Below are 115,343 nucleotides of genomic sequence, written 5' to 3'. Positions count from 1 at the left end.
AAACATAATTGGGGAAATGGAATCATATTCCCAGTCTCCTGAAAGAGTTGGGAGTGTGATGACTTTATCAAAATGCTTGCGATATTTGGCATTTGGATTGGCTGTTACTAAAAGTGTTTTGCATTTCAAATTGGTGATTTTGCGAATGTAAGTGGAATCGCCACCTGCTGAAAAGATAAGCAATAAATCGTCTTTTTTGAAATAGTTAACGGCATCATCAAGATAGTCTGTTGAATAAGATGACACATAAACTCCCATTTTTCGCATCAAGGTTTCAAATAATTTGGCACTTAAAAAACTTTTGGCACCACCAGCCGCAAATAAATGCTCGCTTTGTGATAAAAAGCTTGCTAAATCAGTCATAACCTCATCGGTCAACGTTGCCTTGGTGAGTTCGAGTAATTTGGTGAGGCGCGTGAAATATTCATTGTCCTCATCTGCCTTGCTATTGCCATGATATTAACCTTTATCGTCGAATTTATTATGTATAGTGACAAACGTGTCGAAGGAGCTTTGCAATAAATAAGAATTCTAAAAACCTCACTTGACAACGCTTACAAAATCAACTACAATAAAACTATAATTAAACAAGGATTGTTACTCTTCGGGAGGCATTACCGTTCATCAAGTAAAGGGGTGTGGTATGTCTTCGAAGAGTTTTTTTGTGCAGGACAAATAGCATAAATAGAAAAGGTAGATATGATGAGAGTTGTGAAGAAAATCAATAATAATGTGGCAGAATGTCTTGACAATAATGGTAAATCGTTGGTTGCCTTTGGACGTGGTATTGGTTTTCCAAAGACGCCTTATGATCTAAGGGATCTTTCAAAAATTGATATGACATTTTATAAATTGGATCCTCATTTTCAATTACTTTTGGATGAAATTCCAGAAGATTTGATGTTGCTTAGTGTGGAAATCGTGCAAAATGCGCAGAAGGAGTTGTGTGGAAAACTCAATCCGACTTTGATATTTAGCTTAGCAGACCATATCCAATTTGCTATTCGTCGATTGAAAGAATTTAAGGAAATGAAAATTCTTTTTTCACAGGATGTTGCCCAGCTCTATCCTAAGGAAACGAAATTAGCAGAAGATGCCTTGGTTTTGATAAATACTTCATTAGGTGTTAATCTTCCACACAGTGAAGTGACCAGTATTGCCATGCATTTTATCAATAGCCAAGCTGAATTTGATATTGACAACGAAAGTCAGGCTATCGAAGAATTGATTGAGATTATGACACAGATGATTGAAAATCAATTAGCAATTCGTATTGAGCGTGAGGAATTTAATTACCAAAGGTTTCAAGCACATGTTCGTTATTATCTGAAACGACTACGTGAAAATGAATCATTTATTAATGGGAATGAGACTATTTTACAAAGTCTCAAAGAAAGTCAACCTCATATCTATCAAGTTGCAGTCGTTATCATGGATTATATTCATCAAAGTATGAGATATAGTCAATCTGATGACGAGTTACTCTACCTGATGATACATATCAACAGGTTGTATGAAAAAAATAGCGGAGAAAAATAGCGAAGCTCCGCAAAGGAGAAAGTTATGGTCGATAATAACAAAGTTATCGCAGAAAAAGTGCTGGCTGCAGTTGGTGGCAAGGAAAATGTGATGAGTGCAACACATTGTATGACACGTTTGCGTTTGAATTTAAAGGATACTTCCGTTCCTAAAAAAGACGAGGTAACCAGTATCCCAGGTGTTCTTGCTGTTGTTGAGTCTGGTGGACAGTATCAAGTTGTCATTGGGCAAAATGTTGCAAAAGTTTATCCTGAATTTGCTAAATTAGCAGGGGTCACATTGGAAAAACAAGTTGACGAGAATCTGGATAAACCAAAGGAAAAATTAACATTAAAAGGTGTGGGAACAAATATTTTGGATTACTTATCGGGTAGCTTAACCCCCTTAATACCTGTAATGTTAACTGCTTCATTGTTTAAAACTTTGGTTGCAATTCTAGGTCCATCATTATTAAATGTTCTATCAGAATCAAGTGACTTATATACATTATTTACTTTTGTAGGGGATGCAGGATTCTACTTTTTCCCAGTCTTCTTAGGATATACTGCTGCTAAAAAATTAAATACGAACATTCCTATTGCCTTATTTTTAGGCGCAATATTAATTCATCCAGCTTTTCTCAATATTGCAACTGAGAGAACCAGCTTTAGTGTGTTTGGAATTCCAACAACAGCACAGAACTATTCTAGTACAGTCATTCCAATGATTTTGGTTGTGTGGATACTAAAATATGTATATAATTTCTTTAAGAAATACACACCAGATTTGCTTTCTGTATTTGTAGTTCCTTTTGCAACTGTCCTTGTGATGTTACCATTATCGCTTTCAATTCTTGCACCTTTAGGCGGCTATATTGGAACATATATTGGAGAAGGAATTATTGCTTTAAATAGCGTTGCAGCCCCTTTAGCTTTAGCAGTGGTTGGAGGTTTCTTTACTTTCTTTGTTCTAACTGGTATGCATCCAGTATTGTTTGCTTATCTTTTTGTGACATTTCCCACAATGGGGTATGATAATTTTCTATTACCTGGTATTCTTTGTGCTAGTTGGTCTGCCGCTGGTGTCGCTTTAGCATGTATTGTAAAAATAAAAAATCAAAAAGAACGTTCTTTAGCTATTGGTTATTTAGTTACGTGGTTTTTTGGGGGAGTAGGAGAACCTATGTTATATGGATTATTTATTCCTTATAAAACCCCTTTGCTTGCTGGGATAATAAGTGGTGCACTTACTGGTTTAGTTGCTGGGATGGTACACTTAACAGCTTATGTTCTTAACACCTCAAATGGAATCTATGGTTTAGCAGCTTTTCTTGGAGGATCATCTTCAAATTATATTGCACTTGGGATAACAATCGCTGTCTCGTTAATAAGCGGTTTCTTAATTATGATGTTTACTAAATTAGGAGAAAAAGTATGAAAATAGAAATGATAATAGAAAAAATAAAAAACTCTTACAAAGGTGATAATATTGACAATTCTAAAACTAGGGATCAAATTTTATATGGAACGGCAGATTCAGAGTGTACAGGAATAGTGACAACTATATGGGCAAATGTAGAAGTTATTAAAAAGGCACATAGTTTGGGAGCTAACTTAATTATCTGTCATGAAGCTCTTTTCTGGAATCATGGGGATCATCAAGAATGGTTTAGAGAAAATCAAATTGGTACTTTTTTGGAAAAGAAAAAACTATTAGATGATTATGGAATTACAGTGTGGCGTTGTCATGATTATATACACTCTGGAATGTTGGTTGAAGATCATTACATCGATGGCATTTTCTATGGACTAGCTAAAAAGCTTGGATGGGAAGATTGTATTATTAACGATATCTCGAATCCGCTACTTTTTGAAATTCCTAAAATAACTGCGGAGCAATTGTCACACACACTTATAAGCAAATTGAAGTTAAACGGGGTTAGAATTATTGGTGATCGTAATACAGAAATTAAAAGAATAAAAATCCCCTTCCATGTTTTTGGAGATGCAAATGAGGATATTAGGCAGATGGAACAAGAAGATTTTGATGCCATTTTACCACTTGAAATGGTAGATTATAGTTTAGCTGAATATATTAAAGATGCTAGCTTACTTGGAAGAAGTAAAGTATCAATTTCTATAGGACATTTTAATATGGAAGAACCAGGGATGGAAATAATGGCAGATTATCTTTTGGAACTTTTAGGAAGAGATATTCCGGTGACATTTATTCAAGCTGGCGATACTTATGATTATATTGTGAAGGAGAAAAAATGAAAAAATTCTTTTGCGTGCTGATGATTTAGGTTATTCTGAGGCTGTTAATTATGGTATTGAAAAGTCGGTCAAGGAAGGGCTGATTTCAAGTCTTGGTGTTATGGTCAATATGCCTGCTACGCAGCATGGCGTTGATTTAATCAAAGATTGTCCTTTGGCTCTTGGGGTGCATACCAACATTTGTGCTGGGAAGCCTTTGACAAATCCTGAGCTTATTCCGAGCTTGGTGGATGAGAATGGTAATTTCAAATCTTCTAAACAATTTCGAGCAGCGAAAGAGGATTTTGTCGTTTTTGAGGAAGTTGTCTTGGAAATTGAAGCGCAGTACCAGAAATTTTTAGCCTTATTTGGGCGTCAGCCAGATTATTTTGAAGGGCATGCGGTAGCGTCAAGCAATTTCTTTAAGGGATTAGAAACTGTCGCAGAAAAGCACGGCTTGAAATACTCAGGATTTTCAACAGGTGGCGCACCATTGACAATTGGGAACTCTCTTGTGCAATTCAATATGGAATCAATGGCGCCGCATTATGAGCCTTTTGACATGCTAAAACGCATGGTAGCAAAAGCTGATGACCATGTGGTACAGTTGGCCGTTTTTCACCCTGGTTATCTTGATGATGACATTCTAACGCACTCTAGCCTAACCATTCCTCGAACACAAGAAGTTGCTATGTTAATCAATCCTGATGTCAAACAATGGCTCAGAAAGCAAGATGTTGAACTCATTGATTACCGAGATTTGTAAAACAGTATTTGTTGGCTATAATCTGCTTTTCAATGTCATGTGCTTGTAAACCAGCTGTCTATTGGACAGTTGGTTTATTTATTCTAAACAAGGATAAATAGTAGTTAAAATAGAATTGTAAGCGATAACAAAATATTTTAAGATAGAATCATAAAGATTGTTTAAGAAAGTAGGTGTAAAAATGATTATTGATAGTAATTTATACTGGTTTGATGAAGATATTTTTGAGTCTGAAGAAAAAATGGAAGCTTTTCTAGCGAGTGCTCCTAAGCAGTATGATACCAAAGTCCATGCTGGAACTTTACCAGACGGACGTCAGCAAATTATCATTGAACGTCTTAGTTTCCTCAATTGAAAACCAATCTCAATCGTCAATTTCGTGGTTAGGTGACACATTGCCAGTAACTGTTGCCGCAAAATTAATTATGAGTGAATTGCTGCGTTCATAATACTGATAGGTGTTAAATGTCAATGATTTAACCCTTAAACCAAGTTCCTCATCAATCTCACGCCCCACAGTTGTCTCGGCATTTTCCCCTTGAAACACATAACCAGCCCAGTAAAATATAGTCAGTCATGTCATATTGCTTAATCAAAAGAATCCTATCATGATTTTCATTAAATAAAATCGCACTAATTGCTGTATTAAAGACTGGAAAACGAAAACTCGCACATTGTGAGTAATAAGGAATCTCTCCCTCATTTTTTTTAAATTTTTTCTCCAAAGGATGTCCACATTCGGGACAATAAGTTATTGTTTTGTAAAACATAAAAGCTTCTTTTTAAAGTTCTTAGGCTCATTTTAGCAGTAGTCGTTTTGGCTTGCCTTGCAATAGAAAAATTCCCAAGAGTGAACTGGGAATTTTTTGAGCTATATTAATACCATTATCCTTCAAAATAAAGCAATTCTTTTGGTGTATGTGTAAAGACTTCAAAGCCAGATTTTGTGACGTGTCCGCAATCTTCGATACGTACGCCAACTTTTCCAGGGATGTAAATACCAGGTTCGACAGAGAAGCACATGCCTTCTTGAATTTCCATATCGTTACCTTCCATGATTGAAGGAAATTCGTGACAAGTCATACCGATACCATGTCCAAGACGGTGGTTGAAGTATTCACCGTAGCCGGATTTTTCAATGACATTACGTGCAGCAGCGTCAACTTCGCTAGCAAGAACACCAGGTTTGATGAATTCTTGAGCTGTTAATTGGGCTTCTAAGCAAAGTTCGTAAATATCTTTTTTGAATTGGTCAGGTTTACCAACGGCAACGGTACGTGTCATATCACTAGCATAGCCATGCATATCTGTTCCAAGGTCAAACAAGAGCAGTGAGTTATTTTCAATTTTGTTCGTACCAGGGATACCGTGTGGATTAGCAGCATTATTTCCAGTCAAGACCATAGTGTCAAAACTCATTTTTTCAACACCTTGTTTTTTCATTTCAAACTCAATCATGGCAATGACATCAGTCTCTGTATTGTCTAATGAAATATTATCAAAACCAACTTGAACCGCTTTATCAGCAAACTGACCAGCGATTAGCATTTTTTCGATTTCATCTTGTGATTTGATGAGACGCATTTTTTGAATAAATGGTGTCAAGTCTTCAAAACGTCCGTCAAAAACAGTTTGCAAACCTTGAAATTTTGTCACATTGAGGTTGTCAAATTCAGCAAAAACTTTCGCGCTGTCAGTTGAAGGTAGACTAGATTTGATTTTTTGCCAAGGATTTTCAGAATCCATATAACCAAAAACTGGGAAAGTGACAATTTGGCTTGCGCGTGCCACTTCAAGTGCTGGAACGAAAAGCACAGGTTCACGGTCGCTATACACAAAAAGGAACATTTGGCGTTCGTGTGGGTCACAGTAAAATCCAGTTAAATAATTTACAGTGACGGGGTCGGAAAAAACAGCAATATTAGCTTTTTCTTGACTAAGATATGGGCGGATTTGATCTAATTTTGACATAAGGAACCTTCTTTCTAATTAATCCCATTTTTTCAAAAAAATCAGAAAAAATCAAGACTTGAGTCAAAAAAAGTGATCTTACGGACAAAAAATAATAAATGAGATAAAAAGAAGTTCTCTCATAATTTGAATGAAAGTTTTCAAAAATTATTTTGAAAAACCTCAAATTTTGACTTTTCAAGTAGTTTGATATAGAAATCAAGCAATTAAACGCTTACAATATATGAAAAGTTTTCAAAAAAGACCACTCACCCCCTTGAAAGTGTTTCCAAAAGATGATAAAATATCCGTGAAAGCGAAATTTTCAAATAGAAAGGAAGTCCAATAATGAACACTGATGATACGATTACAATTTATGACGTTGCCCGAGAAGCAGGCGTCTCTATGGCAACAGTTAGTCGTGTTGTAAATGGCAATAAAAACGTAAAGGAAAACACACGTAAGAAAGTTCTTGAAGTTATTGATCGTTTGGATTATCGTCCAAATGCCGTTGCCCGCGGTTTAGCAAGTAAAAAGACAACAACAGTAGGTGTTGTTATTCCCAATATTGCCAATAGCTATTTCTCAATTCTTGCTAAAGGAATTGATGATATTGCCGCTATGTACAAGTATAATATCGTACTTGCTTCAAGTGATGAAGATGATGATAAGGAGGTTAACGTTGTTAACACCTTGTTTGCTAAACAAGTTGACGGTATTATCTTCATGGGACATCATTTGACTGAAAAAATTCGTGCAGAGTTCTCTCGCTCACGCACACCAGTTGTACTTGCGGGTACAGTTGACTTAGAACACCAACTCCCAAGTGTTAATATTGATTACAAAGCAGCGGTTGTTGATGTTGTTGATATTTTAGCTAAAAGCAATAAAGAAATTGCCTTTGTTTCTGGTCCACTTATCGATGATATCAACGGTAAAGTGCGTTTAGCTGGTTACAAAGAAGGTCTTGAAAAAAATGGCTTATCATTCAAAGAAGGTCTTGTCTTTGAAGCTAATTACAACTATAAAGATGGATTTGAACTTGCACAACGTGTGATTAATTCTGGCGCAACAGCAGCCTTTGTTGCCGAAGACGAATTGGCAGCAGGCTTACTGAACGGCTTGTTCGAAGCTGGCAAAAAAGTTCCAGAAGACTTTGAAATCATCACAAGCAATGATTCACCAATTACATCATACACACGCCCAAACCTTAGCTCAATCAGTCAACCAGTTTATGACCTTGGTGCTGTCAGCATGCGTATGTTGACTAAAATCATGAACAAAGAGGAACTTGAAGAAAAAGAAATTCTTCTTAACCATGGTCTTATAACACGTGGCACAACACGTTAATAGTTGATTAGTTATATCAAATTAAAATCAGTCCGAGGACTGATTTTTTCACTTTTGGTGAAAAAAAATACAAAATAAGATATAATAGAAATTATGAAAGTTTTACTGTATTTGGAAGCCGAGGATTATTTGAGAAAATCCGGCATAGGACGTGCGATTAAACATCAAGAGCGTGCCCTTACAATTGTGGGGCAAGAATATACAACCAACTCGAAAGACGATTATGATTTAGTACACATTAATACTTATGGGCTTAAAAGCTGGCATCTTTTGATGAAATCTAAAAGAGCTGGCAAAAAAGTGCTTATGCACGGTCATTCAACCGAAGAGGACTTTCGTGATTCATTCATTGGTTCAAATTTAATATCACCAATTTTTAGATGGTATCTTTGTCGTTTTTATCAAAAGGCTGATGCCATTATCACCCCTACGGAATACTCAAAAAATTTGATTGCAGGTTATGGCATTAAGCATCCAATTTACGCTGTTTCAAATGGTATTGATTTGTCACGCTATATTCCAAATTCTGCCAAAGAAGAAGCTTTCCGTCATTATTTTGATATTAAACCAGATGAAAAAGTTGTTATTTGTGCTGGGCTCTACTTCATGCGCAAGGGCATTGACGAATTTGTAAAAGTCGCAGAACAAATGCCAGACGTCCGTTTTATCTGGTTCGGTGAAACAAATAAATGGGTTATCCCACATAAAGTCAGAAGTATTGTTACTCGCAAACACCCATCAAATGTGACCTTTGCTGGTTACATTAAAGGTGATGTTTTTGAGGGAGCAATGAGCGGAGCAGATGCCTTTTTCTTCCCAAGTCGTGAGGAAACTGAAGGAATTGTTGTCTTGGAAGCTCTTGCTAGCCACCAACACGTCGTGCTACGTGATATTCCTGTTTATCACGGCTGGGTAGATGAAAGTTGTGCAGAATTAGCGACTGACATTGATGGATTTGTAGGAGCGCTTCGAAAAGTCTTAGCAGGAAAAAGTCAAAAACAAGAAGCAGGCTACAAAGTGGCTGAAAGCCGTAGCATTGATAAAGTTGCTAATGAATTAGTTGACGTCTATGAAAAAGTAATGGAGTTGTAAAATGAGAATAGGTCTTTTTACAGATACCTATTTCCCTCAAGTTTCAGGGGTTTCAACAAGCATTTGCACCCTAAAAGAAGAATTGGAAAAAGAGGGACACGAGGTTTATATATTTACTACCACTGATAAAGCCGTTAAACGCTACGAGGATCCAACGATTATTCGTCTGCCTAGCGTTCCTTTTGTGTCGTTTACTGACCGTCGTGTAGTTTATCGTGGGTTGATTTCCTCTTATAAAATAGCAAAGCAGTATAAATTGGATATTATTCATACTCAGACTGAATTTAGTGTTGGTGTTTTAGGGAAAATGATTGCTGCTGCACTCCGCATTCCTGCGGTACATACTTATCATACTCAGTATGAGGATTATGTTGGTTACATTGCCAAAGGGAAAATCATCAAACCTGGCATGGTTAAGTACATTATTCGCGGTTATTTGAACGATTTAGACGGCGTTATTTGCCCATCACGTATTGTTTTAAATCTGTTAGAAGGTTACGATATTAAAATTCCTAAACGTGTTATCCCGACAGGTATTCGTGTGGAAGAATACGAACGCAAGGATATTACAGCAGAAGATGCTAAAGCTCTCCGCGATAAATTAGGTATTGCTGATGACGAAACCATGCTGCTTAGCTTGTCACGTGTTTCTTACGAAAAAAATATCCAAGCTATCCTAAAACAATTTCCAGAAGTTTTGTCGGAAAATAAACGTGTTAAGTTAGTTGTTGTTGGTGATGGACCCTATCTCCAAGATTTGAAAGATTTGGTAGCAGAGTTGGGTATTGAAGAAGCTGTGATTTTTACAGGAATGGTCCCACATGACGAGACAGCTTTGTATTATAAGGCAAGTGATTTCTTTATTTCAGCTTCTACTAGTGAGACACAAGGATTAACCTACACAGAAAGCCTTGCCAGCGGAACGCCTGTCATTGCTCATGGCAATCCTTATTTGGACGATATTATTGACCAAAAGATGTTCGGGACACTCTTTTATCATGAAGAAGATTTAGCAGATGCAATTTTAGATGCGATTGCCGGTACACCAGCAATGGACGAAAGGACATACAAAGAAAAAATGTACGCTATTTCAGCAGAGCACTTTGGAAAATCAGTCTATGCCTTTTATTTAGACGTCTTGATTTCAGCCAAAAATAAGAAAAAATCAAAATTATCATTGACGGTGCGAAGCCAAGATGAAAAAACATCTATCAAATTTGCTCAATCAGCGATAAAAATGCCAGCTAAAGCTGTTAAAGCGACAGCTAAAACATCAGCCAAAGTTGTTAAGGCTCCAAAACGATTAATTAATTCAATTCGAGATTTCATTGATTAAGTTCTTGAAAAATAAATTATTCGTGTTATAATAACTTACGAAGACGAGTTGAACAGGGGTAAACCTTTAGAGCGAGTGCCGGTTGGTGAGAAGGGCGCAGGGTTGGCTGATTCAATACTACTTCCTTGCTTTTATGCAAACATAAAACGGTAGCTACGATATAGCTAGTTTGAGGTTTACGACTCTTTTTTGTCGTAGATAAATGAAGGTGGAACCACGTTACGACGTCCTTTTGGGACGTCGTTTTTCTTTTATCTCGAGGAAAAGTCTCATAAGCTGATAATATTCCTTTTGCTTGGTTCCCCAAAAAGGAATTGTCAACATTGTAAATTATAAAAAGGAGAGAAATATGGTTAAAATCACTTTTCCAGATGGCGCTGTGCGCGAATTTGAATCTGGTGTAACACCTTTTGAAATTGCTCAAAGCATTAGCAATTCACTAGCTAAAAAAGCCTTAGCTGGTAAATTTAATGGTCAATTGATTGATACAACCCGTGAAATTACTGAAGACGGTAGTATTGAAATCGTGACACCTGACCACGAAGATGCTCTTGGTATCTTACGTCACTCAGCTGCTCACCTTTTTGCACAAGCAGCAAAACGTCTTTTCCCAGACCTTTGCCTTGGTGTAGGTCCTGCTATTGAAGATGGTTTCTACTACGATACTGATAACAAAGCTGGTCAAATCTCTGATGAAGATCTTCCTCGTATCGAAGAAGAAATGAAAAAAATCGTTAAAGAAAACTTTCCATGTATTCGTAAAGAAATCACAATTGATGAAGCACGTGAATTGTTCAAAAACGACCCTTACAAACTTGAATTGATTGAAGAACATGGTGCAGACGAAGGTGGTCTTACTGTTTATTCACAAGGTGAATTCACTGATCTTTGCCGTGGTCCACACGTGCCTTCAACTGGTCGTATCCAAGTTTTCCATCTATTGAACGTCGCTGGTGCTTACTGGCGTGGAAATAGCGACAATGCGATGATGCAACGTGTTTACGGTACTGCTTGGTTCGACAAAAAAGATCTTAAAGCTTACCTTAAACAACGTCAAGAAGCTAAAGAACGTGACCACCGTAAACTTGGTAAAGAACTTGATTTGTTCATGATTTCTCAAGAAGTTGGTCAAGGTCTTCCATTCTGGTTGCCAGACGGTGCGACAATTCGTCGTACGTTGGAACGCTACATCGTTGATAAAGAAGTAGCTTCAGGCTACCTTCATGTTTATACTCCACCTTTGGCTTCAGTTGATTTGTACAAAACATCAGGTCACTGGGACCACTACCGTGAAGATATGTTCCCAACAATGGATATGGGTGACGGTGAAGAATTCGTTCTTCGTCCAATGAACTGCCCACACCACATCCAAGTTTACAAACACCATGTACACTCATACCGTGAATTGCCAATCCGTATTGCGGAAATCGGTATGATGCACCGTTATGAAAAATCTGGTGCTTTGTCAGGTCTTCAACGTGTTCGTGAAATGTCACTTAATGACGGTCATTTGTTCGTAACACCTGAACAAATTCAAGAAGAATTCCAAAAAGCTCTTCAATTGATTATCGATGTTTATGAAGATTTCAACTTGACTGAATACCGTTTCCGTCTTTCACTACGTGACCCTAAAGACACTCACAAATACTATGATGACGACGAAATGTGGGAAAATGCACAATCAATGTTGAAAGCTGCCTTGGATGAAATGGGTGTTGAATACTTCGAAGCAGAAGGTGAAGCAGCCTTTTACGGTCCAAAACTTGATATTCAAGTGAAAACAGCTCTTGGTAACGAAGAAACATTGTCAACTATCCAACTTGACTTCCTTCTTCCAGAACGTTTCGGTTTGACATACATTGGTGCTGATGGTGAAGAACACCGTCCAGTTATGATTCACCGTGGTGTTATCTCAACAATGGAACGTTTCACAGCTATCTTGATTGAAAACTACAAAGGTGCCTTCCCAACATGGCTTGCACCACACCAAGTAACTGTTATCCCAGTTTCTAACGAAGCTCACGTTGACTACGCTTGGGAAGTTGCTAAAGTTCTTCGCGACAAAGGTGTTCGTGTTGACGTTGATGAACGCAACGAAAAAATGCAACTTAAAATCCGTCAAAGCCAAACTAAGAAAATCCCTTACCAATTAATCGTTGGTGACAAAGAAATGGCTGATAAGACAGTTAACGTTCGTCGCTATGGAAGCAAACAAACTCACACAGAAGCAATCGATGAATTTGTTGACAATATCTTAGCTGACATTAACCGCAAATCACGTCCAGATGCTGAATAATACTTCCATTTGCACAATAATATAAATTCGGCAGAAAAGAAGTCTAATAGTGGGCTTCTTTTTTACTTGTGGAAAATTTCTTCTGATTTAGTGTAAAAATCCTATATATGCAAATTCAAATTGGACTAAACATTTTTATCTAATGATAAAAGCGTTTACACGATGAAAAGATTTAGGGATAATTAAATAAGCTTATTCTAATTTATAGAAAAATTCCATATATGCAAAAACTTAAAGATAGACATTATCCATGCTAAAATAAATCCACGCTTGTGGGAAAGGAGATAGAATGAAAACAATAAAACAAGTGTTATTGGTATTGTTTAGTGCCATTTTAATGGTTGGTATGATACTAGCGGGAATGTCTAGTTTGAAAGTAGATGCCTCAATAACGGTATCTTGGAATTTCAAAAACTCAAGTTTTAAAAATATTGGAACGATTTCTAGCACAACGACGGTTGATGGCTTGACGTTGGTAGCAACAGATAGCTTGACCATGCAGGTTAAGGCTAAAAATGCGACGGTTTCTGGAACTGATGATACCTATGCTTTGGCGCTTAGTGGGAGAGGTGACCAAAACGGCAGAGCTGTCAAGGTTCCAGTGTCTGGAAATGACGTGATTAAAGTAACCTTGCAAAGTTCTTCAAGCACAGACGCAAGAACTTTGATTGTTGCTGATTCAGCAGGAAATCAATTGACAACAATGTCTGCTGGGACAACAGCTAGCACACAACCTTACACTTATACAGGTGGTGGGGATGCTATTTGGGTATATTCACAAGATAGCAGTATTGATATTTTTAAAATTCAAGTTGATTCAAACGGCATAAGCAGTACATCAACTACCACAACAACTTCAGATACTTCTGCAACCAACACATCAGACGATATAGTCGTAACAAGCTATTCGGAATTGCTTTCAGCGATTAGCCAAGCAGAAAATGCTGGTGGTGGCAAAATTTACGTATCAGGGACAGGCATTGCTTGTAGCGGACAAATTGCGCTTTCAAAAGCCAATGATAATGTCCAAATTAAAAGTTGTTAAGAGTTTTTATTTGCATATTCTAAATTGGTATCTTATGATATACCGTAAAAGATACATAAAGAGGTATGATATATGGTTTTAGCTTATAATAAAAGTTACAATTTAAGAACTTATCAAAAAATTTATAATCAAGTAGAAAAAGTATTTTAAGTTATAATAACACTATGAAAATCGGAGATAAAGCATTTTTTAGTTTTTGGGAAAATAGCAGAGCTGTGACAAGTGCCAATCAGGCAAAGGAAGTCTTGGAGAAAGTCATGGCAATTGCTCAAATGCCTTTAGAATTAACTGGGAACGTCAGCCAGACACGCGAGTTGATAAATCAGTTTTCGGATAACTTGGCACCAGATCATGTCTTTTGGCAAGAATTTGCGGAGGTTGTTCAACTTGCCTTTCCAGCAGAAAGCATGGCAGCCGATAATTTACTGGCTCACCAAATTCATCAATTTCGTTATGTGATTTCTGCCTACCAAGCACAGTGGGTACGAGAATATTTTCCAGCTCAAAATGACCGTTTATCCTTGTTGACTTATCTAAAAGGAAAGAAGGGACGACGTTTTTGGCGGAAGCAATTTGATTTTGATTTGACAGAATCGTCACGCCTTCACAATAAAGCTCCTAAAAAGCCTATTTTGGGATTTTCGTTACCCATTAACTTGAAAATTGTAATGGGATTTCACACGGAATTTATCCTAGATAGCCAAGGGCGTTTTGCAAATGAAATTGACCCACAGGGTACCAATCATAATGGTATTATCAACGGTGCTAGTTTTAACTATGCGAATCAGAATGACAAAAGGCATTATGAACTTGATATTGCTCCCATTAAACCACACGATCCTGCCTTTCGGAAACAAATCTTAGCCAATCAAGGCAATCGTTTTTCAGCACCACTTTTAATCAAAAAACGCCAACACGAACAATGGGAGCACAGCTATTTTAATAAAAAAGGGCATTATGCCAAAGCAGGAAAATCTGCCTATCAGCAAGTCAAGGCTTTGCGGCGCTCCTTCCAAAGGGAATTAAGAAAGTTGAAAAAATAACAGAACAAATATGAGGTATTTCTGCGGCAAGTCCAGCTGGGCTTGCCATATTTAGTGCAATTTATGGTATGATGAATGTAAGAATTTACGTTTTAGAGGTGTTAAATGGCTAAGGTTTATGTGGCAGATGATGAAAAAAATATTCGTGAATTGATTGCGTCATTTTTACGTGAACAAGGACTTGATGTTGAGATTTTCGAGACAGGAGACCAATTGTTGCTGCGTTTTATGGAAGAAGAAGCAGATGTAGTGATTTTGGATGTTATGATGCCAGGGACAAATGGTGTTGAAATTGCAACCATGCTTCGTAAACGCTCTGATGTGCCCATTATCCTATTAACAGCACGTGATAGTGATGCTGATTTTGTTAAAGGTTTTTCAGCAGGGGCAGATGATTATTTCACCAAGCCATTTTCACCGTTAAAATTAAGCTTGCGCGTGAAAGCTATTTTGGCACGCCAACCGCAATCGCAAGAAGTGGTTAAAGGAACCTCAGATGTCGTGACTTACGAAGCGCTGAATTTATCCGAGAAAGAACGCACGGTCACCTATGACAATCAAGTCTTAAAACTGACCAATACAGAATTTGAATTATTAAAAATGCTGATGAATCATGCAGAAGAGGCTGTTTCACGTGATGAACTTTTGCATCACATTTGGGGATACGAAAGTAGCATAGAAACACGGGTAACGGATGATACCATTAAACGCTTGCGTAGAAAATTGAGAGGAGTCGATAGTCATGTCCTTATTGAAACGGTTTGGGGCTATGGTTTCAAACTCACGAAAAAACAATAAAAAACAGCTCAATCACCCGAAAAAAATATTGCAGAAAAAGCGTCGAAATTTGCGTTTCAAAACGACACTATTTGTTCAGCCTTTAACCATTATTATCGTTTCTTTTGCTATTATTCTTTTAGTATTTAATGTGCTTTTGAAATTATTTATTGCTGAGCAAGCATTTACAGCTGTACAAAATCAATATGATACTTTGGACACTTTATATGTCGGTGATACTCCAGAAACGACAGCAGAAGGAAATATTTTTGAGACTACTTATGTCATTGCAGACGACTCTTTTGATATTAAGTACATTTCAGCTTCTATGTACGATTTATCAGAGAAAAAAATTTCTGAAAAGATTATTGATTATTTTTCAGATAATGATGATATTGAATGGTTTGATGATATTGATGAGGATGATGCAGACTATAGTGATTACCAAAATAGTTTAAATTACTTTAAAAAAGTTGAAATTGATGGTTCAGCTTACATGATCAAAATGCAGGAATATCCTGGCACATTAGCAGACAGTTATGTCAAACAAGACAATAATGATGGTTCTCCAACGTATTATATTTTCGTTTTTGCCAATGTCACACCGATTGAAGAACTGGAAGATTATATTAATTTTATATTATTAGTTTTGATGGTTATTGTCGGAATCGTTGCTAGTATCAGTATTTTTCTTACCGCTCGAAAACTTGACCGAAATTTTGGTAGTTTGAAATCTTATATTTTACGTGTTGGCAATCGCGAAAAAAACTTGCCAACAGAAAACTTTGCCTACCGTGAATTTAATGAAGTTGGGCAAACTGTTGAGCGGATGAATGATATGATTGATGCTAACCAACGTAGTCAACAACTCTTCTTTCAAAATTCTTCTCATGAATTGCGGACGCCTTTGATGTCTATTCAAGGCTATGCTGAAGGTATTAAAGAGGGGGTTATTGATGCCAAACAAGCAGCTAGTGTCATTGTTGATGAAAGTCAGAAAATGACTGATTTGGTGGATGATATTTTGACACTTTCGAAAATGGAATCCGTCCAAACACAATTACAGCTGGAAAAGCTGAATATTACAGACCTTCTTTATGATGTTAGTTGGCGCTTGAAAGCCAAGGCTGATGAACGCGGTATTACCTTTGAACATCACTTTGACGATGATTATTTGGAAATAGAAGCCGATGAAAAGTTATTGGAACGTGCATTTACCAATATTTTATCGAATGCTGTCCGCTACGCTAAAACACAAATCAGTATTTCAGGAAAGCTGATAGAAAATCAATTACAAATCACTATTTCAAATGATGGCGAAGCTATTTCAGAGCAAGACCAAGAGCACTTATTTGAACGTTTCTACAAGGGAAAAGGTGGTCATTTTGGCATTGGACTTGCCATTACTAAGGAAATTGTTGAGCGCCATAAGGGAACAATCACTGTAATCTCAAATGCCCAAGAAACGAGTTTCATTATTTATTTGCCAGTAAAGTAACGAGGTAATAATAAAAAATACGAAGCTGAGCACCTTGTCTCAACTTCGTATTTTTGTTCTCATTTAGTCTACCTCAAATCTTTCAATCGTCTTACAATTTTGTAAGAGCGCAAGTGCTGAAATCTAGTAAACTAGACTTAGAAGAAATTGCCACACTTTTGCCACAGCTTTTCAATACTTTAGCTGAGATTTTTCAAAAAAGCTTGGTTATAATAGACATATAATATCGAAGAGAGGAAAAGATGACAGTTTCAAAAAAGTTTAAAATTGATTTGATGAGTGTACTAGCAGTGCTTTTGATAATCTTGTCTATTTACGCTTACAATAATCTTGGTTACACTTTAAGTAGCAAAGAAGCTTATCAAATTGCTTACCAAAACGCTGGTGTTGCAAGCAAGGAACTTCTTTCAAAATCTTTTGAGAAAAGCCGTTTGGGATTAAAGGCAACTTATCATATTACCTTAAAAACTGAAACGACAGACTACAGTTACACCATTGATGCCTCAACGGGTTCTATCATGCAGCGGCAATTTCACGAAAAGTAACTGTTAAGACCCTTTAATTTAAGATATTATTTTAATGAAACGAAAGAGACATGGCATTTAGCCGATGGTAGCTAAGTGATAAGGAGACTAAAATGAAAAAATCTAAGAAATCAATACTTTATATATTACTTTTACTGGTTTTACCGTTAGCACTTATTGTTTATCTTCTAGAATTGTTTGGTCTGAAGATTATTAGTTGGCGACGTTGAAGTGACACTTTCATTTTTGAGACAAGGGAGGGGAATCTATGGTAGAAGCTGGAACTCAGAGAAAAAATATTCAAATTTTAACAGGAATTGGTTTTATTATTTCTATTGGATTGTTAATTTTCTTTAAACAACACCCAACATATTTCCAAGTTGGAGGAATCTTTCAAAGTTCCCTTGGACAACTTGGGTTCTTTGCACCGCTTATCTTTGTGCTCTTACAAGTGATTCAAGTCGTTTATCCGATTATTCCTGGTGGGATGACAAGTGTTATTGGTTACATTGCATTTGGACCTATCTGGGGATTTATTTATAACTTTACGGGTATTTTTGCAGGTTCTCTATTAGCTTTTGGGCTTGCTAGACGTTATGGTGAGACTTTTGCCAAAGCCTTTGTCTCACAAGAAACTTATGATAAGTACGTCGGTTATCTAGACCTCAATGATGGTAAATTTTACGCTAAATTTTTAGGAGCAGCCTTTGCTTTACCAGGATTTCCAGATGATTTCCTTTGCATGGTATCTGGGCTTTCAAAAATGACTTGGAAGAAATTTATCACGATTTTCCTCATTACCAAACCAGTGACGCTTTATATTTACACCGTTGTGGCGTATAAAGGGTTGAACTATTTATTAACACTATTCCATTAATGATTTGATTGAATAAACAATAACTTCTTTTTGACATATGACAGCAAAAAATCCCTTGCTCAATGTGAGTAAGGGATTTTTTGTTTGATTTATTATTCGGCAGCTTTTTCCCATTTTTTAGCCAATCGGCGTGAAATTGTTGAAATGGTAAAGTTAATCACAAAGTAAATGGCAGCAATCAAAGCATATAGTGTAAAAACTTGGTTTGCTTCAAAGTAACGTCCCATCAAGATTTGGCTTTTACCAAATAATTCTTGAACAGCGATAACTGAATATAGCAATGACGTATCTTTGATAACTGTTACGAATTGTGAAATGATAGCTGGCAGCATTTTACGGAATGCTTGTGGAAAAATAATGTAAATGAAAATCTGTAAATTTGTCATCCCTTGTGCTAGACCAGCTTCGGTTTGCCCATCATCAACACCATTTAGCCCTCCACGGATGATTTCAGCAAGAGCAGCAGAAGTAAAGACAGTAAAGGCAGTAATTCCTGCTGGTGTTGATTTCATTTGAAAAATAAGGAAAATAATGAAAATCCAAAGCAAGTTTGGAACGTTTCGGACAAATTCAATATAAATACTTGAAATCCAACGCAGAATCGGATTTTTCCCATTACGCATGACAGCAAGTACTGTTCCGATAAGTGTTGATAGTACAATTGCAATAAATGAGATATAAATCGTTAGCCATAATCCTTGGAGGATAAAGCTAATGTTGGTAGGTGTTAATACTGACATTTATTCTCCTCCTAAAGTGAATATGATTTCTTGTTTTCTTCTTCTTTACGACGTGCCCATGTTGCAAGAGGGAAACACATAATGAAGTAAAGAAGTGCTGCACCAGCAAAGGCAGGAACATAGTTAGTAGTTTCATATGCCCAAGCTTTTGCTGTAAACATGATGTCTGCTCCTGAGATGATAGCGACCGTTGATGTATTTTTTATCAAGTTAACCACTTGATTAGTGAGTGGTGGCAAGATTGTACGTACCGCTTGCGGTAGGATAATTAAACTCATGGTTTGACTATAAGTGAATCCTTGTGAAAGAGCAGCTTCTGTTTGCCCTTTTGGCACAGCTTCAATCCCCGAACGAATAACTTCGGCGATATAAGCACCGTGGTAAATCCCAACGCAAAGAACAGCTGTAAAGAATGTTGAAATCATGATAACACCGTTGGTCATAATCGCAAGACCGTAATAAACGAAAACGAATTGCACTAGAAGAGGTGTATTCTGGAAAACTTCAACATAAACACGGGAAATTGCTTTTAGAACTCTACTTTTAGATGATGACATCGCACCAAAGATAACCCCTAAAACAAAGGCTAAAATCAAGGCGCAAATAGACATTCCCAACGTATATAAGAAGCCTTTTGCAAATTCACCAAAATTGGCAAAGAAATCTGCCCAACGTGAGAGGGCAAATGGACTCGCAGCTGCGGTTAATAAAAACATGTCAATTTCTCCTCTCTTAATTATCGTTAGCCTTTGCAGGCGTCAAATCGTATTTATCATAAAGTTTTTGCAAACTACCATCAGCTTTCCAATCAGCAAGTAAGTCATTGATGTAATCAATCACAGACTGATTAGATTTTGTTGCTGCGATACCGTATTCTTGGGTGTTGAACCCTTCGTCAATGATTTCTGTTTTCTTGCTGACATAACCAGTCAAGATAGATTTATCAACAGAGAAAGCACTGATACGATTAGCATAAAGTGAAATGGCTAATTCTGGATATGAACCGAGTTGAACAAAATTAAAGCTTAGATTGTGTGCTTCACCATATTCTTCAATAGCTGATTTAGTTGTTGAACCTTGGGCAACACCGATTGTCAAACCGTCCAAATCAGCAATGCTATCATAACCTTTTGATTTATTAACCAAGAAACCAATCTCATCATAATAATAAGGGTTAGAAATCGCATAAGAAGCCTGACGTTCTTCAGTAATGGTATAAGTTGCGATCAAGATGTCAATTTGTCCATTATCTAAAAGCGCTTCACGTGTTTGAGCAGTAACTGCTGTAAATGAAACTTTAACCCCTAATTTTTTGGCGATTTTTTTAGCTAAATCAACTTCCATACCTTCGTATTTTCCAGTTTCGGCTGAATAATAACCAAAGTTTGGAACGTCTTGTTTAACACCGACTTTTAAAACGCCAGCGTCTTGAATTTTCTTGACTTGTTCAGATACGCTATCTGCAAATGTTGTTTTGCCAGTAAAAACTGTCAATAAAATCACTGACAGACTGGCTAAAATGGCTAAACCTAGTTTTTTCTTCATAAGCATCTCCTTATTTCTGAGAGACAGTGTCACTTGTGTGATTAATGACTTTACTCAAGAATTGCTTAGCACGTGGTTCAGTTGGATTGTCAAAGAAACCTTGGACATCAGTAGTATCTACCAAAATTTCCCCTTCAGCCATAAAAATAATGCGGTCGGCAACTTCACGGGCAAATCCCATTTCGTGCGTGACAACGACCATGTTCATTCCTTCTTTGGCAAGATTTTGCATGACAGCAAGAACATCACCGATTGTTTCAGGATCAAGAGCAGAAGTAGGCTCATCAAAAAGTAATAACTCTGGTTGCATTGCCAAACCACGAGCAATTGCCACACGCTGTTTTTGTCCACCAGAAAGCATTCCTGGGAATGAATCTTTACGATCCCACATGTTAACATAAGTCAAGTATTGCTCAGCGATAGCTTCAGCTTCTTGTTTTGATTTGCCAAGAACTTTAATCGGTGCTAAAGTCACATTTTCTAACACTGTTTTATGTGGGTACAAGTTAAAATGTTGGAATACCATGCCAACTTCTTTGCGAAGTTGCACAAGGTCTTTAGCTGTTGCAGAAGAAACCTCATGCTCGTTTACTTTTAAGCTCCCTGTGTCAATAGATTCAAGAGCATTCATTGTACGGATAAGTGTTGATTTACCAGACCCTGAAGGACCTAGAAGTACAACAACCTGACCTTTTTCAATTTCTAAGTTAATATTTCTAAGGGCATGATATTCCCCATAGTATTTTTCGACATTTTTAAATTCAATTAGTGCCACGCTTGTCTCCTTTTCAAAGATAAGATTTCTTTGTCAGGTAATCTTACATCTGACATTATAAGTTAGTCTATATTAACATAAGGGGTAGCAATTGTCAAATATATTCAGAAAATTTCAACAAATAAAGGGTTAAAAATAATAATCTTATTGTTTCAAATGTTACTTTATGATGTCAAAAACGCCCAATATTTCCAATTAAAGTCGAATTTTGATATAATTTAGGGCAGAAGTCATTTTGGTGACTGAACATGAAATCGTTGTTTGAGAATTTTTTAATAACTTACGAAGAATAAAGAGGTGGCATATGAAAAAAATTCTTATCGTGGATGATGAAAAACCAATTTCGGATATTATTAAATTTAATTTAGCTAAAGAAGGTTATGAAACTGTAACGGCTTTTGATGGTCGTGAAGCTATTACAAAGTTTGAGGAAGAAAATCCAGATTTAATTATCCTGGATTTGATGTTGCCAGAGTTGGATGGGCTTGAAGTGGCTAAGGAAGTTCGCAAGACAAGTCATATTCCAATCATCATGTTGTCTGCTAAGGATAGCGAGTTTGATAAAGTTATCGGTCTTGAAATTGGTGCAGATGACTATGTGACCAAACCATTTTCAAACCGTGAATTGTTGGCGCGTGTTAAAGCGCACCTTCGTCGTACAGAAAATATTGAAACAGCAGTTGCTGAAGAAAATGCTTCGGCTTCAAATTCAGAAATCACAATTGGCGACTTAAAAATTTTACCAGATGCCTTTGTAGCACAAAAACGTGGTGAAGATATCGAATTAACACACCGTGAGTTTGAATTGCTTCATCATTTGGCAACTCATATGGGACAAGTCATGACTCGTGAATATCTTTTGGAAACCGTTTGGGGCTATGATTATTTTGGTGATGTGCGTACGGTTGACGTAACGATTCGTCGTTTACGCGAAAAAATTGAAGATACACCAAGCCGTCCAGAATATATTTTGACACGTCGGGGTGTTGGGTACTACATGAAGTCATATGAATGATACAATGTTACAAAATTTAACTTATTTTGAACAAGCCATTCTCTTTCTTTTAGCATTTGTCGCAGTTTATTTTGTTTATTTAGCGATAAGAGATTATCGAACTTCTGTTAATATTCGACGTTTGAGTGGTAAAGTGCGAGAGCTTATCACAGGAAAATATACAGAAGATATTATTATTGAAAAAGATAGAGACTTAGCTGAGTTAGCTGACCAATTAAATGATTTGTCAACAGTCTTTCGTTTAGCACAGGAAAATTTGGCGCAAGAAAAGAATCGTTTAGCAAGTATCTTATCCTATATGACAGACGGTGTCTTGGCGACTGACCGTGCTGGAAATATCACAATGATTAATCAAACCGCGCTACAACAACTCAATTTAGAGCAAGAAGAAGCTTTGCAGATGAATATTGTTGATATTTTAGGAGCTGATAGTACTTATAGTTATCATGATTTGGTGTCAAAAACACCTGAAATTGTCTTGAACCGTCGTGACGGAACAGGTGAATTTATTACTTTACGTATTCGATTTGCTCTAAATCGTCGTGATAGTGGCTTTATTTCAGGGTTGATTGCTGTTTTGCATGACACAACCGAACAAGAAAAAGAAGACCGTGAGCGTCGCCTTTTCGTTTCTAATGTTAGTCATGAATTGCGAACACCATTAACATCTGTAAAATCTTATCTGGAAGCTTTAGATGAAGGGGCACTCAAAGAAGACATTGCGCCAAGCTTTATCAAAGTGTCTTTAGATGAAACAAACCGTATGATTCGTATGATTTCAGACTTACTTAATTTATCGCGTATTGATAATCAGACGGTTCAACTGGAAGTGGAAATGACCAATTTCACAGCTTTTATGACATCAATTCTTAACCGTTTTGATCAAATTAAAAGCCAACATACAATCAGTGGAAAACAGTATGAGATTGTCAGGGATTATCCGATTAAATCAATCTGGCTTGAAATTGATCCTGATAAGATGACGCAGGTTTTGGATAATATCCTTAATAATGCTATCAAATATTCACCAGATGGTGGAAAAATCACAGTTAGCATGAAAACGACGGAAACACAGTTGATTATCTCAATCTCTGATGAAGGGCTTGGTATTCCTAAGAAAGATTTGCCATTGATTTTCGACCGTTTCTATCGTGTGGATAAGGCTCGAAGTCGTGCCCAAGGTGGTTCAGGACTCGGCTTAGCTATCGCAAAAGAAATTGTCAAACAACATAAAGGTTTTATTTGGGCACAAAGTACTTACGGAAAAGGGTCGACCTTTACAATTGTACTTCCTTACGAAAAAGATTCTGAAATTTATGATGAATGGGAGGATGAAGAAGAGTAGATGTCTGAAAATGCTTTTAAATATAGTATTTTAGCCTCCGGTTCAACTGGAAATTCTTTTTATGTGGAAACACCACAAAAACGTTTTTTGATTGATGCGGGTTTGACTGGTAAGAAAATTACCAGTCTTCTTGCTGAAATTGACCGCAAACCAGAGGACTTAGATGCTATTTTTATTACACACGAACATTCTGACCATATCAAAGGGGTTGGGGTGTTAGCACGTCGTTATAATCTTGATGTTTATGCGAATGAAAAAACGTGGCAAATGATTGATGAGCGAAATATGATTGGAAAGCTTGATTTCGCTCAAAAACATATTTTTGAACGTGGTAAAACATTGACACTTGGTGACATTGATATTGAAAGTTTTGGTGTTAGCCACGATGCCGTTGAGCCACAATTTTATCGTTTGATGAAAGATAATAAATCGTTTGTTATCTTAACAGATACAGGTTATGTTAGTGACCGCATGGCAGGAATTATTGAAAATGCTGACGGTTACTTAATTGAATCAAATCATGATGTTGAGATTTTACGTTCTGGTGCTTATCCGTGGAGTTTGAAACAACGTATCCTATCTGATAAAGGGCACTTGTCAAACGAAGACGGTGCTGGGACAATGATTCGAACCATTGGAAATCGCACGAAGAAAATTTACCTTGGACATTTGAGTAAAGAAAACAATATCAAAGAATTGGCTCACATGACCATGGAAAATAATCTTATTCAAGCTGACTTTGGGGTTGGTTATGACATGAAAGTCTTTGACACCTCACCAGAGGAAGCAACACCATTAACAAAGTTATAAAAGTTTAGTTTGTGAAAACTGTCCGTTGGACAGTTTTTATTGTGCATTTACACTATAAATTCAAGACCAAAATAAATTGTATTAAATAGAAGAAATTAAGGGGATTTTTTGGAGAAATTCCCTTTTTTATGACTTTTCTGGTATAATAAAATAGTCTATGGTAGAAAAAGCGTTTTAATAACTCAATGAATGATTGAGAAGAAACGTTTTAATAAGATAAGGATATAGACTATTTTTTGAAGGGAGATTTATCATGCAAGCTTTAGACACAAAACTTCAGCAAGATTTCGGAATTGTTTTTGAAGATAAAACTTTGCTAGAAACAGCCTTTACCCACACTTCTTATGCTAATGAACATCGCCTCCTAAACATTTCACACAATGAACGCTTGGAATTTTTAGGAGACGCGGTTCTTCAACTTTTGATTTCGCAATATTTGTTTAAAAAGTATCCGAAAAAACCAGAGGGAGACTTGTCAAAAATGCGTTCCGTCATTGTACGTGAAGAGTCTCTAGCAGGTTTTTCACGTTACTGTGGATTTGATGAATTTATCAAATTAGGAAATGGTGAAGAAAAATCTGGTGGTCGTAATCGTGATGCAATTTTAGGTGACTTATTTGAGGCATTTCTTGGAGCTTTGTTGATGGATCAAGGTGTTGAAGCCGTCAATAAATTCTTAAACCAAGTGATGATTCCACAAGTTGAAAAAGGTAATTTTGAGCGCGTGAAAGATTACAAAACAACACTTCAAGAGTTGTTACAAGGTCATGGTGATGTGACGATTGATTATCGTGTTTCAAACGAATCAGGACCTGCACATGCTAAAGTCTTTGAAGTGACTGTGTACGTTAATGATAAAGCCAAAAGTCAAGGAATCGGAAAATCTAAGAAATTGGCTGAGCAAGATGCTGCTAAAAATGCTCTAGTCTTGCTTCAATAAGACATTTGAAAGGAAATTGATGAGGCAAATGTCCAACCTGTCCTAGGTGATATGTGATAAACCTAGGAAAAAGAATGCTAGTTAGATAGCTTCTTTTCGGGAAGGTGATTTGCCTTTTTATCTCTTATTTTATGTATTTAAAAGAAATCGAGATGCAGGGCTTTAAGTCCTTTGCAGACAAGACAACCATTGAATTTGACAAGGGAGTTACAGCTGTTGTAGGTCCTAATGGCTCTGGTAAGTCCAATATTACAGAAAGTTTGCGTTGGGCGCTTGGGGAATCTTCTGCCAAGAATTTGCGTGGTGGCAAGATGCCAGATGTCATTTTTGCAGGAACTGAGAATCGTAAACCATTAAATTATGCTCAGGTTATTGTGACCTTGGATAATTTTGATGGCTTCATTAAAGATGCCAAAGAAACGATTCGTGTAGAACGCCATATTTATCGTAATGGCGACAGCGAGTATTTGATTGACGGACGTAAGGTGCGCTTGCGTGATATTCATGATTTATTTATGGATACAGGCTTGGGACGTGATTCGTTTTCTGTAATTTCACAAGGACGTGTCGAAGAAATTTTCAACAGTAAACCGGAGGAACGTCGTGCTATTTTTGAAGAAGCTGCAGGTGTTTTAAAATACAAGACACGTAAGAAAGAAACCCAAACCAAGCTTAATCAAACACAGGATAATTTGGACCGTCTGGACGATATTATCTATGAACTGGAAACACAAGTGAAGCCATTGGAGCGTCAAGCACAAGTGGCTAAAGAATTCCTTGGCTTGGAAGATGAGCGTAAGCAACTTCATTTGAATATTCTGGTTGAAGATATTCAGGCCGATAAGGAGCGTTTAGCAGAATTAAATCAGTCTTTAACAGCTATTACAGCTGATTTGGCAGCTTATTATGAACAGCGCCAGCAATTTGAAAGACAAAATCAAAACTTGAAAGAAAAACGTCATCAATTGTCTGAAGAAATATCAAGAAGACAAGAAGGATTGCTTGATATTACCAGAGCAATTTCTGACCTCGAGCGCCAAATGGATTTGATTGCCTTAGAATCAAGTCAAAAAGAAGAGAAAAAACAAGCTGCAAGCTCGCAATTGGCTGATTTAAAGGAAAATCAAGCGAGATTAACAGAAGAATTGACACAAAAAGAGCAGCGACTCTCACAATTAGATGCCAAATTAGCCCAGACAACAGCTGATATTCAAGCATTGCAGGCTGAATTAGACCGTTTTTCAACCGACCCAGACCAAGTTATCGAAAAACTTCGCGAAGAGTTTGTTGGGTTAATGCAAAAAGAAGCTGATTTATCGAATAAATTGACAGCAACGATTGCTGATATTGACAATCAAAAACAATTGTTAGAATCAAAATCAGAAGAATTGGCACAAACACAAGAAACGCTAGCAGAAGTAAAATTAACGGCAAAAGAAGCTTTAGAAAACTTTGAAGCAGCTCGTGAAAAAGTCAAAGTCTTGCTTGATGACTACCAAGCATTACACGTGCAAATTGTTCAAGCCGAAAAAGATTACCAACTAGAGCAAACTAAAATGTTTGACAAACTGGATGTTATCAAATCAAAAGAGGCTCGCAAGGCTAGTTTGGAATCTATTCTTAAAAATCACAGCAATTTCTATGCTGGGGTTAAGTCGGTTCTACAGGCGTCAAGTCAGCTAGGTGGTATTATTGGTGCGGTTAGTGAGCATTTGACATTTGAGCGAGATTATCAGACTGCTCTTGAGATTGCACTTGGTGGGTCAAGCCAGCACGTTATTGTCGAAGATGAGGGAGCGGCTAAACGTTCGATTGCCTTTCTAAAGAAAAATCGTCAAGGACGTGCGACATTCTTGCCTTTAACGACTATAAAACCACGTCACTTATCGCAACAAAATCATTCGATTTTGGCTTCAAGTCAAGGTTTTCTTGGTGTTGCAAGTGATTTAGTTTCATTTGATAATCGTTTGGAAAATATCTTCCAAAATCTTCTTGGGGTAACTGCGGTTTTTGACACGGTTGACAATGCTAATAAAGCTGCGCGTGCGCTTCGTTATCAAGTGCGTATTGTAACACTTGACGGTACAGAAATTCGCCCTGGTGGTTCTTTCTCAGGTGGAGCAAATCGTCAAAATAATACCACATTTATAAAACCTGAACTAGATAATCTTATGGTTGAATTACAAGACTTGCAAGCTCAGCAAATCAAACAAGAAAAGCGTGTGCAAGAACTCCAAGATGCTTTGAGAGCTAATAAGGAAACTTTAGCTAGTTTCAAAGCACAAGGAGAGGAAGCGCGTTTTGCTGAACAAAAAGCAGAGCTTGAATACCAACAATTGGCTGAACGCTTGAACGACATTAACCAGCTTTGCGAACGCCTGCAAGAATCAGAAACAGATGGTGGTTCACATGATTTGGAATCACAAAAAACAACACTTGAAGCAGAATTAGCAGAAATAGCTGCGCGTAAACAAACTTTAACAGTTGAAATTGAGCAAATTAAAGAAAACAAAAATACCATTACGCAAAAAGTTGAAGCTTTGCGTCAACAAGTGTCACAAGCAAGATTAACTGAACGTGAGTTGTTGAGTGAGCGTAAATTTGAATCGGCTAACAAAACACGATTAGAAGTTAGTTTAGCTGAAAATAAAGCTGAAATTGCAAAATGCGAGGATTTGTTAGCTTACCATGCTAGCGATAATCAGACTGAAAGTCTGCCAACCTTGCAAAAACAATATGATGTGGGTGTTACTAGAAAAGCTAGTGAAGAAGAGTGCTTAGTTAGCCTCCGTTTTGAATTGGAAGATTGCGAAGCTAATTTAGAAGAGCTTGAAGAACAAGTTGCAAAAGAAAATCAGAAAAACGAAGAATTAATTCGTCAGCAAGCGCAATTAGAAGCTCAAATCAATCAAGTTTCTGACCGCTTGCGTGCCTTCTCACATGATTTGACAGAAGATTATCACTTGACCTTGGACGAAGCCAAGGAAGCTAGTGAACCAATTGATAATATGGAAAGTGCATGTCAACGTTTGCAAGAATTGCGCCGTCGTATCAAGGCATTGGGTCCAATTAACTTAGACGCCATTTCACAATACGATGAAGTGAACGAGCGTTTGACATTCCTTAACGCCCAAAAAGAGGACTTGGTTCACTCTAAGAATCTTTTGCTTGATACGATTAATAATATGGATGATGAAGTGAAAACACGTTTCCAAGTGACTTTCAATGCTATTCGTGATTCATTTAAGCAAACCTTTACTCAAATGTTTGGTGGTGGTTCAGCTGATTTATCACTAACAGAAGGAGACTTGTTAACAGCTGGGGTTGAGATTTCCGTGCAACCGCCAGGGAAGAAAATCCAATCACTTAACCTCATGTCCGGTGGGGAAAAAGCCCTCTCGGCTTTAGCTCTGCTATTTGCCATTATCCGCGTCAAAACCATTCCATTCGTCATTTTGGACGAAGTGGAAGCTGCGCTTGACGAAGCTAATGTGAAACGTTTTGGAGACTACCTCAATCGCTTTGATAAATCAAGTCAGTTCATCGTCGTTACTCACCGTAAGGGAACAATGGCTGCCGCTGATAGCATTTACGGAGTAACCATGCAAGAATCAGGTATTTCTCATATCGTTTCTGTAAAATTAAAAGAAGCCGAAAATCTAGTGGAATGATAAAATCCACTCTTAAGTTTTAGCAAGAATAACGAACAACCTCCCAACTAGAATCAGTTGGGAGGTTTTGTTGTATTCAAAAGTTTTAGTTTGTTACCGCAGTTTCTGTTTGTGATTCTGTTGTTTCGTCAGCTTGGTTGTCTGATGAAGAAGTTGTGAGTGTGTCATCACTTTCTTCTTGACTATCTGAGAGTTCTGCTGTGTCAGATTCGGTTTGTGTGTTCTGGCTGTATTGGTCTGAAATTTTGTAAAAGACATTGCTGACAAATTGGTTAGTTGATTCATAATCAAAACGGCTACCTTGTGTTGCAAATAGGCGGTCACGACCGTAATCAGACGGGTCAGTCTCTGTTATGCCAAAATGCCAGCTAGGAATTTGGCTACCAGCAGCGTAATAATGTAAAATGAAACCACCTCCACTTTCAGTATAAACGTTAGAAATAGCTTCACCGTTTTCATTATAAACAAGAGCAGACAAGATTAATTTGTCGTCAATAATACCTTGTGGTGAAAATTCAAAAGTGTAACCATTAGCGTCCATCCATGTGCCAGCAAGACTTGAGAAATCTGATTGCGCTAGCGCATTGAAATCAAATTGACTAGTCTGTTGACTGACTTGACGGGTGCTAATAAGATTTTCTCCATCTTTTATCAGTTGCTCTGTGACTTGTTTTTCAGTAGGTGCTTTCAGTAAATCCGCGCGTTTGCTAGCAACGTGGTTCTGTGTTTTTGTTGAAGAACTTGTTGATTTTGAAAGTTTTTTCTGAGCGTGATGATGTTGGCTAGAAACCGTAGAAGCGTGGTTGTGATTTGAATGGTATTTTAGAGTAATGACACCGCCACCAACCGCAAGCAGTACCAAACCAGACACTAGGAAGTATGATGTTCCTTTTTTCATTGTAATCCCCTTTATTTTTAACTTCACTATATATATTCGAAAAAGAATTTTAAAAACTGGAAAAAATTTCAGCTTTATTTAGAAGATTGAAAAGAATGTGTTATTAGCAAGAAAATTGCTGTGTTTTTTGCTAAAATAGAGTTATGTAATTCTTTAGGAGTATAATAATGGTAAAATTAGTTGCAGCAGATATGGATGGTACATTTTTAACAAGTAATGGCTATTTTGATAGTAAGCGCCTCCATGATGTTCTAGAAAAATTTAAAAAAAACAATATACTATTTGTCGCAGCGAGCGGACGTTCACTTATGGCTTTGGAAAAAATGTTTGCTGAGCATGCTGATAAAATGGCATTTATTGCTGAAAATGGGACTTTGGTAAAAGTTGGTAAAGATATTGTTTTTGAATCTGGTTTGAGTAAAAAACAATATTTGGAGGTCATTGATACCCTTCTTGAAAGTCCATATATGTTAGGTTATGATTTCCTGTTATCAGGTGAAAGTGGGGCTTATTTACATCCAAAAGCTAGTGATGATTACCTAAATTTTATTAGCAATTATTATGAAAATGTTCAACGTGTGGCTGATTTGGCGCAGGTTGAAGATAATATTTTAAAAGTCACTGCAAACTTTTCAGAAGATACTGTACGTCAAGGCGAAGCATGGTTTAATGAACGCATTAGCTACGCACAAGCGGTGACGACAGGCTTTAAATCTGTCGATATTGTTATCCGTGACGTCAATAAACGAACAGGACTAGAAGCACTTTGCCAAACCTTTAATATGGATAAATCAGAAATTGTAGCGTTTGGCGATAATCTCAATGATTTTGAAATGCTTGATTTTGCTGGGAATGCAGTTGCGACAGAAAATGCTCGACAAGAAATCAAAGACATCTCAAATGAAATCATTGGGCATTGTGATGAGGAGTCTGTCATGGCTTATATGGAAGGATTGGTAGAATAATGGAAGATATTAAATTATTAGCTTTGGATTTAGATGGCACACTTTTTAACAGTCAAAAGGTTGTTTCACCAGAAAATAAAAAAGCTTTGCGAGCAGCACGTGATAAGGGAATTAAAGTTGTTATCACGACTGGACGTCCTTTAAAGGCGATTAGCGGTTTGCTTGAAGAGCTAGATTTGATTTCTGATGAGGACTATATCATCACTTTCAATGGTGGTTTGGTTCAAAAGACAAATGGCGATATTTTAGATAAAAGTGAGCTAACACGTGCGCAGCTCAAGCGTTTACACAGCACGCTTGATCCACTTGCTCTTCCATTTGATGTGCTTAGTGATGGAATTGTTTATAGTCTTGCCAGTCAAGGCAATCAGTCCCTTTACCCACAAGCCAACCCCAAACTTAAATTTGTAGAATTAACTTCTTTTGATGATATTCCTGAAAATATTATTTATAACAAAGTCGTTAGCGTGACAAATCCTGAATTTTTGGACAAGCAGATTTTGCAATTTCCAAAAGAATTATACAATGAGTTTGAAATTTTCAAATCACGTGATATTATATTGGAAATGATGCCTAAAGGCGTCCATAAAGCAGCAGGGTTAAACCAGTTGATTCAGCATTTGAACTTACTCCCTGAAAATGTTATGGCTATGGGAGATGAAGAAAACGACCTCTCAATGCTTAAATGGGCTGGTTTAGGTGTTGCAATGGCAAATGGTGTTGCTATTGCGAAAGAAACAGCTGATGCGGTAACAACACGTACCAATGACGAATCAGGTGTTGCAGAAGCTGTTGAAAAATACATTTTAAATGCGTAATAGAAAGGAAAAGTGGATAAGGTAACCTTATCGATTTTGGTACTTAGTATGGGATTATTTGACCGTTTATTTGGAAATAAGAAAAAAGAAGTTGGGGAGACGGTTGACAGCCAAAGCCAAGAAGAAACACTTCAAGAGGTTGTCGAAACATCAGAACAAACTGAAGCCTCTTCTGATACAGTAAAAGAAAGTGTTGAGGTTTCAGAACAAGCAGAAATCGTCAACGATACTGTGGAAGAAGTTCAAGACGTTGTTAATGTCGATAGCGAAGCTGTATCTGTTGAAACAGAAACGTTTGTTCAGTCTAAAAACAGCGAAACTGTGGTTAAAAATACGGCTAATCAAGCTGAAGAAATTTCAGAAGCAACCGCAGTAGCTAATGAGGTTGAGCCAGACCAACATTTTTCAGATATCATAGCGGATTATTATGCGAAAAAAGCAGCCGCTCAAGAGGCTATTGAACGTGGTGAAGCAGTTACTTTTGAAGCTGTCAAAACACGTCAAGAAACTGAACCAGAAGAAGTAGTTGTGCAAGAAGCAACCGAAACCGAAGAAGAAAAATACAATCGCAGTCTGAAAAAGACCCGTACTGGTTTCAGTGCACGTTTGAACGCGTTCTTGGCTAATTTCCGTCGTGTTGATGAAGAATTCTTCGAAGAACTAGAAGAAATGCTCATTCTTTCAGACGTTGGGGTGAATGTCGCAACACAATTAACAGAAGATTTGCGTTATGAAGCCAAACTTGAAAATGCTAAGAGAGCTGACGATTTAAAACGTGTTATCATTGAAAAATTAGTTGACATTTACGAAAAAGACGGTGTTTTCAACGAAAAAATTAATTTCCAAGATGATTTAACCGTTATGCTTTTTGTTGGGGTTAATGGTGTCGGAAAAACGACATCAATCGGCAAATTAGCCTACAAATATAAAAACGAAGGTAAGAAAGTCATGCTTGTTGCTGCTGATACATTCCGCGCTGGTGCGGTTGCGCAGCTTGTTGAATGGGGACGTCGTGTCGGTGTGCCAGTTGTAACAGGACCAGAAAAAGCTGACCCAGCTTCTGTTGTTTTTGACGGTATGGAAAAAGCTGTCGCTGAAAATGTTGATATTCTTCTCATTGATACAGCAGGACGTCTGCAAAATAAAGATAATTTGATGGCAGAGCTTGAAAAAATTGGTCGTATCATTAAGCGTGTCGTACCAGATGCACCGCATGAAACACTCCTTGCGCTCGATGCTTCAACAGGTCAAAATGCGCTTAGCCAAGCTAAAGAATTCTCAAAAATTACACCGTTAACTGGGCTTATCCTAACTAAAATTGACGGAACGGCTAAAGGTGGTGTTGTTCTTGCCATTCGCCAAGAACTTGATATTCCTGTCAAATTTATTGGGTTTGGTGAAAAAATTGATGACATTGGTGAATTTGATTCTGAAGACTTTATGCGTGGTCTCCTAGAAGGGATTGTTTAAAAGCTAATGTTAGAATTTGTCAAAGAGCATTTATCAACAATTCTCTTAACGTCGTCTACTCTTGTTTTAACAGCCATTTATGCCTTTGAGGCAAACTGGGTTATCATGCTTATTTGGGCATTCGTGTCACTCATAAACATTGGACGGCTAGTTTATGCTTATAAACATACTAGCTAACTATTTCATAGTCAAGAATAGAAATCTGAGCTTTGCCTCAGATTTCTTTATTTTTTTCACAATCAACATTGTCAAGGTAAGCTTCCAACTCATATTTTAATCGGTCATGTTCTTGAATGGCTTGTTGTAATTTTTTATCAGAAACTTGAATGGCTTTTTGTAACAACTTTTTACGGTCGCTAGACTTGGTTGGGTCATATTGGTATTTTTCAAAAAATTGGTGAATTTCTTTGAGAGACATTTGACTTTGTCTAAGAAATTTTATGGCGTACAACCAATGAATAGAAGCTTCATCAAAAATACGGTTGTTATTCTTATCACGTTGTAAACTTGGGATTAATCCAAGGTCACAGTAGTGGCGAATAGTGTGTAAAGTTAGCCTAGTTCGTTTACTAGTTTCTTTAATTGTATATGACATAGTGAAATCCTCTAAAAAATAATAGTAAATAGTTGACTTCGGGTTACCCGAGGGTTCTATAATCATGGTATCAAAAAAAGATTACAAAAGTAAAGGAGAAACTTTTATGGCAACATTAGTTCGTGTTCACGGTCAAGGGATTGACCAGTTACAGTTGGATGAGGTTGAACTTCGTGAATTAGCCTCAAATGAAGTGAGAATGACTGTCAAAGCGAGTCGAATTACTGGCGACCAGCTAAACTACATCAAGGGATTACGTTTGCCAGGAGAAGCTATTCATGAAATTAGCTCTCTTGGGTATGAGGCTGCTGGAATTGTGACTGCTATTGGAAAAGCGGTTGATGAAAAATGGCTTGGTAAGCGAGTTATGCCTGTTGGACCATATGATTTTGAACGTTATCCAAGTTTGGGAGATGATATTATTGTTCCAGCCAGTCGTCTGGTTGAGATTCCAGATAATATAGATTTTGCAGCAGCTGCTAGTACCTGGGTACCATACCTAACAGCTTACCCTGTTTATAGTCAGAGTAATCTAAAATCTGGTGATTACGTGTTGATTATTGCAGGGACTTCTGCTGTTGGTCAAGCGGCGATTGATTTGGCACGTGAATTAGGAGCAATTCCAATTGTGACAACCCGCTCACGCCGTAAAGCAGCGCAACTGCGGCAGCTAAAACAATTGAACCATGTCATTATTAGTAATGAAGAAGATTTGGTTACTAGAATTTCTGAAATTACTGTTGGAAAAGGTGTTCAATTCATTTTTGATCCTATTGGTGGTAATGCATTGCCTGATTTGCTTCAAGTGGCTAGCGTAGGGGCAAAAATTTATGAATATGGCATTCTTGGTGGCAGTGAGTGCCAATTTTCGGCAGGACTTTTGCTTGGTAAAGGTTTAATGCTTAAGGGATGGACAGTAAGTGAACTTGTTGAGGATGACTTGGCAAGAAGCCAAGCGGTGACTCACATTTGTGAAAAATTATCACTTGGTGATTTTAATCCTACTATTGCTAAAACTTACCCTTTAAGTCAGATTTGGGAAGCTTATCGTAAACTTGAAAAGAATGACTTTTTAGGAACGATTATTATTGAACCATGACATAGTAGCATAAGATTCTAATCACCAAGCAAAAACCCCCTTCCAGTTTTGGAGGGGGGCTTGTGTTTAAAAGACACGATAAACATAAGGATTATCAGGTTCACTAGTCTCTTTCATTTCTGTAATATGAAGAACTGGGAGTGTTTGTTCAAGGGTTTGGTTGTATTCGAGGCTGATTGTGCCTGTTGCGGTAATCCAAGTGTTATCAGCGTAGTTTGTATTGTTTCCAGTTGTCAATAAGCCATAAACACCAGAATCCGCAATACAGTGAATGATACCAAAACGGAAAAGGAATTGATAGCCTTCGTGGCCAGGCTCGTTATAAACAAATCCAGTATAAGTAATCTCACGTCCCATAAATTCGTCAGGATAGAGATAGATGAGTTCCATGACTTCCATATAATTTTCGGTTGTGATTTTAAGTTCGCCTGAACCTTTGTATTTTTTGAGTTCTTTCTGCATTTCTTTTTCGTAAGCAGAAGATGTAAAATACAAACTTGTGTCAGGTTTCAGGTATTGGACTGTTGTTCCATCATCACTAACCGTACCAGCAGAACCAGCAGCAAGTGGGAAATTATAGCCTTTGGCAGCCACTGTCGTTGAATCCAGCGTTACCGTAGGAACTAAGAGTCCTACCAAAACTGGAATGACCAAAATCATCGGACTAGTCAGCTTCGCTATTTTTCCATGTAAATGGCTGTGCAATTTCAGGTTTTTCATCCAAATAACCAGTTGAATAACTGCTAAAAGGAATGATAAAACCATGGAAATGTAGGCTAAATAAGCATAGTGAGTATTGATGTATTGATCCAATTTCCCAGAGATTTGAAGATACATGGTTAATTCAAAGTAACCCGCTAAAATTAAAAATCGAATCATCAAATCACCCCCACAAGTAAACAGTAAATAATAATCATCCCAACAGATACTGTGATAAATTGAACGATAAAGCGAGGTTTAAAGGAATTTACCATCATCATTAGGTTTTTAATATCTACCATTGGTCCAATCAAAAGAAAGGCTAGAACAGGTGCTGTACCAAAACTTGATAGCAAGGAAGCTCCGATAAAGGCATCTGCTTCACTACAAAGAGAAAGAATGAATGCCAGTAACATCATGACTAAAATGGCTGTAAGGGCATTACCACCAATTCTGGTCAAAATGCGTGTTGGCAGGTAAATCTGCATTCCTGAAGCTACCAGGGTACCAAAAACCAAATAACGTCCAGTATCAAAAAATTCATCAATTGCGTGCGCAAGAGCTAAGAAAATTTTGCGATACCATGTTTCACCAGAATAATCATGAAAATGTGTTGGTTTAGCATTTTCTTTGAGGATATTTTCATCAACCACAAATCCCAGCATGATACCCAACGTAATAGCAACAATGATGGCACCAAGCAGTCGTAAGCCTAAGAAGCGCCAGCTATTTCCAAAAGCTGAATAGGTGGCAAAAAGGACGATTGGGTTGATAATCGGAGCTGTTGCCAAGAAAGGAACAGCGGTGTAACTAGGAACTTTTTTCTCCAAAAAGCGCGTGATAATGGGAACAATACCACATTCGCAGGACGGAAAGACAAAACCGATAAAAGTTCCAAAAAGGATTCGTAAAAAACGATTTCGAGGTAGAAAACGTTGTACCAAATCAGGCGTAACATAAACCTCAATGAAGCCAGAAAGAATAGTTCCTAGCAAAACAAAAGGCAGTGCCTCGATAATGATTGAAATAAAAATCGCAAACCATTGTAAGACACTAGCAGGTAAATTATTAAAAATTTCCATAAAAATTAATCAGTCGCTTTCTCAGCTTTTTTGTCCTTAACTTTCTTTTCTTTTTCAGGGTCGCTAGAGATTTTAGGAATACTTGCAAAGCTTGCAAACATTGACTCTAAATCATCTTGACGTTTATGTGTGATAGCCATAAGGCACCTCTTTTCTATATGTAATCACCTCTTATTATACTATCAATCCTCAAATAGTACAAAAACTAAGCAGACAAGTTAGCTATTTTAATGCGAAATAGTGTGTCATTTAGATATTTATCTGCCTAAGAAATTGGCGTGAATTTCTCATTATTGCATTTAAAAATCTAAGAGAAAACCTTAGATTCAGCTGATTTATGATATAATAGAAGCACTATGGAAAATGTAACAAAAATTGCTCAAGATTTAAACCTCAAAGAGAGCCAAATTGCCAAAGTTCTAGACTTGACTTCACAAGGAAATACCATTCCTTTCATTGCTCGTTACCGTAAGGAAATGACAGGTAATTTGGATGAAGTACAAATTAAGACTATCATTGACTTGGATAAAAGCATGACAGCTTTAACTGACCGTAAGGCGACTGTTCTTGCTAAAATTGAAGAACAAGGTAAGCTTACTGCGGAACTCAAAAAAGCTATTGAGAACGCTGAAAAGTTGGCCGATGTTGAGGAACTTTATCTTCCTTACAAGGAAAAACGTCGTACCAAAGCCACTATCGCCAGAGAAGCAGGGCTATTTCCACTAGCTCGTTTAATTTTGCAAAATAAACCTTCGCTTGAAGTAGAAGCAGCGAATTTTATAACAGAAGGATTTGAAACAGCTGACAAGACACTTGCTGGCGCTTGTGAAATTCTCATTGAAGCTTTTTCAGAGGACAACCAGCTCCGCTCATGGGTTTACAATGAAATCTGGTCTTACAGCTCAATCATATCAACAGTTAAAGACGAAGCTGCCGATGATAATAAAACCTTCCAAATTTACTACGATTTTTCAGAGAAAGTTTCTAAAATTCAAGGTTATCGTATTTTGGCGCTTAATCGTGGTGAAAAACTCGGCATTTTAAAAGTTGGTTTCGAGCATAACATTGATAAAATGGTGCGCTTCATGGGAGCTCGTTTTAAAAATAAAAATGCTTATATTGATGATGTCATCGCCAAAACGATTAAGAAAAAAATCGTTCCTGCTATGGAACGCCGTGTTCACAGTGAGTTAACAGAAAGTGCAGAGGATGGTGCAATCGAACTGTTCTCCGAAAATCTTCGCAATCTCCTTTTGGTGTCTCCTTTGAAAGGAAAAATGGTGTTAGGATTTGACCCAGCCTTTCGTACAGGAACTAAGTTAGCTGTTGTTGACCAAACAGGAAAATTGATGACTACCCAAGTTATCTATCCTGTTCCACCAGCTAGTCAGGCTAAAATCGAGCAATCGAAAAAAGATTTAGCAGAGCTCATTCGCACATATGGTGTTGAGATTATTGCTATCGGAAATGGGACTGCTAGCCGTGAAAGTGAAGCCTTTGTGGCACAAGCTTTGAAAGATTTTCCTGATGTTTCTTATGTGATTGTCAATGAAAGCGGAGCTTCTGTCTATTCAGCATCTGAATTGGCACGTCATGAGTTTCCAGATTTGACTGTTGAAAAACGCTCTGCTATTTCCATTGCGCGTCGTTTGCAAGACCCACTTGCAGAATTGGTTAAAATCGATCCAAAATCAATTGGTGTCGGACAATATCAGCACGATGTTAGTCAGAAAAAACTTGCCGAAAACCTTGATTTTGTTGTAGATACCGTTGTTAACCAAGTCGGCGTTAATATTAATACAGCAAGCCCTGCGCTATTAGCCCACGTTTCAGGATTAAATAAAACAATTTCTGAAAATATTGTCAAATACCGTGATGAAAATGGACGAATTGCTTCGCGTGAAGACATCAAAAAAGTTCCACGTCTGGGAGCTAAGGCTTTTGAACAAGCAGCAGGTTTCTTGCGTATTCCAGGGGCAGAAAATATCCTTGACAATACAGGCGTTCACCCAGAGTCTTATAAAGCCGTTGAACATTTATTGAAAGAATTAAATATCACAGATTTAGATGATTCAGCAAAAATAAAACTGCAATCTGTTTCAATTGAAACGATGGCTGAAACCATTAATATAGGGCAAGAAACACTTAAAGATATTATTGCTGACCTCTTAAAACCGGGACGTGATTTGCGTGATGATTTTGAAGCACCTGTGCTCCGCCAAGATGTTTTGGATATTTCAGATCTTGAAATTGGGCAAAAATTAGAAGGAACTGTCCGTAATGTCGTTGATTTTGGTGCCTTTGTTGATATTGGTTTGCATGATGACGGCTTGATTCACATTTCACAAATGAGCAAGTCCTTTGTCAAACACCCAAGTCAAGTGGTTTCTGTCGGAGACGTTGTGACGGTTTGGGTTTCAAAAATCGATAAAGAACGTGGAAAAATCAATCTTTCCTTGGTAGATTTACGTGAACTTAACTAATTTTGTCAAAACAGTTTCACGAGAAGATTTCGGAAAAGAATTTCGCCATACGGCACTTTGGAATCCACGTTTGCGGACAACGGGTGGTCGTTTTTTCCCAGCTGATGGGCATTTGGATTTTAATCCCAAGATTTATGAAACATTTGGTGTTAACGTTTTTCGAAAAATTGTTCGCCATGAGCTTTGTCATTACCATTTGTATTTTGAGGGAAAAGGCTACAAGCACGCTGATGCAGACTTTAAAGCATTATTGCAAGCAGTTGATGGTTTGCGTTATGCGCCAGCCATGCCCCAAAAGACGGAAAAATACCTATACCGTTGCCAAAAATGTGGACAAGACTATCACCGAAAATGCCATGTCAATACTCAAAAATATCGTTGTGGACATTGCCATGGCAAGCTCTTAGAAATCAAAACTCGAGAAACGTAAGGTAAACTTCAAAAAAGATTTTTTCTTCAGTATAAAATCAGTCGTAGGACTGATTTTATTTTAAAGGCGATGAGATATAATAACTATAGTGAGATAAAAAGAAGGAAGGGACTAAAATGAAATCAGCTCTTTATAAACAGCGAAAAAATAAACTGGTTTGTGGTGTCTGTGCCGGAATTGCTGATAAGTTTGGTTGGGACTTGCCTTTGACGCGTGTCCTGACAGCATTGCTGATGTATTTTTATGGCTTTGGCATTGTCATTTATATTCTTTTAGCAATTTTTCTTCCTTACAAAGAAGATATCACTCGCGACCATTACGGAACGGGGCCACGCCGACGTAAGGATGCTGAAGTCGTTGATGAAGATGACGACAACGACGGTTGGTTTTGGTAAGAATTGACAGTTCAACTTCAATGTAGCAAAAACTTGACACTTGTAAGGATAACAGGAACTTATAATGGTCTTTCAAAACAGGAGGAACTCAGAGCAACATAGTTGCTCTGGGTTTTTAATTTAGTGGCTCTTTATCAACATGAAACTGACAATATTTTTGAATAAGTCTGCGTGAGCGCTTACTTTTATAGGTTAATGTGATATAATAATGAAAAAAGAGGAAAAGGATTGAACAAAAATTGATGAGAAACTGAAAATAGTTTGTGGTTTAGACAATCTTATTTTCTAAGATTTTCAATTTATTTACATAGTCACGAGGTGATTGGTAAATGGTTCATGGTACATCAAATGTCGGTTACTGTAAAAATGTTGGTGGACAAGGTCAAGCTAGATGTTATATATGGTGATGATAACTTATTAGCTAAAGAAATTACAACATCAGATATTTCACGGCCTGGGCTTGAGATGACAGGGTATTTTGATTATTATTCGCCAGAACGTCTGCAATTGTTAGGGATGAAAGAGTGGTCTTATCTTACTAAGATGTCATCGCATAATCGTCATCAAGTCTTGGCAGAAATGATTAAGCCAGAGACACCTGCTATTATTGTGGCGCGTAATCTAGCCATCCCAGATGAAATGTTGGCAGCCGCTAAAGAAAAAGGTATTGCTGTTTTACAAAGTCATGTGCCAACAAGTCGTTTATCTGGTGAGATGTCATGGTATCTGGATTCTTGCCTTGCCGAACGTACTAGTGTTCATGGTGTTCTTATGGACATTTACGGTATGGGAGTTTTAATTCAAGGTGATTCAGGAATTGGTAAAAGTGAAACAGGTCTTGAGTTAGTCAAACGTGGTCACCGTTTGGTAGCTGACGACCGTGTCGATGTATTTGCCAAAGACGAAGAAACACTTTGGGGTGAACCCGCAGAAATTCTCCGCCATTTGCTTGAAATTCGAGGTGTTGGTATCATTGACGTGATGAGCTTGTATGGTGCTAGCGCTGTTAAAGACTCATCACAAGTTCAATTGGCAATATACTTAGAGAATTTTGAATCCGATAAAATCTTTGACCGTTTAGGAAATAGCAACGAAGAAATCGAGTTATCTGGTGTAAAAATTCCACGTGTGCGTATCCCAGTAAAAACCGGACGTAACGTGTCAGTCGTTATTGAAGCAGCAGCCATGAACTACCGTGCTAAACAAATGGGATTTGATGCAACTAAGACATTTGAGGACCGCCTCACTCAGCTTATTAGTCAAAACGAGGAGAACTAATGATTGATCCAGTTGCTATCCAGTTAGGTTCTATTAGCATTCGTTGGTATGCGATTTTCATTGTTTCGGGATTGCTTCTTGCTGTTTATTTAGCAATGAAAGAAGCACCGCGTCGGAAGATAATTCCTGATGATATTTTAGATTTTATTTTAATTGCATTTCCACTTGCAATTATTGGTGCTCGTGTTTATTATGTCATTTTTGATTGGTCTTATTATGCTGATCAGCCATTGAGCGAAATAGTTGCCATTTGGAACGGTGGCCTTGCTATTTACGGTGGCTTGATTACAGGAGCAATCGTATTATTTGTTTTTTCTTATTACCGAGCAATCAATCCACTCGATTTTTTGGACATTGCAGCACCTGGTGTCATGATTGCGCAAGCTATTGGACGATGGGGAAATTTCATAAATCAAGAAGCTTATGGTAAAATAGTAGATAATCTGAATTACCTACCAGATTTTATCAAGAACCAGATGTATATTGATGGTTCGTATCGTGTTCCGACATTTTTATATGAATCATTGTGGAATTTATTAGGATTTGTGATTGTCATGAGCCTGAGACACCGAGCACGTTTCTTCAAACGAGGCGAAATTGCCTTCTTTTACCTTATTTGGTATGGCTGTGGACGCTTTGTTATCGAAGGAATGCGGACAGATAGTCTAATGTTACTCGGAATTCGAGTATCACAATGGCTTTCTGCTCTACTCGTTTTGATCGGTGTGGTCTTGGTTATCTGGAGAAGAAAACAGAAAGATGTTCCGTATTATCAGGAATAAAAAATAGGTAGATAGGAGAAAAAATGTTTGAAGTAGCACTATTAATTATTGCCATTGCTTTTGCTGTTTTGGTTGGCGTTTTTATACCACTTGGTGTTAAACTATATAAAACAGTTGATGTTGTAAATGAGACAATTGATGAAACAAAGCAGACCATAAAAGTGTTGACCAGTGATGTTAACGTCACTCTTCATCAGACCAATGAAATCCTGGCTAAAGCTAATGTTTTAGTTGAGGATGTTAATGGTAAGGTGGCAACAATTGCCCCACTTTTCGTGGCAGTTGCAGAGTTGTCTGAGACTGTTTCGGACTTGAATACACAAGCTCGTAACATCACTCAAAAAGCTACTCAAGCCTCATCAAATGTTAGCAAAGCTGGTGCAGCATTTGCTGTTGGCAAAGTTGCCTCAAAAATATTTCGTAAAAAAGGAGAAGAAGCATGAGTAAACTATTGAAAAACGTAATTATTGGTGTTGCCTCTGGTGCAGCCGCAGCTTATTTCCTATCTACTGAAAAAGGTAAGGAATTCCAAAAGAAAGCTGCTAAAGCTTATGAGGCCTATAAAGAAAATCCTGCTGAGTATCATCAGAAAGCAAAAGATAAAGCAACAGAATATACAGATTTAGCAGTTGATACTTTCAACGACTACCGCCAAAAATTTGAATCTGGTGAATTAACAACCGATGAATTTTTGGATACTGTAAAAGAAAAAGGGAAAGCCGCAGCCGACTTTGCTTCTGAAAAAGTCTCAGGATTCACTTCTAAAGTATCTGAAGCGGTTAACGAAGCAGAAGAAATTAAAGAAGAGACAAAAGCAAAAGTTGATGACATTATCATTGACTACACACAAGACGAAGAAGCACCAGCAATTAAAATGCCTGAGACTACTACCGAAGAAGCTGATGAAGAATAATAAAAAGGTCCAGTGGACCTTTTTATGTTCGAGCCTGAAAATAGGAAAGCAAATTTGTGTTTAGCGGACTTTTCAGAATGTAGCTAAATCTACTTTTAACCAAAAATAAGTTACAATTCAATTTTAGAATTATTTGCGAGCGAACCAAACATAAAAGCGATAATTACCGCTGTGATAAAAGTGGCTGAAACAGCGATAGAATCAGCCACACGGAAATTTTGAGGGAGTGGTACTGAACACAAAAAGTTCTGTATTCGTTGTACCATCCCCGCATAGTTGATTAGTTTAAATAGTTCAGTGAGCTATTGAGGTTACAGATAAAGCTGACAAGGTTAGTATCATTTGTAAGAAATTTTTGTGAAGCTAAAATAAGAAAAATATAAAAACAACCCCAAAGTGGAGTTGTAGTGGTTCATTTCAATGTCTTAAAGACCAAATAATACTTGAAACAGCTGACGTAATAGCTAGGCTAATAAGAGAGGCAAATAAGAAAGCCCAGATTGGAGCTAGATTCAAGACCAGCAAAAAGAATGAAATGACGACAGTCGAAATTCCAAATAATGCAATACGAGCAAAAAACATTAACTCTTTTAATTTAGCATTTCTGTGGTCAATTTCTTGAAATTCTTGAAATTTTGGTGCATTATCTTCTTGATAATGCCGTTCTTCAAGCTCTTTGTGTTGCTTTAATGGTGTTGGCATAATCCTCTCTCCTCTGATACTTAGATATCATACCATAAATTAACAAATTTGTCACCTTTTTAAAAAAATCCCTTGACTGATGTTAAAAAATATGTTTAAAATAGTTGTTCCTCTTTTTTGTTTCAAAATGAGGATTTCTTTTTGAGCCTCTCCTCTCATAAAGTTTTTCTCATTTTGAGATGACACTAAAACTTTTTAGAAAGCTATAACAATAAGATTTTAGAGGATATCTGTGACTAATTGTTATAGGAGTGGTATAATTAAAACGTTATGGAAAAAATAATTATTACTGCGACAGCTGAATCTATTGAGCAGGTCAAAGAGCTTTTAGATGCCGGCGTTGATCGTATTTATGTGGGTGAGGAAAACTATGGTTTACGTTTGCCTCATAATTTTACTTATGATGAACTTTCTGAAATCGCTAAGCTAGTTCATGATGCTGGAAAAGAACTAAGTATTGCTTGTAATGCGTTGTTGCACCAAGATATGATTAATGCAGTTCGCCCGTATCTTGATTTTTTGAAAGACATTAAAGCCGATTATTTAGTAGCAGGAGATGCAGGTGTTTTTCACATCAATAAAAATGAAGGCTACGATTTCAAGATGATTTATGATGTTTCTGTTTTTGTAACATCAAGTCGTCAAGTGAATTTCTGGGGAGACCATGGCGCTAGTGAAGTCGTTCTTGCTCGTGAAATCCCGTCGGTCGAATTGTTCAAAATGTCAGAAAATCTTCGCTACCCAGCTGAAGTGCTTGTTTATGGAGCTACTGTCATTCATCATTCAAAACGTCCATTATTGCAAAATTATTACAATTTTACGCACATTGATGATGAAAAAACACGTGAACGTGGTCTCTTCCTTGCTGAACCAAGCAATAAAGCCTCTCATTACTCAATTTTTGAGGATAAACATGGCACACATATTTTTGATACTGATGATCTTGATATGATGCCAAAATTGACAGAGTTAACTGACCATAATTTCACTCATTGGAAATTGGACGGTATTTATTGTCCAGGACATGATTTTGTTGAGATTGTTAAATGCTTTGTCAAAGCTAAAGAATTGATTGAAGCAGCTGAATTTACACAAGACCAAGCTTTCTTATTGGATGAAGAAATTCGTAAATTACATCCAAAAGGTCGCACACTTGGAACTGGATTCTATGAATTTGACCCAGAGGAAGTGAAGTAAAACTACCCCAAAATGAACTCTTGTCATGATTGAGTTACTATTTCAGGGCATGACAAGTTAGCTAATTAACTGAAATTGTTGTAAAGATATTTATCTTTAAATTTTACTATCTTGGAAATAGGAATATAATAATGTCAGAAAAAACTTTAAAACGTCCAGAGGTTTTAGCACCTGCTGGTACTCTTGAGAAATTAAAAGTCGCTGTTGATTATGGAGCTGATGCAGTCTTTGTCGGTGGACAAGCTTACGGTCTTCGTAGCCGTGCTGGTAACTTCACGATGGAAGAATTGCAAGAAGGAATTAATTATGCCCATGCGCATGGTGCTAAGGTCCACGTCGCAGCAAATATGGTTACCCACGAAGGAAACGAAACTGGTGCAGGAGAGTGGTTCCGTGAACTTCGTGATCTGGGCTTGGATGCCGTTATCGTATCTGACCCAGCACTTATGGTAATTTGTTTAACAGAAGCACCAGGTTTAGAAGTCCATGTGTCAACACAAGCTTCGACAACCAACTATGAAGCCTTTGCTTTCTGGGAAGAAATCGGTGTGTCTCGTGTTGTTTTGGCGCGTGAAGTCGGAATTGCTGAAATTGAAGAAATTCGTAAACACACCTCACTTGAAATTGAAGCTTTCGTTCACGGCGCAATGTGTATCAGTTATTCAGGGCGTTGTGTCCTTTCTAATCATATGAGTCACCGTGATGCTAACCGTGGCGGTTGTTCACAATCTTGTCGTTGGAAATATGACCTTTACGATATGCCGTTTGGTCAAGAACGTAAAAGTCTTGAAGGTGAAATTCCAGAGCCCTTTTCTATGTCATCAGTTGATATGTGTATGATTGAACACTTGCCTGATTTGATTGAAAATGGTGTCGATAGCTTTAAGATTGAAGGTCGTATGAAATCAATTCACTACGTATCAACGGTCACAAACTGCTACCGTGCAGCCGTCGATGCTTACCTAGAAAGCCCAGCAAAATTCGAAGCTATCAAAGGTGAATTACTTGATGAGCTTTGGAAAGTTGCCCAACGTGAATTAGCAACTGGTTTCTACTATCAAACACCAACAGAAAACGAACAACTCTTTGGCGCTCGTCGTAAAATACCACAATATAAATTTGTCGGTGAAGTTGTTGCCTTTGATGAAGAAACAATGACAGCAACAATCCGTCAACGTAACGTTATTCTCGAAGGAGATGCTGTCGAATTCTATGGACCAGGATTCCGTCATTTTGAAACTTACATCAAAGATTTGCATGATGCTGATGGCAATAAAATTGATCGTGCTCCAAATCCAATGGAATTATTGACAATCACTGTCCCTCAAGCCGTTCAAGCAGGAGATATGATTCGTGCTCGTAAAGAAGGACTTGTGAACCTTTATAAAAGCGACGGTTCTAGCAAAACTGTTAGAGCATAATCAGTAATAATTATTAAAAAATGAACGACTCTTAAACGTAATGGCGTAGGTAGGGTCGTTCATTTTTTGTCTAGTTCTTGAGATTTACGGACAGTTGGTGGTACCAATGTCAAACGATTGATATCGCTGATAGCGATGATTGTTGAGATATTCTTTTGGAAGTTTTTGAGGATTAATTTGTTATTTTTGGGGTCGTATTTGACCAAATCACCTGTAAAACTGCCGTCTTTGTAAATAGCATGGAGCGCTAATTGCTTTTCTTGCGCTTCTTTGATGGTTGTGATGATTTTGTGAGTTTTCAGATTAATATCTGCGGCTGGTTGAGCACGAAAGTCAATATAAGCCTGTGCTTGCCTTTTTAAACGTTTGATAAGATTTTTCATAGTCATTTACCTAAAAAATTGATAAAATGATTATACACCTTTTGAAGAAAAAAATAAATAATCAAAAGTTTAGAAAGTTTTTTTACGAATATATATATATTAGGAGGAAGATTTATTATGTCAGAATTTAAATTTGAAATTGTCGAACACTTACTTACCCTATCTGAAAGCGATAAAGGTTGGACAAAAGAATTGAACCGTGTTAGTTTTAACGGAGCAGAGCCAAAATTTGATATTCGTTCATGGAGCCCAGACCACAGCAAAATGGGTAAAGGTGTGACACTCACAAATGATGAATTTAAAATCATCTTGGACGCTTTCCGCGGCTAAGTTAGAGATAAAAAGTTGGCAGATTTTTCATCTGTCAACTCTTTTTTTATGCAAAATAAGCAGTATTTTTCAGAGAGAGAAATAAAGGTTTACTGATAGCTGTAGTAGCTATAAGTTTTCCAATTTCAGGAATGATGAAGGGGACAACGCCAGCCAAGAAAGTAGCTTGCCAGCTCATATTTGCTAAAAATTGTAAGCCAATCAATGCTTAAACAATTACCGAGTAGATTGCTAACAAAAAATCTTAGCCAAAGAGCTTTCGATATTGGTTAGGTAAGAAGTTAAGGCAGCGTAGAAAAGAAATCCCCAGAGAAAACCAGATGTTGGACCTGATAATGCTGCAATGCCGCCGCTACCGCCTGCGAAAACAGGAAGTCCAATAGCGCCAAGTATCAGATAAAGCGCCACACTGAACGTGGCTTCACGTGAACGGAAGATCGAAGCAATAAGCCCAACAGCAAGCGTTTGAAGTGTAAATGGAACCGTTCCAATAAGAATCACAATCTGTGAAAGTATCGTAATTAAAGCAGCACCAAATGCTGGGAAGATGAGTGTTAAAAGCTTATTTCTAGACATAACATTTCCTTAGTTATTTTAGTTAATCTCAAACTTTATTTTGGTTGACTAAATTTCATTCAAAACTAATCAGAATGTCAAGAAAAAAATCGCTTTTTTAGCGATTTCATTTTCCTTTATGTTTGAGATAGTCTGCTACCCCAATCACTCCAAAAACAATTCCCAGAATGATAAAGATTGTTTTATGCGTTAACAAACCATAAGTTAAAAAAATGATAGCAGAAATGAAATAGATAATATTTTTAGACATAGCAATTCCTTTTCAATATAATACTTATCTACATTGTAGCATAAAGTGGCTTTCTTTGACATTCTAAGGCTAGTCAAATCATGTATTTTTCTTTATAATGAAATTTGGAAACGTAATCATAATCACTAAAAAAGGCGAGAAAAATGGCAGATTTGCAATATAAGAATTACATTTTTGACTTTTATGGAACACTTGTGGATATTTGGACAGACGAGGAAGACGAGAAGCTTTGGGAACAAATGGCTGCGCTTTATGCTGCTTATGGTGCTGATTATTCTGCTGCGGAGCTTAAAGCAAATTATAATGAACATATTAAACGTCAAGAAAATCAATTACGCAAACGTTATCAGTTAGAACATGTTGAGGTTGATTTGGTGGTTGTTTTTATTGAATTGCTGTTAGAAGCACCGCACAAGCATGCCACAGATAGCATTATTTTAGACCTTGAAACATGGGGAAATCTAATTGCCCAAACTTTTAGAATGTTGTCGCGCAAGAAATTTCAAACTTACGAAAATACCTTAGCGACTTTGAAAACACTCAAAGAAGTAGGAGTAACAGTTATTTTATTGTCAAATGCACAGCGAGCTTTCACCCAAGCTGAAATTGAAATGACAGGGTGCAGAGAATTTCTTGATAAGATTTATATCTCGTCTGATTACAAAATGAAAAAACCACAAGTTGAACTCATGAATCTGGTCTTGAACGACAATCAACTCAATCCAGAAGAAACCGTTATGGTTGGCAATGATTTTACGAGCGACATGGCAATCGCACAAGCAGCAGGCATCGACGGTATCCTGCTTAACACATTCCCATACAACCAATCAGAAATCGAAACCCTCAATACTATGAACGCCAAAGTAATTGAGGATATCAGTGAGTTGGTGGTGGAGTGAAAAATCATATCTAACTTTATATTAGGGAGATTTTAGGTATTTAATCAGAGACGGTAACAGCTGTATGATTGATATATTCATAAATAGGTGTTTTGATAAGCCTCAGAAATTCTCCCTTAAAATGCTTAGGTGGAGAGGGATTATCTTGAGTAATCCAATTTTTAATAACAACTACAGTAAGTGATGTAACGAGTTGAACCACTTCTTCATTTGAGAGATTGAATTGTCCTTCTTTTGGGACAATATTTGAAGCACCCCGCTTAGTGTAAGTAGAGACAATAAAATCTTCAAAATTAGGATCGATATTTGTAGTATAGAGACACCTTATCCACTGTCTCTCCTTCCAAATTGCTGGTAAAACATTTTCAGCTATGTAATCTAAAGGGTTGATTACTGAAGAGATTGTAATTAAATACTTGGAAAATCTCTTTATTGATGAGATTATGATCATATAATTTCATTGAAATTTTTAAAATATTTTTGATAAAAGGCTTATCTTGAACTGCCTGCTTTGGAAGCAATCTTGGAAATTGTAATATTTGATTTCTCTGGATTTTCTGAAGCCAATGCAAAGAAGGCATCGATAATTTTTTCATGTGTATATTTTGCATAGTGTCAATTCCCAGTAAATTGATAGGTATTTTAGCACAAGCAGAAGAATTTCTGCTGTCAGTTTTCTTTTATTTTAAGCTAAAAAATATCCCTTGAATTATTCAAGGGAAGGTTTTAAATGATTATATAATCTAATTTACTTCATCGTTGGGAACAATAAGACGTCGCGGATTGTTGTTGTGTCTGTGAGGAGCATGACAAGGCGGTCGATACCGATACCAAGTCCACCTGTTGGTGGCATACCGTATTCAAGGGCTTCGACGTAGTCGTAGTCAATTCCAGTTGCTTCGTCATCACCAAGTTCTTTAGCTTTTGCTTGGGCTTCAAAACGTGACAATTGATCGATTGGATCGTTAAGTTCGGTAAAGGCATTACCGTATTCTTTAGTCATGATGAAGAGTTCGAAGCGGTCAGTGAAGCGAGGATCTTCTGCGTTTTTCTTAGCAAGAGGAGAAACTTCAACTGGGTGTCCATAAACGAATGTTGGTTGAATCAATGTTTCTTCGACAAATTCTTCAAAGAAAGCGTTGATGATGTGACCAACTGAAGTGAAGTGTTTTTCAACTGGTACATTTTTCTCTTTGGCAATAGCTTGCGCTTCTTCGAGAGTCATTTCTTTCCAAAAATCAACGCCAGTGACTTCTTTGATAGCATCAACCATGTGAACACGTTTAAATGGTTTGTCAATGGCAATTTCAGTTCCTTGGTATGAAATAGGACCGTCACCTTTAACAGCTTTTGAAGCGTGTTGGATAATGCCTTCTGTCAAATCCATGATATCTTTGAAGTCAGCATAGGCTTGGTAAACTTCAATAGATGTGAATTCAGGATTGTGTGTGGCATCCATACCTTCGTTACGGAAGATACGTCCGATTTCGTACACTCGTTCCATACCACCAACGATAAGACGTTTCAAGTGAAGTTCAGTTGCGATACGAAGAACCATGTCCATATCTTGTGCGTTGTGGTGAGTGATAAATGGGCGAGCAGCAGCACCACCAGCTTCGTTGTGAAGGACTGGAGTTTCAACTTCTAAGAAACCAAGTCCGTCAAGGTAACGACGGATTTCTGAGATGATTTTTGAACGAGTAACGAAGCGTTCAAAGCTTTCACGGTTTGAAACCAAGTCAAGGTAACGTTTACGATATTTAGTTTCAACGTCTGTAAGTCCATGGAATTTTTCTGGGAGTGGACGAAGTGCTTTAGACAAGTGAGTAAGGTGAGTGGCTTTGATTGTCAATTCCCCCATATCTGTACGCATGATTTCACCTTCGATACCGAGGAAGTCACCGAGGTCTGCTTTTTTGAAAATTTGATAGTTTTCGTCACCGACAGCATCTTTGCGGACATAGACTTGGATTTGACCGTCGCGGTCTTGAATGTGTGCAAAACCAACTTTACCTTTACCACGCTTAGTCATTAGACGACCAGCGATAGTAGCTGTTTTGTTAATTTCATGCAATTCTTCTTTAGTTTTGTCAGCGTATTTTTCTTTTAATTGACCAGAAGTAGCTGTGCGTTCAAATCGAGTTCCGAAAGGATCGATGCCTTGTTCAGCCAAAGCTGCCATTTTTTCACGACGCACGATTTGTTGGTCGTTTAATTCTTCAATGTGTTCGTTTGACATGTTTTCCTCCAATAAGTATTCTTTCCTATTGTATCATAAAAGAAGTTAGAATACACCTTATTTTTGCGTGCTTTGCTTGAGAGTGAGACAAAAATTGGTAATTTCAAAAGAAATTCGATTTTTCAGCAAGTTTTTTCTTGTTGCTGACTTGAAACGGGGCTATTTTCAGATTGTCAAAGTTCAAAACACCATGTCTTGTAAATATAACGACACGGACAAGGAGATTAATCACTTTTGTATTAGCTTTGTTTTCTTGTCTTTGATTGAAAAGAAGGGTAAAAAATAGTATAATATGTGACGGTAAAATTTATTAGAGAGAAAAGAGATTCATGATTACTTCAATTGTTTTTGATGTTGATGATACGATTTATGACCAACAAGCACCTTATCGTATTGCCGTTGAGAAATGTTTCCCTGATTTTGATATGAGTAAAATCAATCAGGCTTATATTCGTTTCCGTCATTATTCAGATGTCGGATTTCCGCGTGTAATGGCAGGTGAGTGGACAACTGAGTATTTCCGTTTTTGGCGTTGCAAGGAAACTTTATTAGAATTTGGTTACCGTGAAATTGATGAAGCAACTGGCGTGCATTTCCAAGAAATTTATGAAGAGGAATTGGAAAATATCACAATGCTTGATGAGATGCGCATGACGCTTGATTTTCTTAAAGAAAAAGGCGTTCCAATGGGGATTATAACGAATGGACCAACGGAACACCAACTGAAAAAAGTTAAAAAACTTGGTCTTTATGATTATATTGACCCAAAATGTGTCCTTGTCAGCCAAGCGACTGGTTTCCAAAAACCAGAAAAAGAGATTTTCAATCTTGCTGCGGAGCAATTTGATATGAACCCTGCAACAACACTTTACGTTGGTGATTCATATGACAATGACGTTGTTGGTGCTTTCAATGGTGGCTGGCATTCAATGTGGTTTAACCACCGTGGCCGTAGCTTGAAGCCTGGTATTAAACCAGTTTATGATGTTGCTATTGATAACTTTGAACAGCTGTTCGGAGCTGTGAAAGTTCTCTTTGACCTTCCTGATAATAAATTTATCTTTGATGTTAATGACAAGAACAATCCAATTCTTGAAATGGGTATCAACAACGGATTGATGATGGCAGCAGAACGTCTGCTTGAAAGTAACATGAGTATTGATAAAGTTGTTATCCTGCTTCGTTTGGATAAACAACAAGAAAAAGTTTTGCGTCTAAAATACGCAAGAAATAACTAATAAATGAACCCTCCTAAGCGCCATTTAGGAGGTTTTTTTGTCTTTAAGATTTCTTTTGTTTATAAGATGTATCATTCCATTTTAGACAAGTAAAAGTTTTAAAATCCTTGGTCTCTAAAACCGTCACACTACCGTTATCAAGTCCGCCTTGGGCACGGAGAACGGCTGGTTCATATCCTAATAAAGTACGGATAGAGGCGGTAAAATTAGCACCATGCCCAACTAACAAGACATTTTGATAAGGTTGATTTTTCATTGATTTAATGAATGACCCAACGCGTTTAGTGGTTTGATAAACAGATTCAGCGTCAAATACATCATTATCGAATTTAGCTAAATTATGTCGAAAAGCTTGCATTTGTTGAGGATAAATAGATGTTATCGTTGCAATTTTGCTGCCTTCCAATCTTCCAAGATGCCATTCACGCAGTGAGGGTTGAAAGCTGATTGGCTTTGGATAGTGGCTGCGTGACATGATAATCTTGCAAGTATCGCTGGCACGTTTTAAATCGCTTGAAAAAACGGCATCAAATTTAACATCTTGGAGATAATCACCTAATTTTTCCAAATCATGAACGGATTCCTCCAAGAGAGGTGAGTCACCATTTGCTCCTTGGAAACGTCCTTCTAAGTTCCATTGTGTTTTACCATGACGTACAAAATAAAATTTCATCAGTTACTTTCCAATCTAAAAATTAATGTGAATCGTCAATCAAGTCAGCAAAGCTGGCACCAACAAAATCTGCCAAGGTTTGACTGTCAATGCGGATAGAACGTCCGATTTCACCGGCAGAAACAATCATCGTTCCCATTTCTAAAGCACGGTTATCAATGAAAATCGGAAAATTGTGTTTCTGATGAATACCGACAGGATTATTTGCTCCGTGAATGTAGCCAGTTGTTTTTTGAAGATTTTTTTGTGGAATCATGCTGACTTTTTTGTTGCCAGAAACTTTGGCTAATTTTTTCTCAGAAAGATGTTCGGTGATTTGAACAATTCCGATTAGAGGACCTGTTTTGTCACCTGTTAAAGCAAGGGTTTTGAAAATATCAGATTTTTCAATGTCATCTGGTAAGTCTCCCTCAAGTGCATTGATTGCTAAACTGTCGTGTTCGATTTTTGCTTTGTCCAGAATTTGATCAACAAGTGTCTTTTTTAATTTTGCTTTTTTTGCCATTTTCTTTCTCAATCTTTCTATTCATTAGTCAATTACTATTTTACTAAAAAAATAAAAAGGTACAAGTTTGCACCTTTTAGAGAGCATTATAATAAGCTTGGACAAGTTCGACAAAATCTTCGATATCATAGTCCGTACCGAAATAATCATTAGCGGTTTCTGTCCAGTAATCAGTTGGATCAACGTGGTCAGTACCACCAAGGTAAAGGCTGACCATTTCATGTGTCCAAATGGTTCCTTCGCCATCTTCTTGACCAAGTGTTACAGGAAGGTCATATTTTTTGAGCATGTAGGCAGTATAATAAGCTGCATTTGCTAGTTGCTCGGCGAAGCCTTTTTGCGAATCCTCATGTGTTAATTCAAATTGAATGTAATAAGGATTGGCATTGGCACCTGCGCCTTGAGCTTTGTAACCTTCATCAGCAATACGAAGAATGGTATCACTATCAATGAAAGAATGGACAAAGACACCTTCTTTATCATAATTTTGCACCATATAATTCACTTCGCTTTCAATCGTTGAATTGTCAACGCCAGTATCATGAATAATTACTCCAAGAGGCTTGCCATCATCTGTCTTATAAGCGGCTTGTTCAAAACTACTTTTAATGTCATCAGTAATATCAGCATGCGAATAACCGAGTGTTTCAGCGATATAAGCATTAATAGTATTATCCTGCTCAAGCGAAATATCATTCGTGTCGATATAGTAAGTATCGCCGTTCATGCTAAATTGGGCTAATGTGGTATCTTCGTCATTGAGCATAGCATCATAGTAATAGGCACTAATTGTGATTGCAGTATTTTCACTAATTTTGCTGCTAGAACCATCGTCGGTGTATATAATAGCGTCAGAAGTAGATACCGTAGCTGTTTCAGAAACGTCATAAGAATTGGCATCTGATAAATCCAAACTTCCGTCTGAAGCTAAAGTTGTGACTCCTGAAAAAATCAGTTTAGCGAGAATTAGGACAAGTGCGACTGCTGCCGTGACAAGCCCAGTTATTGCTATTATTTGAGATTTTTGTTGTCGTTTTCTACGTGAATAATTTCTTGTTGGCATAGTTTTACTATAAGTTTTAACCCTTAAATTAATATTAATTTGAGGTTAAAATTGTTGATTTTGACATTAAAAATCACAGGATTTTTCAGAACTTTTTTATAAAAATTGAGTTAGCAAAAAAGGGAGTGGGACAAATAAAATTTCCAGTGGAGATTTTATTCATGAGCCTAGAAATTAAAAAGCGAATCAGTAATTTCGGAGAAATTCGATTTCTCAGCAAGTCTTAATTTCTTATTGCTGACCTAAAACAGTTCACTGAACTGTTTTACTCCCACCCCCGCATGGCTCGAAAGGTTTGGGGAATCTTTCGAGGTGGGAAATAGAGTCAAGTGAAGCTTGATGTCAAAAAGAGTTGTAAAAGCTGATTTATCAGCGTATTAGAACCCACTCAACTACTGCGTCTTGCAAATAATAACTATAGAAACAAAGAAGCTGGGTACTTTTGTCCCAGCCTCTTTTATTTGCTACTACTTGATGTACTGCTTGAGGTACTTGTTGTACCGAAAAGTTTTTCGTACGTTGTTTTCGTATCTTTCGTGACGGCGATTTGGTTTAAGTCGAGCGGTGAACTAAAACCATTGATGTAACCTTGTGAGGTGTATTGATGAAGGTCATAGTCCAAATCAGTTTGTGGCGCAGCATCGTAATAACCAGTGTCAGAACCATAAGCAGGAATCCACACTGCATCGAAACCATCCACGGAAATTTCTTGTTCATCCATGAAATAAGTTCCAATGTAGATACCGACATTTTCCGCACCGAGTTTTTTGAGCTCTTTTAAGAAAGCCTGTACACCTTTATTCATGTCAGACATAGTCGCCTCTTCAACGTCAATCCAATAGAAAGTTGGACTGTAAGGTGAAGCATTCTCATAGAAAGTTTTTGCTTCCTCTTTCATCTCCTTGACGGTTGTACCGAGAGCGTAGCTATAAACGGCTACAGGAACATTTCGTTTCTGTAATTCTTTGATATGTGTCTTAAATGATTTATCAATACCAGTTGTATAAGCGGCATTGCTATCTTTACTGATTTGTGACCCTCCATAAACACGAACGATAGCACCAGAAATATTTTGAGATAAAGTATCATAGTCAATTTCGCTTGGAAGTTGCCAACCTGAGATATCAATAATCGGCTTAAGAACAAAATTTTCATCAGTTTCAGAAGTTGATGTAGTGGTAGTACTCGTGCTACTCACAGTCGGAATAGAATCCTTAGCTGAGGCTAGTTGTTGCTTTTGTAAACTGTCTGAGTGAGCTTTACCAATCACGAGAAATAGCCCACAGAGGGCAAAGAAAACTACAACAACAATGGGTTTTATTCGTCTTCTCATTAGTCATATTTTAGCGTAAAAAGGCTTAAAAATCAAAGCAATGCTCATTTTGTAATCATTTTGTCATATTTTTTAATATTTTATCTATGGATTGTTACAAAAGAAGTAATGCTAGTAAAGGCGCTGCAAATAGTCTGACAGCTATTTGCCATTGATAAGGCTTTCAATTTCTGTAACAATTGTTTCAGGTTCTGTTTTTGATGAAAAACGTTTGATGACATTGCCATTTTGGTCGATAAGAAATTTTGCAAAGTTCCATTCAATACGTTTGCCAAGCGGTCCCTTTTGTTCACTTTTTAGCCAATCATAGAGTGGGGCGGCTTCTTTACCGTTGACTTTAATTTTCGCAAAGCGAGGAAAAGTTGTCTGGTAATTCAAGGTGCAAAAGGTATTGATTTCGTCGGTGTTTCCTGGCGCTTGATTTAAAAATTGATTACAAGGAAAATCTAAAATTTCAAATCCTTTGTCATGGTAAGTGTCGTAAAGCTTTTGTAGTCCTTCGTATTGTGGGGTTAAGCCACAACCTGTTGCCGTATTGACAATGAGTAGGATTTTGCCTTGGTATTTTGACAATTGGACATCGGAGCTGTCTTGGGCTTTGACAGTAAAGTCATAAAGATTAGTCATGATTAAGCTCCTTTGTATAAGCAATAATTTGGTCAACGGTATCACTTAAAAATTGAATGGTATCACGGAGTGGTTGCGCGGTGGAAATATCGGCACCAATTAATTTAGCAGTGTCAAGTGGCGTACGTGAACCACCTGATTTTAAGAAATTCAACCAGTCGTTAGCACCATTTGGATTATTTTTTAGATTAAGATACCCAGCAGTTGAAATAACCATACCTGCAGAATAAGTGTAGCTATACAACCCAGCATAATAATGACTTTGGCGCATCCAAGTTAAAGCAGCATCGTCGTCAATATCAATGGCATCACCCCAAAATTGGCTAAGAACATCTTTCATTATCTTGTTAAGTTGTGTAGCACCGAAGGTTTTTCCGTCTTCAATGAGATTGTAAACCTGGCGTTGAAAAGCAGCTTCGAGTAAGTGAGTGATAAAATTATGGAAATAAGTATCTGTCAAACGATGAGCGAGTGCAAAGCGTTTCTGACGTGGATTGTCAAATTGTTTTTCGAGGTAATCACTGAGCAGAAGTTCGTTGAAAGTAGAAGGAGCTTCGACGTAATAAGTTGACATATGGGTATTAAAGTAACTTTGATTGTTGTCTGAAAAGATAAATTGTCCAGAGTGACCAATTTCATGAATAAGTGTGTAAACATCAGACATACGACCAGTCCAACTCATTAAAACGTAGGGATGAACTTTGTAAGGGTCAGTAGCGTAGCCACCAGAATCTTTATTGGCATTAGCAGCAAAGTCAACCCAACGTTCTTCTTGATAACGTGAGACTTCTTGAGCATATTCGTTACCAAGTGGGGCAACGGATTTCATCACCAAATCATAAGCATCATCAATCGTAACCTCTGGATTAAGCTCGCTATCCAAGTCAAGCTTCCAGTCTGCAAAAGTCATTTTTTTAAGACCATTAACTTGAGCAACGTGTTTGAGGTATTTTTGCGCAACAGGAGCAAATTCTGTCATGATAAGGTCAATTTGACGGTCAAACATGTCACGGTTAACTTCTTGTTCGGCTAAGAGGTAATCAAAAACAGAGTCGTAACCTCGCATGTCAGCAATGATTTTTTCTGATTTAACTTGTGCTAGATAAGCACTTGCTGCGGCATTTTGATGTTTACGCAGTCCTGCAGAGAAAGAACGAAAGGCTTTTTCACGGACTTGAGCATTTTCATGATTTTGATAAAAATTTTCATAGGTGACAAAAGAGTTTTGATAGACCTTGCCATCAACTTCAAAATCTTCCATTTCAAAGTCACCTGCACGCATTTTGGTGTAGATATCTTCTGGCGCTTTAAAAACTTCACCAAGGTTCGTCAACGCTTTTTCAACTTCTGGGGAGATAAAATGACTTTTTTGAATTTTCGCTTGGCGAATAGCTGCGCTAAAATGCGGATTTTCTTCTAAAGTATCAAGAATTTCTAAGTCGGCAGTCGCTAGCGCAGTATCAAAGAAGCTTAACGCAACATTGGCTTTCGTGAAAAAATCAGCACCAGCTTGTGCAATCTGAGCAAATTCTTCATTGCTAAAGTCGCTGGTTTGCGGCATGAAAGAATAATTATCGATATGGCTCATCTCGATATAAATTTGTTCAATTTCATAAAGCGCTCTGGTAAAATCTTCCAAAGTAGCCAATTTCCCCTCGTAATTTCGTTTAAAAAGATTAATATCTTCTAGCGTTTTTTCGATACTTCGCAAAAAATCCTCAGGATCTTGATAAAGGGCACTTAAATCCCATAACTCATTTTCAGGAAATTCCGAACGTTTTTTTAATTCCATCTAGTATTACTCCTTTGCAAAACTTTTGTCATGGACCAGTATATCAGAAAATAACACCTAAACCAAAAAGAAAGTGTCCATTTTCTCAGAAAATCCTTGATGAATCGTTCAACATTTCTTTCAAAATTAAAAACGCTAACATCCTAATTGTTAATGTGTTTTGTTAGTTTTGTAGACATTTTGTCTCAAGATAAACGTCATTTAAAAAATCAGAAAATTTATAAAATAATGGACAATTTGACATAAATTGGGTTACTTTTGATGTAAAAAGTGGTATGATAGAGTAGTACGATTGTAATAAAGGATTAAAATCCGAACAAAAAGGAGTGAAGAGTGTGACAATCAAAAAACTGGAGAACAATAGCACCCAGTCGATTATTACCGAGGAAGTCAAAGTATTAAAAGACTTGCTTGATGAGGCAACTCATCAAATGGTTGGTGATGAGGTGTTTGCCAAAATTCAAAACATTGTTGAATTGTCGGCAAGTGATGAATACGTCAAACTTGAAAAATTAGTAGCTCAATTAACCAATGATGAAATGGTTGTAGTGTCTCGCTATTTTTCAATTTTGCCACTTTTAATCAACATTTCAGAAGACGTTGATTTTGCTTATGAAATCAATTACCAAAATAATACTAATCAGGATTATCTTGGAAAACTTTCTCTAACCGTAGATATGGTTTCAGAAAGCGAAAACTCTAAAGAAATCCTTGAGAATGTCAATGTTGTGCCTGTATTAACAGCTCACCCTACACAAGTTCAACGTAAGACAGTCCTCGAATTGACAAACCACATTCATGACCTTTTACGTAAATACCGCGATGTCAGAGCGGGTGTTGTGAACCGTGACAAATGGTACACTGATTTGCGCCGTTATATTGAAATCATCATGCAAACGGACATTATTCGTGAGAAAAAACTGAAGGTAAAGAATGAAATTACCAACGTTATGGAGTATTACAATACATCCTTAATTCAAGCGATTACCAAGTTGACTTCAGAGTACAAACGCTTAGCAGCTGAAAAAGGCATCGACTTAGAAGATCCAAAACCTATCACGATGGGAATGTGGATTGGTGGTGACCGTGACGGCAACCCATACGTAACAGCTGAAACACTTCGTTTATCAGCAACGGTTCAAAGTGAAGTCATCATTAATTACTACATTGAAAAATTAACAGGTCTTTATCGCACATTCTCACTTTCAACAACCTTGACTAATATTAGCCCAGAAGTTGAAAAATTAGCAGAGTTATCAAGCGATAAATCTATCTACCGTGAAAATGAACCTTATCGTAAGGCATTTAACTATATTCAATCAAAATTAATTCAAACCTTAATCGAATTAAAAGCTAGTCCAGCTATTTCTCAACGTGTTTTGGAAAGTAGCAACAGCATTAGTTCAGATGTTTACACAAGCACTAACAACGCTAGTGTCATTACAAAATACTTGCAAACAAAATTCTCTAAAGTTTCATCAGAACTTCAAGAAGAAATTCCAAGCTATAAAACAGCCAAAGAATTTAAAGATGATTTGCTTATCATCAAGCAGTCATTGCTTGACAATGGTGATGATGCGCTCTTGATAGGTGATTTCAGCGAATTGCTTCAAGCAGTTGAAGTCTTTGGTTTCTATCTTGCAATGATTGATATGCGTCAAGATTCAAGTGTTAACGAAGCCTGTGTCGCAGAATTGTTGAAATCAGCAAATATCGTTGAGGATTACAGCGCACTTTCAGAAGAAGAAAAAGTGAAAGTTCTTCTCAAAGAATTGCAAGAAGACCCACGTACATTGTCATCAACAAATGCTGAAAAGTCAGAACAACTTCAAAAAGAATTAGCAATCTTCCAAACAGCTCGTTACCTCAAAGATAAATTAGGTGATGAAGTCATTAAACAACACATCATTTCACATACTGAAAGTGTTTCTGATATGTTTGAGTTGGCTATCATGCTTAAAGAAGTCGGACTTCTTGATAATCAAAAAGCACGTGTTCAAATTGTACCACTCTTTGAAACAATCGAGGACCTTGAAAATTCACGTGCTATCATGGAAGAATATCTTGATTATGATATTGTTCGTCGTTGGGTTTCAGCAAACAAAGGTTACCAAGAAATCATGCTTGGTTATTCAGACAGTAACAAAGACGGTGGTTACTTATCATCTGTTTGGACACTTTATAAAGCTCAAAATGAATTGACTCGTATTGGTTCAGAACGCGGTATTAAAGTGACATTCATTCACGGTCGTGGTGGTACTGTTGGTCGTGGTGGTGGTCCATCATATGAAGCTATCACATCACAGCCATTCGGTTCAATCAAAGATCGTATTCGTCTCACTGAGCAAGGTGAAATCATTGAAAATAAATACGGCAATAAAGACGTTGCTTATTACAACCTTGAAATGTTGGTTTCAGCAACTATCGATCGTATCGTGACACGTATGATTACAAATCCAGATGAAATTGATGATTTCCGTGCTACAATGGACGGTATTGTTACTTACTCAAATAGCGTTTATCGTGATTTAGTATTTGGTAATCCACATTTCTACGATTACTTCTTCGAAGCAACACCAATCAAGGAAGTGTCAAGTTTGAACATTGGTTCACGTCCAGCTGCTCGTAAAACAATCACAGAAATTTCGGGTCTCCGTGCAATTCCTTGGGTATTCTCATGGTCACAAAGCCGTATCATGTTCCCAGGTTGGTATGGTGTTGGTTCAGCATTCAAAAACTTTATTGACGCTGAAGAAGGAAACTTGGCAAAACTTCAACATATGTATGAAAAATGGCCATTCTTCCACTCACTTCTTTCAAACGTTGACATGGTCTTGTCTAAATCAAATATGAACATTGCTTTCCAATATGCTCAGTTGGCAGAAAGCGAAGAAGTACGCGATGTCTTTAACACTATCCTTGACGAATGGCAATTGACTAAAAATGTTATTTTAGCAATCGAAAAACACGAAGATTTGTTGGAAGAAAACCCTTCGCTTCAAGCAAGCTTAGATTACCGCTTGCCATACTTCAACGTTTTGAACTACATTCAAATTGAGTTGATTAAACGTTTACGTCATGAAGAATTGGATGAGGATTACGAAAAACTTATTCACACAACTATCAACGGTATTGCTACAGGATTGCGTAATTCTGGCTGATATCAAAACATTCTGAAAGTCTGAGATTAACTTCTCAGACTTTTACTTTTTTTTAGAATCGAAAGATGATATAATGGCATATGATAAACTCGAATGTATGTAGGGGAATCTATGAAAATCGATAAAAGGCATTTATTAAATTATTCTATCCTTGTGCCTTATTTAATTCTGTCTGTTATTGGGTTGATTGTTGTCTATTCAACAACGAGTGCGACACTTGTCCAATATGGTCTTAATCCATTTGCGTCAGTATTAAACCAAGGTTTTTTTTGGATAGTCAGTTTAATTGCCATTCTTTTTATTTATAAACTAAAATTAAACTTCTTAAAAAATTCACGAACGCTGACTATGACAATGATGGTCGAAATCATTTTGTTGCTCATTGCGCGTTTCTTCACTAAAACCGTTAATGGTGCTCATGGTTGGATTGTCATTGGACCACTTAGTTTCCAACCAGCCGAATATTTGAAAATTATCATTGTTTGGTTTTTGGCATTTACCTTTGCAAGGCGTCAAGAATTGATTGAAATCTATGATTACCAAGCACTTACCAAGCGGAAATGGCTTCCTAGAAAATGGGACGATTTGAAAGATTGGCGTGTTTATTCGTTAGTCATGATATTGCTAGTTGCTGCCCAACCTGACCTTGGAAATGCGGCAATTATCGTTTTGACAGCTTTAATCATGTATTCTGTTAGTGGGGTTGGTTATCGTTGGTTTTCAGCCATTTTAGCTATCGTAACAGCTTTGTCAGCTGCTTTCTTAGGTTTGATTGCGGTTGTCGGGGTTAAAACCATGGAAAAAGTACCAGTATTTGGTTATGTTGCCAAACGTTTCAGTGCCTTTTTCAATCCATTTGATGATTTGACGGACTCAGGACACCAGTTAGCACATTCATATTATGCTATGAGTAATGGTGGCTGGTTTGGGCGTGGTTTGGGAAATTCGATTGAAAAAGCTGGTTACTTACCCGAAGCAACGACAGACTTTGTCTTTTCAATTGTCATTGAAGAACTTGGTTTAATTGGTGCGGGTCTTATTTTAGCATTGCTATTCTTTTTGATTTTACGTATTATGCACGTGGGGATTAAAGCTAAAAATCCTTTCAACTCTATGATTGCTCTTGGCATCGGCGGAATGATGCTCATGCAAACTTTTGTGAACATCGGAGGCATTTCAGGGCTTATTCCGTCAACTGGTGTTACCTTCCCATTCTTATCCCAAGGGGGGAATAGCTTGCTGGTTTTATCAGTTGCTATCGGCTTTGTGCTAAATATTGATGCTAATGAAAAAAGAGAAGAAATTATCCGCGAAGCAGAAGAAGAGTTAAAAAACAAAGAAATAACACAAGAATACAACGATAACGTTATCGACTTAGACAGTTTTTATTAGAAAACCTCCCCTTTGCGGGAGTTTTTTTGTAACCAATTATTCACACCGTTTTAAAAATATTGATGGTATTAGTTCCCTTTTGAAGAGTATTAGGGAAATTATTCAATAATTCGTCCCATGTCAGTTAGTCAAATTGAAAGATTAGAAGAAAGAGATATTCTGATAGCTCCAATTATACACATGAATCTCTATAAAGTCCCAACCTTTTTACTGCTTCAGCTAAGACAGTAAGTATGAAAGTAACATAAGAGATTAGTAAGATTACAGAAATGACTGGACAAGCTGTAGAAGTAGCTATTACATTTGATAAACCGTACGTTTATTAAAGAATTACAGAAATGGTACTTGATAACTTTTTCTGGAGTTATTTTGACTGGGTGTGCATTTTATCCAACTTGAAGATAAGGATTAGATGTACCCTTCGAATATCGGATAGAGCATCACAATTCAGCCATATCACACACTTACGAAATAAAGAAATCATAAATAAAATAGTAAAATACTTGCAATTCCCGCATAATTTGTTAAAATAGTAGGGTAAAGTTAGACTGTATTGCCTACTGTCTATCTATAAAATATATTTTATTGGAGGCTTTTACCCAAATGGCAAAAGAAAAATACGATCGTAGTAAACCACACGTTAACATTGGTACAATTGGACACGTTGACCATGGTAAAACTACTTTGACAGCTGCAATTACAACAGTTCTTGCTCGTCGTCTTCCAAGCGCAGTTAACCAACCAAAAGACTACGCTTCTATCGATGCTGCTCCTGAAGAACGCGAACGCGGTATCACAATCAACACTGCACACGTTGAATACGAAACTGCTAAACGTCACTATGCTCACATCGACGCTCCAGGACACGCGGACTACGTTAAAAACATGATCACTGGTGCTGCCCAAATGGATGGTGCTATCCTTGTAGTAGCTTCAACAGATGGTCCAATGCCACAAACTCGTGAACACATCCTTCTTTCACGTCAAGTTGGTGTTAAATACCTTATCGTCTTCATGAACAAAATTGACCTTGTTGATGACGAAGAATTGCTTGAATTGGTTGAAATGGAAATCCGTGACCTTCTTTCAGAATACGATTTCCCAGGTGATGATCTTCCAGTTATCCAAGGTTCAGCTCTTAAAGCTCTTGAAGGTGACACTCAGTACGAAGATATCATCATGGAATTGATGGACACTGTAGATGAGTACATTCCAGAACCAGAACGTGATACTGATAAACCATTGCTTCTTCCAGTCGAAGATGTATTCTCAATCACTGGACGTGGTACTGTAGCATCAGGACGTATTGACCGTGGTACTGTTAAGGTCAACGACGAAGTTGAAATCGTTGGTATCCGTGAAGACATCCAAAAAGCTGTTGTTACTGGTGTTGAAATGTTCCGTAAACAACTTGATGAAGGTCTTGCAGGGGATAACGTTGGTGTTCTTCTTCGTGGTATCCAACGTGATGAAATCGAACGTGGTCAAGTTCTTGCTAAACCAGGTTCAATTCACCCACACACTAAATTCAAAGGTGAAGTTTACATCCTTACTAAAGATGAAGGTGGACGTCATACTCCATTCTTCAACAACTACCGTCCACAATTCTACTTCCGTACAACTGACGTTACAGGTTCAATCGAACTTCCAGCAGGTACTGAAATGGTAATGCCTGGTGATAACGTAACTATCGACGTTGAATTGATTCACCCAATCGCCGTTGAACAAGGTACTACATTCTCAATCCGTGAAGGTGGACGTACTGTTGGTTCAGGTATCGTTTCAGAAATCGAAGCTTAATTTTAGTTAATTAATTAAGTTCCCAGATAACAATTATTAGTCAGATAGTAATTGTGGAAGAGTCCCGTAAGGGGCTCTTTTTGTGATTTCTTTGAGGTTTGTCGCTAAAAATCCCGTCGAACCTTTAAAACCTGCTAAAAATATGATAAAATAGGGGAGTAAATAAAAAAAGAAGAGGTATGTGAAATGTCACGTAAACCATTTATCGCTGGTAACTGGAAAATGAACAAAAATCCAGAAGAAGCTAAAGCATTCGTTGAAGCAGTAGCTTCTAAATTGCCTTCATCAGAACTTGTTGAAGCTGGTATTGCAGCTCCTGCACTTGACCTTTCAACAGTTCTTGCTGCAGCTAAAGGTTCAAACCTTAAAGTTGCTGCTGAAAACTGTTACTTTGAAAACGCTGGTGCTTTTACTGGTGAAAACAGTCCTCAAGTATTGTCTGAAATGGGAACTGACTACGTTGTAATCGGTCACTCAGAACGTCGTGAATACTTCCACGAAACTGACGAAGATATCAACAAAAAAGCTAAAGCAATCTTTGCTAACGGTATGCTTCCAATCATCTGTTGTGGTGAAACTCTTGAAACTTACGAAGCTGGTAAAGCTGCTGAATTCGTAGGTGGACAAGTTTCAGCTGCTCTTGCTGGATTGTCAGAAGAACAAGTTTCTTCACTTGTTATCGCGTACGAACCAATCTGGGCTATCGGTACTGGTAAATCAGCTAGTCAAGATGATGCACAAAAAATGTGTAAAGTTGTTCGTGACACAGTTGCAGCAGACTTCGGTCAAGTAGTAGCTGATAAAGTTCGCGTTCAATACGGTGGTTCAGTTAAACCTGAAAATGTTGCAGCTTATATGGCTTGCCCAGACGTTGATGGTGCCCTTGTTGGTGGTGCATCACTTCAACCAGAAAGCTTCCTTGCTCTTCTTGACTTTGTAAAATAATCAAGAAACATTGAAGTCATTTAAACCTACTTGCCTTAGGACAGGTAGGTTTTTTGTGCTTTCTTTCTTGGTTATAGGTTTGAGTGATAAAAAATATAGTTTGTAAAGTAAAGAACAACAAATTTGGAAGTTTAGTTCCAAATAAAAAACCTTGAAACGTTTGGGTTCCAAGGTGTCATTTTTAATGACGTCTCAATATTTTTTTGAGATTATGAATTAATTTGTATTTGAGTGGATGAGGATAGTAACGGAAAGTTCCCATTTTTCGGGTAATGTAGCCATTGTAGTTTTGTTTAAAGCGTAGAACGCCGTCTGAACCGTCAAATTCTCCTGTAATGCCAAGAAGATTATAAGTTGTAATGCCACGTTTTATGGCTTCTAACATGACGTATTCTTGAAGCAGGGCAGGTGCGTAGAATTTACTGAACTCAGGGTAAGAACCTGAGAAGAGATAGACAGCTTCCTGTTTGGTATAAACAAATAGGCTTCCTGCAAGGGCAATGTTTTGTGAACCGTACTTGCCAATGAATTCTTTAGCTTCTGCCATGCGTGTGTCAAATGTCGCAGATTGACTGGATAATTCGCGAAGCTGATTTTGTTTCTTTTCAGAAACATTGTTATTTTCAATGGCAGTTCGGAGTTTTTCGATTCGTTGGTCAAGTTTGGCTTTATCAGTTTCAAGGTGTGCTAAATAATCTTGAAAATTCAAACTTGCAACCATGAATTCACAAGAATCTCCAAAGCTATCATAGAAATCTTGGTAATAATCAAGAGATTTATCATCGTAATCTCTGCGATCTGATGTAGCAGAAGTGATTTCCTTGAAAAGCGGCAATTCATCACGGTTAAGTTTTCGTAAGGTGATGCCGAAGGTCTTAGCTTTTTTGACCAATGGACGCCCTTTTTTGCTAAATGATTTTAGTAACGTTTTTTCATCTAAGTCAGTCAAATCTTTGACATAATGCCAGTCAGGCTCACCACCTGGGTAACCAGTCAAAAGCCCATCGTGTTGATAACCGAGTGATAGAAAATCGTCTAATAGTGCCGTGTTTTCTTGGTCGGTTGGCTGACCAGTAGTGTCAAAATGCTGATAGGTATCATAAGGTTTGACCAGTAATTCAAGAGCTCCATTTTCTTTAGCATAGCTTTGAAGTTCTTGGTAGAATTGTTTCAGATAGTGTTTATCGCGTGAAACAGGACCAGAGTTGATTTCCATGTGGAACCCACCTGTCATTGGCAAGCTAAAGAGAACGGCAGCAACTTGTAGTGTCTCTTCAGCTTTTAGTCCAAGATAGTCTACTTGGTACCCACGTTTTTTTAATAAATCCGCCATCTCTACAGATTGCATAAACGATTTGTAAGAGACGGTGTTACAAAAAGTCTCAAAAACTTTTTTTTCGATAATCTCAAGAGAGGTCATTAATGGCTATTTCTCCTTTGTTTGCGAATATTGTAAGCCAAGTTTGAAAGTTTGTAAAGGAATGGATTGACTGGGATGTTAAATTCTCCAATAAATTCTTCAATAGTTGGGTTGAAGTTTGATTTAAATTTAGTTAAACCGTCATCAAGTGTTCCTTCAACACCACCCATATTTGCCCAAATAATATCGTCAGCGTAAGCATCTTCAAATACTTTTGGATAAAGGGAATATTGTGGGTAGAATTTCTTGAATTCATCATTCATACCAGCATAAAGCATTTCCATGACATTACCAAATGATACAGATAAAATACCTGCAATGATGAGTTCATCTGGATATTTTTCAACAAATTCTTCAAACTCAGTAATGTATTTTGTAACAGAATTTTTTTGTTGTGTTAACTTAGTCAAACGTTTTTTCTGATGTTCAGCAGTTTCAGACAAATCTTTTTCGATTTGAGCGAGTTGTTCTTTGTATTCAGCTAGACGTTTTGGCAAGTTAACTTTGGCAAGGTGTAGATAAGCATCATCACCATATGTTTCCATCATTTTATGGAAATAATCTTCATTACGAAGGGCAACGCCTTTGCGATTTTCAGTAAGAGCGACGACATCAGCGAAAGCTTTAACATCATCGATTGTACCACGGCTAGTGATGACACCACGGTGAATAGCATCTTTCATTAAACGTTTTGTGTGTTTAGGAAAAGTTGCTGTCATGTCTTCTTGGGTATAGACATTTGCTTGGAAACGAGGTTGGATACTTTCAGCAATTGTTGTTGTGCGTCCAGTCCATTCGCAACCCGCTGCTTTCAAGTTGTCAATAGCAGTAAGTGTGTCTTTGTTTTCATCAACTTCTTCACCGATTTTGTATTGTTTAAGCAGTAAAGCAGGGTCCATTTTGATGAAGAGGGAGCGTTTTGTTTTACCATACTTTTTAAGTGAGCTTATGACAAAAGCAACGAGCTTTTTGTCACTGTAATCCATGATTGGTCCACGAGGGATATAAAGCATGGTAAAGCCAAGTGGCAAAGCTTTGATAAGGATAGAAGCAGAAGCAACTAAGGCATCATCTTTGTAGAAACCAATGCGTTCGTTATCCCAATTATCTTTAATTTTTGCCCAATTTGATGATTGTAAAAGGTTTGTTTGGTTACTTGATTTTGCAAAATTATCGTGTTCTTCCGCAGAAATACCGATTTTATAGCTATACATTATTTTAAGACCCACTCTCTAAGGGCGTATGCAACGCCACTTTCTTCATTTGATTTTGTAATATATTTAGCGATTTCTTTGAGTTCTGGTGTACCATTTTCCATGACAACAGGGTTACCAACGGCTTCAAGCATGGCACGGTCGTTTTCAGCATCGCCAATAGCCATGGTTTGGTCTTTGCTAAGTCCCATTTTTTCGGCAAGGTGTGTAATGGCATTGCCTTTGCTAGCAGTTTTGTTCATGAATTCTAGGTAGAATGGGGTTGATTTGACAATGGTGTATTTGTCATAAAATTCTTGTGGAATTTTAGCGATTGCAGCATCAAGAATTTCAGGTTCATCGATAAACATCATTTTAATAATTTCTTTATCGCCCATTTCTTCTGGAGTACGGTAAAAAATTGGCATGTTAACCAAGGTTGATTCGTGAACAGTGTATTTACCAATGTTGCGGTTTGCAGTGAAGATACCTTCTTTGGTAATAGCGTGCATATGAACATCTAACTTACGGCTAAGGAATTCAATATCAAGATAATCATCGTAAGTCATGGTTTCAGTGATAATGTTCTCACCAGTAGCGGTATCTTGGACTAAACCACCATTGAAAGTGATGACATAATCGCCTGATTCTTTCAGGTTTAATTCATCGAGAAGTGTTTGAACGCCTGGAATTGGACGTCCAGTAGCAATGATGACTTTAACACCTTGTTTTTTAGCATCTTGAACGGCTTCAAAAACTTCAGGTGTGACTTTGCGGTCATTGGTCAAAAGTGTGCCGTCGATATCGACAGCGACTAATTTAATAGACATAAGGTTATTTTACCCTTCCTAAAGAATCTCTACCTATCTATCTTACTAAAAAGTGGCTTATTTGTCATGGGGAACACAAGGAAATCTGAAGTGGAACGTTTTCAATGCTAAATAAGTCATGATACGCTCTTAAACTTAATTATGATAAACAAAATGTTCGTTTGAAATATAGCTCATAAAGGCTTTCTTATCAATGGCAAATAGGTCGTTATCAACTAGCATTTCTTTTGGAAAATAGAATCGTTGGTCGCCATAAATAGTACCAGTTAAGGCTTTGACGATTGGTGAAATTGTTGATAATTCTACAACAGAACCGTCTTTTTGAATCATGTTAATCTCGGTTCTGGGTTCTTCTTTTTCAGGACGGTAAATGTCATAAGGCAAGTCAAAATTGACATGGATACCTGTGTAATAATCAGGATCAAAACCAACAGATTGGACAAGGTCAACAAGGTGACTGAGTTCTTTGCGTGACGATTCTTCGAAAGTCACCGATTTAAAGACTTTACGATTAACAAAACGGCTTGCCAAATCAGCCAAAATCTCATCTTCAGCAGTCATCCAAGTTTGAAAATAGGTATTCATCACCCCATCATCTAAAGCAAGATAATCAGCTAAGTTAGCATGATTTTCTAAAAATGGAATCAGATTTGGTGATGTTCTTTCAAAGAAATCGGTATCAGTCTGGTAAAGGTATTTTGCACGTTTTAAAAGATTTTGTAACAATACTTCCATTCCGCGACTAGCAGGGTGAAAATACACTTGCATATACATTTGGAAACGACTGACAATATAGTCCTCAACGGCGTGCATGCCATTGTATTCAAAAACAATACCGTCTTCAGTTGGGCGAATCACACGTAAAATGCGATTCAAGTCAAATTGACCATAATTAGCGCCGCTATAGTAAGAATCGCGCAAAAGGTAGTCCATGCGGTCACAGTCAATTTGGCTAGAAATGAGTTGGACAACTTGTTTATTATGATAAGTGTGGTTGATAACACTAGCGACTTTTTCTGGAAAATCAGGAGAGACGCGACGCAAGATAGTATTGACTTCAGTATCTGGACTGGTGATAATCTTTTGTGTAACGGCTTCGTGGTCGGTATCAAAGAGTTTTTCGAAAGTGTGTGAATACGCACCATGCCCGACATCATGTAAAAGCCCAGCCACCATCGTTAAGAGATTGTCATCAGAATTCCAAATATCAGGAAATTTGTCATCAAAAATTTCAGTCACACGTCTTGCAATCTCGTAAACACCTAAACAGTGTGAGAAGCGGCTGTGTTCTGCACCATGAAAGGTAAAAACAGTTGTCGAAACTTGTTTGACTCGTCGTAGGCGCTGAAACTCTTTACTATTGATAAGGTCGTAAATAATCTGATGATTGACAGTTATATAGTTGTGAACAGGGTCACGAAATACTTTTTCATTCATACTTTCATTATAACAAAAAACTGTGTAAAGCTGATTTTGGAAGGTCTGGGATATTTACGAATACTTGGATTTGATTTATAATGTTGACTATGACGAATGAACTTATTCTTCGTGTGATTTAACTTTTTTGATTTTTCTCATCTTCTGGACAATGGGAAATATTTTGGTAAATGTTAAAAAGCATGGCTTTAATTTAGAGGAAGAATTATGGATTGGGCTATGGGTTGGTTACGTGACAGAGTTATTAGATACGCCATGGAGTGGATGCTTTGCAACGAGTACAGCATTTTTTAAAACGAAAAACTGGTTGAAGATAATAAAAAATCTCTGCAACGTTATCGACAGCGCATATTATTCCTATTTTGATTGAGGCGCTTTGCTTTATTACCGTTGTTGAGGTTGACTTGACCACTTTTGCTATGGGAATGGCACCCTTTTAGGAGCAGTTGTAGGAACACAAAGAACTAAAAGGTTGGAGCACACGCTCAGTCCAACGTGTCTTGGGAATTTTGTTAATTTGTTGCCATATTCATTATGGTTTACCGACTGATTGCCAATCCTTTGGGGAGTATTTCTGAAAGTGCTCATGGTTTACATGGGATTTGAATTCTTGTCGAAGTGATGTTTAATTTGACGGTTAGCATTTTGAGGACAACGGGCTAGGAAATTATGCGCCAGAGTTAATCTTTTTCTCAATGTTGGGTATTAATCCGTTAAAATTTTAATTATCTTTATTGCTCTTTTCACAGGAACAAGTTTACTTCGCTCATCTGCTATTAAATGTTAGACTTATAGTGGCTTTAACACGTCAGAATTGTTATAATTTTAGGGAAAGGAAAGACATTTTAACATTACATGAAACTTCACATTAAGAATAAAATTGATTTGGATGGACAGGTTGAGCTGGTTGAACAATCTTATCCTGTCAAATTAACGGAAAAAAATGGGCATATTTACCTTGCTTATACCAATGAGGAAGAAGAAACCGTGATGCTCAAATGCAACGAGCAAGAGTTGGTCATGACACGTTATTCAACGCCGAAATCAATTATGCGTTTTCACCGTGACAATCCTGCTCTGGTTGCTATTCCGACGCCAGTAGGCTTACAGCATTTACAAACGCAAACAAGTATTTATGAGTTGGATGTTGAACAACAACATCTTAAAATTCATTATCAACTCAAACAAGTTGATGGAGAGAGTGTTTTTGCAAATTATCAGCTAGAAATTCATTGGGTATAAGCATAATATAAATACGATATTATCGGTGTTCGAGTGGGGATGTGTTCAGTTGACAAAAAAGATAAAAGTTGATATGATTACTTTGTATTCAAGGGAGTAGCAGGCGATTTTTGTCTTTATTTTTGCATCCTCTTTCGGTACCTTGCTTTGCTGGATTCAATTCTAATCTGTAGCTATGGTGCCTAGGATGAACACAAAACTAAATGATAAACCTTCAGTACGCAATTTGCGACTGAAAAATCGCGTTTATGTCGTCATTACGAAATCGTTGATTTCCGGCATAATCTTAAACAGCGAGACTTGTTTTTTTAAAAAAACAGGTCTCTTTTTCTATTTTTGAGACCAGAGGAGGAAGCTATTTTGTTTAAAGAACAAAGTAAAGCCTTGTTTTACACACAAGGAAAAGATGAAACGTTAGATGAGTTACAATCATCACGTGAAGGTTTATCTACTGCGGAAGCACAAAAGCGCTTGGATGAATATGGTCATAATGAACTTGAAGAAAGTCAAAAACGAAGTTTACTAGCAAAATTTCTTGACCAATTCAAGGATTTAATGATTATTATTTTGCTAGTTGCAGCAGCGCTTTCGGTAGTTACAGAGGGAAGCGAAGGGCTAACAGATGCGCTTATTATTTTGGCAGTTGTTATTCTTAACGCAGCGTTTGGTGTTTACCAAGAGGGGCAGGCAGAGGCTGCAATTGAAGCGCTGAAAGATATGTCGAGTCAGATTGCACGTGTGCGTCGTAATGGTCATATTGTTGAAATTGATTCAAGAGAATTGGTTCCTGGTGACATTGTTATGCTTGAAGCTGGTGATGTCGTACCTGCTGATATGCGCTTGTTGGAAGCTGCGTCGTTAAAAATTGAAGAAGCAGCATTGACTGGTGAATCTGTTCCTGTTGAAAAAGATTTATCGGTAGAAGTTGCAGCTGATGCTGGTATCGGTGACCGTGTTAACATGGCTTACCAAAACTCAAATGTCACTTATGGACGTGGTTCTGGTGTTGTTGTTAATACTGGAATGTATACAGAAGTTGGTAAAATTGCTGATATGTTAGCTAATGCTGATGAAACAGATACTCCACTTAAACAAAACCTTAACCAATTATCTAAAGTTTTGACTTATTTGGTTGTAGCTATTGCCATTGTTACTTTTATTGTAGGGGTCTTTGTTCGTGGAGAATCTCCAATTGAAGGCTTAATGACATCTGTTGCATTAGCTGTAGCTGCTATACCTGAAGGTTTACCTGCTATTGTTACGATTGTATTATCAATGGGAACAACAACATTAGCAAAACGCAACTCAATCGTACGTAAACTTCCTGCCGTTGAAACACTTGGTTCAACTGAAATTATTGCCTCTGATAAAACTGGAACGTTGACCATGAACCAGATGACTGTTGAAAAAGTCTATACAAACGGTGAGCTACAAAGTGCTGCTAGTGACATTGCCTCTGATAATAATACTCTTCGTATTATGAATTTTGCTAATGACACGAAGATTGATCCAAATGGAAAACTCATTGGCGATCCTACAGAAACAGCTCTTGTTCAATTTGGACTGGATCACAGTTTTGATATACGTGAAGCTCTTGTTGAAGAGCCACGTGTTGCAGAATTACCATTTGATTCTGAACGTAAGCTGATGTCAACCATTCATAAGGAAGCAGATGGCAAATATTTTGTTGCGGTAAAAGGTGCTCCAGACCAATTGCTTAAGCGTGTTACTCGTATCGAAGAAAATGGTCAAGTACGTGATATTACCGCTGAAGAAAAAGAAGGCATTCTTGCTGTTAATAAAGATTTGGCCCGAAAAGCGCTACGTGTCTTGATGATGGCTTACAAATATGTCTCTGAGGTCCCAGCCCTTGAATCAGATATTATTGAGTCTGATTTGATTTTCTCTGGATTGGTCGGAATGATTGACCCTGAACGTCCAGAAGCTGCAAAAGCTGTTGCTGTTGCTAAAGAAGCTGGTATTCGTCCAATCATGATTACTGGAGACCACCAAGATACAGCGGAAGCTATTGCCAAACGCCTTGGTATCATTGAAGATGATGGTCAAGACCACGTCTTTACTGGTGCTGAACTTAATGAACTTTCTGATGAAGAATTCCAAAAAGTTTTCAAACAATACTCCGTTTATGCACGTGTGTCTCCAGAACACAAGGTGCGTATCGTAAAAGCTTGGCAAAATGAAGGTAAGGTTGTTGCCATGACTGGTGATGGTGTCAATGATGCGCCTTCACTCAAGACAGCTGACATTGGTATTGGTATGGGGATTACAGGTACAGAAGTATCTAAAGGCGCTTCTGATATGGTTCTTGCTGATGATAACTTTGCTACAATTATCGTTGCAGTTGAAGAAGGACGTAAAGTTTTCTCAAACATTCAAAAATCTATTCAATACCTTCTCTCAGCTAACATGGCAGAAGTCTTTACGATTTTCTTTGCAACATTATTTGGTTGGGATGTGCTTCAACCTGTTCATCTTCTTTGGATTAACTTGGTAACCGATACACTACCAGCTATTGCGCTTGGTGTTGAACCTGCCGAACCTGGTGTTATGAGCCACAAACCTCGTGGTCGTAAGTCTAATTTCTTTGACGGTGGTGTCATGGGAGCGATTATTTACCAAGGAATTTTCCAAACTGTTCTTGTTCTTGGTGTCTATGGTTGGGCGTTGATGTTCCCAGAACATGCTACTAATCGTATGGTACACGAAGATGCTTTGACAATGGCATTTGCGACACTTGGTTTGATTCAATTGGTTCATGCTTTCAATGTTAAATCTGTTTATCAATCTATCTTTACTGTTGGAGCTTTTAAAAACAGAACCTTTAACTGGGCTATCCCAATCGCCTTTCTTCTCTTGATGATAACGATCGTAGTACCTGGATTTAATGATTTGTTCCATGTTTCGCATCTAAGCGCTACACAATGGCTTGCTGTTATTATCGGAAGCTCACTTATGGTTGTTCTAACTGAAATCGTTAAAGCTATTCAACGTGTCCTTGGACAAGATGAAAAAGCAATTTAAAAATATAAAAAATGAATCAGATTGATTCAGCAAAAAAGCAAATCTCATGTGTGAGATTTGCTTTTTATTATAATTCAAAAATAGTCATGGATTTTCGGAATTCTTGTGCCAAATTTTGATGTTTGTAATCAGTAAAGTCATCAATTTTTTTGACAATGTTGTAGCGTTTGCTAAGATTCCAGGTCTGATTTGGGTTGAGTTCAGGGTGTTGATTGACATAATCAATAGTCAAATCCCACTCACGGATATAACCAAGCGGTTTAGCATGGTAAGTAATATTGTCAATTTGCTGCGAAGCGATACTATGATGAGTATGCCCAAAAATCACGTCGTTAACCTGATGTTTTTTGAAAATATCATGAAAAACTTGACTACCTAAAAAAGCATTAAATGGTTTAAAACGCTCGTGTTGCAAGGTAAATTGGTGATGTGGCACAAAATGCAGACTGACAATCACGTCATTGGTAATTGTTGATAAGGCTTTATCGAGTTTTTGTGTTGTTTGGCGCGTGAGTTCTTTGTCAGAAAAGTTGCGATTTAAACGTCGGTCAAACCAGAAAGTATTTTTAAATTTGATTGTTTCAGCTTCAGATTTTTCTGGGAAAAAGGAATAATCATACCAACCATGAAAAGCCAAGAGTGTCTTTTTCCCCAACGGAATAATTTGAAAATCCAAAGCATCAATCACCTTGTCATCTAAATCAAGCATATCGTGATTGCCGAGATTATAAGTAACGTCAAAATGCTTGCTCATTGTTTCTAAAAATGAGTAAGAGATGTCATAAAAATGGTTAGAAATATCTCCAGCGAAATGCAGATGAGAAATTTTTTCTGCGCTTAATGTGTCAATGAGTGTCTGGATTTCAAAATCATCAAAATGATTTAAATCAATATGTAAATCACTCATAATAGCTAGTTTTGTCATGGCATTATTGTAACAAAAAATCTTCTAAAAAGCCTTTGATGTGTATTTTTATCTCTTCTAAAAATATGATAGAATACTTTCAGGAGGCTTTCATGATAAAGGCAATAATATTTGATATGGATGGTGTCTTATTTGACACTGAGAATTTTTATTTTAAACGACGTGAGACATTTTTAGGCAGTAAAGGCATTTCGGTCAAACACTTGCCGCCAAAATATTTCATTGGCGGGCGCATGGATCAATTTTGGGAAAATATCTTAGGTGATAAGATTGCAAATTATGATACTAAAGCACTAGAAGCCGAATACACAGCTTATAAAAATACTCATCGACCAGCTTACGATGAGCTAGTTTTTGCTGATGCTCGTAGGGTTTTGGCAACATTAACAGCCAAGGGAATCATCCTAGCATTGGCTTCTAATAGTGCGCGTGAAGATATCGAAGATGCTTTGGAAAAATCAGGCTTAAAGCAGTACTTTAGTCATATTCTATCGGGAAGCGAATTTGCAGAAGGTAAACCTAATCCTGCTATTTATAATGCCGCTTGTGAGAAATTAGGCTTTGCAAAAAAAGATATTGTGATTATTGAAGATAGCCCAAAAGGGATTCAAGCAGGTGTGGCAGCTGGTGTGCGTGTTCTAGCCATTCGTGATAAAGTCTTTGGTGCTGACCAATCAAAAGCAGATATTTTGATTGATAATTTGACAGAAGTGCTGCAGTTTGTCGAAAATGAAAAACATAACAGCTCTATCTAACCTCATCTTTTGTTACCGTTTTGTAATTGTCCTGCCTTATTTGAATTATATTTTTAGCTTAAAATAGAAACTACTGAGTGTTAATTTTCTATAGAAATATTTTTGGTGGTGAGAAAGCCACTTATCATGTGGTTTTGATGCAAATGAAGTATGGCGTATAATGGTAATTTTGCGGGCTTTATGGTAGAATAAGAAAACAGTAGTGATATAGGATAAGTTCTAAAGGTAGCGTAAAAATTCAATGTTTACTTTGCTTTCTTAACGGACTTAGTATCTTAATTAATTGAACTCGTCCTAAAAGCGTCGCGAAAAAGATAATTTTTCCTGTGTCCTAGGACACAGTGTCAAATTCCTATTTTCATCTCGCTTTCTTAACGGACTTAGTATCTTAGTAAAAGGAGTTATTTCATGGAAGTAGCTGAAATTCGTCAAAAAATAGTAGAAAATCAAGAGAAGTTGACTAGCTTCAGGAGGTCTCTTTGACTTAGATCGTTTAGAAGAGGACATTGCGCTTCTTGAAAATAAAATGACTGAGCCAGATTTTTGGAATGATAACATTGCAGCTCAGAAAACGTCTCAAGAGTTAAATGGTTTGAAACAAACCTATGAAACCTTTAATGAAATGCAAGAGTTGTCTGACGAAACTGAACTTTATTTGGAAATGTTGGACGAAGATGATTCTGTTCAAGCTGAATTAGAGGAAAGTCTTGAAAAGCTTGATAAAATCATGACAAGTTATGAAATGACCTTGCTTTTATCAGAGCCTTATGACCGCAACAACGCTATTTTGGAAATTCATCCAGGGTCAGGTGGTACCGAAGCTCAAGACTGGGCTGATATGCTTTTTCGTATGTACACACGCTACGGCAACGCCAAAGGTTTTAAAGTTGAAACCCTTGATTATCAAGCAGGGGACGAAGCTGGTATCAAATCTGTTACTCTTTCATTTGAAGGTCCAAATGCTTATGGGCTTTTGAAATCTGAAATGGGAGTTCATCGTCTAGTGCGTATCTCACCGTTTGATTCAGCCAAACGTCGTCATACATCGTTTTCTTCTGTCGAAGTTATGCCAGAATTAGATGATACAATTGAAGTTGACATTCGTGATGATGATATTAAAATGGATACTTTCCGTTCAGGTGGTGCTGGGGGACAAAACGTCAATAAGGTATCAACTGGTGTTCGTTTGACCCACATTCCAACAGGAATTGTTGTAGCATCAACGGTTGATCGTACTCAGTACGGAAACCGTGACCGTGCGATGAAAATGTTACAAGCCAAACTCTATCAATTAGAGCAAGAGAAAAAAGCGCAAGAAGTGGATGCCCTTAAAGGTGATAAAAAAGAAATCACATGGGGAAGTCAAATTCGATCTTACGTCTTTACGCCCTATACAATGGTTAAAGACCATCGTACAGGCTATGAAATTGCTCAAGTTGATAAAGTTATGGATGGTGACATTGATGGCTTCATCGACGCTTATCTAAAATGGCGTATTGATTAATTCGAAAGTAAAATTTTAGGATAACAAAATCGTAAAGGAAAATACAAATGGCATTAATTGAAATGAATGGTGTAACCAAGAAGTATCACCGCTCAACGACTGCTTTGAGAGATATTAACGTATCTGTCAATTCAGGTGAATTTGTTTATATTGTTGGTCCTTCTGGTGCCGGTAAATCTAGCTTTATTAAACTATTGTACCGTGAGGAAAAAGTATCTGCTGGAACTCTTAAAGTTGGGGAATTTAACCTAACAAAATTGAAAAAACGGGATGTTCCAATCTTGCGTCGTAGCATTGGAGTTGTTTTCCAAGACTATAAACTTCTTCCTAAAAAAACTGTTTTTGAAAATGTTGCCTATGCAATGCAAGTTATCGGTGAAAAACCACGTGAAATTAAAAAACGTGTGCCAGAAGTTCTTGATTTGGTTGGGCTTAAGCATAAAATGCGTTCATTCCCAGAGCAATTATCTGGTGGTGAACAACAACGTGTTGCAATTGCACGTGCGATTGTTAATAATCCTAAAGTTTTGATTGCTGACGAACCAACAGGTAACCTTGACCCAGAAATTTCATGGGAAATCATGCAATTATTAGAACGCATCAATCTTCAAGGAACAACTGTTTTGATGGCAACACACAACAAACAAATTGTCGATAATCTTCGTCATCGGGTTATCGCTATTGAAGACGGTCGCATTGTACGTGACGAGGAGGAAGGAGAATACGGATATAATGATTAGAAATTTTTTCCGCCATTTATGGGAATCCATTAAAAGTTTGAAACGTAATGTTTGGATGACCGTCGCTTCAGTCAGTTCTGTTACCATTACATTGACACTTGTTGGTGTGTTTGCTGCTGTTCTATTGAACGTTGAGCGTATCGCAACAGGTATTGAAAATAACATTCAAATTAATGTTTATTTGGATGTTGACTCAACAGATAGCTCTGAAACAACAACTAACGAAGTTGGTGAAACAGTCACTAATGATTCGTATCACCAAGTTTATGACCAAATTTCAAAAGTTTCAGGTGTTGAATCAGTTACTTATTCAAGTAAAGATGAACAACTTGAAAAATTACAAGAAGCCTACGGAGATGATTGGACGCTTTTTGATGGTGACTCAAATCCATTGCAAGACGTTTACATTGTTGAGGCAGACTCACCATCAGATGTGAAGAAAGTGGCTAATAAAATTACTAAAATTGAAGGTGTTGAGTCAGTGGATTATGGTGGCTCAAATTCAGACCAACTTTTCAGTATTGCTAAATTTATTCGTACATGGGGATTTGCAGGAACAGTGCTTTTGATTTTTGTAGCGATTTTCTTAATTTCCAATACGATTCGCATGACAATCATGTCTCGTCAACGTGACATTGAAATCATGCGTTTGGTAGGTGCTAAAAATTCTTATATCCGTGGACCATTCTTCTTTGAAGGTGCTTGGGTAGGGCTTCTTGGAGCGATTGTTCCATCAATTATCATTTACTTTGCGTACAAGACTGTTTACTCATCGGTTAACCCACAATTTGAAGTCCAAGGCTTGTCATTATATCCAGTCGACACATTTCTGCCACTTGTCATTGGAGGTATGTTCTTAGTCGGAATTATTATCGGAGCACTTGGTTCAGTTATCTCAATGAGACGTTATCTTAAAATTTAATCTAAAAAATGACCTTCTGATATTTCAGAAAGTCATTTTTTTAATCAATAAAATCAGTAATGCCTAAAGTAATTTGGCTTTCTTGTTCTGTTTGGGAAATGGTTGCTTTACCGTCTTTGGTTTGTTTGCCGTAATCGCCAAAACCACTATGATTACCACCGACGATAGTCAAGTATTCGGTATCGTCAGGGAGGCGCTTTTTAGCTTTTTCGTAATTGTCCCATTGCAGTACCTTATCATTGCTAGCAGTGATTGATAGAACTTTTAAATTACTATCAGATAAGTTAGTTTTTTCAGATGGGTAGCTCGCAAGTAGAATAAGCCCAGAAATGGCTTGAGAGTCAGAATCAGCGGCATTTAAGCAGGCAACAACGCCACCTAGTGAATGTCCAGCTAGGTAAACATTGGAGAGATTGTTTTTCGCAGTCACTTTTAAGGCTTTGTTGCTTGATAAAACTGGCAGATTCAAAGGTGTTTTTAAGAGATAAACGTCAAAACCTTCTTGCGCTAAGTTTTTTGCCAAACTTGCGTAGGCTGTTTCCTCGACGAGAGCACCTTGGTAAAAAACAATACTAGCTTTAGCGGTGCCAGAACTTTGAAAAAACAGATAATCTTTTGTGCTTTCGGCAGTTTTAGCAGCTGTCTGTGCTTCTGAACTTGCTTGGTAAGTTTTTTGATGAAGTACCACTCCACTAATGGTAATTAGAATAGCAATAATCAGAAGGAAACTTAAAGTAAATTTTTTGATTTTTTTCATGGCTAATTGAAATATGGGTTAAAATTCTTCTCGTGGGCAATAGTCGTTTCACGAGCGTGACCAGGGTAAACCATGAAATGATTTGGCAAGCTGAAAAGTTCAGCTTTTATACTATTTAGTAATTGTTCAGAATTTCCCGTTGGTAAATCTGTGCGTCCGATTGTTTCACGAAAAAGAGCATCGCCAGTTAAAACCAATTCATCATCTGGAAATACTAAGGAAACACTACCGCAAGAATGTCCAGGCGTTTGACGAACATGAAAACGAAAACCAGCGATTTGATAATCATCATCATACTGATAATGATGTTCGGCAGGCGCTAAGACAACATCTGGCAAATCCGCATGGCGCTCCAAACCTGAAAAATTATCTTTCGGCGAATAAAGCCAAGACGCTTCTTTATCAGAAATGTAAACAGGTGGGTGTCCAAAAGCGTCACGAATGACATCAAGTCCCATAATATGGTCATAATGAGCATGTGTGATTAAAATTGCCACAACTGGTTTATCAAATGAGGCAATCTTTTCTTGAATATGGTCAACATCACTACCTGGATCAACAACAATAATGCCTTGGTCATTGACCAATAAATAAGTATTTTCACGTGCAACGTGATTTAATAATCTAAAAATCTTCATAAAAAAAGTGTATCAAAAATTTGGCTAAAAGTCATATTTGTGAGATTTGGAGATATGTGAGATTAAAAATAATGTTGAGATTAGATGAATGTACCTAGCAAAAATGGTATAATCTATGTGTTATGATGCAAGTGAATTCTCAAAAATATGCTATTGTGGATTTGGAGGCAACGGGTGCCCATGCAATGGCAGAAATTATTCAAGTTGGGATTGTGATTATTGAAAATGATGAAATCGTCAAGACCTATCAAACGGATGTCAATCCCCACGAGGCTTTGTCTGAACATATTATTAATTTGACTGGTATTACAGATGAGCAATTGGCAAAAGCGCCAGATTTTTCACAAGTTGCGCAGGAGATTTTTAACCTAATTGAGGATTGTGTTTTTGTGGCTCACAATGTCAAATTTGATGCCAATCTGTTAGCAGAACAATTATTCATGGAAGGCTATGAATTACGAACACCTCGCGTTGATACGGTTGAATTGGCGCAGGTTTTTTATCCAACTTTTGAGAAATACAGTTTGGGAAATTTAGCTGATGTTTTAGCTTTAGATTTGGCAGATGCTCACACGGCAATTTCAGATGCCTATGCGACTGCGCAGCTATTTTTAAAATTGAAAGCAAAAATGAAAAGCCTGCCCAAGGAAGTCTTGGAAAGCCTTTTGCCTTTAGCTGATAACCTTTTGTTTGAAACAGGGATGTTAATTGAGGAAAGCTTCAAACAGGCTAAGGTTTTATCGCCAAAAGATTTTCAAGAAGTTGGTGGCTTAGTGCTACGACAACCAAAAACGATTGGTGAAGCGCGTCAATTATCAGAAGCATTTGATGTCAATTTGGCGCTTCTGGGCTTGGATGCGCGTGAAAAGCAAAGTCAGTTTGCACAGTTGGTTAAAGATGATTTTCAATCGTCACAGGTCTCATTTTTAGAAGCGCAAGCAGGACTTGGAAAAACCTATGGTTATCTTTTACCTTTGCTCCAGTTAGCTCAAGATGAGCAGGTCATTGTTTCCGTACCAACTAAGGTTCTTCAAGACCAAATCATGGCAAATGAAGTCAGAAAGATTCAAGACGTTTTTCACATACCGTGTCAATCAATTAAAGGTCCTGGTAACTATATTAAATTAGATGCCTTCGCGGATAGTTTGCGACGTGAAGGGGATAATCGTTTGGTAAATCGTTATAAAATGCAGCTTTTGGTTTGGCTGACTGAAACGGAGACTGGCGATTTAGATGAAATCAAACAAAAACAGCGATTTGAAGCTTATTTTGACCAGATTAAACATGATGGAAATTTAAGCGAAAAATCCCTTTATAAGGATGTTGATTTTTGGAATCGTACTTATGAAAATGCGAAACATAGCAAACTATTGATTATTAATCATGCTTATTTTTTAGAACGTGTGCAAGATGATAAGGCGTTTGCGGCTAAGAAAGTGCTTGTTTTTGATGAAGCCCAAAAATTGATTTTAAATTTGGAGCAATTTTCACGTCGTCGTGTTAACGTAACGCAATTGGTGCAAAAACTTGAAAAGCACTTAGATGCAGCTTTATCGACATTGGAAAAACGATTGATAGAAAGCCTTTCTTTCCAATTGAGCCATTTGGCAACACGCTTTTACCAAAATCAAGAGGTCTATGTGACAACAGAGGACGCTCGTCGTTTAGAACAAGCAACCAATGAATTGCTGGCTTTCAATCCTGATTGGCGATATATTTGTTTGGAGGATTTGTTAGCCTTATTTGCGCAGCCTTTTACTGATTTTTGGTTTGAGACAATTGTTGAAAATGAAAAACGTCAAACTTACCTAAATGCTAGTAGTGAAGAATTGTTGAATTTTCAAGAATTTCTACCCGAAACACGCAAGACTTATATGATTTCGGCAACCTTGCATATCAGTCCGCAGGTTAGTTTAGCTGATTTGCTAGGCTTTGAACACTATCATTTCATGAGCATTGCGCATGATAAGCAGAATGCCCAACATATTTGGATTGATGAGGAAATGCCAAATGTCGCTGATATTTCTGAGGAAGAATATGCTTCAGCCATTGCAGAGCGTATTTATCAGTTAAAACAATTGGATGAGCCGATTTTGGTGTTATTTAATGCCAAGAAAACAATGCTTGATGTTTCTGATTTGCTAGATGATATGGCACTTCATCATTTGACGCAGGAGAAAAATGGTACGGCTTATAATGTCAAACGTCGTTTTGAACGTGGTGAAAGTCGTATTCTTCTTGGAACAGGCGCTTTCTGGGAAGGTGTGGATTTTGTTCAAGCAGATAAAATAATTGAGGTCATCACACGATTGCCGTTTGAAAATCCTAAGGATTTATTTGTGCAAAAAATCAGCAATTATTTGCTAGCGCAAGCCAAATCACCGTTTTATGATTATTCATTACCATTAGCAATCTTGAAATTAAAACAAGCGATTGGACGTACGATGAGACGTGACAATCAACGCTCAGCTGTGCTCATTTTAGACAATCGGATATTGACAAAATCATACGGAAAAATGATAAATGATGCTTTGACAGAAGAATTTTACCTTTCTTCTCAAAAATTTTCAAAGAGTCTAACAGAAATAAAGAATTTTTTGCTATAATAAAGGGGATAAACTAAAAGGGAGAAGTAAATGAAAAAATTAACACCAGTAAAACAGTATTTACTTGGTTTTAGCTTGATTTTCTTAGTTCTCTTGATTTCTGTGGTGACGGTTTTGTATCTATCAGTGAAACCGAGACTGGACGCAGAAAAATTGGCTACCCAAGTTGCCGTTGAAAAAGCTGATTTGACAGAAACATCTTCAGTTGACCTTTATAATGGTTCAGAGACTTATTATAGCGTTTATGGGACAACATCATCTGGAGAGCAAAAGATTGTGTCTGTTGGCGAGGACAATGGTGAAGTTTATGTCTACTCTGTAAATGATGGTATTAGTCGTAAAGAAGCTAAGCAAGTTGCGACAGCAAATGGAGCGACTGGTATTTCTAAGGTTGTTTATGGTATTTATGACGAAACGCCTATTTGGGAAGTAACAGCTACTAATGGTTATTATCTTGTGAATTTTGAAACAAGTGAGCTCGTGAAGAAGGAGGGCATATGACAAACTTATCAAATCGCGTGTTGAACATGGAAGAAAGTGTGACATTAGCAGCAAGTGCGCGTGCTAAAGCCTTAAAAGCAGAAGGTCGTGATATTTCATCACTTACTTTGGGAGAACCTGATTTTGTAACTCCTAAAAATATCCAAGATGCAGCTATTGAGGCAATTCAAAATGGTAAAGCAAGCTTTTACACAGTTGCTTCAGGACTACCTGAATTAAAAGATGCTATTAATAGCTACATGGAAAAATTCTATGGCTATTCAATCAATCGTAATCAAGTGGTTGTGGCAACAGGTGCAAAATTTATCCTTTATACTTTCTTTACAACTGTTCTTAATCCAGGCGATGAAGTCATTATCCCAACACCATGCTGGGTGTCTTATGTTGACCAAGTCAAAATGGTTGATGGTGTGCCAGTAACTGTTGCGACAACTGAAAGCAATCATTTCAAAGCGACCGTTGAACAACTTGAAGCAGCTCGTACAGAAAAAACAAAAGTTCTCTTGTTAAATTCGCCGTCTAACCCAACAGGTATGATTTACACACGTGATGAATTGGAAGCTATCGGAAATTGGGCAGTAGAACACAACATTATAATTCTTGCTGACGATATTTATGGACGGTTGGTTTATAATGGTAATGAGTTTACACCAATCTCAAGTATTTCAGAAGCTATCAGAAAACAAACTGTTGTGGTTAACGGTGTTTCAAAAACTTATGCCATGACAGGTTGGCGTGTCGGTTTTGCGGTTGCTGAAGAAGAAATTATTTCAGGAATGGCAAAAGTTATTAGCCAAACAACCTCAAATTTGACAGCCGTTTCTCAATATGCAGCCATTGAAGCTCTTACTGGTCCACAAGATTCTATTGAGACAATGCGTCAAGCTTTCGAAGAACGCCTTAATACTATCTATCCATTGCTTAATGCAGTTCCTGGATTTGAAGTGATTAAACCACAAGGGGCATTCTACCTTTTCCCTAACGTGAAAAAAGCGATGGAAATGAAAGGCTATACAGATGTCACAGCATTTACAACAGCTATTCTCGAAGAAGCTGGTGTTGCTCTTGTCACTGGTGCAGGTTTTGGTGCTCCTGAAAATGTTCGTTTGAGCTATGCCACTGACTTGGACACTTTGAAAGACGCTGTTAATCGTTTGAAAGCCTTTATGGAAAAATAAGCTATGTCTAAAAGACGAAAAATCATTATTGTATTAGTCGCCTTTTTAGGAATTGTATTAGTCGGATTGGGAATTCATTTCAAACCGAGCTCTCCCAAGCTAACAGAACTTGGAGATTATCGTGTTAGTACAGATGAAAAGACCTTTGAAATTGATTTGGCTAGTAACAGCAGCACGGGATATTCTTGGGTAGCTAGTGATGTTAATAGCGAAGCTATTACTTTAGAGGGTGTAACTTATCACACTTATCCAAGTAAATCAGATACCGTAGGTTCTGGCGGTTATAGTCAATTGACAGGAAAGGTGACAAAATCTGGAAAGCAATCTTTCAAGTTAACCTATTGTCAAGACTGGGACGGCGGCGAAAAAGAAATGACCTACCAAGTCACAATCAATAGCACAAAAAATAAAATAAGTAAGATTAAACTGACAGAAGTGTCAGAGTAATAGTTGAAAAGAGGAAATATGTCTAAAGATTACGTATCTATTATTGATGTTAAAGACCATGTTGGTGAAGAAGTCACAATCGGTGCTTGGGTTGCCAACAAATCAGGAAAAGGAAAAATTGCCTTCCTACAACTTCGTGACGGAACAGCATTCTTCCAAGCTGTTGCTTTCAAACCAAACTTCATCGAAAAATTTGGTGAAGAAGAAGGAACTGAAAAATTCAATACTATCAAACACCTTAACCAAGAAACTTCTATCCTTATCACAGGTATTGTCAAAGAAGATTCTCGTTCAAAATTTGGTTATGAGCTTGATGTGACAGACCTTGAAATTGTTGGTCACTCAGAAGATTACCCAATCACTCCAAAAGAACATGGTACAGATTTCCTAATGGATCACCGTCACTTGTGGTTGCGTTCACGCAAACAAATGGCTATCATGCAAGTTCGTAATGCAATTATCTATGCAACTTATGAATTCTTTGATAAAAATGGCTTCATCAAATTTGATAGCCCAATCTTATCAGGAAATGCGGCTGAAGATTCAACAGAATTGTTTGAAACAGACTATTTTGGTACACCTGCTTACTTGAGCCAATCAGGTCAATTGTACCTTGAAGCTGGTGCTATGGCGCTTGGTCGTGTCTTTGACTTCGGTCCTGTTTTCCGTGCTGAAAAATCAAAAACTCGCCGTCACTTGACTGAGTTCTGGATGATGGATGCTGAATATTCATTCCTTTCACACGAAGAATCTCTTGATCTTCAAGAAGCTTATGTTAAAGCTCTTATCCAAGGTGTTCTTGACCGTGCTCCACAAGCCCTTGAAATCTTGGAACGTGACGTTGATTTGCTTAAAAAATACATTGCAGAACCATTCAAACGTGTTTCTTACGATGATGCTATCTCGCTTCTTCAAGAACATGAAAATGACGAAGATGCTGATTACGAACATCTAGAACACGGTGATGACTTCGGTTCACCACATGAAACTTGGATTTCAAACTATTTTGGTGTTCCAACATTCGTTATCAATTATCCTGCAAGCTTCAAAGCTTTCTATATGAAGCCAGTTCCTGATAATCCGGAACGCGTTTTGTGTGCTGACCTTCTTGCACCAGAAGGTTACGGAGAAATCATCGGTGGTTCAGTCCGTGAAGATGATTACGATGCTCTTGTGGCTAAAATGGATGCCCTTGAAATGGATAAATCGGAATACGAATTCTACCTTGACCTTCGTAAATACGGTTCAGTACCACACGCTGGATTTGGTATCGGTATCGAACGTATGGTAACATTCGTGGCTGGAACAAAACACATCCGTGAAGCCATTCCATTCCCACGTATGCTACATCGTATTAAACCTTAGTATATACAAAAAAGACGCTAATAGGCGTCTTTTTTGTATGCAGGATAACGAGTACGACTATTTGAAGCGCTTTTAAAATTTGGTTTCTTTTAAGTTTTCTTTGTTATGTTTTTAGTGGAGGTGATAAACATGATAACTTATATCACGGAGATTACCTTTTTTGATTCAATTTTTCGTGTTGCTCTAAAACTTCAACGAGTACCAGAAAAACTTTTACTGGAAATAAAACGACAACTCAATCAAGTCGAATACGACTTGAAATCTTGGGAAGAAAAATTTTCCCAAAGCGATAACTTTTTTTCTGACTTAGAACGATTTTATAGGGCATTTTTTATGTGGATTCTACAAAATAATTTCTCAAAACTTGGGCAACACGAAGCAATTGTTTCAATCACTTGTAAGAAACTTTAATAAGGGGTTAGATTACAAAAGCCAGCTGATTTCAGCTGGTATTTTTTGTGCATAGTAATCAAAAAAATCCTCAAAACACCTTTGCAAAAATGCAATAATGTATTTAGATAGTAGCTAAAAAATTTATTAAGGAGGCTAACTTGGATAAAACAACATTAAAGGATTTAGCAAAAGCAGAATCACATTGTCATTTGGAGGGTTCTATCTCGCTGGGGGTCATTCATCAATTGGCAGAAATGGCAAATATAACAGTGTCAGATAAAGAGCTGAAACAATTGGTGGTTGCGCCAGAAAATGCAGAATCTTTAATGGATTATTTCAAAACTTTTGATTTTGTTCGTCCACTTTTACAGACCAAAGAAGCGCTACATTTGGCAGCTTATGACGTTGCAAGACAAGCAGCACAAGAAAACGTGATTTATACTGAAATTCGTTTTGCGCCTGAAGTGTCAATGGATGAGGGCTTGAGTGCTTCTGAGACGGTAGAAGCAGTGCTTGCTGGGCTAAAGCAAGCTGAAGAAGACTTTGGCATTGTCGCTAAAGTGCTCGTCTGTGGTATGAAGCAGTCGCCAAAAGAAGTGACGCGAGATATTTTTGAACATGTTGTTGAGTTAGCTGAAAAAGGTTTGGTTGGTTTTGATTTCGCGGGAAATGAATTGGACTTTCCACCTGCTCAATTGGCCAATTTGATTAAAGAAACACAAGCGCTAGGACTTCCAATGACTTTTCATGCTGGAGAATGTGGCTGTGCGCATTATATTGCAGACTCTATCGCCCATGATATTAAGCGCATCGGGCATAGTACAGCTATTTACAATCAGCCTGAATTAATTCAAGAGTTCATCGAAAAGGGTGTTACAGCAGAGCTAGAGCTATGTTTAACAAGTAATTTACAGACAAAAGCCGCTAAATCATTGGATGAATTTCCATTTCTAGCTTTAAAAAATGCTGGTGCTAAAATTACGATTAATACGGATACCCGAACAGTTTCTGATACCAATTTAACCAAAGAATATACTCTTTTTGTCAAACACTTTGGGGTAAGTGTAGCTGATTTTCTAGCCTTTAATAAAAATGCTATCCAAGCTTCTTTCACAAATGAAGCCCAAAAAGCTGAATTATTATCAAAAATTGATAATTATATGAAACATTTCTGTAAAAATATGCTACAATAGTGGTAGTTTATGTTTGGAGGAAACTATGGCTTTAGTTAAGATTGTCTATGCCAGCATGACAGGAAACACTGAAGAAATTGCTGACATTGTAGGAAATAAATTTGAAGAACTTGGACACATTGTCGAAGTTGACGAATGCACAACTGTTGATGCAGCTGATTTTGAAGATGCTGATGTTGCTATCGTAGCATCATACACTTATGGCGATGGTGAATTGCCAGACGAAATCGTTGATTTCTACGAAGATCTTGCCGACGTTGATTTGTCAGATAAAATCTTTGGTGTTGTTGGTTCTGGTGATACTTTCTACGATTATTTCTGTAAAGCAGTTGATGAATTTGAAGCTCAATTTGCATTAACTGGTGCTACAAAAGGTGCTGATTCTATCAAGGTTGATTTGTCAGCTGATGATGAAGATATTCAAAAATTGGAAGCTTTTTCAGAAACAATTTCTGAAAAAGTAAATTAATCAAAAAAAGAGGTTCAACCTCTTTTTTTGTTGCCTAAATGCTGATAAAAGTTATTTTTATGTTAAAAAGCTGTATTTTAATACTTTTTATGTGAAAATCTTTGTCAAAGAAGGTATAATAATTAAATTAGCAGGGCTTTGATATTACTGAATTTTGAAGCTATTTAAGTAATTTTCTCTCTTTGCGGAGCCTGACTGATAAAGAAAGTTTTAGCTGGTCATATAAGGATGAAGTCTTGTTTAGAAATGAGGTTTTATATGGCAAAAAATAGAGAATACGATTATGGTTTTCACGATGATGTCAATCCGACCTATTCCACAGGTAAGGGGATGACAGAGGAAATTGTACGCAATATATCAAAGGTGAAAAATGAGCCTGATTGGATGCTTGAGTGTCGCCTAAAAAGTTTGGAGTTGTTCCATAAACTCCCAATGCCTGATTGGGGGCCGGACCTTTCTGGAATTGATTTTGACGATGTTATTTATTTTCAAAAGTTATCCGACCGTCGTGCCAATAACTGGGATGATGTTCCTGACAAAATCAAGCAAACCTTTGAACGTCTTGGGATTCCAGAAGCGGAACGCCAATTTTTGTCAGGTGCAGTGGCACAGTATGAATCTGAAGTGGTTTACCACAATATGAAAGATGAATTCAAGAAGCAAGGCATTATCTTTACAGATACAGACACAGCCTTGCAAGAATACCCTGACCTTTTCAAAAAATATTTTGGAAAAATCGTTTCTAATAGCGAGCATAAATTCGCTGCTTTAAACGGTGCTGTTTGGTCAGGTGGAACCTTTATTTACGTTCCTAAGGGCGTGCAATGTGACATTCCTGTTCAAACCTATTTCCGCATTAATGGTGAAAACGCTGGGCAATTCGAACGTAGTTTGATTATCGTAGATGAAGGTGCTTCCATTCAATACATCGAAGGCTGTACTGCGCCAAATTACACAACCAATAGTCTGCATGCGGCAACGGTTGAAATTATCGTTAAACGTGATGCAAGTTTCCGCTACACAACCATCCAAAACTGGTCTGATAATGTCTATAATCTTGTTACCGAACGTGGAACAGTTGAGGAAAACGGTATGTTAGAATGGATTGACGGTAACCTTGGAAGTAAGGTTAACATGAAATACCCATGTTCCATCTTAAACGGACCACACGCCCGAACATCAGTTCTATCTATGGCATTTGCAAATTATGGACAACATCTGGATGCGGGTTGTAAGGTATATCACAATGCTCCACACACTTCTTCAACCTTGATTTCTAAATCAGTTGCCAAAGACGGTGGTAAGACAGACTATCGTGGTTCTGTTTATTTTGGCAAAAATAGCGGTGGCTCAAAATCCCACATTGAATGTGATACGATTCTCATGGATGATTTATCAAGTTCAGATACAATTCCATTCAATGAAATTCACAATTCAAACGTGGCTTTGGAACATGAAGCTAAAGTTTCCAAAGTATCTGAGGACCAGTTGTACTACATGATGAGCCGAGGTATTTCAGAAGAAGAAGCAACAGCAATGATTGTCAACGGTTTTATGGAGCCAATTACGAAAGAATTACCAATGGAATACGCTGTTGAATTAAACAGTCTGATTACCATGAGCATGGAAGGTTCAGTTGGTTAATCAAATAAGATGCCTTAATTATTTTAGCTAACATGTTCAAAAAGCCTTCTACACATCATCTTGTCAAGTGAAAAAGTTTTCTTTATAATGGTAGCGGTATGAAAAAATTTAAGTACGGGTACGATGACCTACGCAAGATTTTAATAACGATTGGTGTTATTGCGGTAGTTAGCTATTTTGTGATTTACGTGATTGGGCATTGGGACATTATTGTCACTTTTTTGCAATCACGTTCTCAAGCTGAAATGAAAGCTATTCTGTCGCAATTGCGCTCAAAAACAATCCTCAATTTTGTTATTTTAATTTTGTTAACGGCGGTTACGGCTGCTATTCCATTTATGTCTAATGCTATCTTTGCGATATTTAACGGCGTTGTTTATGGTCCTGGTATCGGATTTTTGATGAACGTTTTTAGCAATATTTTGGGAAATTTTGTTTTTATCAAGATTCTTAAAATGATTGACATCACAGATAGTGAGAAAAAATTGAAAAATCGATTTGCTGGCATTGATGTACTTGAAAATACAGATTTTGGAATTATTTTAGGCTATATGATACCGATTATGCCAACGATTCTTGTCAATTATCATGTCGCTGAAACCAAGCTTTCTTGGCGTAAATGGCTTCTCTATATAACCATTGGAGTGGCTCCGAGCAGTTTCGTTTACGCGCTTGGTGGTGATGCGGTTGTTGCAGGTAATCTTAAACGTATCGTAGTGCTTTTGGTTATTGTTGCTGTTGTTTATTTAGTCGTTACTTATTTGAAGCGAAGAGGTAAAAAGAAAGCATAATATAAAAATGAGCTATTAGTTTAGAAAGGGCATCTTATTGATGAATTTAGATACTATCCGTCAGGAAATTGATCACGTTGATCAGGAGTTGGTCGCTTTATTGGAAAAACGCATGCAGTTGGTTAATCAAGTTGTTGCTTACAAGAAGTCTACAGGAAGACCTATTTTAGATACTAGCCGTGAAGACGCAGTGCTTCAAAAAGCAGCAAGTTGTGTCGAAGATAAAGCGTTTGAACAAACGATTGTTAACACATTTGCAGATATCATGAAAAATTCACGTGACTACCAAGCAAAACAACTTGACAATGATTGAGCTTGAGAGGTGTGAGAAGATGATAAAGAAACTGAAAGACAATGAAGATTATTCTTATCTGCTCTTGCTAAAATTAATGCTAGTTAGCATTGTTATCGGGCTTTTGATTGGTTTTGTTGATACCGTATTTGGTCGCGTGTTACTTTTTCTTAGCGATTTTCGAACAGAACATTTCAACTATCTTATCCCATTTTTAGGAATTATTGGGCTTTTAATTGTTTTTCTTTATCAAAAGGCAGATGAGCGAGTAAGTAAAGGAATGGGCTTAGTTTTTGCGATTGGTCAAAGCCAAGAAAAGGAAATTCCGCTTATTTTGGTTCCTCTAGTCACTTTGGCAACATGGTTGACACACCTTTTTGGAGGTAGTGCTGGACGAGAAGGCGTAGCGGTTCAACTAGGGGCGGCGATTGCTCATGGTTTTAGCCGTTTCTTTGATTTTGAAAATAACTCGCGCCTTTTTCTGCTTACAGGTATGGCAGCTGGTTTTGCAGGGCTTTTCCAAACGCCCATAGCAGCCGTTTTCTTTGCATTAGAGATTTTGGTGCTTGGCAAGTTGCAATTACAAGCTTTACTTCCAATGACTGTCGCTTCTTTTGTAGCAAGTGCGACTTCACACTCATTAGGATTGGAAAAATTTTCTCATCTAGTGAGTGCAGATTTGACACTTGATATGATGACTTTTTGCAAATTAGCTGTACTAGGCATTATCTTTGGCTTGGTTGGAAATCTTTTCGCAAAATTGTTGGCTATTGCTAAAGAAAAGGCTAAAGATGTCATGGATAATCCTTATTACCGTATCCTATTTGGGGGTATCTTATTAAGTCTGATTTTTTTGATATGCTATCATGGACGTTATTCAGGTTTGGGAACAAATTTGATTGAAGCAAGCTTTGCAGGTAAAGAAATTTATTTCTACGATTGGTTGCTCAAATTGCTTTTAACGGTAGCGACTTTGGCTATCGGTTTTCAAGGTGGCGAAGTGACACCACTCTTTGCGATTGGTGCATCTCTTGGAGTTGTTTTGGCAAATCTTTTTGGCTTACCTATTGAATTTGTCGCCGCAGCTGGTTATATCAGCGTATTTGGTAGTGCAACCAATACACTTATAGCCCCTATTTTTATTGGTGGTGAAGTATTTGGCTTTGCTAATTTACCATATTTTGTTGTGGTTATGATTTTTGCTTACAGCGTTAATCGAAAACATTCTATCTACGGCGGACAAGAAGTTCTGACATTTTAAATGATTTATCAACAGCGTTTGGGTAATGACTAAACTATGCTTTTAAAATTAAGTGTTTTTTATTAAAAATTCATCAAAAAAGTTGCGAGATATGGCTTTACACCACCAATGTTTTTTGTTAAAATATAAAAAGTGTGTAATGGACACACAAAAATACGGCTAATCCGCTGGGACAAGCACCTAATGATTAGTAAGATAGGAGAAAAAATAATGAATCCATTAATCCAAAGTTTGACTGAAAGTCAATTACGTACTGACATCCCTACATTCCACCCTGGTGATACTGTTCGTGTTCACGCGAAAGTTGTTGAAGGAAGCCGCGAACGTGTCCAAATTTTCGAAGGTGTGGTTATTTCACGTAAAGGTCAAGGGATCTCAGAAATGTACACAGTTCGTAAAATTTCAAGTGGTATCGGTGTTGAACGTACATTCCCACTTCACACTCCACGTGTAGAAAAAATCGAAGTTGTTCGTCATGGTAAAGTACGTCGTGCTAAACTTTACTACTTGCGTGCATTACAAGGTAAAGCTGCTCGTATTAAAGAAATCCGTCGTTAATTTTGACGATAACTATTCGTCGATAAAAATCTGTCCTTGTGACAGATTTTTTCATAGCTCCCCTTAGTTCAATGGATATAACAACTCCCTCCTAAGGAGTAGTTGCTGGTTCGATTCCGGCAGGGGAGATAGAAACTAGCTAAAAAGCTCTTGATTTCAGGGAATTTTTTGGTTTACAGATCAGATAACCCCTGAATTATTTCGTCTTTTTTTCAAATCTTTCTTACAAAAATCAGTTGCTAATTTATTGAAAATAGGAAGTATAGCTTTTTAGTTTTTGCTGAAAATTTATTTTATTTTCACAAGCTTTTTTCCTCAATTTTGATTAAAAAATGATATAATTATTTTTGATCAGAAACGAAGGAAGTACAATGGCGAGAAAAAAATATTCTATTGATAGTCGGATTGATTATTCTGTAATTTTACCTGTCTTTTTCCTTTTGTTAATTGGCTTGGTGGCAATCTATATTGCAACCATAAATGATTACCCAAGCACGATTGCAAAAGTGATGACACAACAAGTGATTTGGATACTTTTAGGGTGCGGTGTGGCGTTCGTTGTCATGCTGTTTAGCACTGAATTTTTATGGAAAATAACGCCGTTCTTATACGGTCTTGGATTGATATTAATGGTGCTGCCGCTCATCTTTTATAGTCCAGAGTTGGTTGAATCAACAGGGGCGAAAAACTGGGTTACAATCGGTTCTGTAACGTTATTTCAGCCCTCTGAATTTATGAAAGTGTCCTATATTTTGATGCTTGCCAGATGTTCCATTTGGTTTCGCCAAAAGTTCAAGGAAGATTCTTTGAAAAATGACTGGAAACTCCTTGGAATTTTTGCACTTATTACCTTACCTGTGATGGTGCTACTAGGGCTTCAAAAAGACTTAGGAACAGCAATGGTTTTCTCAGCGATTTTAGCTGGTTTGATTTTATTATCAGGGATTTCGTGGTGGATTATCCTTCCAGTTGTTATTATCGTTGCTCTTGCATTTGGGGGGTTCATGTTAATTTTTCTTTTGCCAAATGGGAAAGAATTCCTTTATGGTTTGGGAATGGATACTTACCAAATTAATCGTATTTCAGCTTGGCTAGACCCGTTTTCATATGCTAAAACGATTGCCTACCAACAAACACAAGGAATGGTTTCTATTGGTAGTGGTGGTCTTACTGGTAAAGGGTTCAATGTTGTTGATTTATCAGTGCCAGTTCGTGAGAGTGATATGATTTTCACCGTTATTGCTGAAGATTTTGGTTTTATTGGTAGTGCTGTTGTCATGGGATTGTATCTTTTGCTGATTTATCGTATGATTCGTGTAACTTTTGAATCAAATAACCGTTTCTATACTTACATTTCAACTGGTTTCATCATGATGATTTTGTTCCATATTTTTGAAAATATCGGAGCAGCAATTGGTATTTTGCCGTTAACAGGTATTCCTTTACCATTTATCTCACAAGGTGGCTCATCATTGATTACCAATTTGATTTGTGTCGGTCTGATTTTATCAATGAGTTATCAAAACAACCTACACCGTGAACAAGAAATTACAGAACATTTTAAAAGAAGTGACCGTTATTAATAAAAGTTGAGCGTTAGCTCGACTTTTTTCTTATATACTAACCTGTAAATTGATGCAGTATAGACTATAAAAAAACTTAAAAATATGATATAATAGAGCGTATGAATTACCATGATTATATGTGGGATTTGGGTGGAACGTTGCTTGATAATTATGAAATGTCTGCTCAAGCTTTCGTGAAAACTTTAGCGGAATTTGGACAATCTGCCTCGCATGATGAGGTTTATAACAAGCTAAAAGAGTCCACGGATGCTGCTATTGCACAATTTATCCCAAACGAACCTCAATTTTTAAAGGCGTACAAAAAATTGGAAGCCGAATATTTAAAAACGCCAGTTTTATTTGCAGGAGCACATGACGTTTTGCAGGCAATTGTTGCAAGTGGTGGACGAAATTTTTTAGTATCGCATCGTAACAAACAAGTCCTTGATATTTTAGAAAAAACTAATTTGTTGTCTTATTTTACGGAAGTAGTCACTTCAGAAAATGGCTTTTCTCGTAAACCGAGTCCAGAATCGATGTTGTATTTGAAAGAAAAATATGACATTAAAGAAGCACTGGTAATTGGAGATCGTGAGATTGATAGGAAGGCAGGTCAAGCTGCTGGCTTTGATACGTTATTAGTTGATGGAAAAAAATCCTTAATGGAGATAGTGAAGTAAATGACGGAAGAAAATAAAAATTTAGCAGAATTAGCGAAAGAGTATGACGCCAGTCAAATTCAAGTCTTAGAAGGGCTTGAAGCTGTTCGAATGCGTCCAGGTATGTACATTGGTTCAACGTCAAAAGAAGGCTTACACCATTTGGTATGGGAAATTGTCGATAACTCTATTGACGAAGCATTAGCTGGTTTTGCAACTCATATTGAAGTTTTTATTGAAAAAGATGATTCGATTACAGTTGTTGATGATGGGCGTGGTATTCCTGTTGATATTCAAGAAAAAACAGGTCGTCCCGCCGTTGAAACAGTCTTTACGATTTTGCACGCTGGAGGTAAATTCGGCGGTGGCGGCTACAAGGTTTCAGGTGGTTTACATGGTGTAGGGTCGTCTGTTGTTAACGCACTTTCAACACAATTAGATGTCTCTGTTCATCGTAACGGTAAAATTCATTATCAAGAATACCGTCGTGGACACGTTGTTAGTGATTTAGCTGTAATTGGTGATACCGACCGTCATGGAACGACTGTTCACTTTACTCCAGACCCAGAAATTTTCACTGAAACAACGGTTTTTGATTTTGATAAATTAGCCAAACGTATTCAAGAATTAGCCTTTTTGAACCGTGGCTTACGTATTTCAATTACTGATAAACGTGAAGGAATTGAGCAAGAAAAACATTACCATTACGAAGGTGGTATTTCAAGCTACGTTGAATTTATCAACGAAAATAAAGAAGCTATTTTTGAAAATCCAATCTATACTGATGGTGAATTAGACGGTGTTTCTGTTGAAGTAGCCATGCAATATACAACTAGTTATCATGAAACAGTGATGAGTTTCGCCAATAACATTCACACGCATGAAGGTGGTACGCACGAACAAGGTTTCCGTACAGCTCTAACACGTGTGATTAATGACTATGCTCGTCAGAATAAATTGCTAAAAGAAAAAGATGACAATTTAACTGGTGAGGATGTTCGTGAAGGGTTGACGGCAGTTATTTCTGTTAAACATCCAAATCCTCAATTTGAAGGACAAACGAAGACGAAACTTGGAAATTCCGAAGTTGTTAAAATTACAAATCGTTTATTTAGCGAAGCTTTCAGCCGTTTCTTATTAGAAAATCCACAGATTGCTAAGAAAATCGTTGAAAAAGGTATTCTGGCATCTAAAGCTCGTATCGCTGCTAAACGTGCACGCGAGGTAACACGTAAAAAATCAGGACTTGAAATTTCAAATCTTCCTGGTAAATTAGCTGACTGTTCTTCAAATGATGCAACTATGAATGAATTGTTCATCGTCGAAGGGGACTCTGCGGGTGGTTCTGCTAAATCAGGACGTGATCGTGAGCACCAAGCAATCTTACCAATTCGTGGTAAAATCTTGAACGTTGAAAAAGCTAGCATGGATAAAATTCTTGCTAACGAAGAAATTCGTAGTTTATTTACAGCTATGGGAACAGGTTTTGGTGCTGAATTTGATGTCTCAAAAGCGCGTTATCATAAGCTTGTTATCATGACTGATGCCGATGTTGACGGAGCCCATATTCGTACCTTGTTGTTAACGCTGATTTACCGTTTCATGCGTCCTGTTTTGGAAGCAGGGTATGTTTACATTGCTCAACCACCGATTTACGGTATCAAAGTTGGTAGTGAAATTAAAGAGTACATTCAACCAGGTGCCAATCAAGAAATTGAATTGCAAGAAGCTATGGCACGTCATAGTGTTGGACGTTCAAAACCAACGGTTCAACGTTACAAAGGTCTTGGAGAAATGGACGATCACCAACTTTGGGAAACAACAATGGATCCAGAGAATCGCTTAATGGCGAGAGTTTCTGTTGATGATGCCGCTGAAGCAGATAAGATTTTTGATATGCTTATGGGAGATAGGGTAGAGCCGCGTCGTGAGTTCATCGAAGAAAATGCGGTTTACAGTACGCTTGATATTTAATGAGAATATTGACGAAAAATTACTGCATACAATCTCTAAGTATGTTATAATCGTAATGTTATAGCTATTTTTTACGATAAAAAGACAATTTATAAGGAGTTTTAAATGTCGAGCGGAATTATATTACTGCTTGTAGCAATAGTTTTATTAGTAATTGTTGCTTACCTAGTTGGCGTTATTGTACGCAAGCGAAACGATTCATTGATTGCAAGTTTAGAAGAAAGAAAACAATCATTATTTGGCTTACCTGTGAATGAAGAAGTTGAGGCTGTTAAAAATCTTCATCTTATTGGACAAAGTCAGACAACATTTCGTGAATGGAATCAAAAATGGGTTGACCTTTCTTTAAATTCTTTTTCGGATATTGAAAATCATATTTTTGAAGCTGAAAATCTAAATGATAGTTTTAAATTCATTAGAGCAAAACACGAAATTGATAATGTCGAAAGCCAATTAAATTTAGTTGAAGAGGACATTAATTCGATTCGTGAAGCACTTGCTGTCTTGAAAGAACAAGAAGAAAAAAATAGTGCTCGTGTTAAACACGCTTTAGATTTGTACGAAACATTGCAAGCTTCTATTTCAGAAAAAGAGGATAATTTTGGCTCTACAATGTCTGAGATTGAAAAACAATTAAAAAACATTGAAGCTGAGTTTTCTCAATTTGTAACACTTAATTCAACTGGTGACCCTGTTGAAGCGTCTGAAGTGCTTGATCGTGCAGAAGAACACACTATCGCACTTGGTCAGATTTCAGAACAAATTCCAGCGATTGTTGCAAAATTAGAGGATGATTTCCCAGACCAACTTGATGATTTAGAGCAAGGTTATCGTCGTCTGCTTGAGCAGAATTATCATTTTGCTGAAAAGAATATTGAAACACGTTTCCAAGAAGTTCGCGACTCTATTCGTGCCAATTCTTCTGAACTTGTTACGTTGGATTTAGACCGTGCCCGTGATGAAAATGAGCACATTCAAGAGAAAATCGATTCATTGTATGAATTGTTTGAACGCGAAATTGCTGCTCATAAGGCTGCGCTTAAAGATAGCAAGATTATTCCTGACTATTTGGTTCATGCTAAGGCAAATAATGAACAACTTGCTCATGAAATTAAACGTCTATCTCACAAGTACATTTTAAATGACAGTGAAAGTCTTAGCCTTCGTTCATTTACTAAAAATTTGGAAGAGATTGAAACGGAAGTGTTGCCAATCGTTGTTGCTTTTGAGACACAAGACAAGCCATTCTCTGAATTGCAAGTGACTTTTGACAGAACTTTAAAAACATTGGCTGCTGTCGAAGAAGGGCAAATGGAAGTCTTTGAACAAGTTAAGAATATTGAAGAAATCGAGACGATTGCTCGTCAAAGTTTGGAACAATATATTAATCGTTTACATATGATTAAACGTTATATGGAAAAACGTAATTTACCAGGTATTCCACAAGATTTTTTGAGCGCCTTCTTCACAACAAGTTCACAATTGGAAGTGTTAGTTGATGAACTTAGTCGCGGTCGTATCGATATTGAAGCTGTATCTCGTTTAACAGATGTTGCGACATCAGCTATTGCAAATCTTGAAAATGCTACTTATCAAGTGGTTCAAAATGCGACATTGACAGAACAATTATTGCAATACTCAAATCGTTACCGTAGTTTTGAACCAAGTGTGCAAAGTAGTTTTGAACACGCTTTGAAATTATTTGAAGTTGATAATGACTATCAAGCATCATTTGATGAAATTTCATACGCACTTGAAACGGTTGAACCAGGTGTCACAGATCGTTTCGTATCATCGTACGAAAAAACACGTGAACAAATTCGTTTTTAAGGCGACTGTGTTGACTGATACAATATAAAGGTTTGGAAAAATTGCCAAACCTTTTTTGATAACTAAAATGAGGCGTGACAATGAAAAAGATTGGTATGGTGGTGGCTGTTGAAATACAGTCAGTCGTGAGAAAATAGGCTGATAAGCTCAAAAGAGAAGATATCAGAGGGGCTAAAGTTTATTCGGTTACATTTGATGATAAAATTTTATATATTACACAGTCAGGTGCAGGAGAAATCAGAGCTGCTGCCTGTACGCAATTATTAATTAGCCTTTTTGATGTCGATTTAATTGTTAATTATGGTGTGGTCGGTGCTCTTACGGAAGAATTAAAGGTAACCAATATTTGTTTAGTTGAAAAGGTGATCCATTATGATATGGATACCTCAGCCGCTGACCATTGCGAAGTTGGGCGTTATTTGGAATATCAAGATATCTATTTGCCAACAACGAAGAAGTATGTGCAGTTGGTAAAAAATCATTACCCTTTTATTCGTCCAGTTATCTGCGCTTCTGGTGATAAATTTATTGCTGATGAGACAAAGAAACGTACCTTAAATCATGACTTTAAGGCTGATATTTGTGATATGGAAAGTGTAGCAATTGTCTTGATTTGTGACCAGAATAACATTCCAAATCTTATCCTTAAAACGGTTTCGGACAGTATAACGGGTGGTGCGGCAGAATTTCGTTCATCTATTGAAAAAGCTGCAGATATTTGTCTAGAAATTTTAGATGATATTTTGAAAGAACTATAATTAATCAGAGATTCTTTGAAATTAGCCGACGGCATAAAGCAAGTTTGAACTTAAAAATGCAAATTGAGGAACTTAAAAGAAGCATTAAAAAAGACTTTTTCAACCTAAATCAGCTAAAGTTGGCAGATTTTTTTGTATAAATATAAAAATCTTGATTTTAAGCTTGCTATTTTCAGAATTTTCTTGTAGAATATTTTTAAATATAAAAGTGTTGATAGAAAAAGCCTGAGACAACAGACAGAGAGTGCTTGGTGGTGAGAAAAGCGTGCAATCCTTGGGCGACACATTCTTGAGCGCGTGTGCGAACTCAGCTGATAGAGCTGACAGTAGTGCACGACGAGTGGTTCCACGTTACGGAGCAGAAGTCATGTACTTCATGAGAACAGTCTAGGCGACTGGCTGTTGAATCAGAGGTGGAACCACGTTTTTAACGTCCTTGCATTTTTTTGCGAGGGCGTTTTTTGAATATCAGAAATAGAAAGGGCGTTATTATGACAACTATTAAAGGATTGAGAGATATTGAACCTTATGTAGCTGGTAGCCAGCCAAGCGGTGAAAATTTAATAAAATTGAATACAAATGAAAATGCTTATGGACCAAGTCCAAAAGTAGCAGAAGTGTTTTCACATTTTGACGTTCATCAATTGCGGAAATATTCAACTTTGGATCAAGAATCACTACGTGTTGTGCTTGCTAAGCAACATGGTCTTGATCCAAGTCAAATCATTGTTGGTAATGGGTCAGATGATGTTTTATCTATGGCATTTCTTGCATTTTTTAATAGTGATGAGCCTGTTCTATTTCCTGATTTGACTTATGGTTTTTACAAAGTTTGGGCTGATTTGTACCGCATTAATTACCATGAAGTGCCGTTAACTAGCGATTTTGAGATTGATGGTAATGATTATATTGCTGATAATGGTGGTGTTGTTCTGACGAATCCAAATGCACCGACTGGCATTTACAAATCTTTAGAGGCTATTGAGGCGATTATAAAGACTAATCAAGATGTGGTGGTTATTATTGACGAAGCTTATATTAACTTTGGTGGTGAAACAGCTCTGCCATTGCTCAAAAAATATGATAATGTCTTTATTACACGAACATTTTCAAAAGATGCTTCGCTTGCTGGTTTGCGAGTTGGCTATGGTATGGGAAGTCCAAAATTAATGTCGGTTATTAATGCCGTTAAAAATTCGGTCAATCCTTACAATGTTGATTTAATTGCTGAGAAATTAGCTGTGGCGGCTGTTGAATCATGGGATTATTACGAAGATACGTGTCAAAAAATTATAGCGACAAGAGATTGGTTTACTAAGGAATTACGAGACCTTGACTTCCCAGTTTTAGAATCAAAGACCAACTTTGTCTTAGCGGAATGTCCTCAAAATGATGCAGCGAATTTATTTGATTATTTGCAAGCTAAGAATATCTATGTTCGTTATTTTCCGAAAGTTGAACGTATCAAAAATCATTTGCGAATTTCAATCGGAACGCAGGCTGAAATGGAACGAGTGATTGAAGCGATTAAAGACTATCAGAAAGCCTAATTTTAATGATGTTAGGAGTTGACAAAATGAAAAAAACAACATTACCTGTGGGAATGCATGATAAGTTATTTAAACGTGCGCGTGTTACCTACAAAATAGAACGTGATATCAGTGATTTCTTGATGAGTCAGGGATTCAATCGAATTGAAACACCGACCTTGGAACATTTTGAAGTCTTTAGTGATACGATTACGAAAAATAATTACAATTTCTTTGATAAAAGTGGTGAATTGCTGACGCTTCGTCCTGATATTACCAGTCAGATTGGACGTGTCATTGCTTCGACGCAAGTTGAAACGCCGATTAAATTCTCCTATTCGGGCAAGGTTTTCAAATACAACGAAGAAATGCGTGGTTTGATGAATGAGCACACGCAAGCTGGTGTTGAGATTGTTGGTTTTCCAGCTAAGGAAGCTGTTTTTGAGGCAATCCAATCAGCCAAGGAAGCTCTTGATAGAGCGGATATTCCGTCTTATCAATTTGAATTTTCACATGCTGCGATTTTACAAACCATTTTTGAAACTTTGGCTTTGCCACAAGCAGTTGAAGAAACTTTGGCACAAGCGATTAAAGATAAAAATATCACTCAGTTAAATGAATTTACCCAAAAATATCCAAGTGAATTTGATGAGTTTTTGAAAAATTTGCCTTATCTTTTTGGAGAAAGTCATCAAGTTTTAGAAAGTGCGCGTGTACTTGTCAAGAATCAAGCGATTTTGGCTGCTTTAACAGATTTGGAAAACTTGCTCAATCAAGTATCTGAAATTTTACCAAAGAGCAACATTGATTTGGCACAAATTCCGACAATGCCGTATTATACTGGCGTGATGTTCAAAGTCTTTGGAGATAAGGTGCCAGACGCTTTTGCCTCAGGTGGGCGTTACGATAAACTTTTTGAACGTTTTGGGGCTAAAAAATTGACTGCGGTCGGTTGGGCAGTAGATATTGATGCCGTTTACCAAGCTGTACATGATAATTTAGAAGGAGGTGCCTAATGGAAAATCAAATTACGATTGCTTTAACCAAGGGACGTATTGAAAAAGATACGGTAAAACTTCTGGAAAAAGCGGGTTTTGACATGACGTTTATGGAAAATAAGGGACGTAATCTTATTTTTGAAAGCCCAGATAAAAAATTCCGTTTTTTGCTTGTCAAGGCACCTGATGTGACAACGTATGTGCGCCATGGTGTGGCTGACCTTGGTGTGGTCGGAAAGGACTTGTTGATTGAGCACCCAACAGGTTATCTTGAAATGCTTGATTTGAATTTTGGTTTATGTAAATTCTCAGTAGCTTCAACGGATTCTTATGACCCACATGACCATAAACGAAAACGAATTGCTACAAAATACCCAACCATTGCGACCGATTATTTCAATAAAAAAGGAGAAGATGTCGAAATCATTTCAATTCAAGGAAGTGTTGAGATTGCTCCTGTTATTGGTTTAGCGGACGCTATTGTTGATATTGTTGAGACTGGAAATACGCTAGTTGCTAACGGTCTTAAAGTTTATGAAGATATTTGCCGCATTTCGGCACGATTGATTGTGAACAAAGCGGCTTTGAAAAATAATCCTGAAATCATGCCATTTATTCAAAAATTGGAAAATATCGTTGGAAATGAGGAGGTAGCTTTTAAATGAAACGTTTAACAGGAACGACAGAAGAAATTTCAAAAATTCTCTACCAAGAACAATTAGAATTAAGCAAAGAAAATCTTGATGTTGATGATGCGGTTCGTCAAATTTTAGAAGATGTCAAAGAAAATGGTGATAAAGCACTTAAAGCCTATTCCGAAAAATTTGACAAGATTACGCTTGATAATTTTGAAGTTGGTAAGGAGTTGGTTGACCAAGCGTTTGAGGAAATTGATGCCGAGGTTTTGGAAGCTCTCAAAAATGCCAAAGCGAATATTGAAAGTTATCACAAGCAACAGTTGGAAAAAGGATTTGAGGACCAACCAACTGAAGGCGTTGTTCGTGGGCAATTGATTCGTCCGATTGAGCGTGTTGGGGTTTATGTCCCAGGTGGAACTGCTGCTTATCCGTCATCTGTTTTGATGAATGTCATTCCAGCTAAGATTGCTGGTGTTAAAGAAATTATCATGATTACACCGCCACAAGCGCATTTCGAACCTGCGATTTTGGTGGCTGCTTCGTTAGCTGGTGTTGATAAGATTTATCAAATTGGTGGGGCTCAGGGTGTTGCTGCTTTGGCATATGGTACAGAAACAATTCCTCGTGTTGATAAGATTACTGGACCAGGAAATATTTTTGTTGCGACAGCTAAAAAACTCGTTTACGGTATTGTTGGTATTGACATGATTGCAGGTCCGTCTGAAATTGGTGTGATCGCAGATGACACAGCCAATCCAAAATACGTTGCAGCAGATTTGCTCTCACAAGCTGAGCATGATGTGCGTGCGCGTGCGATTTTGGTGACAAATTCAGCAGCGTTAGCGGATGCGGTTGAAAAGGAAATCGAAGAACAACTTAAAACCTTGCCACGTGAAGAAATTGCACGTGCTTCTGTTGAAAATAATGGTCGTATCATCATTGCAGATTCTGTTGAGGCAATGTTTGAATTGATGAACCAAGTGGCGCCAGAACATTTGGAAATTGCTATGGATAATGCTTATGATTATCTTGATGCGATTGAAAATGCGGGTTCTGTTTTCCTTGGGCATTTCACGAGTGAACCAATCGGTGATTATTACGCAGGGGCAAATCATATTTTGCCAACAACTAGCACAAGCCGTTTCTCATCAGCGCTAGGTGTGCATGATTTTGTCAAACGTATCCAGTATATGCAATATTCAAAAATTGCTGTGAATGCAGCTAGTCACGATATTACAACACTTGCTTATGCTGAAGGATTACAAGCTCATGCTAGAGCTATTGAGGTGCGTCATGACTAAGGTAAATGGATTATTGGTAATGGATGTGGACTCTACCCTCATTCAAGAAGAAGGAATTGATTTATTGGGTGAAGAAGCGGGTGTTGGTGAGAAGATTGCTGACATTACTGCGCGTGCCATGAATGGTGAACTTGATTTTAAACAAGCGTTAGATGAACGTGTCGGTTTATTGAAGGGCTTGCCAGAAAGCATTTTTGATAAGGTGCTTGCGCGCATGCATTTTACAAATGGTGCTGAAAAATTAGTGGCAGAATTGCATCGTCGTGGTTATAAAGTGGCTGTCGTGTCAGGCGGTTTCCATGAAACGGTTGATGTGTTGGCAAAACGTATCGGACTTGATTATGTCAAGGCTAACCGCTTAGAAGTTAAAGACGGTGTTTTGACAGGCAAGGTTCTTGGCGAGGTCGTCACTAAAGACGTCAAGAAAGCTAGCTTGATTGAGTGGGCAGCTGAAAATGGCTTAGAATTAAGTCAAACCATTGCTATGGGAGATGGTGCTAATGATTTACCAATGATTAAAACAGCTGGTATTGGTATCGCTTTTTGTGCTAAGCCAGTTGTACGAAAAGAAGCGCCTTACCAAATCAACGAAGCAGATTTGTACAAAGTCATTGATATTTTAGATGGTAAAAACTAGTGACGTTACTTGCACAGAAAGAAAAGGATATTTTATGAGACAAGCAGAGATTGAACGTAATACCTTTGAAACAAAGATTAAGTTGAGCCTTAATTTAGATGCTCAAGAACCAGTAGAGATTGATACTGGTGTTGGTTTTTTTGACCATATGTTGACCCTTTTTGCAAGACATAGCCGTATTTCCCTTGTAGTAAAAGCAGATGGTGATTTGCATGTTGATAGTCACCATACGGTTGAAGATGTGGGAATTGTTTTAGGACAAGCTTTGAAAGAAGCCCTTGGCGATAAGGCTGGCATCAATCGTTATGGTACAGCTTTCGTTCCTATGGATGAAACGCTTGGTATGGCAAGTCTTGATTTATCAGGGCGTAGCTACCTTATTTTTGATTGTGAGTTTGATAATCCAAAACTTGGCAATTTTGATACAGAATTGGTTGAAGAATTTTTTCAAGCCTTGGCATTTAATGTTCAGATGAATTTGCATTTGAAGATTTTACACGGAAAAAATAATCACCATAAATCAGAAAGTCTTTTTAAGGCAACTGGTCGTGCTCTTCGCGAAGCAATTACCATTAACCCTGAAATCCATGGTGTTAATTCAACAAAAGGATTGCTTTAAAATACAGAGAAAGGAAATCAGCCATGACACGTCTCATTTAGTAGTGTGTGGAAGGCTTGAGAGCTGAGATATGATAATTGTGATTGATTATGATGCAGGTAATACTGCTAATGTGTTAAGAGCTTTACAGAAAATCGGTGTTCAGGCTGAATTGTCTAGTAATCGAGACAAGATTTTAGCTGCGGACGGTCTGATTTTGCCAGGGGTTGGTGCTTATCCTGCTGCCATGGCTGAGTTACAACAGCGTGGCCTGGTTTCTGCTATCAAGGAAGCAGTAGCTAAGGGAACGCCGTTACTGGGCATTTGTTTAGGAATGCAGGTCTTGACAGAGATTGGCTTGGAACACCAAGAAACACAAGGACTTGGCTTTATCCCAGGTGTTTGTCGTGAAATTCAAGCAACTAAGACTATGCCTGTTCCGCATATGGGATGGAATGATTTGACAGTGAAACAAGATAGTCCGTTAACAGCAGGGCTTGCTGGCAAATCCGTTTATTTTGTGCATAGCTATTTTACAGATGTTCCGAAAGAATACATTGATGTGACTGCTGATTATGGTATTGAAGTACCAGCCATGATTCACAAGGATAATGTTTACGGAGCGCAATTCCACCCTGAAAAATCAGGTGACGTCGGTTTAGGAATTCTTGAAAAATTTATTGCCCTTTGTGGTGACTAAGAATGATTTTAAGTTGCTTAGAGTAGCGTTTTATAAAGAAAAGGAGTTTATATGCAGATTCTTCCAGCGATTGATATTAAAGAAGGACAGGCAGTTCGTCTTTTTAAAGGTGATTTCAACCAAAAAACGGTTGTTAATCCAGATGTGCTTGGACAAGCAAAAATCTTTGCGCAAGCTGGCATTGAATTTATTCACGTTGTTGATTTGGACGGAGCGCTTGATGGGCGAGCAACGAATCGCGATTTAATTGCCAAGTTGAAGCAAGAATCAGGGCTTGGTGTCGAAGTTGGTGGCGGTATTCGTACCCTTGAGCAAATTGAAGATTACCTAGCAGTTGGTATTGACCGTGTGATTATCGGATCTATGGCAGTGAAAAATCCAGATTTTGTCAAGGCAGCTTTAGATAAATTTGGTAGTGATAAAATTGTGGTTGGTATTGATGCTAAAAATGGTTTTGTGGCAACTGAAGGTTGGCTAGAAACGAGTAATGTTGACTACATCAGCTTAGCTAAAGCCATGGAGAAAATGGGGGTGACCCTATTTGTCTATACAGATGTTGACCGTGATGGTACGCTAACAGGACCAAATTTTGAACATTATGAACGTTTAGTGGCTGAGTTAACGACGGCTAAAGTTATTGCTTCTGGCGGCATTGCTGAGAAGAATGATTTGGTGAAATTGCAAGAAATTGGTGTTGCTGGGACAATCGTTGGTAAAGCTTATTATAACGGCAATATTAGCCTTGACGAATTGAAAGCTTTTGGAGGATAGCTTATGCTGAAAAAACGCATTATTCCTTGTCTTGATGTTAAAGATGGGCGCGTGGTTAAGGGGGTTAATTTTGTTAATTTAACAGATGTTGGTGACCCTGTTGATGCGGCGCGTGCTTATTATGAAGCTGGGTGTGATGAATTGGTGTTCTTGGACATTACCGCAACACATGAAAAACGTGATACAACTGTGGAAATGGTGAAACGTGTGGCTGACCAAGTATTCATTCCTTTTACAGTTGGCGGTGGTATTCGCTCGGTTGAGGACATGAATAAAATGCTCAAAGCTGGTGCGGACAAGGTCGCGGTTAATTCTTCTGCGGTAGCCAATCCTCAACTCATCAAAGATTGTGCTGAAAAATTTGGCAATCAATGTGTGGTATCGGCTATTGATGCTCGTAAAGAAGCTGACGGCACTTGGCATGTTTATGTGGCAGGTGGGCGCAAGGATACTGGCATTGATTTGATTGAATGGGCAAAGGCTGTTGTCAGCCTTGGTGCAGGTGAGATTTTACTAACTAGCATGGATAAAGACGGCACGAAGTCAGGATTTGATTTGGATATGCTAAATGCTGTCGCTGATGTGGTTAATGTTCCAATCATTGCGTCTGGTGGTGCAGGAAATATTGACCATATGGTTGACGTTTTTGAAAAAACAACTGCAACAGGTGCGCTTGCCGCTTCCATTTTCCACTTTGGCGAAGTTTCAATTGCTGATACCAAAGCTGCCATGGCTGCTGCAGGAATTGAGGTGAGACAATGAGTGAAATAAAACTTGATTTTGCGAAACAAGATGGTCTTGTTCCCGTGATTGTGACGGATTACCAAACAGGACAAGTACTGATGTTAGCCTACATGAACGAAGAAGCGTATCACTTAACATTGGAAACCAAGCAAATGCACTACTGGAGCCGCTCACGTCAAGAAATCTGGCATAAAGGGGCAACTAGCGGTCATTATCAATACGTCAAATCAATCAAAACGGATTGCGACTGTGATACCTTATTGGTCGCTGTTAAGCAAGAGGGCGCTGCTTGTCATACGGGCGCTTACAGCTGTTTTTTCAATGACATTTTGTGATGATAGAAAGGATAAAGACATGCTAGAAACATTATATAAAGAAGCAATAGACCGTAAAGAAAATCCAAAGGAAGGCTCTTATACCAATTACCTTTTTGATAAAGGATTGGATAAAATTCTTAAAAAGGTTGGGGAAGAAGCGACAGAAGTTGTTATTGCAGCCAAAAATGCAGACAAAGATGAAATCGCCAATGAAACAGCAGATGTTCTGTACCATTTGGCAGTAATGTTGGTCGAAACTGGCGTTAGTGTTGAAGATGTTGATGCTGTTTTAAAAGCACGCCAAGGTAAGAAAAGTAATGTCCACGACCGACCAGAAATTACTAATTATTAAGCACTGCATTTGCATGTTTAACGATACAACCAAAGAAGCTGAGCCATGCTCGGTTTTTTTGTATTTTTCGAAGAAATCGATTGCATTTAAATTAAAACAACTTATATAATATTTATTTTGAAGTCATGAATAATGCTAAAAAATATTTACGAAAACGATTGCGCAAATTAAAAATATTTTGTATACTGAAATCGTAAAAAATCATTATGTTGAAAGATACGGAGGTTCTGTATGGAAAGGGGAAGTCGGCTCTTTTTTGGAGTGCTAGTTTAGCAAATATCGTCTCCGCTGACCAAGTCAGCGCTGAAACGGCAACGGAATTGGTAACAAATCAATGGGAAATAGCAGAGCAAGCCAATGAAGTTGCACAAAGTAAGACTGATATCTTAGCTGACATGCAAGCTGAGGTTGAAAATACTGAATTAACCATTAGTGAAGATGATACCCAAACTGTTGTGACTGAAACTGATATGGATATTACTCTATCAGATTTCAATGAACTTGGATTTCTCTTACTAGATGAGTCTAAGGAGGGCGATGATGCCAAAATTCAGCCAGACAATTATAGCTTTAAAGATTTAGCTAATCACACACAAATTTTTTTGAAAGACGAGGATAAGACAATTTACACGAATCCATATTTTGTAAGCACTATTCGTTTGATATCAGTTCAGCAAACAAGTCCGACAGAGATTGTTGCTATCGTTAGCAATTTAGCTGACGCTGATAAGGATGAGTTATTTGAAAATGTTAAGGTAACTGATAAAGATGGTAATCTGATGACTATTTCTGACCTTGTATTGAATCCTGAAACTAATCAGTCAACGATTATTGGTGATTTTTCACAACTTTTAGCACCATACACGGTTAGTTATGCTGGTGATGACTATCAAGCTAAGACCAATTGGCAATATACAGATTCTCTTTATGCCTATGATGGTGAGTTAGGCGCGCGTGTGTCAGAAGAAGGAGTGCGTGTTGATTTGACTGTTTGGTCACCAAGTGCAGATAGTGTTTCGGTGGTTCTTTATGATAAAGATGACCAAACTAAGGTTGTTGGAAAGATTGCTATGGTTAAAGGTGATAAGGGCCAATGGTCAGCAGCTTTGACGCAAGAATCGGGTCTTGGTGTTTCTGATTATCGTGGTTATTATTATCATTATGAAATCACACGTGGAGATGAAACGGTTCTCGCACTTGACCCTTATGCTAAATCATTAGCGGAATGGAATAGTGATTTGATTGGAACTGACCCGTCATACAAGGTAGCAAAAGCTGCGATTGTGGATACTAGTACAATTGGCAATCAAGAATTGACCTACGCTGATATTAGCGGATACACAGATCGTGAAGATGCTATTATTTACGAAGCACACGTTCGTGATTTCACATCAGATATCGCTATTTCAGATGAACTTCAACATCAATTTGGGACTTTTGCAGCCTTTGTTGAAAAAATAGATTACCTTCAAGAGCTTGACGTGACGCATATTCAACTTTTGCCAGTGATGAGCTATTATTATGTCAATGAATTGGCGAATGCTGAGCGTTTGACGGACTATGCTTCTAGCAATACGAATTATAACTGGGGATATGACCCACAGAGCTACTTTGCTTTGACAGGAATGTATTCAGAAGACCCAACTAACCCAGCAAAACGCATTGAGGAATTCAAGAATTTGATTGCTGAAATCCATAAACGTGGGATGGGTGTTATTCTTGATGTGGTTTACAATCACACAGCTGACCTTGCTATTCTTGAAGATTTGGAGCCAAATTATTATCATTTTATGGAAGCTGATGGAACAGTTAAAACAAGCTTTGGTGGCGGTCGCCCAGGAACAACGCATTATATGACAAGACGTTTGGTGCTTGATTCAATTGCTTATTGGGTTGATGAGTTCAAAGTTGACGGTTTCCGTTTTGATATGATGGGAGATTTGGATGCCGAAACGGTGCACATGGCATATGATACGGCTAAAGCACTGAATCCGAATATTATCATGCTTGGCGAGGGATGGATTTCTTATGCTGGAGATGCTAATGATAGCCGACAACCAGCAGACCAGACTTGGATGTCACAAACTGATAGCGTCGCTTCTTTCTCTGATGACATTCGTAACCTCCTCAAATCAGGTTATCCAAGTGAAGGAGCGGCAGCATTTATTACAGGTGGCGCAAAAGATTTGCAAACACTCTTTAATAATATTAAAGCTCAGCCAAGTAATTTCACCGCAGATGACCCAGGTGATGTGATTCAATACATTGCTGCTCATGACAATTTAACGCTTCATGATGTGATTGCAAAATCCATTCAAAAAGACCCAGCTGTTGCTGAAAATGAAGCAGAAATCCAACGTCGTTTGCGTTTAGGAAACCTTATTGTCTTGACATCCCAAGGAACTGCCTTTATTCATTCTGGTCAAGAGTACGGTCGTACGAAACAATTCCTTGACGAGGATTACAAGACACCAGTTTCAGCAGATAAAGTGCCAGCAAAATCTGATTTGTTGACCAATGCTGACGGCACACCGTTTGAATACCCATATTTCATCAGTGATTCTTATGATTCGACAGATGCGATTAATCATTTTGATTGGGCTAAAGCCACAGATAGCGAAGCTTACCCAGAAAATACGCAAAGCCAGACTTATACAAAAGGTTTGATTGCCATTCGCCGCTCAACAGATGCTTTTACGCTTAAAACCAAAGAAGAAGTTGACCGCAATGTGAGCTTGATAACCATTCCAAATGAAAATGGTGTTGGGCAAGAAGATTTGATTATTGCTTATCAAACAATTGCTAGCAATGGCGATATTTACGCTGTTTTTATCAATGCAGATACCGTGGCGCGTGATTTTGTATTGACAGATGATTACCGAAATCTCCTATCAGCTGAAATCATTGCAGATGGTAAGCAAGCAGGAGTAGAAGCGATAGAAAATCCAAGCGGTGTCACAATGACTGAAACAGGATTAACCCTCGAGCCACTAACAGCTACCATTTTACGTTTGAAAAAAGCTAGCGCTGAAACGGAACGCACGCTTTATGATGAAGCAAGTGGTGTTAGCGTTATTTTAGGAGCAGGTGAACGTGATGACATTAAGAAAATCAAGGTAAGTCACCAAGAAACAAATGATGTCAAAACACCAGAAGTTCTAAAAGGAACAGATTACGATTTGTTTGATATTCAGCCAACTGACGATTTTGGAAATGTCTTAGCCATTACAAAAACAGTGCGAGTTATTTTACCAATTGATGCTGGCAAGACTGTTGCTCAAGTCTTTTATCTCCCAGAAAATGGACAACCACAGTCACTAGTATTTGAAGAAATCAGCCGTACTGTGGCAGGGCAAACATTGAAATTTGTCATCTTTGATACGGAACATTTTAGTCAATACGGCATTATTTATGCTCAAGAAGCTGCTCAATCATCAGATATGGCAACACAAACCTCAGCTGAAACTGGCGTGACACCTGATGATCAAGCACAAGCTTCTGTCGTGGAAACGACAACTACACCTATCACAGTAGATGCCAATCTTGAAACACTAACAGCTACTGATACTGCTGAAATTTTACCAGCGACAGGTGAAAAAGATGGCACACTTCTTACCTTTGCAGGTGTTTTAAGCCTAGCAAGCATAGCTTTGCTCGAACTCAAACGCCGCAAAAAATCAGAATAACTTACAGTAGGCACAAAAAGAGAGGCTAGGGATAAAATCCTAGCCTCTTAATCATCTAAAAATAATGTTTCTATCAGTAAGCGGTGTCGTGGAACGACTGGGTGTGTTTCTAAAAATGCTTTTAACTTTTCTTTTGCCACCCATTGGTACGAAATGGTTTCGCTATTTTGGAGAGTTATGGTATCTTTGGGAGAATTTACCAGAGCAAGGTAGCTATCCATGATGCAATTGTCATCTTTGTAAACAGTCCTTTTTGAAAATGTTAATTCAACTGGTAGAAGCCCAGTTTCTTCCAGCAACTCACGTCGAACAGCTTGTTTAGAATCCTCACCATAAAGAGCAGAGCCACCTGCACTAGCTTCAAAAAATCCTGGAAAAGCCTCTTTTTCTAAATGTCTTTGCACAAACAAAATATCATTGTCAACATGTTGCACCAAACAATCTACTGCCAAGTGGTACAAATCATCAGGAATTGACTGACCACGCGTTAAGATACGACCTGTTTTTTGCCCATTTGCTAAATAAGCATCCCATTTTTCCATGTTTTTCTAACCTCTTTCGTTCAAAAAATTATATAATAGTATATATAGTAACATATGAAGGGGAGTTGGTACCATGCACATATTGATAGCACCCGATTCATTTAAGGAAAGTTTATCTGCCCTCGATGCGGCAAAAGCCATTCAAAGGGGATTAAAAAAAGCACTGCCAAATGCGACTTTTGACTTAATGCCGATTGGCGATGGTGGCGAAGGAACCTTGGAGACCTTAACTGATGGTTTGCACCTAAGGCGTGATAGCCATATTGTTACGGGAGCATTAGGTCAGCCTGTGGAAGCTCACTATGCGACCAATGGTCAATTAGCTGTTTTTGAAATGGCTGACATATGTGGCTTGGAAAAAGTTCCACTTGATAAGCGCAATCCGCTAACATTAACGACAAAAGGTGTCGGTGAAATGATTGGACATCTTGTTGACCTTGGTACCAAAGAAATCATGATTGGTGTTGGCGGCAGTTCCACTAATGATGGTGGTATTGGAATGGCAGCAGGATTAGGCTATCGTTTCTTTGACGAGTCTGGTCAAGAAGTTGCTGCAGTTGGTGATAATCTTGGAAACATCACAACGATTTCCTATGAAGATTACCATTGGGATTTATCACAAGTTGAGCTAACAATTATTACTGACGTTACCAATCCACTATGCGGTCCTAATGGCGCAACCTACGTTTTTGGTGGACAAAAAGGACTTGCAAACGAAAAATTCGCAAGTGTTGATAAGGATATGGAGCAATTTTACCAAAGCTTTTTCCCAGTAATCCTTGATTTAGCGGGAGCAGGAGCAGGTGGCGGAATGGCAGCAGGGCTAGCTGCGTTTACTGGCGGACGAATTATCTCTGGTATCGACGCAGTTCTTGATATGCTCAACTTTGACCGTCGAGTCCAAGTTGCGGATGTCGTCATTGTTGGTGAGGGACGCATGGATAAACAAAGTTTGTCTGGGAAAGCCCCTGTTGGCGTTGCTAGTCGTACGCCAAGAGGCAAATTAGTCATTGCCATTTGCGGTAGCTTAAAAGATGATTTGCCAGACTTTCCAGCTGCTAATATTCAAGCAGCTTTTCCGATTATATCAGGCGTCGATTCTTTGGAAAATACGCTAGCGCAGGCTCCTCAAAATCTAGAACGCACCGCCCAAAATATTGGCAATCTACTAGCCTTTACCAAACGTTAATCTTTATTGAATAATTTTGACCAGAAGCCCTTTTTAGGGGCTTCTTTTGGTTTGTCATGTGTTTGTGGAAAACGCACTGCTAACAGTGGATTGTCAACATTTTCAGCTTGATTCGAATGAACGATAATCCCATAAGGTGAATGCGCATTTTTTTCATCAACGATTGTTGCTTGAATTTCAAGATTTTGCGCTATTTTCATATAGTAACATTGGTCGGCGACCGCCAATTTTGGTGAAATTTTGACAAATAACATGTCATAATCACTCGCTAAATGTTTTAAAATGTCCTCGAAACGTGCTTTAGTATCTTCCAAACGACTGTCATCAAGCAGTATTGACAAGACCACACGTTCAGCAAATGTTCCAAAATAGCGTCGTTGTTCATCAGGATTAAGTCGATTTTCCCCTGCAGCAGCATGTAAAACTTTACTTTCTAAATCACTCATACTATTTAACCTCGATTATTTCTTAACTTCATTATAAGTTAAATTTACTAAACTGTCATTTCTCAGCCGTAAGCGCATAAAGTATTTTGAAAAAAGGGCATGAAAGTTAAATTGGTTTTTCAAAATTTCTCGTTTTTATTTGCCTAAGTGGCGATATTATGGTATTATTTTAGTGTAAAAATATTAAAAACTCATAAGGAGAGTAACATAATGTCAATTATTACTGATGTTTACGCTCGCGAAGTCCTTGACTCACGCGGTAACCCAACACTTGAAGTAGAAGTTTACACTGAATCAGGTGCATTCGGACGTGGTATGGTTCCTTCTGGAGCTTCTACTGGTGAACACGAAGCAGTTGAACTTCGTGACGGAGACAAATCTCGTTACAACGGTCTTGGTACTCAA

General features: G+C 37.6%; 111 protein-coding genes, 1 tRNA gene and 1 pseudogene (2 of these 113 running past the window's edge). 80 read left to right on the top strand and 33 right to left on the bottom strand.

Going from position 1 to position 115,343, the window contains the following annotated elements:
• Positions 1-363 carry the 5' portion of a MurR/RpiR family transcriptional regulator gene (locus CCC20_RS02715; protein ID WP_231729904.1) on the bottom strand. It extends 54 nt beyond the left edge of the window, so 363 of the gene's 417 nt are visible here — the first part of the coding sequence; its start codon is at positions 361-363; its stop codon lies beyond the left edge, outside the window.
• 339 nt (positions 364-702) lie between these two features.
• Between CCC20_RS02715 and CCC20_RS02710 the strand changes: the two genes are divergently transcribed.
• The 5 genes from CCC20_RS02710 (at position 703) to CCC20_RS02690 (ending at position 4,894) form a co-directional block, all read left to right on the top strand.
• The gene (locus CCC20_RS02710; protein WP_061100200.1) at positions 703-1,539 is read left to right on the top strand and encodes a PRD domain-containing protein; all 837 of its coding nucleotides are present in this window, start codon (positions 703-705) and stop codon (positions 1,537-1,539) included.
• A gap of 24 nt (positions 1,540-1,563) precedes the next feature.
• Positions 1,564-2,955 (top strand): PTS transporter subunit EIIC, encoded by a 1,392-nt coding sequence (locus CCC20_RS02705; RefSeq protein ID WP_058692411.1) that lies wholly within the window; start codon positions 1,564-1,566, stop codon positions 2,953-2,955.
• Complete coding sequence (locus CCC20_RS02700) at positions 2,952-3,794, top strand: Nif3-like dinuclear metal center hexameric protein (RefSeq protein ID WP_058692410.1); 843 nt, start codon at positions 2,952-2,954, stop codon at positions 3,792-3,794. The genes CCC20_RS02705 and CCC20_RS02700 overlap by 4 nt, the downstream gene beginning before the upstream one ends.
• Before the next feature lie 10 nt (positions 3,795-3,804).
• On the top strand, positions 3,805-4,539 hold the full coding sequence (locus CCC20_RS02695; protein WP_238374696.1) for a ChbG/HpnK family deacetylase: 735 nt from the start codon (positions 3,805-3,807) through the stop codon (positions 4,537-4,539).
• Between the two features lie 181 nt (positions 4,540-4,720).
• Positions 4,721-4,894 carry a hypothetical protein gene (locus CCC20_RS02690; protein ID WP_231729907.1) on the top strand — a complete coding sequence of 58 codons (174 nt, stop codon included), beginning with the start codon at positions 4,721-4,723 and terminating at the stop codon, positions 4,892-4,894.
• A gap of 9 nt (positions 4,895-4,903) precedes the next feature.
• Here the strand turns inward: CCC20_RS02690 and CCC20_RS02685 are convergent, their stop codons facing one another.
• Complete coding sequence (locus tag CCC20_RS02685; RefSeq protein ID WP_238374695.1) at positions 4,904-5,086, bottom strand: NUDIX domain-containing protein; 183 nt, start codon at positions 5,084-5,086, stop codon at positions 4,904-4,906.
• 338 nt (positions 5,087-5,424) lie between these two features.
• Positions 5,425-6,510, bottom strand: a complete 1,086-nt coding sequence (locus tag CCC20_RS02680; RefSeq protein ID WP_003065805.1) for a M24 family metallopeptidase — start codon at positions 6,508-6,510, stop codon at positions 5,425-5,427.
• 327 nt (positions 6,511-6,837) lie between these two features.
• Here CCC20_RS02680 and ccpA point away from each other — a divergent pair, with 327 nt between their 5' ends.
• The 10 genes from ccpA to CCC20_RS02630 all read left to right on the top strand — a co-directional run bounded on the left by ccpA (position 6,838) and on the right by CCC20_RS02630 (position 18,327).
• Positions 6,838-7,839 (top strand): catabolite control protein A, encoded by a 1,002-nt coding sequence (gene ccpA / locus CCC20_RS02675; protein WP_058692408.1) that lies wholly within the window; start codon positions 6,838-6,840, stop codon positions 7,837-7,839.
• A 93-nt stretch (positions 7,840-7,932) separates the two neighbouring features.
• Positions 7,933-8,931 (top strand): LTA glycolipid anchor biosynthesis glycosyltransferase, IagA/BgsA family, encoded by a 999-nt coding sequence (locus CCC20_RS02670; RefSeq protein ID WP_058692407.1) that lies wholly within the window; start codon positions 7,933-7,935, stop codon positions 8,929-8,931.
• A 1-nt stretch (position 8,932) separates the two neighbouring features.
• Positions 8,933-10,267, top strand: coding sequence for a glycosyltransferase family 4 protein (locus CCC20_RS02665; protein WP_058692406.1), 1,335 nt, complete (start codon positions 8,933-8,935; stop codon positions 10,265-10,267).
• A gap of 349 nt (positions 10,268-10,616) precedes the next feature.
• The gene (thrS, locus tag CCC20_RS02660) at positions 10,617-12,563 is read left to right on the top strand and encodes a threonine--tRNA ligase (RefSeq protein WP_012962255.1); all 1,947 of its coding nucleotides are present in this window, start codon (positions 10,617-10,619) and stop codon (positions 12,561-12,563) included.
• Between the two features lie 289 nt (positions 12,564-12,852).
• Positions 12,853-13,608: a hypothetical protein gene (locus tag CCC20_RS02655; RefSeq protein ID WP_230321725.1), complete on the top strand. Its 756-nt coding sequence runs from the start codon at positions 12,853-12,855 to the stop codon at positions 13,606-13,608.
• Positions 13,609-13,772: 164 nt separating this feature from the next.
• Positions 13,773-14,651 (top strand): DUF3114 domain-containing protein, encoded by an 879-nt coding sequence (locus CCC20_RS02650; RefSeq protein WP_013852117.1) that lies wholly within the window; start codon positions 13,773-13,775, stop codon positions 14,649-14,651.
• Between the two features lie 105 nt (positions 14,652-14,756).
• The gene (locus tag CCC20_RS02645) at positions 14,757-15,449 is read left to right on the top strand and encodes a response regulator transcription factor (protein ID WP_013852116.1); all 693 of its coding nucleotides are present in this window, start codon (positions 14,757-14,759) and stop codon (positions 15,447-15,449) included.
• A complete protein-coding gene (locus tag CCC20_RS02640; RefSeq protein ID WP_013852115.1) occupies positions 15,394-16,926 on the top strand; it encodes a sensor histidine kinase in 1,533 nt (510 codons plus the stop codon). The genes CCC20_RS02645 and CCC20_RS02640 overlap by 56 nt, the downstream gene beginning before the upstream one ends.
• Before the next feature lie 242 nt (positions 16,927-17,168).
• Entirely contained in the window at positions 17,169-17,471 is a 303-nt protein-coding gene (locus CCC20_RS02635) for a PepSY domain-containing protein (protein WP_003065782.1), read from the top strand.
• Positions 17,472-17,718: 247 nt separating this feature from the next.
• Positions 17,719-18,327 (top strand): TVP38/TMEM64 family protein, encoded by a 609-nt coding sequence (locus CCC20_RS02630; protein WP_013852113.1) that lies wholly within the window; start codon positions 17,719-17,721, stop codon positions 18,325-18,327.
• A gap of 92 nt (positions 18,328-18,419) precedes the next feature.
• Here CCC20_RS02630 and CCC20_RS02625 read toward each other — a convergent pair whose 3' ends face one another.
• Genes CCC20_RS02625 through CCC20_RS02610 form a run of 4 tightly spaced genes read right to left on the bottom strand, consistent with a single transcriptional unit; the run spans position 18,420 to position 21,387 of the window.
• Positions 18,420-19,067, bottom strand: a complete 648-nt coding sequence (locus CCC20_RS02625; protein ID WP_287178937.1) for an amino acid ABC transporter permease — start codon at positions 19,065-19,067, stop codon at positions 18,420-18,422.
• An 11-nt stretch (positions 19,068-19,078) separates the two neighbouring features.
• Positions 19,079-19,783 carry an amino acid ABC transporter permease gene (locus tag CCC20_RS02620; RefSeq protein WP_003065775.1) on the bottom strand — a complete coding sequence of 235 codons (705 nt, stop codon included), beginning with the start codon at positions 19,781-19,783 and terminating at the stop codon, positions 19,079-19,081.
• Positions 19,784-19,799: 16 nt separating this feature from the next.
• Entirely contained in the window at positions 19,800-20,612 is an 813-nt protein-coding gene (locus CCC20_RS02615) for a transporter substrate-binding domain-containing protein (RefSeq protein WP_069788880.1), read from the bottom strand.
• A gap of 10 nt (positions 20,613-20,622) precedes the next feature.
• The gene (locus CCC20_RS02610; protein ID WP_003065772.1) at positions 20,623-21,387 is read right to left on the bottom strand and encodes an amino acid ABC transporter ATP-binding protein; all 765 of its coding nucleotides are present in this window, start codon (positions 21,385-21,387) and stop codon (positions 20,623-20,625) included.
• A gap of 304 nt (positions 21,388-21,691) precedes the next feature.
• On the opposite strand from CCC20_RS02610, the gene yycF reads away from it, so the two are divergent.
• The 5 genes from yycF to smc all read left to right on the top strand — a co-directional run bounded on the left by yycF (position 21,692) and on the right by smc (position 29,168).
• Positions 21,692-22,402 (top strand): response regulator YycF, encoded by a 711-nt coding sequence (yycF, locus tag CCC20_RS02605; RefSeq protein WP_003065770.1) that lies wholly within the window; start codon positions 21,692-21,694, stop codon positions 22,400-22,402.
• Positions 22,395-23,747 carry a cell wall metabolism sensor histidine kinase VicK gene (gene vicK / locus CCC20_RS02600; RefSeq protein ID WP_013852111.1) on the top strand — a complete coding sequence of 451 codons (1,353 nt, stop codon included), beginning with the start codon at positions 22,395-22,397 and terminating at the stop codon, positions 23,745-23,747. Before yycF ends, vicK begins: the two co-directional genes overlap by 8 nt.
• Positions 23,748-24,557, top strand: a complete 810-nt coding sequence (gene walJ, locus CCC20_RS02595; protein ID WP_003065766.1) for an exodeoxyribonuclease WalJ — start codon at positions 23,748-23,750, stop codon at positions 24,555-24,557.
• A gap of 253 nt (positions 24,558-24,810) precedes the next feature.
• Positions 24,811-25,497 carry a ribonuclease III gene (gene rnc, locus CCC20_RS02590; protein WP_270619892.1) on the top strand — a complete coding sequence of 229 codons (687 nt, stop codon included), beginning with the start codon at positions 24,811-24,813 and terminating at the stop codon, positions 25,495-25,497.
• Positions 25,498-25,628: 131 nt separating this feature from the next.
• Positions 25,629-29,168, top strand: coding sequence for a chromosome segregation protein SMC (smc, locus tag CCC20_RS02585; protein WP_287180416.1), 3,540 nt, complete (start codon positions 25,629-25,631; stop codon positions 29,166-29,168).
• An 85-nt stretch (positions 29,169-29,253) separates the two neighbouring features.
• Here smc and CCC20_RS02580 read toward each other — a convergent pair whose 3' ends face one another.
• Positions 29,254-30,066: a DUF6287 domain-containing protein gene (locus tag CCC20_RS02580; RefSeq protein ID WP_058692400.1), complete on the bottom strand. Its 813-nt coding sequence runs from the start codon at positions 30,064-30,066 to the stop codon at positions 29,254-29,256.
• Between the two features lie 167 nt (positions 30,067-30,233).
• On the opposite strand from CCC20_RS02580, the gene CCC20_RS02575 reads away from it, so the two are divergent.
• The 4 genes from CCC20_RS02575 to CCC20_RS02560 are packed head-to-tail and all read left to right on the top strand — an operon-like array spanning position 30,234 to position 33,496.
• Positions 30,234-31,031, top strand: a complete 798-nt coding sequence (locus CCC20_RS02575; protein WP_013852107.1) for a Cof-type HAD-IIB family hydrolase — start codon at positions 30,234-30,236, stop codon at positions 31,029-31,031.
• The gene (locus CCC20_RS02570) at positions 31,031-31,849 is read left to right on the top strand and encodes a Cof-type HAD-IIB family hydrolase (protein WP_003065757.1); all 819 of its coding nucleotides are present in this window, start codon (positions 31,031-31,033) and stop codon (positions 31,847-31,849) included. Before CCC20_RS02575 ends, CCC20_RS02570 begins: the two co-directional genes overlap by 1 nt.
• A 48-nt stretch (positions 31,850-31,897) precedes the next feature.
• Positions 31,898-33,319 (top strand): signal recognition particle-docking protein FtsY, encoded by a 1,422-nt coding sequence (ftsY, locus tag CCC20_RS02565; RefSeq protein ID WP_058692399.1) that lies wholly within the window; start codon positions 31,898-31,900, stop codon positions 33,317-33,319.
• A 6-nt stretch (positions 33,320-33,325) separates the two neighbouring features.
• Positions 33,326-33,496: a hypothetical protein gene (locus CCC20_RS02560; protein WP_013852105.1), complete on the top strand. Its 171-nt coding sequence runs from the start codon at positions 33,326-33,328 to the stop codon at positions 33,494-33,496.
• A gap of 37 nt (positions 33,497-33,533) precedes the next feature.
• On the opposite strand, the gene CCC20_RS02555 is transcribed toward CCC20_RS02560, so the two are convergent.
• Positions 33,534-33,914, bottom strand: coding sequence for a MerR family transcriptional regulator (locus tag CCC20_RS02555; RefSeq protein ID WP_270619895.1), 381 nt, complete (start codon positions 33,912-33,914; stop codon positions 33,534-33,536).
• Between the two features lie 106 nt (positions 33,915-34,020).
• On the opposite strand from CCC20_RS02555, the gene CCC20_RS02550 reads away from it, so the two are divergent.
• The gene (locus CCC20_RS02550) at positions 34,021-35,013 is read left to right on the top strand and encodes a zinc-binding dehydrogenase (RefSeq protein WP_230321636.1); all 993 of its coding nucleotides are present in this window, start codon (positions 34,021-34,023) and stop codon (positions 35,011-35,013) included.
• A 66-nt stretch (positions 35,014-35,079) separates the two neighbouring features.
• On the opposite strand, the gene CCC20_RS02545 is transcribed toward CCC20_RS02550, so the two are convergent.
• The 3 genes from CCC20_RS02545 to CCC20_RS02535 are packed head-to-tail and all read right to left on the bottom strand — an operon-like array spanning position 35,080 to position 36,934.
• Positions 35,080-35,892 carry a TIGR03943 family putative permease subunit gene (locus CCC20_RS02545; protein ID WP_003065752.1) on the bottom strand — a complete coding sequence of 271 codons (813 nt, stop codon included), beginning with the start codon at positions 35,890-35,892 and terminating at the stop codon, positions 35,080-35,082.
• The gene (locus tag CCC20_RS02540; RefSeq protein ID WP_003065751.1) at positions 35,892-36,794 is read right to left on the bottom strand and encodes a permease; all 903 of its coding nucleotides are present in this window, start codon (positions 36,792-36,794) and stop codon (positions 35,892-35,894) included. Before CCC20_RS02540 ends, CCC20_RS02545 begins: the two co-directional genes overlap by 1 nt.
• A 5-nt stretch (positions 36,795-36,799) precedes the next feature.
• A complete protein-coding gene (locus CCC20_RS02535) occupies positions 36,800-36,934 on the bottom strand; it encodes an SPJ_0845 family protein (protein ID WP_003065749.1) in 135 nt (44 codons plus the stop codon).
• 216 nt (positions 36,935-37,150) lie between these two features.
• On the opposite strand from CCC20_RS02535, the gene CCC20_RS02530 reads away from it, so the two are divergent.
• The 7 genes from CCC20_RS02530 to CCC20_RS02500 all read left to right on the top strand — a co-directional run bounded on the left by CCC20_RS02530 (position 37,151) and on the right by CCC20_RS02500 (position 43,075).
• Entirely contained in the window at positions 37,151-39,277 is a 2,127-nt protein-coding gene (locus CCC20_RS02530; RefSeq protein WP_287178922.1) for a Tex family protein, read from the top strand.
• Positions 39,264-39,707, top strand: a complete 444-nt coding sequence (locus tag CCC20_RS02525; RefSeq protein ID WP_058692393.1) for a SprT family protein — start codon at positions 39,264-39,266, stop codon at positions 39,705-39,707. The genes CCC20_RS02530 and CCC20_RS02525 overlap by 14 nt, the downstream gene beginning before the upstream one ends.
• 116 nt (positions 39,708-39,823) lie before the next feature.
• Positions 39,824-40,102, top strand: coding sequence for a PspC domain-containing protein (locus CCC20_RS02520; protein ID WP_003065742.1), 279 nt, complete (start codon positions 39,824-39,826; stop codon positions 40,100-40,102).
• A 348-nt stretch (positions 40,103-40,450) separates the two neighbouring features.
• The gene (hprK, locus tag CCC20_RS02515) at positions 40,451-41,380 is read left to right on the top strand and encodes an HPr(Ser) kinase/phosphatase (protein ID WP_280521830.1); all 930 of its coding nucleotides are present in this window, start codon (positions 40,451-40,453) and stop codon (positions 41,378-41,380) included.
• Positions 41,380-42,162: a prolipoprotein diacylglyceryl transferase gene (gene lgt / locus CCC20_RS02510; RefSeq protein ID WP_058692392.1), complete on the top strand. Its 783-nt coding sequence runs from the start codon at positions 41,380-41,382 to the stop codon at positions 42,160-42,162. Before hprK ends, lgt begins: the two co-directional genes overlap by 1 nt.
• Positions 42,163-42,185: 23 nt before the next feature.
• Positions 42,186-42,605, top strand: a complete 420-nt coding sequence (locus CCC20_RS02505; protein ID WP_058692391.1) for a DUF948 domain-containing protein — start codon at positions 42,186-42,188, stop codon at positions 42,603-42,605.
• On the top strand, positions 42,602-43,075 hold the full coding sequence (locus CCC20_RS02500) for a YtxH domain-containing protein (RefSeq protein ID WP_058692390.1): 474 nt from the start codon (positions 42,602-42,604) through the stop codon (positions 43,073-43,075). The genes CCC20_RS02505 and CCC20_RS02500 overlap by 4 nt, the downstream gene beginning before the upstream one ends.
• Positions 43,076-43,492: 417 nt before the next feature.
• Here the strand turns inward: CCC20_RS02500 and CCC20_RS02495 are convergent, their stop codons facing one another.
• Complete coding sequence (locus tag CCC20_RS02495) at positions 43,493-43,777, bottom strand: DUF3270 domain-containing protein (protein ID WP_009854624.1); 285 nt, start codon at positions 43,775-43,777, stop codon at positions 43,493-43,495.
• Between the two features lie 270 nt (positions 43,778-44,047).
• Here CCC20_RS02495 and CCC20_RS02490 point away from each other — a divergent pair, with 270 nt between their 5' ends.
• Positions 44,048-44,974, top strand: coding sequence for a peptidase U32 family protein (locus CCC20_RS02490; protein WP_058692389.1), 927 nt, complete (start codon positions 44,048-44,050; stop codon positions 44,972-44,974).
• Positions 44,975-45,105: 131 nt separating this feature from the next.
• Entirely contained in the window at positions 45,106-46,395 is a 1,290-nt protein-coding gene (locus CCC20_RS02485; RefSeq protein WP_013852096.1) for a peptidase U32 family protein, read from the top strand.
• Positions 46,396-46,454: 59 nt separating this feature from the next.
• Here the strand turns inward: CCC20_RS02485 and CCC20_RS02480 are convergent, their stop codons facing one another.
• Complete coding sequence (locus CCC20_RS02480) at positions 46,455-46,778, bottom strand: hypothetical protein (RefSeq protein WP_013852095.1); 324 nt, start codon at positions 46,776-46,778, stop codon at positions 46,455-46,457.
• 117 nt (positions 46,779-46,895) lie between these two features.
• On the opposite strand from CCC20_RS02480, the gene CCC20_RS02475 reads away from it, so the two are divergent.
• Positions 46,896-47,108, top strand: coding sequence for a YdbC family protein (locus tag CCC20_RS02475; protein WP_003065722.1), 213 nt, complete (start codon positions 46,896-46,898; stop codon positions 47,106-47,108).
• A 46-nt stretch (positions 47,109-47,154) separates the two neighbouring features.
• On the opposite strand, the pseudogene CCC20_RS02470 reads toward CCC20_RS02475, so the two are convergent.
• Both CCC20_RS02470 and CCC20_RS02465 read right to left on the bottom strand, forming a co-directional pair.
• Positions 47,155-47,684: pseudogene (locus CCC20_RS02470) on the bottom strand (biotin transporter BioY).
• A 106-nt stretch (positions 47,685-47,790) separates the two neighbouring features.
• Positions 47,791-47,934 carry a hypothetical protein gene (locus CCC20_RS02465; protein WP_003065719.1) on the bottom strand — a complete coding sequence of 48 codons (144 nt, stop codon included), beginning with the start codon at positions 47,932-47,934 and terminating at the stop codon, positions 47,791-47,793.
• A gap of 143 nt (positions 47,935-48,077) precedes the next feature.
• Between CCC20_RS02465 and CCC20_RS02460 the strand changes: the two genes are divergently transcribed.
• Positions 48,078-48,833 carry an HAD family hydrolase gene (locus tag CCC20_RS02460; protein WP_058692388.1) on the top strand — a complete coding sequence of 252 codons (756 nt, stop codon included), beginning with the start codon at positions 48,078-48,080 and terminating at the stop codon, positions 48,831-48,833.
• Between the two features lie 40 nt (positions 48,834-48,873).
• Here CCC20_RS02460 and CCC20_RS02455 read toward each other — a convergent pair whose 3' ends face one another.
• Together CCC20_RS02455 and lysS are read right to left on the bottom strand one after the other, a co-directional pair.
• A complete protein-coding gene (locus CCC20_RS02455) occupies positions 48,874-49,284 on the bottom strand; it encodes a hypothetical protein (RefSeq protein ID WP_238374693.1) in 411 nt (136 codons plus the stop codon).
• Between the two features lie 297 nt (positions 49,285-49,581).
• A complete protein-coding gene (lysS, locus tag CCC20_RS02450) occupies positions 49,582-51,072 on the bottom strand; it encodes a lysine--tRNA ligase (RefSeq protein ID WP_003065715.1) in 1,491 nt (496 codons plus the stop codon).
• Positions 51,073-51,401: 329 nt separating this feature from the next.
• Here lysS and CCC20_RS02445 point away from each other — a divergent pair, with 329 nt between their 5' ends.
• Positions 51,402-52,310: an HAD family hydrolase gene (locus CCC20_RS02445; RefSeq protein ID WP_003065710.1), complete on the top strand. Its 909-nt coding sequence runs from the start codon at positions 51,402-51,404 to the stop codon at positions 52,308-52,310.
• Between the two features lie 43 nt (positions 52,311-52,353).
• Here the strand turns inward: CCC20_RS02445 and CCC20_RS02440 are convergent, their stop codons facing one another.
• From CCC20_RS02440 to pepF, 6 genes are all read right to left on the bottom strand, one after another.
• Positions 52,354-52,983, bottom strand: coding sequence for a histidine phosphatase family protein (locus tag CCC20_RS02440; RefSeq protein ID WP_013852092.1), 630 nt, complete (start codon positions 52,981-52,983; stop codon positions 52,354-52,356).
• A 22-nt stretch (positions 52,984-53,005) separates the two neighbouring features.
• Entirely contained in the window at positions 53,006-53,488 is a 483-nt protein-coding gene (locus CCC20_RS02435; protein WP_009854612.1) for an aminoacyl-tRNA deacylase, read from the bottom strand.
• Positions 53,489-53,564: 76 nt separating this feature from the next.
• Positions 53,565-54,551 (bottom strand): peptidoglycan recognition protein family protein, encoded by a 987-nt coding sequence (locus CCC20_RS02430; RefSeq protein ID WP_061100312.1) that lies wholly within the window; start codon positions 54,549-54,551, stop codon positions 53,565-53,567.
• A gap of 457 nt (positions 54,552-55,008) precedes the next feature.
• Positions 55,009-55,884, bottom strand: coding sequence for a glycoside hydrolase family 25 protein (locus CCC20_RS02425; protein WP_043910260.1), 876 nt, complete (start codon positions 55,882-55,884; stop codon positions 55,009-55,011).
• Between the two features lie 141 nt (positions 55,885-56,025).
• A complete protein-coding gene (locus CCC20_RS02420) occupies positions 56,026-56,511 on the bottom strand; it encodes a glutathione peroxidase (protein ID WP_117566837.1) in 486 nt (161 codons plus the stop codon).
• Entirely contained in the window at positions 56,504-58,303 is a 1,800-nt protein-coding gene (gene pepF, locus CCC20_RS02415) for an oligoendopeptidase F (protein WP_061100352.1), read from the bottom strand. The genes CCC20_RS02420 and pepF overlap by 8 nt, the downstream gene beginning before the upstream one ends.
• A gap of 335 nt (positions 58,304-58,638) precedes the next feature.
• On the opposite strand from pepF, the gene ppc reads away from it, so the two are divergent.
• The 4 genes from ppc (at position 58,639) to tpiA (ending at position 65,601) form a co-directional block, all read left to right on the top strand.
• The gene (gene ppc / locus CCC20_RS02410) at positions 58,639-61,464 is read left to right on the top strand and encodes a phosphoenolpyruvate carboxylase (RefSeq protein WP_013852088.1); all 2,826 of its coding nucleotides are present in this window, start codon (positions 58,639-58,641) and stop codon (positions 61,462-61,464) included.
• Between the two features lie 111 nt (positions 61,465-61,575).
• Complete coding sequence (ftsW, locus tag CCC20_RS02405; protein WP_013852087.1) at positions 61,576-62,856, top strand: cell division peptidoglycan polymerase FtsW; 1,281 nt, start codon at positions 61,576-61,578, stop codon at positions 62,854-62,856.
• A 603-nt stretch (positions 62,857-63,459) separates the two neighbouring features.
• Positions 63,460-64,656 (top strand): elongation factor Tu, encoded by a 1,197-nt coding sequence (tuf, locus tag CCC20_RS02400; protein ID WP_003065688.1) that lies wholly within the window; start codon positions 63,460-63,462, stop codon positions 64,654-64,656.
• Between the two features lie 186 nt (positions 64,657-64,842).
• Entirely contained in the window at positions 64,843-65,601 is a 759-nt protein-coding gene (gene tpiA / locus CCC20_RS02395; RefSeq protein WP_003065686.1) for a triose-phosphate isomerase, read from the top strand.
• 181 nt (positions 65,602-65,782) lie between these two features.
• Here the strand turns inward: tpiA and CCC20_RS02390 are convergent, their stop codons facing one another.
• The 4 genes from CCC20_RS02390 to CCC20_RS02375 form a co-directional block, all read right to left on the bottom strand.
• Complete coding sequence (locus CCC20_RS02390) at positions 65,783-67,021, bottom strand: aminoacyltransferase (RefSeq protein ID WP_058692384.1); 1,239 nt, start codon at positions 67,019-67,021, stop codon at positions 65,783-65,785.
• On the bottom strand, positions 67,021-68,235 hold the full coding sequence (locus tag CCC20_RS02385) for an aminoacyltransferase (RefSeq protein WP_058692383.1): 1,215 nt from the start codon (positions 68,233-68,235) through the stop codon (positions 67,021-67,023). The genes CCC20_RS02390 and CCC20_RS02385 overlap by 1 nt, the downstream gene beginning before the upstream one ends.
• Positions 68,235-69,044: a sugar-phosphatase gene (gene yidA, locus CCC20_RS02380; protein ID WP_003065682.1), complete on the bottom strand. Its 810-nt coding sequence runs from the start codon at positions 69,042-69,044 to the stop codon at positions 68,235-68,237. Before yidA ends, CCC20_RS02385 begins: the two co-directional genes overlap by 1 nt.
• A gap of 135 nt (positions 69,045-69,179) precedes the next feature.
• On the bottom strand, positions 69,180-70,481 hold the full coding sequence (locus CCC20_RS02375; protein ID WP_003065681.1) for an HD domain-containing protein: 1,302 nt from the start codon (positions 70,479-70,481) through the stop codon (positions 69,180-69,182).
• Between the two features lie 855 nt (positions 70,482-71,336).
• Here CCC20_RS02375 and CCC20_RS02370 point away from each other — a divergent pair.
• Together CCC20_RS02370 and CCC20_RS02365 are read left to right on the top strand one after the other, a co-directional pair.
• Positions 71,337-71,723: a YwiB family protein gene (locus tag CCC20_RS02370; protein WP_003065678.1), complete on the top strand. Its 387-nt coding sequence runs from the start codon at positions 71,337-71,339 to the stop codon at positions 71,721-71,723.
• A 360-nt stretch (positions 71,724-72,083) separates the two neighbouring features.
• A complete protein-coding gene (locus tag CCC20_RS02365; RefSeq protein ID WP_013852084.1) occupies positions 72,084-74,765 on the top strand; it encodes a cation-translocating P-type ATPase in 2,682 nt (893 codons plus the stop codon).
• Positions 74,766-74,832: 67 nt separating this feature from the next.
• Here the strand turns inward: CCC20_RS02365 and CCC20_RS02360 are convergent, their stop codons facing one another.
• The gene (locus CCC20_RS02360; protein ID WP_003065674.1) at positions 74,833-75,690 is read right to left on the bottom strand and encodes a metallophosphoesterase; all 858 of its coding nucleotides are present in this window, start codon (positions 75,688-75,690) and stop codon (positions 74,833-74,835) included.
• A gap of 92 nt (positions 75,691-75,782) precedes the next feature.
• Here CCC20_RS02360 and CCC20_RS02355 point away from each other — a divergent pair, with 92 nt between their 5' ends.
• The 4 genes from CCC20_RS02355 (at position 75,783) to ftsX (ending at position 79,611) form a co-directional block, all read left to right on the top strand.
• On the top strand, positions 75,783-76,445 hold the full coding sequence (locus CCC20_RS02355; protein WP_041972834.1) for an HAD family hydrolase: 663 nt from the start codon (positions 75,783-75,785) through the stop codon (positions 76,443-76,445).
• 408 nt (positions 76,446-76,853) lie between these two features.
• Positions 76,854-77,949, top strand: a protein-coding gene (prfB, locus tag CCC20_RS02350; protein ID WP_101774304.1) for a peptide chain release factor 2 whose coding sequence is annotated in 2 segments (ribosomal slippage) — positions 76,854-76,925 and positions 76,927-77,949 — 1,095 coding nt in all. Because the reading frame shifts where the segments join, the coding sequence is not laid out codon by codon here.
• Between the two features lie 47 nt (positions 77,950-77,996).
• Positions 77,997-78,689 (top strand): cell division ATP-binding protein FtsE, encoded by a 693-nt coding sequence (ftsE, locus tag CCC20_RS02345; protein WP_003065669.1) that lies wholly within the window; start codon positions 77,997-77,999, stop codon positions 78,687-78,689.
• Positions 78,682-79,611: a permease-like cell division protein FtsX gene (ftsX, locus tag CCC20_RS02340; protein WP_003065667.1), complete on the top strand. Its 930-nt coding sequence runs from the start codon at positions 78,682-78,684 to the stop codon at positions 79,609-79,611. The genes ftsE and ftsX overlap by 8 nt, the downstream gene beginning before the upstream one ends.
• 40 nt (positions 79,612-79,651) lie before the next feature.
• Here ftsX and CCC20_RS02335 read toward each other — a convergent pair whose 3' ends face one another.
• The gene (locus CCC20_RS02335; protein ID WP_003065665.1) at positions 79,652-80,368 is read right to left on the bottom strand and encodes an alpha/beta hydrolase; all 717 of its coding nucleotides are present in this window, start codon (positions 80,366-80,368) and stop codon (positions 79,652-79,654) included.
• Between the two features lie 2 nt (positions 80,369-80,370).
• A complete protein-coding gene (locus tag CCC20_RS02330) occupies positions 80,371-81,006 on the bottom strand; it encodes an MBL fold metallo-hydrolase (RefSeq protein ID WP_003065664.1) in 636 nt (211 codons plus the stop codon).
• A 122-nt stretch (positions 81,007-81,128) separates the two neighbouring features.
• On the opposite strand from CCC20_RS02330, the gene CCC20_RS02325 reads away from it, so the two are divergent.
• The 31 genes from CCC20_RS02325 to CCC20_RS02175 all read left to right on the top strand — a co-directional run bounded on the left by CCC20_RS02325 (position 81,129) and on the right by CCC20_RS02175 (position 112,761).
• Positions 81,129-83,612, top strand: a complete 2,484-nt coding sequence (locus CCC20_RS02325; protein ID WP_003065662.1) for a bifunctional DnaQ family exonuclease/ATP-dependent helicase — start codon at positions 81,129-81,131, stop codon at positions 83,610-83,612.
• Positions 83,613-83,642: 30 nt separating this feature from the next.
• Positions 83,643-84,113 carry a cell wall elongation regulator TseB-like domain-containing protein gene (locus tag CCC20_RS02320; protein WP_003065660.1) on the top strand — a complete coding sequence of 157 codons (471 nt, stop codon included), beginning with the start codon at positions 83,643-83,645 and terminating at the stop codon, positions 84,111-84,113.
• Positions 84,110-85,291 (top strand): pyridoxal phosphate-dependent aminotransferase, encoded by a 1,182-nt coding sequence (locus tag CCC20_RS02315; RefSeq protein WP_003065658.1) that lies wholly within the window; start codon positions 84,110-84,112, stop codon positions 85,289-85,291. Before CCC20_RS02320 ends, CCC20_RS02315 begins: the two co-directional genes overlap by 4 nt.
• Positions 85,292-85,294: 3 nt before the next feature.
• On the top strand, positions 85,295-85,738 hold the full coding sequence (locus CCC20_RS02310; RefSeq protein ID WP_003065657.1) for a protease inhibitor I42 family protein: 444 nt from the start codon (positions 85,295-85,297) through the stop codon (positions 85,736-85,738).
• An 18-nt stretch (positions 85,739-85,756) separates the two neighbouring features.
• A complete protein-coding gene (gene asnS / locus CCC20_RS02305) occupies positions 85,757-87,103 on the top strand; it encodes an asparagine--tRNA ligase (protein WP_003065655.1) in 1,347 nt (448 codons plus the stop codon).
• 129 nt (positions 87,104-87,232) lie between these two features.
• Positions 87,233-87,514 carry a hypothetical protein gene (locus tag CCC20_RS02300; protein WP_013852077.1) on the top strand — a complete coding sequence of 94 codons (282 nt, stop codon included), beginning with the start codon at positions 87,233-87,235 and terminating at the stop codon, positions 87,512-87,514.
• Between the two features lie 140 nt (positions 87,515-87,654).
• The gene (add, locus tag CCC20_RS02295; RefSeq protein WP_013852076.1) at positions 87,655-88,689 is read left to right on the top strand and encodes an adenosine deaminase; all 1,035 of its coding nucleotides are present in this window, start codon (positions 87,655-87,657) and stop codon (positions 88,687-88,689) included.
• A 25-nt stretch (positions 88,690-88,714) separates the two neighbouring features.
• Entirely contained in the window at positions 88,715-89,158 is a 444-nt protein-coding gene (locus tag CCC20_RS02290) for a flavodoxin (RefSeq protein ID WP_013852075.1), read from the top strand.
• Between the two features lie 258 nt (positions 89,159-89,416).
• Positions 89,417-90,802 (top strand): Fe-S cluster assembly protein SufB, encoded by a 1,386-nt coding sequence (gene sufB, locus CCC20_RS02285; RefSeq protein WP_013852074.1) that lies wholly within the window; start codon positions 89,417-89,419, stop codon positions 90,800-90,802.
• A 98-nt stretch (positions 90,803-90,900) separates the two neighbouring features.
• Entirely contained in the window at positions 90,901-91,593 is a 693-nt protein-coding gene (locus CCC20_RS02280; RefSeq protein WP_013852073.1) for a TVP38/TMEM64 family protein, read from the top strand.
• Between the two features lie 40 nt (positions 91,594-91,633).
• Positions 91,634-91,906, top strand: coding sequence for a chorismate mutase (locus CCC20_RS02275; RefSeq protein WP_003065645.1), 273 nt, complete (start codon positions 91,634-91,636; stop codon positions 91,904-91,906).
• 19 nt (positions 91,907-91,925) lie between these two features.
• On the top strand, positions 91,926-93,146 hold the full coding sequence (locus CCC20_RS02270; RefSeq protein WP_013852071.1) for a voltage-gated chloride channel family protein: 1,221 nt from the start codon (positions 91,926-91,928) through the stop codon (positions 93,144-93,146).
• A gap of 210 nt (positions 93,147-93,356) precedes the next feature.
• Positions 93,357-93,704: a 50S ribosomal protein L19 gene (gene rplS / locus CCC20_RS02265; RefSeq protein WP_013852070.1), complete on the top strand. Its 348-nt coding sequence runs from the start codon at positions 93,357-93,359 to the stop codon at positions 93,702-93,704.
• A 57-nt stretch (positions 93,705-93,761) separates the two neighbouring features.
• Positions 93,762-93,833, top strand: a tRNA-Arg gene (locus tag CCC20_RS02260).
• A 242-nt stretch (positions 93,834-94,075) separates the two neighbouring features.
• Positions 94,076-95,287, top strand: coding sequence for an FtsW/RodA/SpoVE family cell cycle protein (locus tag CCC20_RS02255; protein WP_013852069.1), 1,212 nt, complete (start codon positions 94,076-94,078; stop codon positions 95,285-95,287).
• A gap of 101 nt (positions 95,288-95,388) precedes the next feature.
• Positions 95,389-95,949: an HAD-IA family hydrolase gene (locus CCC20_RS02250; protein ID WP_003065640.1), complete on the top strand. Its 561-nt coding sequence runs from the start codon at positions 95,389-95,391 to the stop codon at positions 95,947-95,949.
• Positions 95,950-97,902: a DNA topoisomerase (ATP-hydrolyzing) subunit B gene (gene gyrB / locus CCC20_RS02245; RefSeq protein WP_013852068.1), complete on the top strand. Its 1,953-nt coding sequence runs from the start codon at positions 95,950-95,952 to the stop codon at positions 97,900-97,902.
• Between the two features lie 105 nt (positions 97,903-98,007).
• Positions 98,008-99,732 carry a septation ring formation regulator EzrA gene (gene ezrA / locus CCC20_RS02240; protein WP_003065636.1) on the top strand — a complete coding sequence of 575 codons (1,725 nt, stop codon included), beginning with the start codon at positions 98,008-98,010 and terminating at the stop codon, positions 99,730-99,732.
• A gap of 161 nt (positions 99,733-99,893) precedes the next feature.
• Positions 99,894-100,490: a 5'-methylthioadenosine/S-adenosylhomocysteine nucleosidase gene (locus CCC20_RS02235; protein WP_259294241.1), complete on the top strand. Its 597-nt coding sequence runs from the start codon at positions 99,894-99,896 to the stop codon at positions 100,488-100,490.
• Between the two features lie 491 nt (positions 100,491-100,981).
• Positions 100,982-102,040: a histidinol-phosphate transaminase gene (gene hisC / locus CCC20_RS02230; RefSeq protein WP_058692375.1), complete on the top strand. Its 1,059-nt coding sequence runs from the start codon at positions 100,982-100,984 to the stop codon at positions 102,038-102,040.
• A 26-nt stretch (positions 102,041-102,066) separates the two neighbouring features.
• Complete coding sequence (locus CCC20_RS02225; protein ID WP_041972824.1) at positions 102,067-103,035, top strand: ATP phosphoribosyltransferase regulatory subunit; 969 nt, start codon at positions 102,067-102,069, stop codon at positions 103,033-103,035.
• Entirely contained in the window at positions 103,035-103,682 is a 648-nt protein-coding gene (gene hisG, locus CCC20_RS02220; protein WP_013852064.1) for an ATP phosphoribosyltransferase, read from the top strand. The genes CCC20_RS02225 and hisG overlap by 1 nt, the downstream gene beginning before the upstream one ends.
• Positions 103,679-104,956, top strand: a complete 1,278-nt coding sequence (gene hisD / locus CCC20_RS02215; RefSeq protein WP_069788893.1) for a histidinol dehydrogenase — start codon at positions 103,679-103,681, stop codon at positions 104,954-104,956. Before hisG ends, hisD begins: the two co-directional genes overlap by 4 nt.
• Entirely contained in the window at positions 104,949-105,593 is a 645-nt protein-coding gene (gene serB, locus CCC20_RS02210) for a phosphoserine phosphatase SerB (protein ID WP_003065617.1), read from the top strand. The genes hisD and serB overlap by 8 nt, the downstream gene beginning before the upstream one ends.
• Positions 105,594-105,627: 34 nt before the next feature.
• The gene (gene hisB, locus CCC20_RS02205) at positions 105,628-106,212 is read left to right on the top strand and encodes an imidazoleglycerol-phosphate dehydratase HisB (RefSeq protein ID WP_013852062.1); all 585 of its coding nucleotides are present in this window, start codon (positions 105,628-105,630) and stop codon (positions 106,210-106,212) included.
• A 70-nt stretch (positions 106,213-106,282) separates the two neighbouring features.
• A complete protein-coding gene (gene hisH, locus CCC20_RS02200) occupies positions 106,283-106,891 on the top strand; it encodes an imidazole glycerol phosphate synthase subunit HisH (RefSeq protein ID WP_003065613.1) in 609 nt (202 codons plus the stop codon).
• 51 nt (positions 106,892-106,942) lie between these two features.
• Entirely contained in the window at positions 106,943-107,662 is a 720-nt protein-coding gene (hisA, locus tag CCC20_RS02195; RefSeq protein WP_009854559.1) for a 1-(5-phosphoribosyl)-5-[(5-phosphoribosylamino)methylideneamino]imidazole-4-carboxamide isomerase, read from the top strand.
• Between the two features lie 3 nt (positions 107,663-107,665).
• Positions 107,666-108,424 carry an imidazole glycerol phosphate synthase subunit HisF gene (gene hisF / locus CCC20_RS02190; protein ID WP_061100392.1) on the top strand — a complete coding sequence of 253 codons (759 nt, stop codon included), beginning with the start codon at positions 107,666-107,668 and terminating at the stop codon, positions 108,422-108,424.
• Positions 108,421-108,741, top strand: a complete 321-nt coding sequence (hisI, locus tag CCC20_RS02185; protein ID WP_009854557.1) for a phosphoribosyl-AMP cyclohydrolase — start codon at positions 108,421-108,423, stop codon at positions 108,739-108,741. The genes hisF and hisI overlap by 4 nt, the downstream gene beginning before the upstream one ends.
• A gap of 19 nt (positions 108,742-108,760) precedes the next feature.
• Entirely contained in the window at positions 108,761-109,075 is a 315-nt protein-coding gene (hisE, locus tag CCC20_RS02180) for a phosphoribosyl-ATP diphosphatase (RefSeq protein ID WP_041972819.1), read from the top strand.
• Positions 109,076-109,281: 206 nt separating this feature from the next.
• On the top strand, positions 109,282-112,761 hold the full coding sequence (locus CCC20_RS02175) for a pullulanase (RefSeq protein WP_287178847.1): 3,480 nt from the start codon (positions 109,282-109,284) through the stop codon (positions 112,759-112,761).
• A gap of 47 nt (positions 112,762-112,808) precedes the next feature.
• Here CCC20_RS02175 and CCC20_RS02170 read toward each other — a convergent pair whose 3' ends face one another.
• Positions 112,809-113,303, bottom strand: a complete 495-nt coding sequence (locus tag CCC20_RS02170; RefSeq protein WP_013852056.1) for an NUDIX hydrolase — start codon at positions 113,301-113,303, stop codon at positions 112,809-112,811.
• 73 nt (positions 113,304-113,376) lie between these two features.
• Here CCC20_RS02170 and CCC20_RS02165 point away from each other — a divergent pair, with 73 nt between their 5' ends.
• Positions 113,377-114,492 carry a glycerate kinase gene (locus CCC20_RS02165; RefSeq protein ID WP_061100394.1) on the top strand — a complete coding sequence of 372 codons (1,116 nt, stop codon included), beginning with the start codon at positions 113,377-113,379 and terminating at the stop codon, positions 114,490-114,492.
• On the opposite strand, the gene CCC20_RS02160 is transcribed toward CCC20_RS02165, so the two are convergent.
• Positions 114,489-114,938 (bottom strand): YueI family protein, encoded by a 450-nt coding sequence (locus tag CCC20_RS02160; protein WP_061100395.1) that lies wholly within the window; start codon positions 114,936-114,938, stop codon positions 114,489-114,491. The genes CCC20_RS02165 and CCC20_RS02160 overlap by 4 nt on opposite strands.
• Before the next feature lie 210 nt (positions 114,939-115,148).
• Between CCC20_RS02160 and eno the strand changes: the two genes are divergently transcribed.
• Positions 115,149-115,343: the beginning of a surface-displayed alpha-enolase gene (gene eno / locus CCC20_RS02155; protein WP_013852055.1), read on the top strand. Its footprint extends 1,104 nt past the window's final position; only the first 195 of its 1,299 coding nucleotides appear in the window; it begins with the start codon at positions 115,149-115,151; its stop codon lies beyond the right edge, outside the window.

This window comes from Streptococcus sp. LMAG:39 (genome assembly GCF_008680485.1).
Taxonomy (GTDB): Bacteria; Bacillota; Bacilli; order Lactobacillales; family Streptococcaceae; genus Streptococcus; species Streptococcus pasteurianus.
Note: the sequence above shows the minus strand (reverse complement) of the source record. Positions and strands in the feature narration are given on the sequence as shown.

What these genes read in the sequence shown, in the direction of transcription:
- CCC20_RS02455 (WP_238374693.1), bottom strand. Translation starts at nt 49,284, where the DNA reads ATGATCATAATCTCATCAATAAAGAGATTTTCCAAGTATTTAATTACA.
- CCC20_RS02270 (WP_013852071.1), top strand. Translation starts at nt 91,926, where the DNA reads ATGATAAAGAAACTGAAAGACAATGAAGATTATTCTTATCTGCTCTTG.
- CCC20_RS02650 (WP_013852117.1), top strand. Translation starts at nt 13,773, where the DNA reads ATGAAAATCGGAGATAAAGCATTTTTTAGTTTTTGGGAAAATAGCAGA.
- ftsE (WP_003065669.1), top strand. Translation starts at nt 77,997, where the DNA reads ATGGCATTAATTGAAATGAATGGTGTAACCAAGAAGTATCACCGCTCA.
- CCC20_RS02535 (WP_003065749.1), bottom strand. Translation starts at nt 36,934, where the DNA reads ATGGCTATCACACATAAACGTCAAGATGATTTAGAGTCAATGTTTGCA.
- vicK (WP_013852111.1), top strand. Translation starts at nt 22,395, where the DNA reads ATGAATGATACAATGTTACAAAATTTAACTTATTTTGAACAAGCCATT.
- CCC20_RS02670 (WP_058692407.1), top strand. Translation starts at nt 7,933, where the DNA reads ATGAAAGTTTTACTGTATTTGGAAGCCGAGGATTATTTGAGAAAATCC.
- hisG (WP_013852064.1), top strand. Translation starts at nt 103,035, where the DNA reads ATGGAAAATCAAATTACGATTGCTTTAACCAAGGGACGTATTGAAAAA.
- ezrA (WP_003065636.1), top strand. Translation starts at nt 98,008, where the DNA reads ATGTCGAGCGGAATTATATTACTGCTTGTAGCAATAGTTTTATTAGTA.
- CCC20_RS02355 (WP_041972834.1), top strand. Translation starts at nt 75,783, where the DNA reads ATGATAAAGGCAATAATATTTGATATGGATGGTGTCTTATTTGACACT.
- CCC20_RS02160 (WP_061100395.1), bottom strand. Translation starts at nt 114,938, where the DNA reads ATGAGTGATTTAGAAAGTAAAGTTTTACATGCTGCTGCAGGGGAAAAT.
- asnS (WP_003065655.1), top strand. Translation starts at nt 85,757, where the DNA reads ATGTCTAAAGATTACGTATCTATTATTGATGTTAAAGACCATGTTGGT.
- rnc (WP_270619892.1), top strand. Translation starts at nt 24,811, where the DNA reads ATGCAAGCTTTAGACACAAAACTTCAGCAAGATTTCGGAATTGTTTTT.
- gyrB (WP_013852068.1), top strand. Translation starts at nt 95,950, where the DNA reads ATGACGGAAGAAAATAAAAATTTAGCAGAATTAGCGAAAGAGTATGAC.
- CCC20_RS02665 (WP_058692406.1), top strand. Translation starts at nt 8,933, where the DNA reads ATGAGAATAGGTCTTTTTACAGATACCTATTTCCCTCAAGTTTCAGGG.
- CCC20_RS02475 (WP_003065722.1), top strand. Translation starts at nt 46,896, where the DNA reads ATGTCAGAATTTAAATTTGAAATTGTCGAACACTTACTTACCCTATCT.
- serB (WP_003065617.1), top strand. Translation starts at nt 104,949, where the DNA reads ATGACTAAGGTAAATGGATTATTGGTAATGGATGTGGACTCTACCCTC.
- walJ (WP_003065766.1), top strand. Translation starts at nt 23,748, where the DNA reads ATGTCTGAAAATGCTTTTAAATATAGTATTTTAGCCTCCGGTTCAACT.
- CCC20_RS02615 (WP_069788880.1), bottom strand. Translation starts at nt 20,612, where the DNA reads ATGAAGAAAAAACTAGGTTTAGCCATTTTAGCCAGTCTGTCAGTGATT.
- hisI (WP_009854557.1), top strand. Translation starts at nt 108,421, where the DNA reads ATGAGTGAAATAAAACTTGATTTTGCGAAACAAGATGGTCTTGTTCCC.
- CCC20_RS02490 (WP_058692389.1), top strand. Translation starts at nt 44,048, where the DNA reads ATGGAAAAAATAATTATTACTGCGACAGCTGAATCTATTGAGCAGGTC.
- CCC20_RS02420 (WP_117566837.1), bottom strand. Translation starts at nt 56,511, where the DNA reads ATGACTAATCTTTATGACTTTACTGTCAAAGCCCAAGACAGCTCCGAT.
- CCC20_RS02425 (WP_043910260.1), bottom strand. Translation starts at nt 55,884, where the DNA reads ATGAGAAGACGAATAAAACCCATTGTTGTTGTAGTTTTCTTTGCCCTC.
- CCC20_RS02520 (WP_003065742.1), top strand. Translation starts at nt 39,824, where the DNA reads ATGAAATCAGCTCTTTATAAACAGCGAAAAAATAAACTGGTTTGTGGT.
- CCC20_RS02255 (WP_013852069.1), top strand. Translation starts at nt 94,076, where the DNA reads ATGGCGAGAAAAAAATATTCTATTGATAGTCGGATTGATTATTCTGTA.
- CCC20_RS02555 (WP_270619895.1), bottom strand. Translation starts at nt 33,914, where the DNA reads ATGTCATATACAATTAAAGAAACTAGTAAACGAACTAGGCTAACTTTA.
- CCC20_RS02560 (WP_013852105.1), top strand. Translation starts at nt 33,326, where the DNA reads ATGTTAGAATTTGTCAAAGAGCATTTATCAACAATTCTCTTAACGTCG.
- CCC20_RS02710 (WP_061100200.1), top strand. Translation starts at nt 703, where the DNA reads ATGAGAGTTGTGAAGAAAATCAATAATAATGTGGCAGAATGTCTTGAC.
- ftsY (WP_058692399.1), top strand. Translation starts at nt 31,898, where the DNA reads ATGGGATTATTTGACCGTTTATTTGGAAATAAGAAAAAAGAAGTTGGG.
- CCC20_RS02540 (WP_003065751.1), bottom strand. Translation starts at nt 36,794, where the DNA reads ATGGAAATTTTTAATAATTTACCTGCTAGTGTCTTACAATGGTTTGCG.
- ftsX (WP_003065667.1), top strand. Translation starts at nt 78,682, where the DNA reads ATGATTAGAAATTTTTTCCGCCATTTATGGGAATCCATTAAAAGTTTG.
- CCC20_RS02485 (WP_013852096.1), top strand. Translation starts at nt 45,106, where the DNA reads ATGTCAGAAAAAACTTTAAAACGTCCAGAGGTTTTAGCACCTGCTGGT.
- tpiA (WP_003065686.1), top strand. Translation starts at nt 64,843, where the DNA reads ATGTCACGTAAACCATTTATCGCTGGTAACTGGAAAATGAACAAAAAT.
- CCC20_RS02430 (WP_061100312.1), bottom strand. Translation starts at nt 54,551, where the DNA reads ATGCCAACAAGAAATTATTCACGTAGAAAACGACAACAAAAATCTCAA.
- CCC20_RS02690 (WP_231729907.1), top strand. Translation starts at nt 4,721, where the DNA reads ATGATTATTGATAGTAATTTATACTGGTTTGATGAAGATATTTTTGAG.
- CCC20_RS02580 (WP_058692400.1), bottom strand. Translation starts at nt 30,066, where the DNA reads ATGAAAAAAGGAACATCATACTTCCTAGTGTCTGGTTTGGTACTGCTT.
- CCC20_RS02325 (WP_003065662.1), top strand. Translation starts at nt 81,129, where the DNA reads ATGATGCAAGTGAATTCTCAAAAATATGCTATTGTGGATTTGGAGGCA.
- CCC20_RS02315 (WP_003065658.1), top strand. Translation starts at nt 84,110, where the DNA reads ATGACAAACTTATCAAATCGCGTGTTGAACATGGAAGAAAGTGTGACA.
- thrS (WP_012962255.1), top strand. Translation starts at nt 10,617, where the DNA reads ATGGTTAAAATCACTTTTCCAGATGGCGCTGTGCGCGAATTTGAATCT.
- CCC20_RS02175 (WP_287178847.1), top strand. Translation starts at nt 109,282, where the DNA reads ATGTTGAAAGATACGGAGGTTCTGTATGGAAAGGGGAAGTCGGCTCTT.
- CCC20_RS02575 (WP_013852107.1), top strand. Translation starts at nt 30,234, where the DNA reads ATGGTAAAATTAGTTGCAGCAGATATGGATGGTACATTTTTAACAAGT.
- CCC20_RS02630 (WP_013852113.1), top strand. Translation starts at nt 17,719, where the DNA reads ATGGTAGAAGCTGGAACTCAGAGAAAAAATATTCAAATTTTAACAGGA.
- CCC20_RS02320 (WP_003065660.1), top strand. Translation starts at nt 83,643, where the DNA reads ATGAAAAAATTAACACCAGTAAAACAGTATTTACTTGGTTTTAGCTTG.
- hisB (WP_013852062.1), top strand. Translation starts at nt 105,628, where the DNA reads ATGAGACAAGCAGAGATTGAACGTAATACCTTTGAAACAAAGATTAAG.
- CCC20_RS02360 (WP_003065674.1), bottom strand. Translation starts at nt 75,690, where the DNA reads ATGACAAAACTAGCTATTATGAGTGATTTACATATTGATTTAAATCAT.
- CCC20_RS02625 (WP_287178937.1), bottom strand. Translation starts at nt 19,067, where the DNA reads ATGTCAGTATTAACACCTACCAACATTAGCTTTATCCTCCAAGGATTA.
- hisH (WP_003065613.1), top strand. Translation starts at nt 106,283, where the DNA reads ATGATAATTGTGATTGATTATGATGCAGGTAATACTGCTAATGTGTTA.
- CCC20_RS02390 (WP_058692384.1), bottom strand. Translation starts at nt 67,021, where the DNA reads ATGACCTCTCTTGAGATTATCGAAAAAAAAGTTTTTGAGACTTTTTGT.
- CCC20_RS02495 (WP_009854624.1), bottom strand. Translation starts at nt 43,777, where the DNA reads ATGCCAACACCATTAAAGCAACACAAAGAGCTTGAAGAACGGCATTAT.
- CCC20_RS02275 (WP_003065645.1), top strand. Translation starts at nt 91,634, where the DNA reads ATGAATTTAGATACTATCCGTCAGGAAATTGATCACGTTGATCAGGAG.
- CCC20_RS02680 (WP_003065805.1), bottom strand. Translation starts at nt 6,510, where the DNA reads ATGTCAAAATTAGATCAAATCCGCCCATATCTTAGTCAAGAAAAAGCT.
- hisC (WP_058692375.1), top strand. Translation starts at nt 100,982, where the DNA reads ATGACAACTATTAAAGGATTGAGAGATATTGAACCTTATGTAGCTGGT.
- CCC20_RS02655 (WP_230321725.1), top strand. Translation starts at nt 12,853, where the DNA reads ATGAAAACAATAAAACAAGTGTTATTGGTATTGTTTAGTGCCATTTTA.
- CCC20_RS02445 (WP_003065710.1), top strand. Translation starts at nt 51,402, where the DNA reads ATGATTACTTCAATTGTTTTTGATGTTGATGATACGATTTATGACCAA.
- CCC20_RS02300 (WP_013852077.1), top strand. Translation starts at nt 87,233, where the DNA reads ATGATAACTTATATCACGGAGATTACCTTTTTTGATTCAATTTTTCGT.
- sufB (WP_013852074.1), top strand. Translation starts at nt 89,417, where the DNA reads ATGGCAAAAAATAGAGAATACGATTATGGTTTTCACGATGATGTCAAT.
- CCC20_RS02440 (WP_013852092.1), bottom strand. Translation starts at nt 52,983, where the DNA reads ATGAAATTTTATTTTGTACGTCATGGTAAAACACAATGGAACTTAGAA.
- CCC20_RS02225 (WP_041972824.1), top strand. Translation starts at nt 102,067, where the DNA reads ATGAAAAAAACAACATTACCTGTGGGAATGCATGATAAGTTATTTAAA.
- CCC20_RS02545 (WP_003065752.1), bottom strand. Translation starts at nt 35,892, where the DNA reads ATGATTCGATTTTTAATTTTAGCGGGTTACTTTGAATTAACCATGTAT.
- CCC20_RS02280 (WP_013852073.1), top strand. Translation starts at nt 90,901, where the DNA reads ATGAAAAAATTTAAGTACGGGTACGATGACCTACGCAAGATTTTAATA.
- ccpA (WP_058692408.1), top strand. Translation starts at nt 6,838, where the DNA reads ATGAACACTGATGATACGATTACAATTTATGACGTTGCCCGAGAAGCA.
- CCC20_RS02705 (WP_058692411.1), top strand. Translation starts at nt 1,564, where the DNA reads ATGGTCGATAATAACAAAGTTATCGCAGAAAAAGTGCTGGCTGCAGTT.
- CCC20_RS02530 (WP_287178922.1), top strand. Translation starts at nt 37,151, where the DNA reads ATGGAAAATGTAACAAAAATTGCTCAAGATTTAAACCTCAAAGAGAGC.
- CCC20_RS02335 (WP_003065665.1), bottom strand. Translation starts at nt 80,368, where the DNA reads ATGAAAAAAATCAAAAAATTTACTTTAAGTTTCCTTCTGATTATTGCT.
- yycF (WP_003065770.1), top strand. Translation starts at nt 21,692, where the DNA reads ATGAAAAAAATTCTTATCGTGGATGATGAAAAACCAATTTCGGATATT.
- CCC20_RS02460 (WP_058692388.1), top strand. Translation starts at nt 48,078, where the DNA reads ATGGCAGATTTGCAATATAAGAATTACATTTTTGACTTTTATGGAACA.
- CCC20_RS02250 (WP_003065640.1), top strand. Translation starts at nt 95,389, where the DNA reads ATGAATTACCATGATTATATGTGGGATTTGGGTGGAACGTTGCTTGAT.
- CCC20_RS02385 (WP_058692383.1), bottom strand. Translation starts at nt 68,235, where the DNA reads ATGTATAGCTATAAAATCGGTATTTCTGCGGAAGAACACGATAATTTT.
- CCC20_RS02640 (WP_013852115.1), top strand. Translation starts at nt 15,394, where the DNA reads ATGTCCTTATTGAAACGGTTTGGGGCTATGGTTTCAAACTCACGAAAA.
- CCC20_RS02620 (WP_003065775.1), bottom strand. Translation starts at nt 19,783, where the DNA reads ATGTTTTTATTAACCGCAGCTGCGAGTCCATTTGCCCTCTCACGTTGG.
- CCC20_RS02700 (WP_058692410.1), top strand. Translation starts at nt 2,952, where the DNA reads ATGAAAATAGAAATGATAATAGAAAAAATAAAAAACTCTTACAAAGGT.
- CCC20_RS02570 (WP_003065757.1), top strand. Translation starts at nt 31,031, where the DNA reads ATGGAAGATATTAAATTATTAGCTTTGGATTTAGATGGCACACTTTTT.
- yidA (WP_003065682.1), bottom strand. Translation starts at nt 69,044, where the DNA reads ATGTCTATTAAATTAGTCGCTGTCGATATCGACGGCACACTTTTGACC.
- CCC20_RS02435 (WP_009854612.1), bottom strand. Translation starts at nt 53,488, where the DNA reads ATGGCAAAAAAAGCAAAATTAAAAAAGACACTTGTTGATCAAATTCTG.
- CCC20_RS02310 (WP_003065657.1), top strand. Translation starts at nt 85,295, where the DNA reads ATGTCTAAAAGACGAAAAATCATTATTGTATTAGTCGCCTTTTTAGGA.
- lysS (WP_003065715.1), bottom strand. Translation starts at nt 51,072, where the DNA reads ATGTCAAACGAACACATTGAAGAATTAAACGACCAACAAATCGTGCGT.
- hisD (WP_069788893.1), top strand. Translation starts at nt 103,679, where the DNA reads ATGAAACGTTTAACAGGAACGACAGAAGAAATTTCAAAAATTCTCTAC.
- CCC20_RS02170 (WP_013852056.1), bottom strand. Translation starts at nt 113,303, where the DNA reads ATGGAAAAATGGGATGCTTATTTAGCAAATGGGCAAAAAACAGGTCGT.
- CCC20_RS02370 (WP_003065678.1), top strand. Translation starts at nt 71,337, where the DNA reads ATGAAACTTCACATTAAGAATAAAATTGATTTGGATGGACAGGTTGAG.
- hprK (WP_280521830.1), top strand. Translation starts at nt 40,451, where the DNA reads ATGTCGGTTACTGTAAAAATGTTGGTGGACAAGGTCAAGCTAGATGTT.
- rplS (WP_013852070.1), top strand. Translation starts at nt 93,357, where the DNA reads ATGAATCCATTAATCCAAAGTTTGACTGAAAGTCAATTACGTACTGAC.
- pepF (WP_061100352.1), bottom strand. Translation starts at nt 58,303, where the DNA reads ATGGAATTAAAAAAACGTTCGGAATTTCCTGAAAATGAGTTATGGGAT.
- CCC20_RS02505 (WP_058692391.1), top strand. Translation starts at nt 42,186, where the DNA reads ATGTTTGAAGTAGCACTATTAATTATTGCCATTGCTTTTGCTGTTTTG.
- CCC20_RS02465 (WP_003065719.1), bottom strand. Translation starts at nt 47,934, where the DNA reads ATGTCTAAAAATATTATCTATTTCATTTCTGCTATCATTTTTTTAACT.
- CCC20_RS02500 (WP_058692390.1), top strand. Translation starts at nt 42,602, where the DNA reads ATGAGTAAACTATTGAAAAACGTAATTATTGGTGTTGCCTCTGGTGCA.
- CCC20_RS02645 (WP_013852116.1), top strand. Translation starts at nt 14,757, where the DNA reads ATGGCTAAGGTTTATGTGGCAGATGATGAAAAAAATATTCGTGAATTG.
- hisF (WP_061100392.1), top strand. Translation starts at nt 107,666, where the DNA reads ATGCTGAAAAAACGCATTATTCCTTGTCTTGATGTTAAAGATGGGCGC.
- ftsW (WP_013852087.1), top strand. Translation starts at nt 61,576, where the DNA reads ATGAAAATCGATAAAAGGCATTTATTAAATTATTCTATCCTTGTGCCT.
- tuf (WP_003065688.1), top strand. Translation starts at nt 63,460, where the DNA reads ATGGCAAAAGAAAAATACGATCGTAGTAAACCACACGTTAACATTGGT.
- CCC20_RS02480 (WP_013852095.1), bottom strand. Translation starts at nt 46,778, where the DNA reads ATGAAAAATCTTATCAAACGTTTAAAAAGGCAAGCACAGGCTTATATT.
- CCC20_RS02635 (WP_003065782.1), top strand. Translation starts at nt 17,169, where the DNA reads ATGACAGTTTCAAAAAAGTTTAAAATTGATTTGATGAGTGTACTAGCA.
- CCC20_RS02375 (WP_003065681.1), bottom strand. Translation starts at nt 70,481, where the DNA reads ATGAATGAAAAAGTATTTCGTGACCCTGTTCACAACTATATAACTGTC.
- CCC20_RS02330 (WP_003065664.1), bottom strand. Translation starts at nt 81,006, where the DNA reads ATGAAGATTTTTAGATTATTAAATCACGTTGCACGTGAAAATACTTAT.
- CCC20_RS02550 (WP_230321636.1), top strand. Translation starts at nt 34,021, where the DNA reads ATGGCAACATTAGTTCGTGTTCACGGTCAAGGGATTGACCAGTTACAG.
- hisE (WP_041972819.1), top strand. Translation starts at nt 108,761, where the DNA reads ATGCTAGAAACATTATATAAAGAAGCAATAGACCGTAAAGAAAATCCA.
- lgt (WP_058692392.1), top strand. Translation starts at nt 41,380, where the DNA reads ATGATTGATCCAGTTGCTATCCAGTTAGGTTCTATTAGCATTCGTTGG.
- CCC20_RS02165 (WP_061100394.1), top strand. Translation starts at nt 113,377, where the DNA reads ATGCACATATTGATAGCACCCGATTCATTTAAGGAAAGTTTATCTGCC.
- hisA (WP_009854559.1), top strand. Translation starts at nt 106,943, where the DNA reads ATGCAGATTCTTCCAGCGATTGATATTAAAGAAGGACAGGCAGTTCGT.
- smc (WP_287180416.1), top strand. Translation starts at nt 25,629, where the DNA reads ATGTATTTAAAAGAAATCGAGATGCAGGGCTTTAAGTCCTTTGCAGAC.
- CCC20_RS02290 (WP_013852075.1), top strand. Translation starts at nt 88,715, where the DNA reads ATGGCTTTAGTTAAGATTGTCTATGCCAGCATGACAGGAAACACTGAA.